This window comes from Pedobacter anseongensis (genome assembly GCF_037482965.1).
GTDB classification, from domain to species: domain Bacteria; phylum Bacteroidota; class Bacteroidia; order Sphingobacteriales; family Sphingobacteriaceae; genus Pedobacter; species Pedobacter anseongensis.
Window position 1 is genome coordinate 692,057 of sequence record NZ_JBBHKB010000003.1, and the last position, 101,005, is coordinate 793,061.

General features: G+C 37.3%; 91 protein-coding genes (1 of these 91 only partly in view). 50 read left to right on the forward strand and 41 right to left on the reverse strand.

Translation table 11 applies throughout. The annotated features are described in order from the left end of the window. The 4 genes from WG904_RS13790 to WG904_RS13805 all read left to right on the forward strand — a co-directional run. On the forward strand, positions 1-31 hold the end of the coding sequence (locus WG904_RS13790; protein ID WP_339579907.1) for a DUF4412 domain-containing protein. It extends 650 nt beyond the left edge of the window; the window shows 31 of its 681 coding nt (coding positions 651-681); its start codon lies off the left edge, out of view; its stop codon occupies positions 29-31. 222 nt (positions 32-253) lie between these two features. Then, on the forward strand, positions 254-1,954 hold the full coding sequence (locus tag WG904_RS13795) for an LTA synthase family protein (protein ID WP_339579908.1): 1,701 nt from the start codon (positions 254-256) through the stop codon (positions 1,952-1,954). Between the two features lies 1 nt (position 1,955). Next, positions 1,956-4,118 carry a S9 family peptidase gene (locus WG904_RS13800; RefSeq protein ID WP_339579909.1) on the forward strand — a complete coding sequence of 721 codons (2,163 nt, stop codon included), beginning with the start codon at positions 1,956-1,958 and terminating at the stop codon, positions 4,116-4,118. A gap of 90 nt (positions 4,119-4,208) precedes the next feature. Next, positions 4,209-5,516, forward strand: a complete 1,308-nt coding sequence (locus WG904_RS13805; protein ID WP_339579910.1) for a sensor histidine kinase — start codon at positions 4,209-4,211, stop codon at positions 5,514-5,516. On the opposite strand, the gene WG904_RS13810 is transcribed toward WG904_RS13805, so the two are convergent. After that, a complete protein-coding gene (locus WG904_RS13810; protein WP_339579911.1) occupies positions 5,513-6,967 on the reverse strand; it encodes an ATP-dependent DNA helicase in 1,455 nt (484 codons plus the stop codon). The genes WG904_RS13805 and WG904_RS13810 overlap by 4 nt on opposite strands. Before the next feature lie 53 nt (positions 6,968-7,020). On the opposite strand from WG904_RS13810, the gene WG904_RS13815 reads away from it, so the two are divergent. The 3 genes from WG904_RS13815 to coaD all read left to right on the forward strand — a co-directional run bounded on the left by WG904_RS13815 (position 7,021) and on the right by coaD (position 8,956). Continuing rightward, positions 7,021-7,851, forward strand: coding sequence for a DUF3822 family protein (locus WG904_RS13815; protein WP_339579912.1), 831 nt, complete (start codon positions 7,021-7,023; stop codon positions 7,849-7,851). Then, a complete protein-coding gene (locus tag WG904_RS13820) occupies positions 7,842-8,381 on the forward strand; it encodes an RsmD family RNA methyltransferase (RefSeq protein ID WP_339579913.1) in 540 nt (179 codons plus the stop codon). The genes WG904_RS13815 and WG904_RS13820 overlap by 10 nt, the downstream gene beginning before the upstream one ends. A 113-nt stretch (positions 8,382-8,494) precedes the next feature. Next, complete coding sequence (gene coaD, locus WG904_RS13825) at positions 8,495-8,956, forward strand: pantetheine-phosphate adenylyltransferase (RefSeq protein WP_339579914.1); 462 nt, start codon at positions 8,495-8,497, stop codon at positions 8,954-8,956. 30 nt (positions 8,957-8,986) lie between these two features. On the opposite strand, the gene WG904_RS13830 is transcribed toward coaD, so the two are convergent. Further along, on the reverse strand, positions 8,987-9,598 hold the full coding sequence (locus WG904_RS13830; protein WP_339579915.1) for an NUDIX hydrolase: 612 nt from the start codon (positions 9,596-9,598) through the stop codon (positions 8,987-8,989). Here WG904_RS13830 and pyrE point away from each other — a divergent pair. From pyrE to WG904_RS13860, 6 genes are all read left to right on the forward strand, one after another. Then, complete coding sequence (gene pyrE / locus WG904_RS13835) at positions 9,597-10,259, forward strand: orotate phosphoribosyltransferase (RefSeq protein WP_339579916.1); 663 nt, start codon at positions 9,597-9,599, stop codon at positions 10,257-10,259. The two genes, WG904_RS13830 and pyrE, sit on opposite strands and share 2 nt — an antisense overlap. Before the next feature lie 2 nt (positions 10,260-10,261). Next, a complete protein-coding gene (locus tag WG904_RS13840; RefSeq protein ID WP_339579917.1) occupies positions 10,262-10,660 on the forward strand; it encodes an SRPBCC family protein in 399 nt (132 codons plus the stop codon). A gap of 44 nt (positions 10,661-10,704) precedes the next feature. Beyond that, positions 10,705-13,386 (forward strand): glycoside hydrolase family 78 protein, encoded by a 2,682-nt coding sequence (locus tag WG904_RS13845; RefSeq protein WP_339579918.1) that lies wholly within the window; start codon positions 10,705-10,707, stop codon positions 13,384-13,386. Next, entirely contained in the window at positions 13,383-15,101 is a 1,719-nt protein-coding gene (locus WG904_RS13850; protein WP_339579919.1) for an alpha-L-rhamnosidase-related protein, read from the forward strand. Before WG904_RS13845 ends, WG904_RS13850 begins: the two co-directional genes overlap by 4 nt. Positions 15,102-15,227: 126 nt before the next feature. Beyond that, the gene (clpB, locus tag WG904_RS13855) at positions 15,228-17,825 is read left to right on the forward strand and encodes an ATP-dependent chaperone ClpB (RefSeq protein WP_339579920.1); all 2,598 of its coding nucleotides are present in this window, start codon (positions 15,228-15,230) and stop codon (positions 17,823-17,825) included. 92 nt (positions 17,826-17,917) lie between these two features. Then, positions 17,918-20,461 carry a carboxypeptidase-like regulatory domain-containing protein gene (locus WG904_RS13860; RefSeq protein ID WP_339579921.1) on the forward strand — a complete coding sequence of 848 codons (2,544 nt, stop codon included), beginning with the start codon at positions 17,918-17,920 and terminating at the stop codon, positions 20,459-20,461. Positions 20,462-20,466: 5 nt separating this feature from the next. On the opposite strand, the gene WG904_RS13865 is transcribed toward WG904_RS13860, so the two are convergent. Then, on the reverse strand, positions 20,467-22,119 hold the full coding sequence (locus WG904_RS13865) for a M28 family metallopeptidase (protein ID WP_339579922.1): 1,653 nt from the start codon (positions 22,117-22,119) through the stop codon (positions 20,467-20,469). Positions 22,120-22,190: 71 nt separating this feature from the next. Then, positions 22,191-24,695: a S9 family peptidase gene (locus tag WG904_RS13870; protein ID WP_339579923.1), complete on the reverse strand. Its 2,505-nt coding sequence runs from the start codon at positions 24,693-24,695 to the stop codon at positions 22,191-22,193. A gap of 191 nt (positions 24,696-24,886) precedes the next feature. Between WG904_RS13870 and WG904_RS13875 the strand changes: the two genes are divergently transcribed. Beyond that, a complete protein-coding gene (locus WG904_RS13875; protein ID WP_339579924.1) occupies positions 24,887-25,765 on the forward strand; it encodes a polysaccharide deacetylase family protein in 879 nt (292 codons plus the stop codon). Positions 25,766-25,768: 3 nt separating this feature from the next. On the opposite strand, the gene WG904_RS13880 is transcribed toward WG904_RS13875, so the two are convergent. From WG904_RS13880 to WG904_RS13890, 3 genes are all read right to left on the reverse strand, one after another. Continuing rightward, positions 25,769-26,221, reverse strand: a complete 453-nt coding sequence (locus WG904_RS13880) for a 3-oxoacyl-ACP synthase (RefSeq protein WP_339579925.1) — start codon at positions 26,219-26,221, stop codon at positions 25,769-25,771. 38 nt (positions 26,222-26,259) lie between these two features. Continuing rightward, a complete protein-coding gene (locus tag WG904_RS13885; protein WP_339579926.1) occupies positions 26,260-26,838 on the reverse strand; it encodes a nitroreductase family protein in 579 nt (192 codons plus the stop codon). A gap of 101 nt (positions 26,839-26,939) precedes the next feature. Then, entirely contained in the window at positions 26,940-27,497 is a 558-nt protein-coding gene (locus tag WG904_RS13890; protein WP_339579927.1) for a HEAT-like fold family protein, read from the reverse strand. Positions 27,498-27,556: 59 nt separating this feature from the next. Between WG904_RS13890 and WG904_RS13895 the strand changes: the two genes are divergently transcribed. From WG904_RS13895 to WG904_RS13915, 5 genes are all read left to right on the forward strand, one after another. Beyond that, positions 27,557-29,179 carry an ABC-F family ATP-binding cassette domain-containing protein gene (locus WG904_RS13895; RefSeq protein WP_339579928.1) on the forward strand — a complete coding sequence of 541 codons (1,623 nt, stop codon included), beginning with the start codon at positions 27,557-27,559 and terminating at the stop codon, positions 29,177-29,179. A 3-nt stretch (positions 29,180-29,182) separates the two neighbouring features. Beyond that, on the forward strand, positions 29,183-30,160 hold the full coding sequence (locus WG904_RS13900) for a Gfo/Idh/MocA family protein (RefSeq protein ID WP_339579929.1): 978 nt from the start codon (positions 29,183-29,185) through the stop codon (positions 30,158-30,160). Positions 30,161-30,714: 554 nt separating this feature from the next. Beyond that, on the forward strand, positions 30,715-31,344 hold the full coding sequence (locus WG904_RS13905) for an ABC transporter ATP-binding protein (protein ID WP_339579930.1): 630 nt from the start codon (positions 30,715-30,717) through the stop codon (positions 31,342-31,344). After that, positions 31,341-32,525 carry an ABC transporter permease gene (locus WG904_RS13910; protein ID WP_339579931.1) on the forward strand — a complete coding sequence of 395 codons (1,185 nt, stop codon included), beginning with the start codon at positions 31,341-31,343 and terminating at the stop codon, positions 32,523-32,525. Before WG904_RS13905 ends, WG904_RS13910 begins: the two co-directional genes overlap by 4 nt. Before the next feature lie 95 nt (positions 32,526-32,620). Continuing rightward, positions 32,621-33,064 (forward strand): hypothetical protein, encoded by a 444-nt coding sequence (locus WG904_RS13915; protein WP_339579932.1) that lies wholly within the window; start codon positions 32,621-32,623, stop codon positions 33,062-33,064. 40 nt (positions 33,065-33,104) lie between these two features. Here the strand turns inward: WG904_RS13915 and WG904_RS13920 are convergent, their stop codons facing one another. Next, a complete protein-coding gene (locus tag WG904_RS13920; protein ID WP_339579933.1) occupies positions 33,105-33,611 on the reverse strand; it encodes an FKBP-type peptidyl-prolyl cis-trans isomerase in 507 nt (168 codons plus the stop codon). A gap of 474 nt (positions 33,612-34,085) precedes the next feature. On the opposite strand from WG904_RS13920, the gene WG904_RS13925 reads away from it, so the two are divergent. Next, entirely contained in the window at positions 34,086-34,217 is a 132-nt protein-coding gene (locus tag WG904_RS13925; RefSeq protein ID WP_339579934.1) for a hypothetical protein, read from the forward strand. 20 nt (positions 34,218-34,237) lie between these two features. Continuing rightward, on the forward strand, positions 34,238-34,330 hold the full coding sequence (locus tag WG904_RS19650; RefSeq protein WP_431844429.1) for a type I restriction-modification system subunit M N-terminal domain-containing protein: 93 nt from the start codon (positions 34,238-34,240) through the stop codon (positions 34,328-34,330). Positions 34,331-34,435: 105 nt separating this feature from the next. Here WG904_RS19650 and WG904_RS13930 read toward each other — a convergent pair whose 3' ends face one another. After that, on the reverse strand, positions 34,436-36,445 hold the full coding sequence (locus WG904_RS13930; protein WP_339579935.1) for a thioredoxin domain-containing protein: 2,010 nt from the start codon (positions 36,443-36,445) through the stop codon (positions 34,436-34,438). 164 nt (positions 36,446-36,609) lie between these two features. On the opposite strand from WG904_RS13930, the gene WG904_RS13935 reads away from it, so the two are divergent. After that, complete coding sequence (locus WG904_RS13935) at positions 36,610-37,707, forward strand: mandelate racemase/muconate lactonizing enzyme family protein (RefSeq protein WP_339579936.1); 1,098 nt, start codon at positions 36,610-36,612, stop codon at positions 37,705-37,707. 127 nt (positions 37,708-37,834) lie between these two features. Continuing rightward, positions 37,835-38,434 (forward strand): GIN domain-containing protein, encoded by a 600-nt coding sequence (locus WG904_RS13940; protein ID WP_339579937.1) that lies wholly within the window; start codon positions 37,835-37,837, stop codon positions 38,432-38,434. Between the two features lie 94 nt (positions 38,435-38,528). Here the strand turns inward: WG904_RS13940 and WG904_RS13945 are convergent, their stop codons facing one another. Both WG904_RS13945 and WG904_RS13950 read right to left on the reverse strand, forming a co-directional pair. Continuing rightward, on the reverse strand, positions 38,529-39,359 hold the full coding sequence (locus WG904_RS13945; protein ID WP_339579938.1) for a glycoside hydrolase family 25 protein: 831 nt from the start codon (positions 39,357-39,359) through the stop codon (positions 38,529-38,531). A gap of 101 nt (positions 39,360-39,460) precedes the next feature. Beyond that, a complete protein-coding gene (locus WG904_RS13950; protein WP_339579939.1) occupies positions 39,461-40,834 on the reverse strand; it encodes a dipeptidase in 1,374 nt (457 codons plus the stop codon). Positions 40,835-41,062: 228 nt separating this feature from the next. Here WG904_RS13950 and WG904_RS13955 point away from each other — a divergent pair, with 228 nt between their 5' ends. The 5 genes from WG904_RS13955 to murA all read left to right on the forward strand — a co-directional run bounded on the left by WG904_RS13955 (position 41,063) and on the right by murA (position 47,870). After that, on the forward strand, positions 41,063-41,593 hold the full coding sequence (locus WG904_RS13955) for a PH domain-containing protein (protein ID WP_339579940.1): 531 nt from the start codon (positions 41,063-41,065) through the stop codon (positions 41,591-41,593). Beyond that, entirely contained in the window at positions 41,590-43,095 is a 1,506-nt protein-coding gene (locus WG904_RS13960; protein ID WP_339579941.1) for a PH domain-containing protein, read from the forward strand. Before WG904_RS13955 ends, WG904_RS13960 begins: the two co-directional genes overlap by 4 nt. A 127-nt stretch (positions 43,096-43,222) precedes the next feature. Beyond that, entirely contained in the window at positions 43,223-45,526 is a 2,304-nt protein-coding gene (locus WG904_RS13965) for an ATP-dependent helicase (RefSeq protein ID WP_339580000.1), read from the forward strand. 338 nt (positions 45,527-45,864) lie between these two features. Continuing rightward, positions 45,865-46,539 (forward strand): DUF4290 domain-containing protein, encoded by a 675-nt coding sequence (locus tag WG904_RS13970; protein ID WP_339579942.1) that lies wholly within the window; start codon positions 45,865-45,867, stop codon positions 46,537-46,539. Positions 46,540-46,544: 5 nt separating this feature from the next. Further along, positions 46,545-47,870, forward strand: a complete 1,326-nt coding sequence (murA, locus tag WG904_RS13975) for a UDP-N-acetylglucosamine 1-carboxyvinyltransferase (RefSeq protein ID WP_339579943.1) — start codon at positions 46,545-46,547, stop codon at positions 47,868-47,870. Between the two features lie 63 nt (positions 47,871-47,933). On the opposite strand, the gene WG904_RS13980 is transcribed toward murA, so the two are convergent. After that, positions 47,934-49,295, reverse strand: coding sequence for a pyridoxal-phosphate dependent enzyme (locus WG904_RS13980; protein ID WP_339579944.1), 1,362 nt, complete (start codon positions 49,293-49,295; stop codon positions 47,934-47,936). 132 nt (positions 49,296-49,427) lie between these two features. Next, positions 49,428-50,516 (reverse strand): DNA-processing protein DprA, encoded by a 1,089-nt coding sequence (dprA, locus tag WG904_RS13985; protein ID WP_339579945.1) that lies wholly within the window; start codon positions 50,514-50,516, stop codon positions 49,428-49,430. Between the two features lie 148 nt (positions 50,517-50,664). Here dprA and WG904_RS13990 point away from each other — a divergent pair, with 148 nt between their 5' ends. After that, positions 50,665-51,033, forward strand: coding sequence for a BlaI/MecI/CopY family transcriptional regulator (locus WG904_RS13990; RefSeq protein WP_339579946.1), 369 nt, complete (start codon positions 50,665-50,667; stop codon positions 51,031-51,033). After that, positions 51,033-52,487 (forward strand): M56 family metallopeptidase, encoded by a 1,455-nt coding sequence (locus tag WG904_RS13995; RefSeq protein ID WP_339579947.1) that lies wholly within the window; start codon positions 51,033-51,035, stop codon positions 52,485-52,487. The genes WG904_RS13990 and WG904_RS13995 overlap by 1 nt, the downstream gene beginning before the upstream one ends. A gap of 5 nt (positions 52,488-52,492) precedes the next feature. On the opposite strand, the gene rsmG is transcribed toward WG904_RS13995, so the two are convergent. Further along, the gene (gene rsmG / locus WG904_RS14000) at positions 52,493-53,128 is read right to left on the reverse strand and encodes a 16S rRNA (guanine(527)-N(7))-methyltransferase RsmG (RefSeq protein WP_339579948.1); all 636 of its coding nucleotides are present in this window, start codon (positions 53,126-53,128) and stop codon (positions 52,493-52,495) included. Positions 53,129-53,133: 5 nt separating this feature from the next. Next, the gene (locus WG904_RS14005) at positions 53,134-54,255 is read right to left on the reverse strand and encodes a glycosyltransferase (RefSeq protein WP_339579949.1); all 1,122 of its coding nucleotides are present in this window, start codon (positions 54,253-54,255) and stop codon (positions 53,134-53,136) included. 97 nt (positions 54,256-54,352) lie between these two features. Here WG904_RS14005 and tgt point away from each other — a divergent pair, with 97 nt between their 5' ends. From tgt to WG904_RS14030, 5 genes are all read left to right on the forward strand, one after another. Further along, entirely contained in the window at positions 54,353-55,483 is a 1,131-nt protein-coding gene (tgt, locus tag WG904_RS14010; protein ID WP_339579950.1) for a tRNA guanosine(34) transglycosylase Tgt, read from the forward strand. Beyond that, positions 55,484-56,587, forward strand: a complete 1,104-nt coding sequence (locus WG904_RS14015) for an LptF/LptG family permease (RefSeq protein WP_339579951.1) — start codon at positions 55,484-55,486, stop codon at positions 56,585-56,587. After that, positions 56,587-57,468, forward strand: a complete 882-nt coding sequence (locus WG904_RS14020; RefSeq protein ID WP_339579952.1) for a DMT family transporter — start codon at positions 56,587-56,589, stop codon at positions 57,466-57,468. Before WG904_RS14015 ends, WG904_RS14020 begins: the two co-directional genes overlap by 1 nt. 472 nt (positions 57,469-57,940) lie before the next feature. Further along, positions 57,941-60,730, forward strand: coding sequence for a TolB-like translocation protein (locus WG904_RS14025; RefSeq protein ID WP_339579953.1), 2,790 nt, complete (start codon positions 57,941-57,943; stop codon positions 60,728-60,730). Positions 60,731-60,740: 10 nt separating this feature from the next. Further along, a complete protein-coding gene (locus tag WG904_RS14030) occupies positions 60,741-61,025 on the forward strand; it encodes a LapA family protein (RefSeq protein WP_339579954.1) in 285 nt (94 codons plus the stop codon). Here the strand turns inward: WG904_RS14030 and WG904_RS14035 are convergent. The 6 genes from WG904_RS14035 to WG904_RS14060 form a co-directional block, all read right to left on the reverse strand. Next, a complete protein-coding gene (locus tag WG904_RS14035; protein ID WP_339579955.1) occupies positions 61,022-61,450 on the reverse strand; it encodes a VOC family protein in 429 nt (142 codons plus the stop codon). The genes WG904_RS14030 and WG904_RS14035 overlap by 4 nt on opposite strands. 23 nt (positions 61,451-61,473) lie before the next feature. After that, positions 61,474-61,911 carry a DUF1801 domain-containing protein gene (locus WG904_RS14040; protein WP_339579956.1) on the reverse strand — a complete coding sequence of 146 codons (438 nt, stop codon included), beginning with the start codon at positions 61,909-61,911 and terminating at the stop codon, positions 61,474-61,476. Between the two features lie 73 nt (positions 61,912-61,984). Next, complete coding sequence (locus WG904_RS14045) at positions 61,985-63,151, reverse strand: trans-sulfuration enzyme family protein (protein WP_339579957.1); 1,167 nt, start codon at positions 63,149-63,151, stop codon at positions 61,985-61,987. Between the two features lie 84 nt (positions 63,152-63,235). Beyond that, a complete protein-coding gene (locus WG904_RS14050; RefSeq protein ID WP_339579958.1) occupies positions 63,236-63,658 on the reverse strand; it encodes an OsmC family protein in 423 nt (140 codons plus the stop codon). A 59-nt stretch (positions 63,659-63,717) separates the two neighbouring features. After that, on the reverse strand, positions 63,718-64,521 hold the full coding sequence (ispE, locus tag WG904_RS14055) for a 4-(cytidine 5'-diphospho)-2-C-methyl-D-erythritol kinase (RefSeq protein ID WP_339579959.1): 804 nt from the start codon (positions 64,519-64,521) through the stop codon (positions 63,718-63,720). 1 nt (position 64,522) lies between these two features. Then, complete coding sequence (locus WG904_RS14060) at positions 64,523-65,110, reverse strand: DUF1287 domain-containing protein (protein ID WP_339579960.1); 588 nt, start codon at positions 65,108-65,110, stop codon at positions 64,523-64,525. A 223-nt stretch (positions 65,111-65,333) separates the two neighbouring features. Here WG904_RS14060 and WG904_RS14065 point away from each other — a divergent pair, with 223 nt between their 5' ends. The 7 genes from WG904_RS14065 to WG904_RS14095 all read left to right on the forward strand — a co-directional run bounded on the left by WG904_RS14065 (position 65,334) and on the right by WG904_RS14095 (position 74,062). After that, a complete protein-coding gene (locus WG904_RS14065) occupies positions 65,334-66,128 on the forward strand; it encodes a thymidylate synthase (protein WP_339579961.1) in 795 nt (264 codons plus the stop codon). Positions 66,129-66,286: 158 nt separating this feature from the next. Then, positions 66,287-66,436 carry a four helix bundle protein gene (locus tag WG904_RS14070; RefSeq protein ID WP_339579962.1) on the forward strand — a complete coding sequence of 50 codons (150 nt, stop codon included), beginning with the start codon at positions 66,287-66,289 and terminating at the stop codon, positions 66,434-66,436. Positions 66,437-66,585: 149 nt separating this feature from the next. Then, entirely contained in the window at positions 66,586-67,074 is a 489-nt protein-coding gene (locus tag WG904_RS14075) for a dihydrofolate reductase (protein ID WP_339579963.1), read from the forward strand. A 100-nt stretch (positions 67,075-67,174) separates the two neighbouring features. Continuing rightward, positions 67,175-70,129 (forward strand): protein translocase subunit SecDF, encoded by a 2,955-nt coding sequence (gene secDF, locus WG904_RS14080; RefSeq protein ID WP_339579964.1) that lies wholly within the window; start codon positions 67,175-67,177, stop codon positions 70,127-70,129. Between the two features lie 154 nt (positions 70,130-70,283). Further along, positions 70,284-71,597 (forward strand): NAD(P)/FAD-dependent oxidoreductase, encoded by a 1,314-nt coding sequence (locus WG904_RS14085; protein ID WP_339579965.1) that lies wholly within the window; start codon positions 70,284-70,286, stop codon positions 71,595-71,597. 84 nt (positions 71,598-71,681) lie between these two features. Next, positions 71,682-72,527: a hydroxymethylglutaryl-CoA lyase gene (locus tag WG904_RS14090; protein WP_339579966.1), complete on the forward strand. Its 846-nt coding sequence runs from the start codon at positions 71,682-71,684 to the stop codon at positions 72,525-72,527. 101 nt (positions 72,528-72,628) lie between these two features. After that, entirely contained in the window at positions 72,629-74,062 is a 1,434-nt protein-coding gene (locus WG904_RS14095) for an aminopeptidase P N-terminal domain-containing protein (RefSeq protein WP_339579967.1), read from the forward strand. A gap of 34 nt (positions 74,063-74,096) precedes the next feature. Here the strand turns inward: WG904_RS14095 and WG904_RS14100 are convergent, their stop codons facing one another. The 4 genes from WG904_RS14100 to fbaA form a co-directional block, all read right to left on the reverse strand. Further along, positions 74,097-74,576, reverse strand: coding sequence for a DUF6265 family protein (locus WG904_RS14100; protein ID WP_339579968.1), 480 nt, complete (start codon positions 74,574-74,576; stop codon positions 74,097-74,099). A 67-nt stretch (positions 74,577-74,643) separates the two neighbouring features. Further along, entirely contained in the window at positions 74,644-75,069 is a 426-nt protein-coding gene (locus WG904_RS14105; RefSeq protein WP_339579969.1) for a GNAT family N-acetyltransferase, read from the reverse strand. Positions 75,070-75,071: 2 nt separating this feature from the next. Continuing rightward, positions 75,072-75,542 carry a low affinity iron permease family protein gene (locus WG904_RS14110; RefSeq protein ID WP_339579970.1) on the reverse strand — a complete coding sequence of 157 codons (471 nt, stop codon included), beginning with the start codon at positions 75,540-75,542 and terminating at the stop codon, positions 75,072-75,074. Between the two features lie 94 nt (positions 75,543-75,636). Continuing rightward, complete coding sequence (fbaA, locus tag WG904_RS14115; protein ID WP_339579971.1) at positions 75,637-76,716, reverse strand: class II fructose-bisphosphate aldolase; 1,080 nt, start codon at positions 76,714-76,716, stop codon at positions 75,637-75,639. Positions 76,717-76,846: 130 nt separating this feature from the next. On the opposite strand from fbaA, the gene accD reads away from it, so the two are divergent. The 3 genes from accD to WG904_RS14130 all read left to right on the forward strand — a co-directional run bounded on the left by accD (position 76,847) and on the right by WG904_RS14130 (position 78,978). Further along, the gene (accD, locus tag WG904_RS14120) at positions 76,847-77,692 is read left to right on the forward strand and encodes an acetyl-CoA carboxylase, carboxyltransferase subunit beta (RefSeq protein WP_339579972.1); all 846 of its coding nucleotides are present in this window, start codon (positions 76,847-76,849) and stop codon (positions 77,690-77,692) included. A 69-nt stretch (positions 77,693-77,761) separates the two neighbouring features. Continuing rightward, positions 77,762-78,490, forward strand: a complete 729-nt coding sequence (locus WG904_RS14125; RefSeq protein WP_339579973.1) for an N-acetylmuramoyl-L-alanine amidase — start codon at positions 77,762-77,764, stop codon at positions 78,488-78,490. A gap of 29 nt (positions 78,491-78,519) precedes the next feature. After that, positions 78,520-78,978: a YciI family protein gene (locus WG904_RS14130; RefSeq protein WP_339579974.1), complete on the forward strand. Its 459-nt coding sequence runs from the start codon at positions 78,520-78,522 to the stop codon at positions 78,976-78,978. 55 nt (positions 78,979-79,033) lie between these two features. Here the strand turns inward: WG904_RS14130 and WG904_RS14135 are convergent, their stop codons facing one another. The 6 genes from WG904_RS14135 to glmM all read right to left on the reverse strand — a co-directional run bounded on the left by WG904_RS14135 (position 79,034) and on the right by glmM (position 85,409). Next, positions 79,034-80,038, reverse strand: coding sequence for a cytochrome d ubiquinol oxidase subunit II (locus tag WG904_RS14135; protein WP_339579975.1), 1,005 nt, complete (start codon positions 80,036-80,038; stop codon positions 79,034-79,036). Next, positions 80,026-81,363 (reverse strand): cytochrome ubiquinol oxidase subunit I, encoded by a 1,338-nt coding sequence (locus WG904_RS14140; protein ID WP_339579976.1) that lies wholly within the window; start codon positions 81,361-81,363, stop codon positions 80,026-80,028. The genes WG904_RS14135 and WG904_RS14140 overlap by 13 nt, the downstream gene beginning before the upstream one ends. 182 nt (positions 81,364-81,545) lie before the next feature. Further along, entirely contained in the window at positions 81,546-82,445 is a 900-nt protein-coding gene (locus WG904_RS14145) for an MBL fold metallo-hydrolase (RefSeq protein ID WP_339579977.1), read from the reverse strand. Positions 82,446-82,508: 63 nt separating this feature from the next. Further along, positions 82,509-82,715 (reverse strand): hypothetical protein, encoded by a 207-nt coding sequence (locus tag WG904_RS14150; RefSeq protein ID WP_339579978.1) that lies wholly within the window; start codon positions 82,713-82,715, stop codon positions 82,509-82,511. A gap of 157 nt (positions 82,716-82,872) precedes the next feature. Continuing rightward, positions 82,873-84,021 carry a cysteine desulfurase family protein gene (locus WG904_RS14155; protein ID WP_339579979.1) on the reverse strand — a complete coding sequence of 383 codons (1,149 nt, stop codon included), beginning with the start codon at positions 84,019-84,021 and terminating at the stop codon, positions 82,873-82,875. Next, positions 84,021-85,409: a phosphoglucosamine mutase gene (glmM, locus tag WG904_RS14160; RefSeq protein WP_339579980.1), complete on the reverse strand. Its 1,389-nt coding sequence runs from the start codon at positions 85,407-85,409 to the stop codon at positions 84,021-84,023. The genes WG904_RS14155 and glmM overlap by 1 nt, the downstream gene beginning before the upstream one ends. Before the next feature lie 225 nt (positions 85,410-85,634). Here glmM and WG904_RS14165 point away from each other — a divergent pair, with 225 nt between their 5' ends. The 3 genes from WG904_RS14165 to WG904_RS14175 are packed head-to-tail and all read left to right on the forward strand — an operon-like array spanning position 85,635 to position 87,646. Beyond that, on the forward strand, positions 85,635-86,366 hold the full coding sequence (locus WG904_RS14165) for a class I SAM-dependent methyltransferase (protein WP_339579981.1): 732 nt from the start codon (positions 85,635-85,637) through the stop codon (positions 86,364-86,366). After that, positions 86,363-86,926: a phosphatase PAP2 family protein gene (locus tag WG904_RS14170; protein WP_339579982.1), complete on the forward strand. Its 564-nt coding sequence runs from the start codon at positions 86,363-86,365 to the stop codon at positions 86,924-86,926. The genes WG904_RS14165 and WG904_RS14170 overlap by 4 nt, the downstream gene beginning before the upstream one ends. Beyond that, the gene (locus tag WG904_RS14175) at positions 86,927-87,646 is read left to right on the forward strand and encodes a ZIP family metal transporter (RefSeq protein WP_339579983.1); all 720 of its coding nucleotides are present in this window, start codon (positions 86,927-86,929) and stop codon (positions 87,644-87,646) included. A gap of 9 nt (positions 87,647-87,655) precedes the next feature. On the opposite strand, the gene WG904_RS14180 is transcribed toward WG904_RS14175, so the two are convergent. From WG904_RS14180 to WG904_RS14215, 8 genes are all read right to left on the reverse strand, one after another. Further along, positions 87,656-87,862: a C1orf53 family protein gene (locus WG904_RS14180; RefSeq protein ID WP_339579984.1), complete on the reverse strand. Its 207-nt coding sequence runs from the start codon at positions 87,860-87,862 to the stop codon at positions 87,656-87,658. Then, complete coding sequence (locus WG904_RS14185) at positions 87,862-88,803, reverse strand: exonuclease (protein ID WP_339579985.1); 942 nt, start codon at positions 88,801-88,803, stop codon at positions 87,862-87,864. The genes WG904_RS14180 and WG904_RS14185 overlap by 1 nt, the downstream gene beginning before the upstream one ends. Further along, on the reverse strand, positions 88,800-89,381 hold the full coding sequence (gene coaE, locus WG904_RS14190) for a dephospho-CoA kinase (protein WP_339579986.1): 582 nt from the start codon (positions 89,379-89,381) through the stop codon (positions 88,800-88,802). The genes WG904_RS14185 and coaE overlap by 4 nt, the downstream gene beginning before the upstream one ends. Next, positions 89,381-90,328, reverse strand: coding sequence for a CdaR family protein (locus tag WG904_RS14195; protein WP_339579987.1), 948 nt, complete (start codon positions 90,326-90,328; stop codon positions 89,381-89,383). Before WG904_RS14195 ends, coaE begins: the two co-directional genes overlap by 1 nt. A gap of 72 nt (positions 90,329-90,400) precedes the next feature. Next, positions 90,401-90,718, reverse strand: a complete 318-nt coding sequence (gene yajC, locus WG904_RS14200) for a preprotein translocase subunit YajC (protein WP_339579988.1) — start codon at positions 90,716-90,718, stop codon at positions 90,401-90,403. A 52-nt stretch (positions 90,719-90,770) separates the two neighbouring features. Further along, a complete protein-coding gene (locus tag WG904_RS14205; protein WP_339579989.1) occupies positions 90,771-91,205 on the reverse strand; it encodes a DUF1573 domain-containing protein in 435 nt (144 codons plus the stop codon). 2 nt (positions 91,206-91,207) lie between these two features. Beyond that, a complete protein-coding gene (nusB, locus tag WG904_RS14210; protein WP_339579990.1) occupies positions 91,208-92,101 on the reverse strand; it encodes a transcription antitermination factor NusB in 894 nt (297 codons plus the stop codon). A gap of 100 nt (positions 92,102-92,201) precedes the next feature. Next, complete coding sequence (locus tag WG904_RS14215; RefSeq protein WP_339579991.1) at positions 92,202-93,290, reverse strand: Glu/Leu/Phe/Val family dehydrogenase; 1,089 nt, start codon at positions 93,288-93,290, stop codon at positions 92,202-92,204. A gap of 154 nt (positions 93,291-93,444) precedes the next feature. Between WG904_RS14215 and WG904_RS14220 the strand changes: the two genes are divergently transcribed. Both WG904_RS14220 and WG904_RS14225 read left to right on the forward strand, forming a co-directional pair. Beyond that, a complete protein-coding gene (locus tag WG904_RS14220) occupies positions 93,445-95,232 on the forward strand; it encodes an ABC transporter ATP-binding protein (RefSeq protein WP_339579992.1) in 1,788 nt (595 codons plus the stop codon). A gap of 97 nt (positions 95,233-95,329) precedes the next feature. Continuing rightward, positions 95,330-95,662 carry a DUF3276 family protein gene (locus WG904_RS14225; RefSeq protein WP_339579993.1) on the forward strand — a complete coding sequence of 111 codons (333 nt, stop codon included), beginning with the start codon at positions 95,330-95,332 and terminating at the stop codon, positions 95,660-95,662. A gap of 170 nt (positions 95,663-95,832) precedes the next feature. On the opposite strand, the gene WG904_RS14230 is transcribed toward WG904_RS14225, so the two are convergent. Beyond that, positions 95,833-96,711: a PorP/SprF family type IX secretion system membrane protein gene (locus WG904_RS14230; protein ID WP_339579994.1), complete on the reverse strand. Its 879-nt coding sequence runs from the start codon at positions 96,709-96,711 to the stop codon at positions 95,833-95,835. Between the two features lie 44 nt (positions 96,712-96,755). Continuing rightward, positions 96,756-101,005, reverse strand: a 4,250-nt coding sequence (locus tag WG904_RS14235) for an MBG domain-containing protein (RefSeq protein ID WP_339579995.1), incomplete at its 5' end; no start/stop codon positions are given.

A 101,005-nucleotide genomic window follows, 5' to 3' on the forward strand; every position in this document is an offset into this window, starting at 1 on the left:
AATCCGGGCCATGCAAGGTGGCGGCGAATAAGCACTAAGAAATAACACATCAGGCTTTTATCATGGCTTTTTTATAAATTAGCGGCCAATGTTTAAAAGCCTGATTTTTTTTGTCCGATTTTTTGCGTTTTGGCTGCTGTTTTTTCTAATAGATCGCCTCGTTTTCCTATTTATCTTTCATCAAAAACTTAGAGAAATCCGCTTCAGTGAACTTGCATTAACACTTTACCACGGTTTAAGGCTAGATGTATCCATGACTGGCTATCTATGCATCATTCCGCTAATGGTCTTCCTTTTCTGGTTTTTAAGCAAGAAGCGAAGGGTTTCGTTTAAGTGGATCTCGTTATACGATAAAACCTTTATTATCATCTTCAGCATTTTAGCAGTAATTAATTTTAACATCTACCGCGAATGGGGAAGTAAAGTAAATGAACGTGCCTTTGGTTTTTTAATTGACACACCTAATGAAGCCTTAGCCTCTAGCGCTTCATCCCCTATCTTGCTCAGTATAGCTGTACTTCTAGGCCTTATCGGAGCTGCATTTTATTTTCATGATAAAATCTTAAAAACAGAGTTTAGGCTAAAAAAATCCCCTATTTGGGTAAAAATAGTAATTTCAATCCTTCTAATTGGTTTTAATTTTCTTGGTATTAGAGGAGGAACGGGTGTTGCTCCCAATAATCAAAGCATGGCCTATTTTAGCAACCACCCCATCTTAAATCACGCCGCTGTTAATACCGAATGGAATTTATTATCAAGTGTACTTGCTTCAAAAAAAACGAATAAAAATCCATATCAATATTTTAACTCAATCACAGCGGCTCAAAATGTTGCTAATTTATATCAGACTAAAAAAGATACTTCAATTAACATTTTAACTTCCAAAACCCCAAATGTCATTGTTTTTATCTTGGAAAGCTTTACCGCAAACCTCACCAAAACATTAGGGAACGAAACCGGAATTACTCCGAAATTCGATAGCCTAATTAACCATGGTTTCTTATTCAGTAAGATTTATGCCGCAGGAAACCGTACCGATAAAGGTCTCATTGGTAGCTTAACCGGTTTCCCAACCCTTGGAACGGGTAGCATCGTAAAATGGCCCGAAAAAATGCAGAAAATAACTGCTATAAGTCAAAAATTTGATCAAAAAAAATATCACACCTCTTTTTTTTATGGCGGCGAATCAGAATTTGATAATTATAAGGCATTTATTTTAGGCCATGGTTATCAAAAATTAATCGATAAAAACAGCTTCGATACAAAAGATATGAACTCAAAATGGGGTGCGTACGACGACTTCGTCTTTAATAAACAATTAGCAGCAATGAATGAGACTAAACAACCCTTCTTTTCTACTATTTTATCATTAACCAACCACGAACCTTTCGAATTGCCAACAGCCTATAAATTTGGTCAATCAAATACACTAAATCGCTTTAAAAGCACAGCCTATTACACAGATTCTTGCATTAATGCCTATTTAAACCGTGCAAAAAAACAGCCCTGGTACAAAAACACGTTATTTATATTTATAGCCGACCATGGCCACATTTACCCAAAGAACAAATACGATGTTTTTATGCCCGAAAGGTACCATATTCCACTTTTATTCTATGGCGACGTAATCAAAGAAGAATATAGAGGTAAAAAATCCGTTATTATAGGTAGCCAGCAAGATTTAGCAGCCACTCTGCTGGCCCAGTTAAACATCCCCACTAAAGAATTCCCATGGAGTAAAAATCTACTTAACCCCTATACCAAAGCATTTGCTTTTTTTAGCTGGGATAATGGCTTAGGCTTTATCGATCCAAATCAATGTGTTACCTTTGATAATGTTGGAAAAAAAATTTTATACCAAACTCATGCAAAAAATGAAGCAGCTACAAAAATTAATCTCATTTTTGGAAAATCATACCTGCAAACCGCTTATCAACAATTTATAAAACTATAAAATGAACGTGAACAAACTTATCATTGCAATTGCCGTCCTTCTATTTACCACTGCAAGTTATGCACAGCGAGGTGGTGTAAACTGGACAAAAGAAGGAAACGCCTACTATCAAAATGTGGGTGGGGAAATCATAACCGTAACCTTACCAAAAAATGAGCGTAAAACCGTCATCAGCCGTTCGTTACTTACACCACCAAATGGAAGTCCCCTTGCTGTACGTAGTTTTCAGCTAACAGAAGACGGTACAAAGGCCTTAATTTACACCAATACCAAACGAGTTTGGCGGCAAGATAGTCGTGGCGACTATTGGGTTGCCGATATCAGTAAGAACACATTAACTAAAATTGGCAAAGACAAACCTGCATCTTCGTTAATGTTCGCAAAATTTTCGCCAGATGGCAGCAAAGTGGGGTACGTTAGTGGGCATAACATTTATGTTGAAGATTTAGCTACTAATACGACAAAAGCATTAACCTCTGATGGAACCAGTAGGATGATTAACGGAACATTCGATTGGGCATACGAAGAAGAATTTAATTGTTTAGACGGATTTAAATGGAGTCCTGATGGTAAGTCAATCGCCTATTGGCAAATCGATGCAACCAAAATCAAAAACTTTTTGATGATAAACAACACCGATTCCATCTATTCATTTAACGTTCCTGTCGAATATCCAAAAGTTGGCCAAGATCCTTCTTCGTGCAAAATTGGGGTGGTAGATGTTGAAACTGCCAAAACAACATGGCTTGCCGTACCCGGCGATAACATACAACACTACATTCCTCGAATGGAATGGATTCCGAACACTAATGAAGTAATCTTGCAACAATTAAATCGTGAACAGAACGAAAGTAAAATATTTATTGCCAGTCTTACTTCAGGTACCGTTACCGAAATTTACAAAGAAAACGATAAAGCGTGGATCGACCCTCTCGACGGTTTTACATGGTTAAATGGCAATAAGGAGTTCATACTAGAGAGCGAAAAAGATGGTTGGAGACATTTGTACAGAGTGAGTAAAGACGGCAAAAAGCAAACGTTAATTAACAATGGCCCTTATGATATTATAAGTGTTAATTTAATTGATGAGAAAAACAACCTTGTTTACTTTATGGCATCGCCAACAAATGCTACTCAAAAATACTTATATAAAACTCGATTAGACGGCAAAGGTAAATTGCAAATGGTAACGCCATCGGTTTTACCTGGAACACACAGTTATTCCATCTCGCCAAATGGATTATTTGCCAGTCACAGTTACAATAGTTCTGTGGTGAGTCCGGTAAACGAATGGATGAATTTTGTAACCTTAAATCCATTAACCATGGAGGGAAGTATTACAAATCAACTCGCTAAACAACAAGCACCAAAAAATAAAGTCGAATTCTTTAAAGTTAAAACTGAAGATGGCGTAGAAATGGATGGTTGGATGAAAAAACCAGACAATTTCGATGCGACTAAAAAATACCCTGTTGTGTTCTATGTCTATGGCGAACCCGCTTCTCAAACAGCTGCTGATGTATTTGGTGCGGGAAGAAATAGTTTATATGCTGGTGATATGGCTAAAGATGGATACATCTACATTTCGATGGATAATCGTGGTGCGCCAGTTCCGAAGGGAGCTGCATGGCGAAAAAGCATTTATAAAAACATTGGAGTAATCAATATCCGTGATCAGGCCATGGCTACTAAGAAGTTGCTAGAAACTTATTCGTTTATGGATAAAGATCGTGTTGCAGTGCATGGTTGGAGCGGTGGGGGTTCATCAACGCTTAATCTATTATTCCAATATCCAGAAATCTATAAAACAGGCATTGCAGTGGCGGCAGTGGCCAATCAGCTTACGTACGACAATATTTATCAAGAACGTTACATGGGCACACCATTTCCAAGCACAGAAGCCTATGTAAAAGGTTCGCCAATTACGTATGCAAAGAATTTAGTTGGCAATTTATTATATATCCATGGTACTGGAGACGACAATGTTCATTACCAAAATGCGGAAATGTTGATCAATGAGCTAATTAAAAACAAAAAAGTATTTCAAATGATGAGTTACCCGAACCGTACGCACGGAATTTCTGAAGGTGCTGGAACAAGGGAGCATTTATCACTCATCTACACAAAATTTTTAAAAGAAAACTGCCCTCCAGGAGCAAGATAAAAATGATAAAAACCGCAATTCCAACATTGTTACAATTAATTTGTACAAGTTGGGATTGTTTTGTTATTTTTAAAATCTAAACGTTTTCTTTTGGTTACGCTATTCAATTATAAAACTCCAACAAAATTTTCCGCAGCTTTTAAGGAATTTTATACGATTGCCAATTTAAGGCAAGTGCGATTGTTAAGTGCCGTATTTTTTATCATTTCTATTATATTTAGGGCTTTATATTTTATTTATTACGATGAAATCATAAAAGTTCCAAATTATCTAATCTATTCTAACACGAATTGGGTGCAGATGAGCGGTACTTTTTTCCTTTTAACAGCAAGTAGCGTTACGTTAAAGTGGTATTCAGATCACACCGCACTTAAAAAATCATTAACCATTCTATTTGTTGCCCTTTTACTGTTAACCACATTTAGTGCAACGTATGGTGCATCCATGGGAAATGCTAAAAACACGTTAACCTTGTTTTTTGTTGGTATTGCTACGGTTAGTCTATTTTTCGCACTTGAGTATATCGAAATTACCCTGATATCCACTTCTATTACGCTAATTTTCTGGCTAACGCTTACCACTGCTAAAATCAGTTTTGAGGATAAAATGTTAAACTTCTTTATGGGGGCTATTTTAGGCTTTATCCTTTTTTGCTTTTCGAGATATAGCTATTTCTTTAAGTCGCAACACTTCGTAAGATTAAAACAATTAGAAGAAAAAAACCTTGAGATCGAAAAGCTTCATACCCAACAAGGAGAAATTTTGGGATTTGTAGCACACGATTTAAGAAACCCTTTAGATAACATTGAGGCCTTAAGCACACTATTACACGAGGATACTCCAAAAGAAGAGCTTGTCTTGATCTTAAAATCTTCACAACAAGCTAAAAACATCATTAACGACTTAATAGAAGCCGTTAAAACAGACAGAACGAAGCTCGATACCCAATCCTTAAACCTAAATACTTTTGTAACATCGACTGTTGAAAAATGGAGAACTAATACCAAGCGCAATCTTATTCTCGATGTAGAAGGGCAAAAAATTCTTGCGTATGCGAATGCGTCAAAACTAGAGCGCGTGTTAGATAATCTAATTAGTAATGCCATTAAATTTTCGTCTGAGGATAAAAAAATAAGCATAAGTTTGAGAAAAATTGCCAAACGAATAGAGATTAAGGTTAAGGACGATGGTATAGGCATTCCGAAAGAACTAATCGCTTATATTTTTCAACAATTTTCTCAGGCAGGAAGAAGTGGCTTACACGGCGAGAAATCTATTGGTTTAGGATTGCATATTTCTCAAAAAATAATGCATCAACATGGCGGTGAATTATTTGTAGAGAGCGAGGAAAATAAAGGGACTACCTTTACTGCGCAATTCCCGCTCAATAAATTCTAAAAATCCTCTCCCTTACTCGTACTCGAAAATAGATTTTGAGCAAAGTTGACTAAAAAAAGCTCCTTTTTTGCTCGAGTTACTGCCGTATAGAGCCACCTTAAAAAGTCGAGGCCGATCATCTCTTCAGTTAAGTAACCTTGATCAACAAAAACAGCATCCCATTGTCCACCCTGGGCTTTGTGGCAAGTAACGGCATAGGCAAATTTAATCTGTAGCGCATTATAATAAGGATCTTCCTTGATGGCTAACATACGCTCACGCTTGTTCGAAAGGTGTTCATAATCTTGCAATAAACCATCAAATAGCTGTTTGCTTTGTAAGGTTGATAAATTTGGCGTTTCGGCCTGCAAAGTATCCAATATTACTTTACAAGTGACGGTGCCTACCTCTGGAAAATCAAGAAAGTCTAAATTCACCTCGGCAAATCGTAAACCATAACGCTCTTCTTCTCTTCGAACTCTCACTACCTTAGCCATATCGCCATTGGCAATAAAAGCCGCTTCTTGATTCTCGGGGAGCCAAAAATAATTATTGCGCACCACCATAATCTGATCGCCGCCACATAATTCTTCATCTCGATACAAAAGCCTCGAACGAATTTGATTATTGTAAATATTAGCCGATTTATTCGATCTGCATACCATGAGTACATTTTCAATCCCAAATTTGCGATAGGCATATTCCAATCCTTCAACCAATTTTGCACCGGTCATGCTAAATAAATCGACATATCCTTTCGATTTAAACTGAGGTAAATTAATTGAATTTTCATCGTATTGGTTAATTAATTTCCGCAACATGGTTGCATTGGATAAAATACCAGATTTTTTCTCCTGCCGAACCACCTCTATAAGTTCGACCGCGGTTACCTGTAAGTTAAAATTCGCCTGAAGGTATTTTTCGTTTAACGCAGGGCTTTCTATGCTTCCTACGGGTGGTAACTGGGCAATATCACCAACAAATAACACCGTGCAATTTTTATCTTTCCCTGTTGGAGAGGGCTGATACACAAATTGAATAATATCTTTAAGAAAAGATGACCCACTTTGTTGATTCCATTCATCAGCAATCATCGAAGCCTCATCCACAATAAAAAGGGTGTGTTCTACCAAATTAGGTGCCAACTGAAAGGCCATTTCGAGCGAAACTGCTGATCGTTTACGATAAATTTTTTTATGTATAGTTAATGCCCTTTTACCTGTATAGTTACTAATTACTTTTGCTGCTCTTCCAGTAGGCGCCATTAATACTACATTGAGTTTAAAATAAGGTAGCGCTTTTACCAGTGCCGCAACAGAAGTGGTTTTACCTGTACCTGCATATCCCCTCAACACAAAACAACGATTTTCTTGCTTTTGAGTTAAAAAAAGAGCGACTTTTTCACAAAACATCAGTTGTTCTTGAGTTGGCCGAAAGGGGTAACTTTGTGCAATTAAACTGGCTTTATCCATTTAGCAAAGATGCAATGGTAATGTTAGAGAAAAAAGAATTATTTTTGTAAAACATGAACACTCAAAACAGTATCCTTTTAATTGATCCATCATTCGACCTAAGCAATTCGGCAAACTGTAGTTTATTGGTGAGAGTAGGAATTGATAGTTTTTCGTATGCCATTTTAGATAAAGAAAGTAATACAGTTAGTGCTGTGTTTGATGAGCAAGAATGTAGTGAGGTCGTAAACAAATTAAGTGAACGCTTAAAAAATGATCCCTATTTAGGGCTAACGTTTAACGAGATTAAACTTGCTATATATACCGAAAATAATGTTTCTGTTCCGAATTCGCTATTTATAGGTGATGATCTGAAATTGAATACAACTTTTTTTAGTGAACCTCATTCCGAAAATATATATACTACGGCACATCCTAATTTTGGCTTTACTTCGGTATTCTCCTTTTCAAAAATGACCGATGAGATTATTCATCGATCTTTTTTAAACAGCAAAAAGTACCAGCCGCATGTTGCATTATTAAAGCTCGCAGAAAATAGTGCAGATACTTCTTTACTGGTCGATTTTACCGCTGGCGCTATGTATGTACTCTACTTGAAGCAAAAACAGGTAATTTTTCAACACGACTATGAAATAGAAAATGCAGAGGAGTTTAATTATTATTTATTATTGATGATCAATCAATTCGGTATTAATTTAAATGATACAGAAGTTTATTTAAGTGGTATTATTCATAAAAATGATGATAAATATATCCGCTTAACCAACTATTTCAACAGCACTCAATTTCTAGATTGTGCTGATTTTAATCTCAATATGCAAATTTTGGAAGATATGCCATCCCATTATTACACCACCTTATTAACATTAAATCAATGCGTATAATAGGGGGCAAATTAAAAGGCAAACAATTCAATGCTCCTGCTAGATTGCCGGTTAGACCCACAACGGATATGGCAAAAGAAGCGTTATTTAATATTCTCTACAATACCTACGAATTTGATCAATGCAATGTGCTCGACTTATTTAGTGGTACCGGGAGTATTAGTATCGAATTTGCTTCGAGAGGGATTAAGCACGTAACTTCGGTTGATAAGCACCCAGGATGTGTACAGTGGCTTAAATCAACAGCAGACCAGTATGGTTTAAAAGAAATTGATGCCCAGAAAGCAGATACTTTTAAGTTTTTAGCGCAAGACACCAACCAATATCAGATTATTTTTGCTGATCCACCTTACGATTTGCCAAACGTCCCATTAATTCCACAGTTGGTGATGAAGAATGGTTTACTATCAGATAATGGCACCTTAATCGTAGAACATCCACCTATGCTGAAATTAAATCAACTCCCTGGTTTTACCGAAATGAGAAAATATGGAAATTCGTCTTTTAGTTTTTTTGAGAAAATAAGTTAATATTAAGAAATTTAGAGACATTAAGGCTTCATTTTTTTAATACCTTCATGTTTTAGATATGAAGAGCGTATAGCCCCAATTTTACATCTCCCATAATATCAGTATCTTTGAATATGAAGATTGCATTATTTCCTGGCTCTTTCGACCCTATTACCATCGCACATGTTGATATCGTAAACCGAGCATTGCCATTATTTGATAAAATAGTGATGGGCATTGGGTTAAACAGCTCGAAACAAGGCTTTCTTTCTGCCGAGAAGCGCGAAGAAATGGTAAAAACTATTTTCGCAGAAAACCCTAAAGTTGAAGTGCAAATGTATGAAGGTTTAACCGTCGATTTTTGCCGAAAAATAACCGCCAAATATATGGTAAGAGGTATTCGTTCGGCATCCGATTTTGAATACGAACGTGCAATTGCACAGATTAATCAAACCATGATGCCGGAAGTAGAAACCATTCTTTTACTCAGCAAACCCGAGTATTCTGCAATAAGCTCTACTATTGTTAGAGATATTTTAAGAAATAATGGAAATGTAAGTCCATTTGTACCAAAACAAGCATTACGATTTTTGTAATCTACCTGAAGAAACCAAAAAGCCAAACCGCTAAAACAAATTTCTCGTTTTTAGCACTTCTAAAATTAACGGATAGGTATTCTTAATTTTATTTTTAATCCCCGTTTCGCTTACCCATGACGCCGTTGTAATTCCTTCCTCCTTTTGAGGAATTAATTTAGGCTTACCTTTAACTTCCATCTTATACCAACTTGTGCTTTTAAGCATCACTTTTGCATTTAATTCATAGATATGGTAAGTTTTGCATAAGCGTTTTCCTCTTTTCTCTATTTTAACCCCACACTCCTCTTCTACTTCTCGTACAGCTGCTACCTTAACTTTCTCCCCTTTCTCAACTTTCCCCTTAGGCAAATCCCACTTTTTATTTCTAAAAATGAATAAATATTCGCCTTTGGCATTTTCTACTAGTCCACCCCCTGCTTTTATAAGTGTACACTTCTTTTTAATGGCTTTAAATAGCATTTTAGGGCTTTGGTGCTCCAAAATGTAGTTCTTTTTAGCGCCCTTGACAAGGTTTTTATAAAATGTTGGAAAATCAAAATTCTCTGTATCAAGCGGTTGTGTTTTTTCTAATTGTTTAGGTGGGTGTTCTCCTATAAACAACGTGTTATCGTTGATATAAATTCTGTATTTTTGGGCCATGTATAATAAAAGTGATATTGAATTAAAGGTAGCTGAATTTTTATTACAAATTAAAGCAATTAAATTACAACCTACTAATCCATTTACCTGGGCTTCGGGCTGGAAATCTCCCATTTATTGTGATAATCGCATTACATTGTCTCATCCATCCGTTAGAACCTATATTCGCCAAAAATTATCGCAGCTTATTCAAGAAGAATATGGCGCAGTTGATGTAATTGCAGGAGTAGCAACTGCTGGAATTCCTCAAGGTGCTTTAGTAGCGCAAGAATTGGGTTTGCCCTTTATTTATGTAAGAGCTAAAGCTAAAGAACACGGTACTGGAAGCTTAATAGAAGGCGAGATTATCGAGGGCCAACGAGTGGTGGTAATTGAAGACTTAATATCTACCGGAAAAAGTAGCTTACAAGCCGTTGATGCCTTGCGTGCAGCCGGTTTATCCGTAGCGGGCTTAGTAGCGATTTTTACATATGGCTTTGATCAAGCAGACGAGAATTTTGCAAGCGCAAAATGTAGATATTCGACCTTATCAAATTATCCTGCGTTAATTAAATATGCTGCAGAGCATAGCTTCATCGCTCAAAACGACATAGATTTATTGAACAAATGGCGTCAAAACCCTTCAGAATGGGGTAGAGAAGTAACGCAAATAACATCATAAGCATGACCATTATAGAAAGTACGGTTGAGGTAAATTTACCAATCGAAAAAGTGTATGCATTTCTTTCAGATTTGAACAATCACCAACAGTTAATGCCCGAAAATATTTATAATTGGTCGTCTACCACGGATGAAGCCAGTTTTACCATTCAAAATATGGCTAAACTAGCAATTAAAATCTCAAACCGTATCGAAAATCAAGAATTAACTGCTATTCCTACTGAAAAACCGCCTTTTGATGTAGAATTAAAGTGGACAGTTGCCGCAAATGAAAACAATTCTACAACGGCTAAACATATTATCTCGGCAGATTTAAATATGATGATGAAAATGTTAGCAACCGGGCCTCTTCAAAAATTGGCTGATTATCAAACACAAAAACTAAAAGAAATTTTAGGATAAGTTGGGCTTGTTTTAATACCTTAGTTAGAAATAAGCTGTTCAAAATGTTTCTAACTAATTTATTAAAAACCCTATTTTTTTTACTTTGTTTTTGTAGCATCTCTAATATTCAGGCACAATCGCCAGCAACTACCTCCAATCTAAAAACAGAATATTTAAATCAACCTATCGGATTAGACAATCCCAATCCGCGTTTTACATGGAATATGGTTGATTATAGAATGGGTGCCCAACAAACGGCCATTCGAATTAGGCTAAGTACAGATTCACTTGCTTTAACTCAGGAAAAAACTGCGCAGTGGGATACAGGGTGGCAATCGACCGCCATCGCCCTAAAAACATATAATGGATCAGCACTAAAACCTTTTACAAAATATTATTGGCGCATCGACATCGCTGATCAATATAACGTTAAATCATCAAAATTTAAGATTTCGAGTTTCGAAATGGGCATGATGAATGCTAAAAACTGGCAGGGTTCATGGATTTCGGATAGCGAAAATCAAACCATAAAACCCGCCCCCTATTTTAGGAAAGCATTCGAAATTCCTAAAAAAATTAAATCGGCACGTGCGTATATCGCTGTTGGGGGATTGTACGAACTCTCTATCAATGGCGAAAAAATTGGTAATCACCGTCTAGACCCCATGTACACTCGTTTCGATCGTAGAACGTTGTATGTAACTTACGATGTAACCAAGCAATTAACTATTGGGAAAAACGCCATCGGCGTTTTATTAGGTAATGGATGGTACAATCATCAATCTACCGCCGTCTGGAACTTCGAAAAAGCACCTTGGCGCAACCGACCAACTTTTTGTCTCGATTTAAAAATCATCTATCAAGATGGCACAACGGAAACGATAAAATCGGGGAAAGATTGGAAAACTGCACTCAGTCCCATTATTTTTAACAGTATTTATACCGCAGAGCATTACGATGCGCGATTGGAACAAGAAGGATGGAATACCGTTAACTTCGACGATAGCAAATGGAAAAATGTAATTTATCGTTCCGCTCCTTCCGATAATATTGTGGCACAAGCGATGCATCCTGTGCGCAACATCGAAGAAATCAACCCAAAAAGCTTTAAAAAATTTAACGACACTACCTATGTTTTCGATTTAGGGAGAAACATTTCAGGAGTAAGTAAAATTAGGCTTAGCGGTCCTGCTGGAACGATCGTAAAATTGAAGCATGGAGAACGTTTATATCCAGATGGCAGTGTTGATTTATCGAACATTGATGTACATTACCGACCAACAGACAATAAAGACCCTTTTCAAACCGATATTTTAATTTTGAATGGAAAGGGTGAGCAAAATTTCATGCCTCATTTTAACTATAAAGGTTTTCAATATATCGAAGTAAGCAGTAATCGTCCGCTAACCTTAAAAAAAGAAGATGTAGTAGGCTATTTTATGCACAGCGATGTTCCCGTAACTGGAAATATTAAAGCATCAGATCCCTTAATCGACAAGTTATATTATGCTACCAACAATTCGTATTTGTCGAATTTATTTGGTTATCCTACCGATTGTCCACAACGCGAAAAAAATGGGTGGACGGGTGATGCGGCCATTGCCGTTGAAACGGGACTTTATGGCTTTGATGGAATTACCATTTACGAAAAATGGCTAGCCGACCACAGAGATGAGCAACAACCAAATGGTGTCTTACCTTCTATAATCCCAACAGATGGATGGGGATATGAGTGGGGAAATGGCCCCGATTGGACCAGTACAATTGCCATTATCCCTTGGAATATTTATTTATTCTATGGAGATAAAAAACTATTAGCGGATTGTTATGACAACATTCGTAGATATGTTAATCATATTGATGAAAATTATCCTACCGGTTTAACTACTTGGGGGCTTGGCGATTGGGTTCCGGTTAAGTCGAAATCTCCTGTCGAACTTACCTCTACTTGCTATTACTACGCTGATGTTGTTATCCTAGCAAAATCTGCAAAGTTATTGGGCAAGCAAGATGATTTTAAGAAGTATTCGGCTTTAGCTTCAAAAATAAAAGATGCATTTAACGAAAAGTATTTAGATAGAAAAACGGGGCTTTACAATAAGGGAATACAAACCGAATTAAGTGTGCCACTATTTTGGGGTATTGTACCAGATAACTATAAAGCAAAAGTTGCCCAAAATCTTGCTAAACGGGTAGAGGCAGACGGCTTCCATTTGGATGTAGGCTTATTGGGTACTAAAGCCATTTTAAATGCACTGAGCGAAAATGGATATGCCGAAATTGCGTATAAAGTTGCCGCTCAAAGAACCTTTCCCAGCTGGGGATGGTGGATAGCAAATGGCGCAACTACATTATATGAAAATTGGCCCATCGATGCTAAATCAGACATTTCGATGAATCATATCATGTTTGGTGAAATTGGCGCTTGGTTATATAAAGCAACGGGAGGCATAAAGCCTGATGAAAATGCACCTGGATTTAAACACATTTTATTAGATCCTAAGGTGGTAACCGGTTTAACTAGCTTCGAAGTAAGTCATATTGGTCCTTATGGCGAAATAAAATCTGCCTGGAAAAAAACAGACAAGGGCATACAGTATACCATTACTATTCCAGCAAATTCTAGTGCTACTTTACCCCTACCAGAGGGGTCAAATCAGCTAATTGAGCATAATGGAAAAATGATCAAAGCTGGAAAGATCAATTTACCTGCTGGAAATCACGTTATTATCATCAAAAAATGAAAAGAAATAGCGCATTCATTCTCGTGGTTTTAACAATTTCTGCGTTAAATGTCTGTGCGCAACCGATTCAGTTGGCCAATGAACGCATTATCGAGTATCTCACTCCTACTCGCGTGTTATGGAAAAACGGATCTATAAAAAACGAAGTTCGTTTACTTAAAAAGCGAACTGGTCAGGCCGATTTAGACAATACCGATCGGTGCATAATTGAAAATAGAAAAGATGAAAAAGGCAGTATATTACTCGATTTTGGCAAAGAAATACAAGGTGGGGTACAAATTGTAACCGGAATTTGGACAGGAAATAAACCTATAAAAATACGGCTCCGCTTTGGAGAATCGGCAAGTGAAGCCATGTCAGCTATTGATGGTAAAGGCGGGGCCACAAATGATCATGCCATTAGAGATTTCGAAACACTTTTACCTTGGTTAGGCATCGCCGAATTAGGCAATACGGGTTTTCGATTTGTTCGTATTGATGTTATAGATCAAGATGTTAAGTTAGTGCTAAAAGAGGTGAATGCCATCGCAAAATACCGAAAACTAACCTATAAAGGCTCATTTAACAGTAGCGATACCTTGTTAAATAAAATTTGGAAAACGGGGGCCTATACCGTTCAGTTAAACATGCAAGACTATTTATGGGATGGCATAAAACGCGATCGATTAGTATGGGTAGGCGATTTAAACCCTGAAATAACGACGATAAATGCCGTATTCGGTTACAATGAAGTCGTTCCAAAAAGTTTAGACTTTGCCAGAAACACCACTCCCCTGCCACAATGGATGAATGGAATAAGCGCTTACTCGATGTGGTGGATCATCAATCATCGAGATTGGTATTATCAGAACGGTAATTTTAACTATTTAAAAGAACAACAACCCTACCTAGGTGAATTGTTAAAACTGATGATTAAAAAAATTGACGCAAATGGCAAAGAAAACTTAGACGGACAGCGGTTTTTAGATTGGCCTTCGAGCGAAGACCCTGAGGCTATTCATGCCGGTTTACAAGCCATGATGGTATTGGCCCTTCGCGCTGGCGGCGATTTAATGCATAAACTAGGGGATGAAATTTCAGCATCAAATTGCGCAAAAGCCGTCAATCTTTTAGAGAAATATTCATCAGCACACCCTAAATCAAAACAGGCTGCCGCTCTTTTATCAATGGCCAAATTGATAAGTGCAAAAGAGGGCGACCAGATAATTAGCGAGGGTGGAGCAGCTAAATTCTCTACATTCTTTGGCTACTATATGCTTCAGGCCAAGGCCAATGCCACTAATTATACTGGTGCCATGGAGGTTATTCGCGAATATTGGGGAGCCATGCTAGATTTAGGCGCAACTACCTTTTGGGAGGATTTTAATTTAGATTGGGTAAAAAATGCGGCTAGAATTGATGAATTGGTGCCCGATGGAAAGATCGATATTCATGGTACCTATGGTGCGTATTGTTATATAGGTTATAGGCATAGCTTGTGCCATGGTTGGGCAGCTGGACCAACGCCATGGCTAACTGAGCATGTGTTGGGGATTTCGGTAATCGAACCGGGTTGCAAAGTCGTTCAAGTTAAGCCTCATCTAGGGAATTTGAATTTTGCTGAAGGCACTTTTCCCACTCCAATGGGCTTAATAAAAGTACGACACGAAAAAAGAGCCGATGGAACCATTAAATCTATTATCAACGCACCGAAAGGCGTGAAAATTATTCGATAGTAGACAAAATTTCAGGATAAAACTCTTGTTTTCAGACAATTAGTCTTCATCGATTTAATACTACAGACAAAATTTCCGATTTACAATCGAAACGTGCTGTGGCACTTGTTTTGATTTAAAGCAAGCATGAACTTCAACAACTTTACAATCAAGGCACAAGAAGCTATACAAAAAGCTTCAGAAATAGCACAGGGCAACCAGCAGCAAGCCATTGAAACGGCTCATTTGCTAAAAGGATTGCTTAGTGTTGACGAAAATGTTGTTTCTTACGTATTAAAGAAACTTAATGTAAATCTTAATACCGTTGAGCAAAATTTAGCAACAGCAATCGATAAATTACCAAAAATAACGGGTGGAAACGCCTATCTATCGTCTAGCGCAAATTCAGTCCTACAAAAGGCACAATCGTATCTAAAAGAATTTAAAGATGAATTTGTTGCCGTAGAACATATTTTACTAGGGATTTTAGCCATTAACGACTCCACCTCAAAGTTATTAAAAGAGCAAGGTGTTAACGAGCAAGATCTTAAGAAAGCGATAAAAGAATTAAGAGGAAGCAACCATGTAACCGATCAAAATGCAGAAGCTACTTATCAAGCCCTAAGCAAATATGCTCGGAATTTAAACGAATATGCAGAAAGCGGGAAATTAGACCCAGTTATTGGTCGCGATGAGGAAATTAGGCGCGTAATTCAAATTCTATCACGCCGAACAAAAAACAATCCCATTTTAATTGGAGAACCAGGTGTAGGTAAAACGGCCATTGCCGAAGGCATTGCCTTTCGGATCATTGAAGGCGATGTTCCAGAGAATTTAAAAAGTAAAACCGTATTTTCTTTAGATATGGGGGCTTTAATAGCGGGTGCAAAATACAAGGGCGAATTTGAAGAACGATTAAAAGCTGTGGTTAAAGAGGTTAGCCAGAGCGATGGAGATATTATTCTATTTATCGACGAAATTCATACCCTGGTAGGCGCAGGGGGTGGCGAAGGGGCGATGGATGCAGCAAATATTTTAAAACCTGCCTTGGCAAGAGGCGAATTACGTGCTATTGGTGCAACTACGCTCGACGAATATCAAAAGTATTTGGAAAAAGATAAAGCCCTAGAACGTCGTTTCCAAAAGGTTTTAGTTGATGAGCCCGATACGCAAGATGCCATTTCCATCCTACGTGGCTTGAAAGAGCGTTATGAAAGTCACCATAAAGTGATTATTAAAGACGAAGCCATTATTGCCGCGGTAGAAATGTCGCAACGTTACATTTCCGATCGTTTTTTACCCGATAAGGCGATCGATTTAATGGATGAAGCTGCTTCAAAATTACGTATGGAAATGGATAGTGTTCCTGAAAACGTAGATGCATTAGACAGAGAGATTATGCGCTTAGAAATTGAGCGTGAAGCCATAAAACGCGAAAATGACGATAAAAAAGTAAAAGAGCTTTCGAAAGAAATAGCCAATTTATCGGCAGAACGCGATCAATTAAAGGCAAAATGGCAAGGTGAAAAAGATTTGGTAGATGGGGTAAATGCGCAATTAGAGCTAATCGAAAACTATAAATTAGAGGCGGATCAGGCCGAACGTGCCGGCGACTATGGTAGAGTAGCAGAGATTCGTTACGGAAAAATTAAAGAGGCACAAGATAAAGTCGAAAAACTTAAGGTAGATTTAGAAAGCCAGCAAAGCGATAGCAGAATGCTTAAAGAAGAGGTTACTGCCGATGATATTGCGGGCGTTGTGGCACGTTGGACAGGCATTCCGGTAACAAAATTGATTGCAAGTGAGCGCGAAAAATTATTGCATTTAGAAGATGAATTACATAAACGCGTTGCGGGTCAGGATGAAGCGATAGAAGCCATTTCAGATGCCATTCGCAGGTCGAGAGCAGGTTTGCAAGATAAACGTAAACCCATCGGATCTTTCATTTTCCTAGGCACAACAGGGGTAGGAAAAACAGAGCTGGCAAAAGCCTTGGCCGAGTTTCTTTTTAACGATGAAAACGCCATGACCAGAATTGATATGAGCGAATATCAAGAGCGACATGCCGTTTCCCGATTAATTGGAGCGCCTCCGGGCTATGTTGGTTACGATGAAGGCGGACAATTAACGGAAGCTGTTAGACGCAAGCCTTATTCGGTAGTGTTATTAGATGAAATTGAAAAAGCGCATCCAGATGTTTTTAATATTCTGTTACAAGTATTGGATGATGGACGTTTAACTGACAATAAAGGCAGGATGGTTAATTTCAAGAATACCATCATTATTATGACTTCGAATATAGGTTCGCACTTAATCCAAGACAACTTTAAGGCGTTGGACGATGAAAACAGAGATGAGGTAATCGCTAAAACTAAAAATGAATTGTTCGAGTTGTTAAAACAAACCATTCGTCCGGAGTTTTTAAATCGTATTGATGAGTTGATTATGTTTACACCACTTCATCGTGGCGAGATAAGGAGTATTGTAGACCTGCAATTTAAGCAGGTGCAACAAACCTTAGCCGAAATGGGAATTACGCTAGAAGCAAGTGCAGAAGCATTAGATTGGTTGGCAGAATTGGGATATGACCCACAATTCGGAGCAAGACCATTAAAACGCGTTATCCAAAAGAGGATTTTAAACGAATTATCAAAATCGATATTGGCCGGAACGGTTGATAAAGAGAGTAAGATAAAACTCGATATGTTTGATCATCAGTTCGTTTTTATTAACGAGAACAAATAATCACAAAAGCCAAACTAACCATTTGGCTTTTTTTATTTCTAACTAAGTTTTTAATTTAATTCGTATCTTAGTTTTAACACCCACCTAATGATATGCTTAAATTGTGTGCTTCTATTCTTTTAGGATTTATTCTTTGCACGCAAGTGCAGGCGCAGGATTTAAAAAAGGCTAAAATACTTGTTCAATACGATAGTTTACAAAAGGCCTTTCCAAAAGAAAAGTTGTATGTGCATCTTGATAAATCTGTATACGCATCTTCAGATACGCTTTGGTTTAAAGCCTACTTAATTGATCCAGCGCTTAATTCGTATTCTACCCTAAGTGGTTTAATTTATGTGGACATGGTAACACCAAACGGAACCACAGTACAAACGTTAAGCTTGCCCACAAAACTTGGAATTTCTTGGGGAAGTTTAGTGCTAAATCCAAAAGTGTACAAAAGCGGAACCTACACTTTAAGAGGTTATACGAATTGGATGCAAAATTTTGGTGAAACCTACTTTTTTAAGAAACAGATAAAAATTGTAAACATTCCGACAAGTGTTCAAGAACCTTCAACTTCATCAGTCGCTGTTGCATTGAAGAAAACGACTACAACAAATAATTTCCCAAAACAAGATCCATCCATACAATTTTTGCCCGAAGGCGGAAGCTGGATTACTGGGAAATTACAAAAAATCGCTTTTAAGGCCATCGCCCCAAATGGAAAAGGCATTGCAATTGAAGGCGAAGTTAAGGATAGTAGGTTAAGGCAAATTGCTACGTTTAAATCGAACACTAAAGGAATGGGCTATTTTAGTGCAATGGCCGAGCCTGAAGAAATCTACACTGCTTTTATCAAAATAGGCAAAAATAAGTATACCCAACAATTGCCAAGAGCTAAAAATACAGGGACTACCTTAATTGTTAGAAACGATTATACACTTGATTCTTTAGTAATCAGCATTTTATCGGATGTTCCAAATCAAGCACTAACCATGATTGGCCAATCGAAAGGTTTGGTTTGTTTTTTGGCCAATTTCCCTCCGGATACCAAGCGAAGAACAATAAAAATTTCAAAACGTGTGTTTCCTACCGGAGTTTCCCAGATTATCTTACAAAGTCGAGATCAGATTCTTAATGAACGGAACTTTTTTATTCATCACCAAGATCAATTGCAGGTAAACCTCAGCTCCCCATCCACCACGTACTCCCGTAGAGATAGCATACCCGTAAAAATCAACGTAAACGATGCTAATAGCCAACCTGTTGGCGGTAGTTTTTCCATTGCCATAACAGACGATAACCAAGTGAAAAAAAATGAAGAAAGCGACGACAACATTTTAAGCTATTTCTTATTGAGTTCAGATTTGAAGGGCGAAATTGAAGATCCAGCCTATTATTTTAAAGATTTTAATGAGCAGAAGCATGATGATTTGGAAGCACTTTGCTTAACGCAAGGCTGGGTAAATTACGATTGGGATTTGCCTAAGATTCCTAAATATAGAATAGAAAAAGAATACACTATAAGTGGAAAAATCAGTAACCTCACCAACAAACCAGTGCCAAATGCTAAGGTTAGCATCTTCGGACGAAACAAGTCGATGATGTTTGGCGAAACCACAACAAATGAAAAAGGTGAATTTGTGTTCAAAGATTTGCCAACCATGGATAGTGCCATCTTTGTGCTCAAAGTACTGAATTCAAAAGGGAAATTAGGTTCGTTGGGTTTTGAGGTGAACGAGTTTAGGCAGTTGCCGATAAAAACTACTTTAGTACCTAAAATAATTAGTGACGACCCGCTAGATAGCATCGAGCTTAATTTTATAGCCGTTAAACAACAAGAATATAAAGCCAATCCGGCTAATGGGACTAGGTTAAGAGAAGTCACTATTGTTGGAAAAAAGGTGGTTAAGGGATCAAAAAATTTAAATGGACCAGGTGAGGCCGACCAAGTTATTACTGCCGAAGAGCTGGAAAAAGCAGGAAAGAAAACATTACTGCAACTTATGTTTGAAAAAGTAAAGGGCTTCAACGAGGGTTTTAGAAGAGGAAGCAACATGAAAGATTATTTCCTCAGCAGGAATAGAGTAAAGTTAATTATTGATGGGATTGATGTAGACCTTTCTTATATTCCGAATGATGAACCACCAAAAAGAATGCTTGGTGCAGGAATCACATCGATAGATGAATCGCATTTAAGACATCTTAAGCAGTATCTAGATTACTATACTGCAGAAGATGTAGAAGGAATTGAGGTAATGCGGTTTACGGGAAATGCGATGGCTTATAAGAGTGATTTTGACCCATCTAGCCTAACTACCTTTGAAGATATTTCATATATCGAAATCACCACCAAATCTGGCGCTGGCCCATTTCTTAAAAAAGCATCGAATGTTTATTTGGTTAAACCTATGAATTACGGCGATAATAAAGTGTTTTATAGTCCAAAATACACCGTAGCCAACAAAAATAGTAAAAAACCAGATTTGAGATCTACTATTTATTGGGCGCCAAATATCGTTACCAACACCAAAGGGGAAGCCAATTTTTCATTTTTTAGTGCCGATAAAAAAGGAATCTATACCATTTGGATAGAAGGATCTGATATGCAAGGGAAGTTTGGATTCAAGACGATGAAATTGGAGATAAGATAAAAGCCTTAAAGAAGACTTTTATCTCTTATGGCTTTAAATTCTGAACCTTTTTTCCAACCTGGGAACGTAGTTTCATTGCTTAAGGTATAACCTACATCAAACAATAGCCTTAAATCTTCAATCATGCCCGAAAAATCCCATTTTGCAGGCTCAAAATTATCTGCTGGCGCATGGTAACGATTTTTGGTATATTCTTCTTTATGTGCTTTTCCGTACGCCAATCCATGTTCAACATTTTCATCACCGGTTTCAGTGTACAACGCCGGAATACCTACTTTAGCAAAATTAAAGTGGTCTGATCTAAAGTAAAATCCAGCAGATGGGTTCGAATCTTTTACCACTACCCTGCCTTGTTTTTTAGCGGCTGCTATCAAATAATCTTCCAATTCAGATTGACCGAAGCCCACTGCAATAATATCTTTGGTTTTTCCACTTGCTTGCATGGCATCTATATTAATATCTGCAACGGTTTTATTTACAGGCACCAATGGATTTGAAGCATAATATTCAGAGCCTAGCAGTCCTTGTTCTTCAGCCGTAACGGCTAAAAACATAATTGAGCGTTCTGGTTTTACCTTTGCCTTTTTAAAAGCATCAGCCAATACCAATAATGCCGCTGTACCCGTTGCATTATCAACTGCACCATTATAAATCGAATCGCCATTTACGGCTTCGCCTTTCCCTAAATGATCCCAATGGCCAGAATAAATAATATACTCATCGGGTCTTTTTGTACCTGGCAAAATCCCAACTACATTATTCGATTTTGATCTTTTAATGGTATTATCGATGGTTACCGATACGTTTAAACCTAAATCAACGGGCTTAAACCCTTTTTTGCCCGCTTGCACCATCAAGTCTTCCGATTTACCTGCTTGCTTAAACATCGCTTTTGCCACATCTTGGGTAATCCAGCCCTCCATAAGTGCACTCGATCTATTATCATCAGCTGCTGCCAAATATAACTTCGATTTAGACCATCCGCTACGAACAACTGCCCAAGGATAGCTTGCTGCTTTGTCTTCGTGAATAATGATCACTCCCGTTGCACCTTGACGGGCTGCCTCCTCAAATTTGTAGGTCCAGCGTCCATAATAAGTCATTGTTTTTCCCTTAAACAAGGTAGAATCGGAAAACCCGGGATCATTTACCATCACTACCACTGTTTTACCTTTTACATCCAAGCCTTCGTAATCATTCCAATTATATTCTGGAGCAATAATTCCGTAGCCAGCAAATACAAGTGGTGAATTTTCTATTTTAATCTGTGGGTCTAACCGGCGACTTGCAGCCACAAAATTGTCTAAATACGTTAGGCTTTTTTTGTTGCCGTCCTTAGTTTTTAGGATTAAATTGGTCGGTGTCGACTTTACATCAACCATCGGTACTTCTTGAAAATAACTGCTTCCATTTCCCGGTTTTAAACCTAGTTTTTCGAATTCTCCTTTTAAGTAATTGATCGTTTTTGTTTCACCAGCGGTAAAAGGTTTTCTTCCCTCAAAATCATCAGATGCCAGCACGGCAATGTGTTTCGAAAATGCAGTATCGTTAATGGCTTTTAGTGCTAACGAATCGGCTTGAGTATCGTTGCTTTTATTCGAGCTACAGGCGGATAATGCTACAGCTAATGCGATAAATGGAATGAGTTGTTTTTTCATTTTAATTAATTGAAGTTAGGTTACTCATACCTCGCAGGTTTTTTAAAACCTGCGAGGTTTAAAAAGGTACTTTATTGTTTTCTTTCAATCTCCCGATCCATCTCCGTAATATTCACATTTACGGATTGAGAAAAATCGCCCAATAAATAATTGTTAAAATAATCGGCTAAGCGCCAGAACATGTATTCTGTCATGTCGCCAAAACCATGGCGTTGACCAGGAACTACAACATAATCGAACCGCTTACCGGCTTTAATTAAAGCATTGGCAACACGAATAGAGTTTGCAGGGTGCACGTTATTATCAATATCGCCGTGCATTAACATCAAATGCCCTTTTAAATTTTTCGCTATATCAGGATTTTTGTCAATTGCATATTTAAAGGTTGTATCGCCTTTAGCAGAAACAACTTCGGTTACACCGTGATGCTTTTCGCTCCACCAACGGTTGTAGATGCTATTATCGTGGTTACCCGCTGCAGAAACAGCTACTTTGAAGAAATCTGGATAGACTAACAAAGCAGCAGTTGACATAAATCCTCCACCCGAGTGTCCAGTTATGCCTACCCTATTCGCATCAATAAATGAATATCGATCTGCTAACTGCTCTATCGCCGCTTTTTTATCAGCCAAGCCATAATCTCTTAAATTTCCATATCCATAGGTATGATACCATTTAGAACGTGCTGGGTTACCACCTCTATTCCCAACTGTGATTACAATATAACCCAATTGCGCTAAACGATCTACCCTATCCATTGCCCTCCCAAATGCTTTATTTACCGACTCGGTTTGCGGACCTGGGTATACATATTCGATAATTGGGTATTTTTTGTTCGGATTAAAATCGAATGGCTTATACATTACGCCATAAATATCAGTCACACCATCATCGGCTTTAACTTTAAACGGTTCGGGAAATTTGTAACCTGTAGCCATTAACAAGGATAGATCTGCCGTTTCCAACTCCATCACAACGTTACCTAAATTATCTTTCAAAACAGCTTTTGGAACCGTATTCACCCTAGAGAAATTATCGACAAAGTATTTGGCTTCGTCGTTCATATTCGATGCATGGTCGAAGTCGCCTCCATTTAATAATTTCATTCCAGAACCATCAAAATTGATGCGATATAAATGTAAATAATAAGGGTCTTCTTTCGCTTCCCGGCCATTTGCGGTGAAGTAAAGCACACGATTTTTCTCGTCGATATTCACGATGTTTTCGCAATGGAAAGCGCCTTTGGTAATTTGATTTTTTAGTTGTCCCTTTTCATCAAACAAATAGAAATGCCCCCAACCATCGCGTTCGCTCCAATGGATAATTTCGTTCCCACCATTTACCAATCCCGGGCGTTGCACCTCTACGTAAGTATTAAACCGTTCGTCGATAAGCTGGGTTACCGCACCCGTATTAATATCGATAGTACAAATGTCGATACGCTTTAAATCGCGACTGGTACGCGAGAAATAGAACTTCTGATTATCACCCAACCAAATTGAAGGACGAAATTCGTTATCTCTATCCTTATTTAAGGCTGGTCTGCCCCAAGTAGAAATGGATTGATCTTTAAAGGCAGTAGTATTTATAGTTCTATAGGTTTTTGCAGCAAAATTAAACAATACGAACTCATCTATTGGCGATTCCTTTTCGCCTGGCATTTGGTATTTGTAAGTTTCTAAGGTTGGCCGACCTGGAGTAACGCTATTAATTACCCATAAATCTTTTACTTTTCTTGAATCGGTTCTGTCGAGTACAAAATATTTAGAATCTGGCGACCATAATACGTAGGCTCCTCTTCTTTTTTTATTGTTTTTTATATTTTCTTCATTGTTTTCGCCATCGCCATCACTACCATAGGAGTAGAACTTTACACCATCTTTTGTTAATTGATGATCAACAATCGTACTATCATCTTCATTTTTAACAGCTTTAAGATAATTGGCTTTATCCATCCAGTATAAATTATAATTTTTAGAGAAAATAATGGCAGATGAATCTGGTGCTACTGAACCCCAACTTGGTTTAGCTTTAGGTTTAGAGAAATTTTTCACTTCCGTTAATTTACCCGATGCGAATTCGTAGTTGAACGAAAATATTTTCTTCTGCATCGAATCTGCAGCTTTTTTATCCTTTCTATCCTTTTTTAACTCATCAATAGTACTTTTAATTTCGAAGTTGATGCTTTTCTCGTCCTTCGCAAATTTTAGATTTTCAATTGGCAAATGCTGCGCATCAAAAGGATCGCGAACAATTAATGTAATTTCAGCGGCAAGCTTTTCTGGATCAAACAAAAGATTTTTTGTTTTTAAAATAGGGTCTACAATTTTCCAAAGCTTACCATTGGGTGTTTCGTACTGATACCAAAAGCGGTTACTCAGTTTTAACCAATGCGGATCTACTGCGGTTGAATAGATTATTTTCCTCAACTTACTTGGCGAGAAGCGTGCTGCTGCTTGATAATTTGCCTTTTCGGGCTGAGCAGTGGTTTCGGTTAGAGAAATCGTTTTCGTTTGAGCAAAAATTTGAGTACTAAACAAGGAAACGAGAGTGATTAAAGAGTAAAGTTTCTTCATTAATGAATAATTATGATAAATAAAATTCTAATTTATTCAAAATGTAGATTGAATGCTCAAATTATTTGTAATATTTCCTCTATAAATTAATATTTTTATCAGTTGAGGAGAGATCCACTATTTCCTTTTATATACTACGAAATTAAATTGCATATAAAAGGAAATTATCTAAGTTTGCAAAAAATTCACCTATGAACAAAATTTTCTTATCTATTATAGCCTTAGGGCTGATTTTAACCAGTGGATGCCAATCGAAATCTGAATCAGGAGCTTCAGCTACTTCAACAGATCGCGCTAAGCAAACCGCCGACACCAATCCTAAACCATCGAATATCGATATCAACACCATAAAAATTGCAGATGCAAAAACCATTTTAGCCCGCAAACAAGTTCCGATTTTATGTTACCATCAGGTGCGTAACTGGAAAGAAAGAGACGGCAAAGTTGGTAAAGATTATATAGTTGAAGTTCAAAATTTTAAGGATCAAATGCAGATGTTAGTAGACAGTGGCTACCACACCATTTTACCTGATCAACTTTATGCCTATTTAAATACGGGAGCAGCATTACCTTCCAAACCAATTATGCTAACTTTTGACGATACTGATTTGGATCAATTTACAACAGTTAATCCGATATTAAAGAAACATGGTTACAAGGCAGTTTACTTTATCATGACGGTCTCTATTGGCAAAAAAGGAAAATTTGTGGATTATATGAGTGCTGAGCAAATAAAACAGCTGTCTGACGAAGGAAATGTAATTGGCAGTCACACGTACGACCATAAAAATTTTAAAAAATATTCGGGTAAAGATTGGGAAGAGCAATTAGACAAACCGACTAAAAAACTGGAAGAGATTACAGGTAAAAAGATGACCGAATTTGCCTATCCATTTGGATTATGGAATGCGGAAGGGATCCCTGAATTGAAGAAAAGGGGCTTTAAAATGGCGTTCCAATTATCGATTAAACGTGATGAAAAAGACCCGCTCTTTACCATTAGAAGAATAATTGCAAGTGGGTATTGGAGCCCAAAAACGTTGAACAATAGTATTAAAAACAGTTTTTAAACATTAGGCTACTTCTTTAATTGAGTATTTCCTGCCGTTAAAATCAAATTTATCGCCTTTCTGTTTACCTAGCAAAAGCTTGCCAATTGGCGATACTGCAGAAATGGCGAAATAGGTTTTATTATCAAGGTGCAGCTGACCAGCGCTAATGCTTAGATAAAAGCTTCCTTGATCGGTAATTACTAAACTTCCATTTCGGGCTTCTTCAGAATGCTGGATCCGGTTTATAGAATTTAATACCATTTGATTTTCTTCGGCATCGATTAATAATCGCTTATTTCTGTCGATATCTTGCTGCATCATCTCCCTGCTAGTTTCGTACTTATCGCCTGCGCTACTTTTCGTGTCATCGTTGCTAGCTTCACGAGCCTGTTGCAGCGCAGTTTCTGCAGTTTTGATGCGCTCTTCAATAAATTTTAAACACAGTTGATACAATGATGCTTTTAATTCCTTCATATCATTCGTTTATTAGATGGTAACTTCTAATATACTAATTATTTTTCTATCCATTTAATTTTTTCGGCAATTGGTGTTCTATTCGCCTCCCGCGTTTCTCCGTTATGATAGCCCAGGTAAAAAAGTCCGAAGCATTTCTCGTTTTCCGCTAGCCCTAAAAATCCACCTAAATCGTGGATTAATGGTGGAGAACTCCAATATCCCCCGATAGCTAACGACTCGGCAGTTAAAGCTATATTTTGCACCGCACAGGCTACTGCAGCAACTTCTTCCCAATTTGGTACTTTATCGGGGTGGAATTGAATATTAATGGCTAAAATACAATCGGCCTGTGCTGTTTTTTGCGCAAAACTGTCGTATTTTTTCTGGAGAAAACCAGTTGATCCAACTTTCTCTTTGTACAGTTGGCCAAGCGTAACGCCTGACCGCGCCTTAGCATCTTTTCGAATCACAACAAATCGCCAAGGTTGAGTTAACTTATGTGTTGGTGCGTAATTAGCACTTTCTAAAAGTTGCTCAATTACCTCCGTGGTGATTTCCTTTTTAATATAATGGTCAGGAAAAATACTCCTCCTTCCTTTTATAATTTTGGTAAGCGTTTCGAAATTGTTGTTCATGAATCAAAAATAGCTGTTAATGTAGTAATTCGAATTATTGAAGTATTTTATTGCGCAATTCTTGCAAACCTTAAATTTACTCAAGATTGAAGTCTCAGCACTCAAGACTTAGAAAGCTGCCTCCTGATCTGTTTTACCTTTGCATAAAAAGCAATACTTTCTTTATCAAGTAAAAAATCCATGGTTTCGATTAATTCGTCCTTTATCCAATCGTGTTTTGAACTGAAATTGGCCAAGATATTTAAACAATGTGATTTAACAGCCACGGGAACTTTTTCATTAATTAACCAGTTAAAAACCGTTTCAACGAGCTCTTCAGTATTATAAGTGGCAAACAGTACCTTTATCGGTTTTAGCGCTTTCTTAGCAGTCATTAATGCTAAAATTTTACTAAAATGTCTTTGGGCAGATGGGTTTTCTTGTTGACGGAATTTGGTAAGAAAATAAGGACTATTTGGAATAAAGCAAGTAGGATTATTAATAAATACGGTCTCTAAAATCCAAGCTGCCCTAAAACCAATTTGTTCTTCAGGATGAAAAGTTAAATCGATTAATTCCTTTATCGAAAAATCGCTTTCAGCAATAGTTCGAGATAATTCCTCCGTCCTTTTTTTTGATAAAGGAGATTTAAGGGAGGTTAAAAGCATATCGGATTGCATCCTACAAAAGTAGCAATTGAGCGATAAAATCACTACCTTTGCATTTTATTTTCTACAATATGATTTCAGTTTCTAATTTATCCTTACGCTACGGTAAACGTACTTTATTTGAAGATGTTAACCTTAAATTTACACACGGCAATTGCTACGGTGTAATTGGAGCCAATGGCGCAGGGAAATCGACCTTTTTAAAGATTCTAAGCGGCGAGGTAAACCAAACGAGTGGCTCAGTGGCTTTTACGCCAGGCGAACGTATGGCGGTTTTAAAACAAAATCACTATGAGTTCGACGAGTTTTCGGTGATCGAAACGGTAATGATCGGTCATAAAGAACTGTATGATATTATGAAAGAGAAAGATGCCATTTATTTGAAAGAAGATTTTTCGGATAAAGACGGTGAGCGAGCAGGCGAATTAGAAAATCTTTTTGCAGAAAAGGATGGATGGAACATGGAAAGTAATGCCGCTACCCTACTTAGCAACTTAGGCATAAAGGAAGAGCATCACTACAAACAGCTAAAAGAATTAGATGGTAACCAAAAAGTACGTGTTTTATTAGCACAGGCTCTATTTGGTAACCCTGACATCTTATTATTGGATGAGCCTACTAACGATTTGGATATTGATACCATTGCTTGGCTAGAGGATTTTTTGGCCGATTACCAAAACATTGTTTTAGTAGTAAGTCACGATAGACACTTTTTAGATGCGGTGTGCACGCATATTGTAGATATCGACTTCAGTAAATTGAACATTTATACCGGCAACTATACCTTCTGGTACGAATCTAGTCAACTAGCCCTAAAACAGCGTAGTGATCAGAATAAAAAACTGGAAGAAAAAGTTAAAGAATTACAAGAGTTTATTCGGCGTTTTAGCGCAAATGCTTCCAAATCAAAACAGGCTACTTCTCGTAAGAAAGCATTAGACAAAATCGATATCTCGGAGATTAAAGCATCTAGCCGTAAATACCCTGCTATTTTATTTAATAACCTAGGCAGAGAGGCGGGCGATCAGATTTTACAGGTCGAAGGATTAAGTAAAACCGCACATGGTGAAGTTCTATTTAAGGATGTAAACTTCATGGTTAATAAAGGTGATAAAATTGCCATTATTTCCCAAAATAGCTTAGCAACTACTGCATTTTATAATATTCTGTCGGGTAGAGATAAAGATTATAAGGGCGATTTTAAATTTGGTGTAACCATTAGTACCGCCGATATACCGAACGACAACTCTGATTATTTTGAAGGAAAAGACGAAAACTTGGTCGACTGGCTACGGGAGTATTCTGGAACTGATGCCGATGAGCAATTCGTTAGAAGTTTCTTAGGCAGAATGTTGTTCTCAGGCGACGAGGTGCTTAAAAATGTGAAAGTACTTTCAGGAGGCGAAAAAATGCGTTGTATGTTCTCGAGAATGATGTTACAATTGGCTAACTTATTGATGTTTGATGAACCAACGAATCACTTGGACCTAGAATCTATCACTGCCTTAAACAATGGAATGAAAGATTTTAAAGGTACGATCTTATTTACGTCGCGAGATCACGCACTAACTGAATCAGTTGCCACGAGAATTATTGAGCTAACACCTAAAGGAAGCATTGATAGAATGATGAGCTATGATGATTATATCAATAATGAAGATGTAGCGAAGTTACGAGTAGAAATGTATAGTTAAGCGATGCAAGAAGTTCGATGGGGCATAATTGGATGTGGTAATGTAACCGAAGTAAAGAGTGGCCCGGCTTTTAACAAAGTAGCCAACTCAAAATTAGTTGCAGTGATGCGCCGAAATGGTGCTAAAGCAAAAGATTATGCAGAAAGACATGGCGTAGAAAAATGGTATGATAATGCGCAACAACTGATTAATGATCCAGCAGTTAATGCCATTTATATTGCCACCCCACCTTCAAGCCATTTATTTTATACCCTATCCGCTATCGAAGCTGGCAAACCAGTTTATGTAGAGAAACCAATGTCTTTAAATTTTGCTGAGGCTAATGAAATGTATTTAGCTGCAAAAAAAGCAAATGTTAAATTGGTAGTGGCACATTATCGAAGGGCGCAACCAATGTTTTTAAAAATTAAAGCATTACTCGATGATAAAACTATTGGCGATGTGCGTTTTGTGCAACTGCAACTTTTTCAACCTCAAGTAAAGTCAATCGTAGCACCTAGCGAAGAAAATTGGAGAATTAATCCTGCGCTATCAGGCGGAGGACTTTTTCATGACTTAGCCCCTCACCAATTAGATTTAATGCTTTATTTTTTTAGTGAAGTTAAAGATCAAAAAGGTTTTTCTGTAAATAGCGCCAAAACTTCGGCTGCAGACGATATCGTTACAGGACAATTACTGTTTGAAAATGGCATTCTATTTAATGGAACATGGTGCTTTAGCGTTGCTGATGACCACTCACTTGATCGTTGCGAAATTTTTGGATCAAAAGGAAAAATCACCTTCGCTATATTTGGAAATCAATTAGAAATTACGGTAAATGGGGAAACAGAAATTGTAGATTTTGAACCGCTTCAACATGTTCAAGAACCAATGATTGCTAAAGTTGTTGATTATTTTTTAAATAGAGGAGACAACCCCTGTGATGGAGAAACGGCAGCTAAAACCATGATGGTGATGGATAGTTTTACACGCCTGAATTAGTCTCTTTTTCATCGTCTTCGCGTAGGATTTTATACTTACGACCTTCTGCCTTTCCATATATAAATCGGTCAACAAACCGTGTCTTTAGGTACCAATTTGCTGCATCGGCTGATTTATTATATTTTGTTTTCTTTTTTGTGAGGAAAGAAAAGTCGGTATAAATTTTATATCCAATATAAAGGATAAATGGCCGCAGATGCACAGATTTAAAATAATTCCCAATCATTGAAAATAAATCTGCGCATCTGCGGCAAAAAAAATAGTTAAACTACCCCAGTAGCAAATCCTTTCCACAATTTCAAAATGGCCGCAGATGCACAGATTTAAAATAATTCCCAATCATTGAAAATAAATCTGCGCATCTGTGGCAAAAAAAATAGTTAAACTACCCCAGTAGCAAATCCTTTCCACAATTTCAAAATGGCCGCAGATGCACAGATTTAAAATATTCCCAATCATTGAAAATAAATCTGCGCATCTGCGGCAAAAAAACCGTAGCAAATCCTTTACACGATTTTAACGCAATTGGATTACAGCAATCTTATTTTTACAACATGATTTCAATTCAATCGGTTGCGCATCAATATAACGGGTCATCGCTGATTCGTTTTAAAGATTGGCAAATTAAAGACGGTGAAAAATGGCTTTTGCTTGGCGAATCGGGAAGTGGAAAAACAACCCTATTACATATATTAACAGGAATTTTAAAGCCTAAACAAGGTGAAGTTAACATTAACGATACCTCTATCTACACCCTATCTTCTAAAAACTTGGATCAGTTTAGAGGAAGAAATATTGGAATCATCTTTCAAAAACCTCACCTCATTAAGAGCTTAACCATTGCCGAAAATTTAGCACTTGCCCAAAATTTTGCCAATCTACCAAAAAACGAAGCTCGAATAAATGAGGTATTAGAATCGCTGAATATTGCCAACAAAAAAAAATCATATCCAAACGAATTAAGTCAGGGTCAACTACAACGAGTCTCGATAGCGCGAGCAGTAATTAACAAACCTGCGCTTTTAATTGCAGACGAACCTACCTCAAGTCTCGACGATAAAAATGCAATTGCGGTGCTAAACTTACTAATGCAACAATCGTCATTAAATAGGGCAACATTAATTGTGGCAACACACGACAAACGCGTTAAAGATGCTTTCACTAATACCTACAATCTAGCATGAGTCCATTAAAAATTAGTTGGAAAAGTTTATGGTCAAAACCCCTCTCGGCTTCCCTAAACATTATGCTTATTGCATTTGGAACGGGCATTTTAACCATTTTGCTGTTGGCCTCTACTCAAATTGAGGAAAAATTAAATAATAACTCAAAAGATATCGATTTAGTAGTGGGTGCAAAAGGATCACCTTTACAGTTAATTCTTAGTAGTATCTATTATATCGATTTTCCAACCGGAAATATTCCGCTTAAAGAAGCAAATGAGCTTTCTCATAACCCATTTGTGAAGAGAGCCATTCCTCTTGCGTTGGGCGACAATTACAATGGCGTACGCATTGTGGGAACGGATAGTAATTACATCAGTCTATATGGCTTAAAAACAAGTAGTGGTAAATTTTGGAAAGAAAATTTAGAAGCTACAATTGGAATTAATGTAGCCAAAGAGCAAAATTTAAAGGTCGGCGATACCTTTAATGGTGCGCATGGTTTAACCGAAAACACAGATATACATAAAGAACATCAATACAAAGTAGTTGGAATTTTAGCCCCTCAGGGTAACGTTACAGACAATTTAATTTTAACCAACATTGCCAGTGTTTGGGAAATGCACGAGGAAGAAGGCGAGCACAAAGAAGATGTTGAGGGGCGCGAAATCACTTCACTCCTCATTCAATACCGTTCGCCAATGTCGGTAGCCATGTTCCCACGTATGGTAAATCAGATGACGAGTTTACAATCAGCATCTCCAGCTATGGAAAGCACGAGATTGTTCTCTTTAATTGGTGTAGGTGTTGATACCTTGCAGTGGTTTGCGGTATTAATCATGCTCATTGCCGCAATAAGTGTTTTTGTTAATCTGTATAATTCGTTGAAAGAACGAAATTACGATTTGGCCATTATGCGAACATTGGGAGCTTCCAGAACCAAATTGTTTATCATCGTAATTCTTGAGGGACTAATTTTAACCATTGCTGGAACAATTATTGGTATTGGTTTAGGACATCTAGCGCTAGAACTAATCAGTAGTTACCAAGAGAGTAGTCAGGCTAAACTAAGCGGAAAGATTTTTATAACTAGTGAACTCTACTTATTGCTTGCTGGCTTAGCGATTGGTATATTTGCAGCTATCTTACCTGCGATACAGGCCTACAGATCTAATATTTCCAAAATATTGAGTAAAAATTAATATATACTAAAATGAAACCAACATGAGTTTGCAGTTACAAATACAATAAATAAACTCATGATAGCTTCATCACCATTAAAAACAACTATATACAGATGAAAAAATTAAGCCTACTCCTTTTAATACTTGCGGGATTTGCTTTTAACACAAAGGCACAACACGATCCGACTGATCAAATTTTGTCTGATAATTGGGATATAATTGGCAGTGTCGACTTTAAAACCGTTAAAGAGACCGAAATGTATGCCATTTTTACCAACGAGATAAAGAAATATGCCGGTAAACCCTTCGAATTAGAAGGCTATATCGTTCCCATTAAAGATGGAATGAAGCAAACCAAATTTATGCTTTCTACCTTACCCATTAACCAATGTTTTTTTTGTGGTAAAAATGGAGTTCCTATTATGGTGATGGTTGAACTAACTGAACCCATCAAATTCACTTATCAAACGATAAAGGTAAAGGGAATATTAAAACTGAGTTCGGCAAATGCGATGGATAATCCACCCATTAGTTTAACGGCAGGAAAGGCGATATAAATAAAAAAACCGACTAAAGTCGGTTTTTTTATTAGTAAGTCTAGTGACCAGCATGGCCATCTGCACCATGAGCGTGACCATGGCTTAATTCTTCAGCTGTTGCTTCACGTACCGACAATATTTTGCCTGCAAAAATTAAGTTTTTACCAGCCATTGGATGATTTAAGTCTACAGAAATTTGTGTTTCAGAAACTCCAGTCACACCGGCACGGAATTGATTTCCTTGGTTATCTTGTAAGGGAATCACATCACCAACATTTGGTAAATCGCCTCCAGCATCTTTAAACATATCGATAGGAAGATCTACATGTGCAGTTGCGTCAATTTCACCATATCCATCGGCTGGAGAAAGCTCAAAACTATATTCGTCGCCTACATTAAGGCCTAATAAATGTTCTTCAAATTTAGGCAACATCATACCTACACCAAATAAAAATACCAAGGGTTGATCTTCATTTGCTTTTTCAACAAAAACTTGCTGACCTTCTGGAGTGGTGGTGTGCAGTTCATAAGTTAATGACACTACAGTGTTAGAATTAATACTCATTCGTCTTCTTTTAATTAATAAATTTTACTGCCTCTTCTATAGTACTTACAGCAAGTGTTACAAAGATAGCCTATTTATTAGGTTAACAAAAAATAGGTTTAATTGTTACAACTTAAAGACTTATTAGTATTTGCAAGTATCTATGTATTAATCTATCAAAAACAACTTAGTCGAATATCGATTTCCTTTAATATTTTAGCTAATATTCATGTTATGCCAACAAGATATTATGCTAGCTTTACATTTAGGCTCATCTACGAGCAATATAATGATCATAAACGAACCTCAAGTAGAACACAATTTCATCGGGAAGCTTACCGATTTGAAATATACATATCGAACAATTAGCAAGAACAGTTACCAGTTATTTTGATTAAATTGAAGGTTTGATTGAAAGAGAAAATACCTTTACTTTGGAACAACTTACCGATAGCGTGAACCGGTTCTTAAATTTCAATGAGTATAAAATCTTAGATGGAAAAGGAAGTATTTCATCAAAAATCCTTAGAGAAAGCAGGAAAAGAATATGATCAATTTAATAAAACACAAAAAGTAATCTCAGATTTTGATAAACCTATCAAACAACTAAAAAATAAAGGTAAATGACAGCAGTAGAACAACAATAGTTGGGAAAAACGCTTTGGGCAATCGCAGACGATTTGCGTGGTGCAATGAATGCAAACGATTTCCGCTATTATATGCTTTCGTTTCTTTTTTAAGATACTTGTCTGATAATTATGAGCAGGGTGCTAAAAAAGAATTGGGTGGTGATTATTCCATATAAACGAAACTGGGACAGCCACCTATTTATTAATATTATACCATTAACTGATAAACCTCATCGCCTCTTCAACCGTAGGTACTGGCAGTTGACAGGTTTTATTTCTGCACACATAAATTTTTGTTTCTTTACTTTGCTTATCAGCTAGTAAAGGCAGCTTGCTATTCACTCCCCCCAAAGTAATTTTATTCGGAATGTACAGTTTGTGGAGCCTATTTTTCTCAATTTCAAACCCCTCACCTATTATGGCTACCTCATTTATTCCAAAAACGGCATTAAGCAATTGAATGCTCCAGTTCGAATAGGCCGATCCATACGATTTGATACTCGGTAATACGGAACTTAACATTTCGTTTGCTAGATTTCTATAGGCATCATTATCAAAAAATAATCCTAATTTTTGAAGATTTTGAGCCATAACTGAGTTAGAAGCTGAAATAACATTATCCATAATTTCATGCTTTCTAGCTATTAATGCCTCGCTGGCCGAGGAAGTATAGAATAACATCGGGCTATTTTTATCTTCAAATTTGATTAACACATAATCTGTTAACTTTCTTGCTTCTAAAAGCCATTTTTCGTCAAAATCTGCTTCATAAAGCACAATTAAGGCCTCAATTAAGAAAGCGTAATCGTCTAAAAATCCCGAAATACTTGCTTTTCCATTTTTGTAATTCCTGAATAAGCCGCCATCACTAGCTCTTAAATTAGTTAAAATAAACTCCGTAGCCTGTTTTGCACGTTGATAATAAAAATCTTGTTCAAAAATTAAACTTGCCTCTGCCAATGCTTTAATCATCATAGCATTCCAAGCCACTAAGCATTTATCGTCTAAACCTGGACGAATGCGGCTGGCTCGTTTGGTTAATAATTTTTCCTTTGCAACACTAATCTTTTGTTGTAGTTCGTTCAATGAAAGATTATTTCTTTCAGCGAATTCTTCGTCCGTAAGTTTCCGTTGCAACACATTACTCTCTTCTTCCTCCCAATTTCCTTCTGAGGTAACGTTAAAGTAAGCAGCAAGCAATTCAGCATCTTTTCCTACCACGATTTCAAATTCTTGCTTATCCCAAATGTAAAATTTACCTTCTATTCCTTCGCTATCCGCATCTAAAGCAGAGAAAAATAAGCCATCAGGCGATGTCATTTCCTTGGAAATCCACTCTAAAGTCTCTGTAACCACTTCCTTATATAAAGGTATTTTTAAGTATTGATAAGCTTCGGCATAAAGTGAAACCAATTGCGCATTATCGTATAACATTTTTTCAAAATGTGGAACATGCCAGCGCTCGTCGACCGAATAACGTGAAAAACCTCCGCCTACCTGATCATAAATCCCACCTAAAGCCATTTTTTCCAAGGTAAGCATGGTTGATATAGCTGCACCTTCATCCTCCATTAGGTGACTATACCGCAGCATAAAAATCCAATTGTTTGGTAAAGGAAATTTAGGTGATCTATTGTATCCGCCGTCAGCCATATCGAAATGGCGCTTCCAAGGCTCGATAATTTCAGTTAAATGCGTTTTATTAAATTCTACTCCAGTTGCTACATGAATAATTTTTTCCGATTGATGAATGCCGTCTGTAAGTCGCTTAGCATAATCTTTAGCCTTTTCTGGTTCATTTTTCCAAAGATCAGCAACGTTTAATAAGATATTGATCCAATCTTGCTTTCTAAAATAAGTACCGCCATAAATTGGCCGCTGATCGGGCAGGCAAATTGCATTTAAAGGCCAGCCTCCATTTCCATTCATTAATTGCACGGCCAACATGTAAATCTGATCTATATCTGGGCGCTCTTCTCTATCTACTTTAATGCAAACAAAATGTTTATTCATCACTTCGGCAACCTCAAAGTTTTCGAAACTTTCGTGCTCCATTACATGACACCAATGGCAGGCTGAATAACCGATACTCACCAAAATCAATTTGTTTTCGAGCTTTGCCTTTTCTAACGCAGCTGAATTCCATTCGTGCCACTCAACTGGATTAAACGCATGTTGTTGTAAATAAGGTGATGAAGCGTGGATAAGGTTATTAGGTTCTTGCATTTTTGAGATGTGAGTAGTCGGCATGAGTATTGAGACAAGGAGCTTAACCCTGTCTTATAAAATGTAAAGCTATTAAATATCTACAAACGTATTAAAGTTTAATTTTTCCTTTTTATAATTAACTTTACTAGCTAAAATTATACTCAGCACTCAATATTAACAAGATGACCATAACCCACACCGAAATATACCGTTTTAGTATCCCAATGGAACCCTTTGTAATTGCAACTGGAACCATGCATTTTGCACAAAATGTGTTGATTCGAATACATACAGATAAAGGCATTTATGGCGTTGGAGAGTGTTCGGCTTTTCCGATGATTGTTGGCGAAACCCAAGAAACTTGCCTAGCTATGGCAAAAGATTTTGCTCAGATTTGGAAAGGTAAAAACCCATTAGAAATACCTGAGCGTATGGCCGATTTATTGGCTTATGCAGATCATAATGCTACTATAAAAAGTGCATTCGATATGGCCTTGTTCGATATTTCAGCAAAAAATGCAGGTTTGCCTCTTTATAAATTTTTAGGTGGCTATAAAAGAACAATCGAAACCGATATGACAATTGGGATTGATGATGCAGAAGGGATGGCGAGTAAAGCACTAGAATACAAAAACAAGGGCTGTAGGATTATTAAAATTAAACTCGGAAAAAAAGTACACGAAGACATCGAGCGAGTGCAGAAAATTAGAGCAGCAGTAGGTAGTGAAATGGTTTTACGCCTAGACGCAAATCAGGGATGGAGTTTCGACGATGCACTATTTGCTTTAGGAGCACTTGAATCTGAAAATATCGAATTTTGTGAGCAGCCCATGCGCACTTGGTTTGACGATCGATTGCCGGAATTGGCTTTAAATTCGCCGATTAAAATTATGGCAGATGAGAGCTGTTATAATCATCATGATGCTCGAAAATTAATCAACAGTAAATCGTGCGAATATCTTAACATTAAATTCGCAAAATCGGGCGGAATTTTAGAAGCGCAAAAGATACATGAAGAAGCCTTACAAAAAGGCATGAAATGCATGATTGGAAGCATGCTCGAAACACGAATCGCCTTAAGTGCCAATCTTCACTTTGCTTTAGCAAGTCCAAATGTGATCTATTTTGATCTAGATACCTGTTTATTAGGCCATTTAATAGATCCAGTAGTTGGAGGTCTTACTTATGATGGTTATTTCTTAAGCATTCCAGAAGACCCTGGAATTGGCGCCGATGCAGACGAAACGTTTTTAAGTACCTGTGAAAAGTATATGGTATAATCTTTTCGTCTAACTAAAAAGCCAGTTCGTCGATAATTACGAAGTTTTCGTATAAAAGCGCTAGAGGGCATGCAACTTTTTTTTGATTTGGTCGTCATATCAGTAAATCACACAAAAAAAATCAAACATGAAAACTTCAATCAAAACCCTATTCGCTACAGGCTTAATTGCCTTAGCCATCTCAAATTCAGCTGTTTACGCAAATGGTTCGACTTCAAAAATGCTTTCAGTTAGTGCTGTAGACATTGCATCCATTCAAAAAATTATTGTAACTGGAAATGTCAATGTCACTATTGTTCAGGCGCCAAAATCGAAAGTTTTATATCAAAATGAAAATAATACTAGAGTTAGCGTTACGAAAAATAATACTTCCATAACTATCGATGGTGGCAATGCTACGAGTATGGCCGAAATTACAGTTTTCGTAGACAATATATATAGAATTGATGCGTCAGGAAACGCAATGGTACAAACTAAGGGCAATTTCGCAGTAAAAAACCTTCAAGTATTTGTAAAAGACCACGCAAAAGTAGAAGTAAATGCACAAACTGAAAGTTTATATACTGTTATTAAAGATACTGCCGAATTAAAATTACAAGGCCACTCTGATTCTCATGTTTTAACGATGGATAAACTATCTAAAATCACCTTAGAGAACTTTAGCGCTTCTAAAACGGATAAAAGCAATACAGAGGTTACCACATTTGCCGCACTTAGCTTAAAATAAACCAAACAAACAACATATATTCAATTTTGGTTGTAGCATTATGCTACGACCATTTTTTTTGTACCCCCACACTTAAACAATCTTTAAAAAGTTGTCAAAGTATAAGAAGTTTTTTAAACTGCAAGCTATCTCCGTTAAAAGCGTTAAAATCTACTACATGATTAATTCCATTAATTCGTGCTTTATCAGAATGTTGCCAAAATTTCCACGCGTTGCTATCCAATTTTAGCTTTGGCTGGTGATAATGCGCTACCCAGAATGGGTAATCGGTATAATATTTAGCTAAGTAAGTTTGGTAAAATTTAAGTCCGCTGTAAATAATTGGCTTTACCTTGGTTTTTTCTTCTATTTGAATTACAAAAGCATTTAGTTCGGTTCTCATTTTATCTGGCGATACGCCATCCAAACTTTCGATATCTACAACGGGTCGCAAATCTCCCTTTTCAACGCTAATGGTCTGTAGAAAAAAGTTCGCTTGCCATCTACCTGATTTTTTTGGTCTAAAAAAATGATAGGCTCCTACTTTTATGCCTTGCTTAGGTGCTTCTCGCCAATTTCGTTGAAAGTAAGGATCAACACCCATTATACCTTCCGTAGCTTTTATAAACGCAAAGGTTATTTTAACTCCATCCTCATTCATGGCCTTTACCTTTTGCCAATCTATTTTTCCCTGATAGTACGATACATCGATACCGTGGATTGCATATTTTTTGGGGATTTTTATCTGGTAACTTTCATAAGTTCGATAGTTTATATCATCCGTCGGATGGTGTACCCAAAACCATGCTGAAGAAGCTAATTTAAGTACATATCCGTAATAAAAAGGAGATAATAAAATGAGTAATAGGGTAAAAATTGCAAATTTTAACTGTAGGGATATTCCTTTGCGTTTTTTTCGAGTGGGTTTGCGTTTTTTTACTGGCATTTTTCGTCATTTCGATACCGAGTGAACGAGGTGAGAAATCTATAGAAAAACTTACTTGTTAGATTTCTCACTACGTTCGAAAAGACGTATCAATATTTAACTTAATCTTTACTCAATTCCGCGAAATACTTATGAAAAAGCGGCAAAGTTTCAATTCCTTTATAATAGTTATAAAGATCGTATTTCTCATTTGGCGAGTGTAATGCATCACTATCCAAACCAAAACCAAATAATACAGATTTAATTCCTAAAACATCTTCAAATAACGCCACAATAGGAATGCTTCCTCCACCGCGCGTTGGAATAGGCTTTTTCCCAAAACTTACTTCAATTGCTTTTTCTGCAGCTTTGTAAGCTATGCTATTGGTTGGTGTTACTACGGGTTCGCCGCCATGGTGGGTGGTTACTTTTACTTTCACATAGTTTGGCGCAATACTTTCGAAGTGCTTGGTAAAAATTTCGCTTATCTCTTCCGAGTTTTGATTTGGCACTAAGCGCATAGATATTTTAGCATTTGCTTTGCTTGGTAAAACCGTTTTTGCGCCTTCTCCAGTATATCCGCTCCAAATACCATTTACTTCTAAGGTTGGTCGTGTTCCTGTTCTTTCTAACGTGGAATAGCCCTTTTCGCCCCATTCGGCTTCAATTTCAAGATCATCCCTATATTCTTTCAGATCAAATGGTGCAGCATTGAGTGCTGTTTTCTCGTCAGCTGTTAAATCTACAACTTTATCGTAAAATGCTGGGATGGTAATGTGATTATTCTCATCGTGCAGGGAAGCAATCATTTTGCATAAAATGGTAGCTGGATTAGCAACTGCGCCGCCATAAACACCAGAGTGCAAATCTCTATTAGGGCCTACCACTTCTACTTCCATATAGGCTAAGCCACGTAAGCCTGTTTCGATTGAAGGGTTTTCCATACTAATCATCGAGGTGTCTGAAATCAAAACCACATCCGCTTTTAGTCGCTCGGCGTTTGCCTTTACAAAAATGCCTAGATTGGCTGAACCCACTTCTTCCTCACCCTCTATCATAAACTTAACATTACAGGCCAAGGTGTTGGTTTTCATCATTAACTCAAAAGCCTTCACGTGCATATAGAACTGTCCTTTATCATCACATGCTCCGCGCGCATAAATTTTGCCATCTCTTAAGGTAGGTTCGAACGGTGGGGTTTTCCATAGTTCTAGAGGATCTGGCGGTTGAACGTCATAATGTCCGTATATTAAAACCGTTGGTAAGGCTTGATCGATAATTTTTTCACCATAAACGATAGGATAGCCTGCCGTTTCACATATTTCGACGTTATCAGCACCAGCATTCCTTAATTTTTCTGCTACAAAATTGGCCGTTTTTAGCACCTCACCTTTATATTTCGGATCGGCACTTACCGATGGAAATCGTAACAATTCGAACAACTCATCCAAAAAACGTTGTTTATTCTCTTCTACATATTTTTTTATCTCTTGCATAGCCTATAGATTTTGAACAAACTTAGATAAATTGCCTTTTATATGCAATTTAATTGATTGCATATAAAAGCTAGCTGTCTTTACTAAGAAACATTGCTTTTTGGCACAACCTCTAATAAAATAATGTACTTTGCAGAGTTGAACACTAGAAAACGCATTAATCAACTCAATTTGAGTTTGCCGAACCTTGATGTGTATATTTACAGAATATTGTAAAAAAACTATCTAATGTCAGAATTCACGAATGAACCTATAGAAATTGACTTACTTCCAAAATTTGAAGAGGTTAGTTTAAACGCTCCAGATCCTCGATTTTGGAGAGTGATCGCCATAAATATTTCAATCTTAATGATTTTAAGTGCTATTGGAATTGGATTATTCATTTTTTTTAACGAACCTGTTAGGGCTTACAGCCTACCTATTATTACAGGCTTTATGCTTTTATTTTTACTTCTTTTTCTGCTATACAAGGTCAGTTTTAAGAAAAGAGGTTATGCCCTAAGAGAAAAAGATATGATCTATAAAAGTGGAATTATTGCCGAAACTACCACAGTTGTTCCATTAAATAGGATACAGCATGTGGCTTTAGACGAAGGGCTGTTTTCGAGGATGTATAATCTTGCAACCTTACAAATTTATACAGCAGGGGGTTCAACTGGGCACATGCACATAGCTGGCATCCCTCTACACCAAGCAAGGGCAATTAAAGAGGCTTTATTAAAGAAATTAGATTTATTAGAAAAGCTAGCCGATCAATGATGAATTTCGATTTTAGCAAGCCACAACGACAATCGATATCAGGTATCATAATTATGGGTGCTCACACCCTGCAGCACTTTATAAGGGCCTTATTTATTCCACTAGCAATTTTTGTAATAAAGGCAACTGCTTCTGTACTAATGTATGTGGTAATTGGTCTTGCAGTATTAATCGTGGTTATTTTATTTTTTTCCTATCTAAGTTATCGCCGATTTACTTTCTTTTTGGATGATAAGAAACAAGAATTTGTAATCAACAAGGGTGTGTTTAATCGTACCTTACTTACGATACAATTAGATAAAATTCAGCAGGTAAACATCAACCAATCGCTGCTGCAAAAATTAATAGGTGTTTACAGCCTGCAGATTGATACCCCGGGTACTGCCAGTAGTGAAGTGAGCATGAAAGCAATAAGCAAAGAAATTGCATATAGTTTAAAAGAACACTTATTAAATGGGGAGAAGGTAAGTAGTTCTGATGTTTTAGAAACTAACACGGCAACACAAAAACAAACCCTATTTCTAAAATTAAGTGCTAGAACCTTATTCAAAGTTGGTCTTACGTCTAATTACTTAAGTAGTTTAATCCTTTTAATGGGATTTTTGTATGCTATTTTTCATAATGCAAAAGAATTAATTCGTGCATTCGATAATGATAATGGACAGGTTGAAGCAGCGATTAAGACTGGCGTTTCCGTTTTTTCTGTCGGCATACTCGTTGCAATTTTCTTATGTATTCTTTTGATAATTAACATTATACGTACGTTTGTAACCTATTTTGATTTTGAAGTAAGTAAGCATAAGCATTCTCTTTTACTTTCTTTCGGTCTTTTTGCTAGAAAGAATACGTTAGTAAATCCTCGAAAAGTGCAGATTACAAACTATAGTCAAAATTATTTTCAAAAAAAGCTAAACATCATTAATTTACTCCTAATGCAGGCTCATACTGGGGAAAAGAAAGAGGAAAAGGATGTAGCGAAGTCCTTTCTTCATATTCCAGGATGCAGCAAAACAGAAAAGGATGAACTACTTCGCATTATTCTAGGAGATATGCCAAAAGAGGGAAAAATCTTTACTCCAAATTTTAGATTTTTAAATCTTCCTTTATTTTTTAAGGCAATTATACCGATTGGCATATTTTTTACATTTTGGTTTAATTTTAACCAACTTAAACCTTACTATCCATTAGCCATATGCTATTTTATCTTAGTGGTTTCAACCCTTTATATTAGCTATAAAAGGCACCGATTAGTGGTTAGTAAGGATTTTATCATTAAAAAGAGTGGAATTTGGGATATTTCACATCAGATTATTGTGCCACACAAAATCCAGTCTATCACTACTTTCCAATACCCTTGGCATAAAAGTGTCGATGTTGGCCATGTTAATTTGCACACTGCAGCAGGAGTTATCCATTTTAAGTATGGTAACTACACTGAGATTAAGCAATTGGTTAACTATTGGTTATATCAGATCGAAAGTGGCAGTGAAGAGTGGATGTAACCAAATTTACAGTTTGGATACGCTGTTTCGAGAGGATGATTAATTTTTGTTTAAAGCAGGTATTTACCAACACCTTTCTATAAGCGGGGAGAATTTGTTATTTTTGAACTCAAAAAAAGACGAAGATTTGGATTATTTAGCAGGATTAAATCCACAGCAGAGAGCAGCGGTAGAAAACACACAAGGGCCTGTAATGATTGTTGCAGGTGCGGGTGCGGGCAAAACTAGAGTAATTACGTACAGAGTTGCCCATTTAATACAAAAAGGTGTAGATGCATTTAATATTTTAGTGCTTACGTTTACAAATAAGGCGAGTAAAGATATGCGCGAGCGTATTAGTAAAGTGGTAGGTGGCGAGGCAAAAAATATTTGGATGGGTACTTTCCACTCCGTATTTGCCAAAATTTTACGGGTTGAAGCTGAAAAAATAGGTTATCCATCAAATTTTACCATTTACGATACCGACGATAGCAAAAGCTTAATCAGAAGCATTTTAAAGGAAATGCAGCTAGATGATAAGCTCTATGCCGCAAATGTGGTTTTTAATCGCATTTCATCTGCTAAAAACAACTTGGTTTCTTATACCGAATATTTAGAAAATGATCAAATTCAAGCCGAAGATGCTGGCAATAAACGCCCGCTATTGGGTTTAATTTATGAAACCTATGCCAAGCGCTGTTACAAGGCAGGCGCGATGGATTTTGATGATTTATTATTTAAAACCAATGTTTTATTGAAAAATCACCCTGAGGTATTAAATAAATATCAACAAAAGTTTAGGTATCTAATGGTTGATGAGTACCAGGATACAAATTTCTCTCAGTACACCATTGTTAAAAAATTAGCCGCGGCCTATCAAAATATATGTGTAGTTGGTGATGATGCGCAGAGTATCTACGCGTTTCGGGGAGCAAATATCCAAAACATTTTAAACTTTGAACGCGATTATCCAGATTTAAAAGTTTATAAACTAGAACAGAATTATCGTTCAACGCAAAACATTGTTGAAGTTGCCAATAGCATCATTGCTAACAATAAAAATCAGCTCGAGAAAAATGTATTCTCTGCAAATGAAAAGGGGGATCGCATTAAGGTTTCGAGAGCGTTTACGGATAATGAGGAAGGAAAATTGGTAGCCGAGGCCATTGTTCAGGACCGATTAAATAGTGGATTAGCACATAAAGATTTTGCTATTTTATACCGAACCAATGCGCAAAGCAGGGCGATGGAGGAAGCTTTACGAAAGCTTAATGTTCCTTATAGAATTTATGGAGGCTTATCATTCTATCAACGTAAAGAGGTTAAAGATTTAATCGCCTATTTTCGTTTAACGTTTAACCCAGCTGACGAAGAAGCCATTAAACGCGTAATTAATTATCCACGCCGTGGATTAGGAGACACTACGATAGAGAAAATTTCTGTAGCTGCCGATAAGCACGATGTAACGATGTGGCAAGTGATTTGCAATCCACAGCATTATATTGAAGGTAGAATTGCCAATCAATTGAATGATTTTGCAGTGATGATTCAGAGTTTTGCGGCAGAATCTAAAAAGTTGGATGCTTATGAAACTGCATTATATATTGCTCAGCATTCTGGGATCTTAAAGGAATTGCATACTGATGATAGCGTAGAAGGAAGAAGTAGATACGAAAACATTCAAGAATTATTGAATGGAATAAAGGAATTTGCCGAACGCGAAGACATTGAAGATCGGAGTTTAGCTATTTTTATGCAAGACATTGCCCTATTAACAAACGACGATCGCCAGAACGACAAAGATGCCGATACGGTTTCGTTAATGACCATCCATTCGGCCAAAGGTTTAGAGTTTAAAAATGTATTTGTGGTTGGGTTGGAAGAAAATCTATTTCCTTCACAAATGTCGCTCACCTCTAGAACAGATTTGGAAGAAGAACGACGCCTATTTTACGTTGCAATTACCCGTGCAGAAAAGAAATTAACCTTAACATATGCCACATCTCGCTACCGATGGGGAACATTAACATCTTGTGAGCCTAGTCGTTTCATCAACGAAATTAATCCTTCTTATTTAGAGTTAGAAGTGGTAAAACCTTCGAAATCTATTTTTGGCGATGGCAGTTTTGATACCGAGCGCAAAAGCTGGAGTCAGCAAAGAGAATTTCAAAGCAAACCTAAAATATCGAGTTCGGCTCCTTCTTCTTCCACTATTATTCGCCCGAAAACAACGTCTATACTTCCAAAAGCGCATGTTCCTACGCCAGGTTTTTCACCAAACGCGGCCAATGAATTTCAAAATGGAATGGATGTAGAGCACGAGAAGTTTGGGTTTGGAAAAATTGTTAACTTGGAAGGTACTTTACCAGATGTTAAAGCAACTGTATTTTTTCAGGGCTTGGGAAATAAACAGTTGTTGTTAAAATTTGCAAAACTTAGGATTGTGAAATAACCGTTTTTCCCCCACCTGAGATACCTCAGAAAAACATGGGCATACTGTTTATAAACCATCAAACCTAGGTGCGCTTAGGTTTCTAATTTTTCATTTGCAAATCGACACAGAATCTAAAGTTTTGAAACCTGAAGAGCTAAGATTTCTAAGATGGTAAAAGAAAATTTAGTTTTATCCAAATTAACAGTATATTTGAATTGCAATTGTTCATTTCGATGAACTCTTAACCGTTTATCTCTTTAAGAAAACAACTTTAATTCTCATTAAATATTTTCTCATTTTCGGTTAATTCATAATGCTTTTGCAATAAATTCTTAGTTTAATATAAGCAACACATAATGAATTTCGATTATAACACCACTCGTAGTGACTTAATTTTAGCCGAATATGGCCGTAATGTACAAAATATGGTAAAGTACATTATCGATTTACCAACAAAAGAAGAACGCAATAAATATGCACAAGCCGTAATTGATTTGATGGGTTTTTTAAATCCGCATTTGCGCGATGTTGCCGATTTTAAGCATAAACTTTGGGATCATTTACATATTATATCTGATTATAAGATCGATGTAGATAGCCCCTATCCAAAACCTTTACCAGAAGCTGCTCAATTTAAACCGGCGCATATTGGCTATCCGCAACAGCGAATTACCTATAAACATTATGGCAAAACAGTAGAAAAACTGATTGCTAAAACCATGGAAGAAGAAAACCCTGAACGCAAAGCCGCTATGGTACAAGGGATTGCAAATTTTATGAAGATGGCTTATGTACAGTGGAACAAAGACAATGTAGCCGATGAGGTAATTCTTAAAAACCTACGGGAACTTTCTGGCGGAAACCTGGAATTGGAAGAGAATGTAAACCTACAGAAAGTTGAATTTAGGCCTCAGCCAAACCGAACAAATAATAACAACAATCGTGGTCGACAAAACAATAATAAAGGTCGCCAGAACAATAATGGTGGCAGACCACAACAACGTAATAATAATCCAAAACAAAGACATTAGTTAATATGAACGCATTCGAAATTATTGGCGGCAAGAAATTAAAAGGCGAAATCACACCACAAGGTGCAAAAAATGAAGCCTTGCAGATTTTATCCGCTGTTTTATTAACTGACCAGAAAATTACGATCAGCAATATCCCAGATATTAAAGATGTAAATAAACTGATTGAATTGTTGGGCGATTTGGGGGTAATTGTAGAACGCCTTAACAAAGACACGTATACTTTTGAAGCGAAAAACATAAACCTTGGTTTTTTTGAATCAGATGTTTTTAAAGCGAAAGGTGGTGGCTTACGTGGATCGATTATGATTGTTGGTCCACTTTTGGCCCGTTTTGGTAAAGCAGCTATCCCTAAACCAGGGGGAGATAAAATTGGCCGCAGGAGGTTAGACACTCACTTTATAGGGTTTGAAAAGTTAGGTGCAAAGTTCATTTATGATTCTAAAAAAGCATTTTTCAATGTCGACGCCACAAATTTAAAAGGAGCTTATATTTTATTAGACGAGGCGTCGGTAACGGGTACGGCAAATATTGTAATGGCTGCAGTTTTAGCGAAAGGAACCACAACCATTTATAATGCAGCTTGTGAGCCGTATTTACAGCAACTTTGTAAGATGCTAAATAGAATGGGAGCACAAATTTCGGGCATTGGTTCTAATTTATTAACCATCGAAGGGGTTAAAAAACTAGGAGGAACATCGCATAGAATGCTGCCTGACATGATTGAAATTGGTTCGTTTATTGGGCTTGCGGCGATGACAGAATCAGAAATCACCATCAAAAACGTATGTTACGATGAATTGGGCGTTATTCCGGAAGTATTTAAAAAACTTGGCATTAAGTTAGAACGTAGAGGCGACGATATTTTTGTGCCTTCTCAAAAAAATTATGTGATCGATACTTTTATTGATGGTTCGATCTTAACCATTGCCGATGCTCCTTGGCCCGGTTTTACACCAGATTTATTAAGTATTGTTCTAGTGGTTGCCACCCAAGCAAGAGGAAACGTTCTTATTCACCAAAAAATGTTCGAAAGCCGCTTGTTCTTTGTGGATAAATTAATTGATATGGGTGCCCAAATTATCCTGTGCGACCCACATCGCGCTACTGTAAATGGAATTGATAAAAAATATAAGTTAAGGGGAATTAGTATGACTTCTCCTGATATTAGAGCAGGCGTTTCTTTGTTAATCGCTGCCTTATCAGCTGAAGGTACCTCAACGATTTACAATATTGAGCAAATTGAGCGTGGTTATCAAGATATCGATACCCGATTAAGAGCTTTAGGCGCACAAATTAAACGTGTAGAGGGTTCAGGACCGAGCCATTAAAAATTGGTTCATTTTTCATTAGTTCATTTGCACCTTAATGAACTAATGACCAGTGAACTAAAATTACCCAGATATTGCTTCAATAATATCATATTGCGTTATAATACCAATCTTTCCTTTCTCGTCTTCTACTAAAACCGCACTGTTGTCTTTATTGATCATTGCCGAAATTTTGTCGATCGACGTATTTAAATCAACAAACGGCAAAGAAGCGGTCATAATTTCTTTTACCGGGCTCGACTTTAAGGAAGGGTTTTCCAATAGCGATTCGAGAATATTGCTCTCCGTAACCTTACCAATTACCATGCCCTGTTGCGTAATTGGCAACTGAGAAATGTTAAGAGTTTTCATCACATTTATGGCTTCTGTAATTGTTTTTTCACAATCTAATGTTACAACTTCTTGATTTGAGCTCTTAGCTAAAATAGAGCGAGCTGTTAATTTTTCATCGGTTAAGAATCCTCTTTCACGTAACCAATCATCATTATACATTTTTCCCATGTAGCGACTTCCATGGTCATGAAAAATAACCACAACTACATCTTCTGGTTTTAATTTTTCTTTTAGTTGTAAAAGACCAGCGATTGCTGAACCTGCAGAATTTCCGGCAAAAATACCTTCTTTACGTGCAATCTCACGAGTCATTAAAGCAGCATCTTTATCAGTAACCTTCTCGAATAAATCGATCACCTCAAAATCTACATTTTGTGGTAGAAAATCCTCCCCTATGCCCTCGGTTATATAAGGATAGATTTCGTTTTTATCTAAAATTCCTGTTTCCTTGTATTTTTTAAAAACTGAACCATAGGTATCAATTCCCCATACTTTTATATTCGGATTTTTTTCTTTCAAATACTTTCCGGTACCCGATATGGTACCACCCGTACCTACACCCACCACCAAATGCGTAATTTTACCTTCAGTTTGGGCCCATATTTCTGGTCCGGTTTGCTCATAGTGTGCTTTAGAGTTCGATAAATTATCGTATTGGTTTGGTTTCCAAGAGTTAGGCACTTCTCGCTCTAAACGTGAAGAAACAGAGTAATATGAGCGAGGATCTTCTGGATCTACATTGGTTGGACAAACAATTACCTCAGCGCCAAAAGCACGTAAGGCATCTGCTTTTTCTTTCGATTGTTTATCGGTGGTCGTGAAAATACATTTATAGCCTTTAATGATGGCGGCCATGGCTAAACCCATTCCCGTATTGCCAGAAGTACCTTCAATAATGGTTCCACCAGGTTTTAATGCGCCACTTTTCTCTGCATCTTCGATCATTTTAACCGCCATTCGATCTTTAATCGAGTTGCCCGGGTTGGTTGTTTCTATCTTCGCTAAAACCGTTGCTGGAATAGACGAAGTAATGTTATTTAATTTTACCAAAGGCGTATTGCCAATGGTTTCCAAAATATTATTGTACCACATGCTACAAAAATACAAAATGGCAATAAGTATTTTATGATTTAATATTTATTAAAAACTAAATTTCGAAATATTCAACAATAAAGAATTTTATACTTTAAACTACTAGATAAGTATACAATAAATTTTATAATATTAGGCAAGTTGATATTGTTTTCCAGGCAAGTTGATTACTATTCCTTGCATTTCGAGGGTTAATAAAGTAATGGCAAGCTTACTTTGAGATAATTTAGTTCTACTGCTTAATTCATCAACATCCATTGTATTATTTTTAAGCTCTTCCACAATCTGAAGCTCTAATTCGGTTAAATTTAGCGGTAAATGCGCTTGCACTTCTGTTTTTTTCGTTCTTTCATCCCAAGCTAGATAATAAACCAGGTCTTTAGGGTGATTAATGAGACCAGCCCTATTTGTTTTAATAAGAAAATTGCAGCCTTCAGAATATTGATCGGATGTGCGACCTGGAAAAGCATATACATCTCTAGCGTACGAATTTGCGATATCGGCGGTAATTAATGCGCCACCTTTACTCGATGCTTCAATGACGACTAACACATCACATAAGCCTGCAATAATCCTATTTCTTTTCGGGAAATTCTCTTTATCAGGATTTGTTTCTGGCAAAAATTCCGTCAATAACCCTCCATGCTCAACCATATTCCTTGCAATATCGGTATGTGCTGGAGGATAAACACGGTCTAAACCATGCCCTAGCACACCTACTGTTACCATACGTTGCGCAACACTTTCTTTATGTGCAGCAACGTCTATCCCATAGGCAAGACCACTAATAATTAGTACATCATAGGGTTTTAAGTAGGCTACCAATTGCCTACAAAGTTCTTTTCCATAAGGCGTGGCATTTCGTGTACCTACAATACTTACTACTCGTTTTTGATTAAAATCTACCTTTCCCTTAAAATAGAGCAGTATTGGAGCATCATAACAATTGCGCAATCGCTTCGGATAAGATGCATCAGTGTAAAATAGCACTTCAATTTTATGTTTTTCAATAAAAGCCAGCTGCTTTTCAGCTCTTGCAAGTGCATCTGTTGTTAAAATAGAGTCGGCAATTTTCTCACCGATTCCTTCAATTTTTAAAAGTGCATCCTTTCTTGCGGTAAATACAGACTCGGCATCACCAAAGGCGACCAGTAGCTTTCTCGCTTGCCTAGAGCCGATGTTTTTAATTAAAGTAAGGGCTATTTTATGAACTAAACTCATTGATTCAAAGGTATGATATTCTATGAATTCGGTTTCTATAATAATTTTATTAATCTGTTAATCAACTAATTAAATATCAAACTACAAAAATAGTTTGATAACTATAAAAATAGTGGTAAATTTAGTTTAGCAAAAAGAAAATATTACAATGAGAGAGTTAACAAAAGCAGAAGAACAGGTCATGTTAATCTTGTGGGACATGAAAGAAGGGTTGGTTAAAGATGTAATTGATAAAATGGAACCACCAAAACCAGCATACAATACCGTATCAACGGTTATCCGTGTTTTAGAAGGCAAAGGATTTATAGACCATAAGGCAATTGGCAATACCTATATCTATTTTCCTATTATTACAGAAGAACAGTACAAGCATTTTGCCTTTGATAAAGTGATGAATAATTATTTCGAGAATAATTATCAGAGTTTAGTTTCTTTCTTGGTGAAGGAAAAAAATATGGATATGGAGGAGCTTGATGAGTTGATTGCCTTGGCCGAAAAACTTAAAAACAAGAAATAATGAACTGGTTGTATTATTTACTCGAAGCAAACCTATACTTGGTATTATTTTACGGTTTTTACCGTTTGTTTTTGCAAAATGAAACCTTTTATAATCTTAATCGGTATTTTTTGCTGCTCTCTACGGTTATCTCGTTTATAGTACCCGTTCTGCAATTGGGATTATTAAAACCTTCGATTTCGCAGAATTTAAGTCATATTAATCCCATAAACCCCAATGTAGATGGGGAAGAAGTAAATTGGTTCTACCTGCTTTACCTGTCTATTGCCTTTTGTTTTGCCATTAAATTAGGCTTAAGTATATATAAGATTGTAAGTATTTGGCTTAAAGGGAAAAAACACTCTACTGGCGATATTATTTTAGTTGAGGTAAAAGGCGAATCGACTGCATTTTCATTCTTCAATCTTTTATTTATCCATCCAGAATTGGCAGATAAAACTGCAGTAATTAAACATGAGATGGTACATATTAAACAAAAACATAGTGTTGATGTACTATTTTTTGAGTTGGTACAAATTACTTGTTGGTTTAACCCTATCATACATTTTATTAAAAAAGACATTAAGCTTCTGCACGAATATATTGCAGACGAGCTTACTACCAATGCCGATGTTCAAAAGCATGAATATGCGCTTTTTTTAATTCAAAATTCATTTGGATTAAGGGCGCAGCCTATTACTAATCAAATTTTCAATCAATCAATATTAAAAAGGAGAATTAACATGTTAAACAAAAAGAGAACAGCAGGTTGGGCAAGGCTCAGGCTATTGTTGACACTCCCTTTAACTGGGAGTATGCTTTGTATATCTACAATGGCATTTACAAAGGATTATGGATATGTAGATTTGCTTCCGGAGAAAAGTGAATTTCTTGTTCCTATCCAGGATAACCCTAAAGTAGCGAAGACTACAAAAATTGATACTTTAAGATTAAAAAAAGCAAAAAAACAAGATCAAGTAAAGTTTCCACCACCAATTGTGAGAGCAAACAAATCAATGAAAGGATCGAAAACTCCACCACCTCCAGTTGAACCGCCACCCCCACATAAAAAAGATGTGGTTAAGTTTCCACCCCCAATTGTTAAATCAGACAAAGCGAGCAAAGGAATGAAAACTCCACCGCCTCCGGTAGAACCACCCCCTCCACCTAAAAAAGATGTGGTTAGGTTTCCCCCACCAATTATTAAACCCGACAAACCAAAAAAAGGCGCGAAAACCCCGCCACCACCAGTTGAGCCGCCACCAGGAAAAACCGCTGCCATAGCACCAAGAATAGAACCTAACCGAATTGGGATGGCCACTTCTCCAGTACTGGTAGACCAACCACAAACAGAATCAAGTGCTAAAAAAAGCATACCAAGAGTAGAACCTAACCAAAGATATGATAAGATCCCACCACCGGTAGAACCAGCCTCAAAAAAGATACAAATTAAACTAAAGGAAGGAAATCGCTGAAAAAATTACTGAGGAATGTAAACCACGTATTTGGTTTCAAAGAATGCCTCGTCAAAATATGCTGAAAGTGGATGCAACTCTGCTTTCAGCTTTGATTCTTTAATTTCTTCAGTTAAATCGCCGCCCTTTAAATACAAAATCCCATTTTGTATGGCATTAATGTTCTCTTTAGCGAATTTACCCCTTATCCAAGGATAGAAGTCGACCAACCGCGTAACCGCTCTCGAGACAATAAAATTATACTTATCAGTAATCTGTTCGGCTCTTAAATGGCTCGCCTTTACATTTTGTAACCCCAATGCAGCGGCAACCTCTGTTACCACCTTTATTTTCTTACCAATCGAATCGACCAAGTGAAATTTAGTTCCAGGAAACAATATAGCTAGTGGAATACCCGGAAAACCACCACCTGTACCGACATCCAATACTTTCTCCCCTGCTTTAAACGTACAAAATTTAGCAATTCCCAACGAGTGTAAAATATGCCTTTCATATAGCTCATCAATATCCTTGCGCGAAATTACATTGATCTGTGCATTCCAAAAACTATATAAATCATATAATTTTTCAAATTGATCAAGCTGCCGCTCATTAATGGCAGGAAAATATTTTAAAATAAGATCAGGTTTAATTTCAGACATACAATTTATTTCCAAGCCACTTTCTTAACAAAGATAGAAACTACACCATTAATGACTAAAAATATTGCTAAAATGATTTCCAAAATCCAGAACCACCACTTTAGTTCGCCATAATTAAGTCGGTTTAACAGGCGTATATACACAAAACTCTTAACCACAATACTCAGCAAAAAAATGCCCAGTGCTAGATATAATGTATCATTAAAACAAAGCAACGCTACGCCAAACCCATAAAATAATAACTGAAAAATATATTGAATAGAAAGCAATACTCTGTGCTTTGCCTTATAAAGTTTTCCCGCCCCATAATGGCGTTTCTTTTGACGTATATAAGCCATAAATGTAGTCTTAGGCTCGCTCCACATATGTGTGTCTTTATGAATTCGAATTGCTGTATTGCCAGAATTGGCATTCGCATTTACAAACAAATCATCATCTCCTGAGGGAATATGCATGTGCGCTGCAAAGCCCTTATTCTTAAAAAACAACGATTTTTTATAGGCCATATTTCTTCCAATACCCATATATGGCATCCCTTTTAACGCAAACGATAGATAATTTACTGCTGTAAAAAAGGTTTCCATCCTAATAATGCAATTTAAAAGGCTTTTTTTCTTCAAATAAGGTGAATAACCTAAAATAATTTCAGTATCGGTATTTTTAGGCTGCTGCATTCCCATGAGCCAATTTGGAGAGGAAGGAACACAATCTGCATCTGTAAACACAAGCCATTCGTGCGTGGCGGCTTTAATGCCCATGGTTACCGCGAATTTCTTCCCAGCAATAAATTTATCTCCTTCGGCAACAGTTACAACTTTTAGTTTATCATATTTCTTCAAAAAACGCTCTAAAAGATCCGATGTACCGTCCCAAGATCGATCATTTACGACTACAACTTCGAAATTCGGATAATTTTGAGCTAAAATCACAGGTAAATAATTTTCCAAATTTTTAACTTCATTTCGGGCGCAGATAATTACGCTTATCGGATGTAAAGCACTTTCTGGAATCTCGTCAATCTTTACAGAAGTTAACTTTAAATGCACAAACAAACTAAAATAAAGTTGTACAAGTAAGCAAAAAACAAATGCGCCGAGCAGACAGGTTTCTAAGAGGGTTAATTCCACGTTGGTATTTCTAAATCCCGCAAATCTCTCATTTTTAATCCGATTTTAAGTGATTTTGTTGATAAAAAAGGATATTTTTGCCTCGATTTATACATATATGGAATTTACCTTACAGGCACAAGACCTGCAATCTAAAGCTAGAGCTGGCACAATTACTACAGCCCATGGCAATATAAAAACCCCTATTTTTATGCCAGTTGGCACTGCGGGAACGGTTAAAGCCGTACATCAGCGCGAGCTAAAAAACGATATTAATGCCCAAATTATTTTAGGAAACACCTATCATTTATACCTTCGACCCGGGTTAGACATTATCGAACCTGCCGGTGGTTTACATCAATTTATTGGGTGGGATAGGCCGATATTAACAGATAGTGGTGGTTATCAGGTATACTCATTAAGTAAAGTTCGAAAAATCAAGGAAGAAGGCGTTACTTTTAGATCGCATATAGACGGTTCGAAGCATTTGTTTACGCCCGAATATGCAATGGATATACAGCGCACCATAGGTGCCGATATTATTATGGCATTTGACGAATGCACTCCTTATCCCTGCGATTACACTTATGCGGCCAATTCGATTAACATGACACATCGTTGGTTAAAGCGTTGCTGCCATCGATTTGATACCACTACCCCAAAGTATGGTTTCGACCAAACGCTATTTCCAATTGTGCAGGGCTCGGTTTATAAAGATTTACGGGTAAAATCGGCCGAATTTATTGCGAGCATGGACAGGGAAGGAAATGCGATTGGCGGTTTATCTGTTGGCGAACCTGCAGAGGAAATGTATGCCATGACGGAGGTAGTTTGCGATATTTTACCTGCCGATAAGCCGAGATACCTAATGGGTGTAGGTACGCCAATCAATATTCTCGAGAATATTGCGTTAGGTGTAGATATGTTCGATTGTGTAATGCCTACTAGAAATGCTCGAAATGGAATGCTTTTTACTCGAAACGGTATCATTAACATTACCAATAAAAAATGGGAAAATGATTTTTCTCCAATCGACTCAGAAAGCGACCTCTATGCGGATCAAGTATATTCAAAAGCCTATTTAAGGCATTTAATGCATTCGAAAGAAATGCTTGGTGCCCAAATTGCGACCTTACACAACCTCCATTTTTATTTATGGCTGGTGAATGAAGCAAGAGAAAAGATTATTTCGGGCGAGTTTTACGCTTGGAAAAACAAAATGGTTGGTATATTAGGTAATAAATTATAAATGAATTTTTTCCGCAAGCGCCTAAAAATTATCGATGCCTTTATAATAGGCAAATACCTGGGTACCTTTGTATATACCCTTGTGTTATTTGTAATTATCATCGTTATTTTTGATTTGTCGGAGAAACTGGATGATTTTCTGGAGAACAACATGACGATTTGGGATACGATCACGCAATATTACGCAGGATCTATTCCTTTTTACGTGAATATGCTATCACCATTAATTAATTTTATTGCCGTTATTTTCTTTACGGCTAAAATGGCCGATCAAACCGAAATTGTACCCATTTTAAGCGGGGGTGTTAGTTTTAATCGGTTTTTACGTCCTTATTTTATTTCGGCATTTATCATTTTTTCGGCAAATTTACTTTCTAACCTCTATGTTCTCCCCTACACCAACCGGGTGAAGAATAAGTTTGAGAATGAAGTCGTCAATAAAAAAGATGCCTTTACGAAAGAAAAAATCCACATGAAATTGGATAGCAATACCTACATTTTTATTGATAGATTCGATAATAAAACAAGCGTAGGCTATCAATTTACACTCAATAAATTTAAAGGCGATGAGCTTCGTAAGCAATTACAGGCCAACACCATTAAGTGGGATTCTTTGAAGCGAAAATGGACTATATCAGACTACTCGGTAAGAAATATTGATGGTTTGAAGGAAAAAATGACCTACGAGCCTTTAGTGCCAAAAGATACTACCCTAGATATGCGGCCAGATGATTTCTCAGCTTATGGAAACATTTTCGAGAGTTTAAGCAACAGGGAATTATCAGAAAAAATTTCTAAAGAGAAAATCAGGGGTTCTGGTGTAATGAACGACCTTCTATTTGAACAATATAAACGCTGGCTACAGCCTTTATCGGCCTTTGTGCTTACTTTAATTGGTGTTGCACTCTCTTCTAGAAAGGTTAGAGGAGGCGTAGGCTTACCTCTAGGAATAGGTATATTTTTAAGCTTTACGTACATTGTATTTAATCAATTTGCCAAAATGTTTTCTACCAAAGGCGGCTTGCCTCCATTGGCAGCCATACTTTTACCGACGATCTTTTTTGGAGTTTTAGGCTTTTATCTCCTTAGGCGAGCCCCAAAATAATGGATAAGCTCCAACGTAAGAACTTAATTATACTCCATCTAACAGTGTTTATTTGGGGGTTTACTGGCATTCTAGGTGCGTTAATCACTATAAATGCTGTTCAGATGGTTTGGTATAGAGTTTTAATCGCCAGTGTAAGCTTATTTGCTTACTTTTTATGGAGCAAAACAAACATCAAAATAAGTAAAACACAGTTTTTGCAGTTCTTTTTCACTGGAAGTATTGTAGCCATCCATTGGATTTTCTTTTTTCATGCCATAAAGGTGGCCAATGTATCGGTAAGCTTGATTTGTTTATCATCGGTAACCTTGTTTATATCCATTTTAGAACCTTTAATTAAGAAGCAAACGATTTCAAAAGGTGATATAGCTATTGGCCTGGTTATTATTGCTGGCATTTATCTCATTTTTAAATTCGAATCTAGCTATACATTAGGCATTATTTTCGGACTTTCGTCTGCCCTTGCAGCAAGCTTATTTTCGACAATTAATTCTACTTTGGTTCAGAAAACCGAACCTAGCATCATCGGTTTTTATGAACTTTCGGGTGCATTTTTTTGGATTACCATTTACCGTTTATTTGATTCAAGCTTCGCCACCGAAACGTTTAATCTCTCGTTAATGGATTGGTTTTACTTAATGATTTTGGGCACTATTTGCACCGCTTTAGCGTATGTTGCCGGGGTGGGTGTGATGCGAACCTTATCGGCTTTTAGAGTGGCCTTAATTACCAATTTAGAACCTGTATACGGTATCATTTTAGCCTTCGTATTTTTTGGTAGTAAAGAGCAAATGACAGGAGGATTTTACCTTGGATCAACGCTAATTTTAGGGGCTGTTTTCTTATATCCCATCTACAAAAAAAGGAAAAATAATTCGTAGAATTAAGATCGATTTTCAACCTTCATTTCACCATTAAAACCACACATTTTACCGCCTTTTGTTGTAACGATTTGGCTTAGCTTTTTACGACAAAGAGGCATCCATTTTTAACAATTTTAATGGAGTAGGAGCAAGGCTTTAAAGAAATAGCAACTGCCAAAAATATATACATTTTATTTTTTTTGTGATTTATTTTTGAAAAAATAACAGATAATAAGTGTATCTTAACCGATGCGTTTAAGGCTAAGATTTAATCTTATGAAAATGAAGAAATGGGGGCCAAAAAAAGCAAATTAAAATAAAAAATAATAGTTTTTATCGTTTTAATTAAGATATAATAATTAATTATTTATCAATTAATTATACACTTTTAGCTAACCTATAATTTAAAGTAAAAAAAGATAGCAATACTTTAAAAAACTAACAATTTTAGCAAAGCATTTAAATGACATTAAATTTATCACATAATAAATTGAAAATCAACATATTAATTTTATTTATATCAACTTTTACTTCATTTAGTGGTTTTGGACAGATTTTCGATACCGAACAAAACCCACTTAGTGTAAAATTTCGGCAAATTAATGTTTCGGGTTTTAAAATCATTTACCCTACAGAACTCGAAAAAGAAGCGCAACGAATGGGCAATACGCTACCTAAAATCTACCCATTAGTTGGGCGGTCTCTTCGCCAACAAAATACGGTCATTCCAGTTTTGTTTCAGAACCGTGGAACCATGGCAAATGGCTTCGTTCAATTGGCTCCAAAGAAGTCGCAATTTTACGCTACTCCACCGCAGCAATTCGACAGTCAAGATTGGCTAAATAACCTGGCTGTTCATGAGCTCAGACATGTGGCTCAATTCGACAAATTAACGGGCACCCAAGCCTACCCTTTTCCTGAGGAAATTTATTTCGCCTATTTAGGAATAAGTGTTCCCACTTGGTTTATTGAAGGCGATGCCGTAAGCACCGAAACTTCGTTAACCAATGCTGGTCGCGGAAGACAGCCTTCATGGATTATGCCTTTCCGAACTTCACTCTTAAACGATAAAATTTTTTCTTATTCAAAAGCATATTTTGGATCGAGCAAAGATCAAACGCCAGGCTATTACCAACTCGGGTACCTCCTCACTTCTCAACTTAGAAAAGAATTTGGAAAAGGAAGTGTAGATAGTTTGCTTAGCGATATCCATAAACGACCAATCCGATTCTATCCATTTTCCAGAACCTTGAAAAAAATAACAGGAAAAAACACCAACCAATGGTATAAACACAGTGTAGCGCAGTTTAAAAACGAATGGTTAACCCAAGACAAAGCGAACAAGAGCGAAAAATACTCGCCATTGAACAAAGAAGCTAAATTCTCGACCAGCTACTTTTTACCTACAGCATTTAAAGAGGGACAAATTTTGTCGCTAAAATACAGCAAAGCCTTCCCTCCTACTTTTGTGTTGGTAGACCAAAACAAAAATGAAAAAAAGCTCTTTTCCATCGCCTATCAAGAGCAACCTTGGTTCAGCTATGCGAACAACCTGTTGGTGTGGGATGAGATTCGATTCGATCCGCGCTATAAACAACGGAGCTATAGCGTAATTTGTAGCTACAATTTTATCACTAAGAAAAAAACTCAACTTACATTTAAAACTCGGCTCTTCTCCCCTAGCCTATCGGCAGATGGGAAAAAATTGGTCGTGGTTAACATCGATTTAAGCAATCGGGTTAACCTGGTTATGCTCGATATACAAAATGGAAGCATAATCGATACCTACCCCAATAAAGATAACCTGATGCTTCAAAGCCCCGCTTTAAATGCGGATGGTTCTAAACTTACCTGGCTAAGTGTAAGCGAGTCTGGAAAGGCATTATGGTTAAAGAGTGGAATAGACGAACCGCGCAAACTAATTAACGAAACGCAGCAACAATTAGGTAGACCTGTATTTAATGACAATCAAATCATTTTTAACGCCCATTTAAATGGAATTGACAACATTTACAGCATAGACCCTCAATCTTCAAAGATAATCGCACTGAGCGCCTCTAAATACGGCGCTTTTAACGCTGGTTTAACTGAAGATGGAAAAAACATATTGTTTAACGATTACAATTTAACGGGCTACGATATTGTTGAAACTCCCATTACTTCAAAAGAAATTCAGCCTAATGGATTTGTTTTCTTCGGACAAGAGGCTAAAGATCAAGAGCAAACGGGTAATGTTTTCACTAATATCCCTACCGAGGTTTTAGAATCAAAACCTTATCGACCCTTAGCGCATCTTTTTAATTTCCATAGTTTAAGTCCAGCTATTGATGATGAAGATAATCCGGGCCTGCTATTGAAGTCGAATGATTTGTTAAGCACCTTCGATTTGTATACTGGCGTAATCTACGATAGCGATTTAAGAAAATTTGAATACAAGGCGGGTCTCACGTATAAAGCACTCTATCCTATTTTTAGTGTGGCCTATCGGAATAGTCCGCAAGCATTTTCGTATAAACTAAAAAATGCAACACAAATTACACGTGCCGAATGGAGAGAAAATTATATTAACATTAAAGCAAGTTTGCCCTTAAGTGTCAATCGCTTTAACCATAATTATAGTTTTGCGGCTGATATCGGAACCAGTTATACCGAAAGAGATCTGCGTGCGGCAGACGCTAAGGTTATTGCTAGCAGTATCCGCTTTCCATTGAATTACCAAATTGGCTTTTCTCACACTTTGCGGGCCGCTGAACGTGATATCGCGCCAAGATTTGCTCAAACCTTTAGTGTAAAATATTTCCATCAACCGTTCGACAACCGATATAAAGGAAAATTATTTGCTTTCGAAAGCGGGTTTTATTTCCCTGGTCTTGCCAAGAACCACATGCTTGCTATTGGTTTCAGTTATCAAAATGCAACGGGCGTATTGAATGCCAATACCGAAATTGCAACCGTTTACGGTTATGGACAAATAAAAGCAAGGAGTGAACTGCAAAATTCTTTGTTATTGAATTACAAGTTCCCAATTGCCTTTCCTGATATAGAAATTGGCCCACTAGCTTACATTAGAAACATACGTGGTGGAGTTTTTAGTCACTACGAAAACATTATAAAACAAACTAATTTAGCTCAACCTAAAACTTTTGGCTTCGAATTGCGTAGTAGTATGAACTTACTGCGTTACCAACCTTTAGTAGATTTCGGTGCAAGGATGATTTTTGTAAACCAAACTTATCACCAAAGTCCTATCTTAGAGGTAATTTTTAACTACAGTTTTTAATTTCAACATTATGAAACCAAAAACCATACTTGTAATTATAATGACTGCGCTGCTAACCATTTTTTTAACTGTAAATAGCGATGCCGTAGAATTTGATTTTCTTATTGGCGATCCGGTCTCAGTTTCTAAGCTGGTGGTAATTGGAATTTGTGTGCTAATAGGATTTATTTTAGGATTTATCGTTGGTCGCCCAAGAAAAACCTTAAGCAGTTACGATACAGAGATCGAAAAAGGGTATCCAGCAAACGAAAACAAGTCTGGGTTAAGCGATGAGGATAGGGATTATATTAGTTAAGTGTTTTTATTAAAACTCATCATCCAACCAATCCCAAATTTATCGGTTAACATACCAAAGTAATCGCCCCAAAAGGTTTCGTTCAGTGGCATAGTTATATTTCCACCATCACCTAAGCCAGCAAATAAGCGATCGGCTTCTTCTTTGCTTTCTGCAGTAATCGAAACTGAAAAATTATTACCTTGTTTAAAGCTGGAAGCCCATTCGCCTCCGGTATCACTTCCCATTAAAATAGAAGTGCCTATAGGAAGTGAAACATGCATAATTAGCTTGCCCATCTCTTCTGGCATAGCCTGTCCTTCTTTTGGAGGCATTTCGTTAAAGCGGCCGATGTAATTAAATTCACCTCCGAAAACTGATTTGTAAAAAGTAAATGCTTCCTCGCAATTTCCATTAAAATTTAAATAGGTATTTGTAGTTGCCATATAGTTGATTTTTTAATTAAAGACTAGCTCACTCGCTTTGAATCGTTGTATTTTGATTTCATGAACTTGAGCGTGGTTTGCATTAAGTTAATCAGCGCCTGCTCATTTATGTCACTTAATTTATTTGCATAAATACACGCTTTTCCCATTTTAAACTTACCTAAGTCTTTTAATAACCACTCGTGCTCTGGCAAGCCTGTATACACATATAAAGAAATAGCTGCTTTGCGAGGCGAAAAACCCAGTAGAGGAGCATCACCTTCGTGCCCACTCGCATATTTGTAGTGATAACTTCCAAAGCCAACAATAGAAGGCCCCCACATTTTTGGCGCATAGCCAGATACCTTTTGCATTAGTGCCAGTAAAGCCATGCCATCGTTACACTTTTGAGGTGTATTGGCGAATGTATTGATAAACTCAATAACGTTATGGTTGGTTTCTTCTGTTTTATTTTTGCCCATAATACATTTCTAAAATAAAAATACTATTCCGTCTTTAAATAACAAAATGAACCTTTAGTTCTGAGTTAATGAACTAATTTCCCAACGCCCCTTCAATATCCTTCAAAATATCATCAATATGCTCTAATCCAATTGATAAGCGTACAGAGCCTTGTTCAATCCCAACCTGCATACGTTGCTCTTCGGTTAATTTCGAATGCGTACTTGTAGCCGGATGAGTGGCAATAGAACGCGTGTCGGCTAGATTTGCTGAGATCGAAAACATTTTTAGTCCATCCATAAATTTACGTGCACCTTCTACTCCCCCATCAACAACAATTGTTACAATTCCCCCCCCCTGTTTCATCTGCTTTTTAGCAATCGCATGTTGAGGATGAGAGGGCAAGAATGGATATTTTACCAATTTTATTTTAGGATGTTTTTCTAAATATTGGGCAACTTTTAAAGCATTTTCGCAATGGCGATCCATCCGAATCGCTAATGTTTCTAAGCTCTTGGATAAAATCCAAGCATTAAAAGGCGACAATGACGGTCCACTGTGCCGAGCAAATGTCATAGCTTCGGTGATTAACTTCTTGCTTCCTAAGATTATACCACCTAGCACACGTCCTTGCCCATCGATGTATTTTGTTGCCGAATGAATAGAAATATCTGCACCCAATTTAATGGGTTGCTGCAGATAGGGAGTTGCAAAGCAATTATCAACCACTAATAAAACCTTGTGTTTTTTTGCTAAGCCTGCTAAAAACTCTAAATCTATAATATCAATTCCTGGATTAGACGGGGTTTCTACGAAAATGATTTTAGTATTCTTTTTAACCAAACCTTCCCAATCTTGTGGTTTATCTAAATCTGCATAATCGAACGTAATACCCCATTTAGAAAAAACATTGGTTAAGAGTTGATGGGTAGAGCCAAAAACTGAGCGACTAGAGACGATGTGATCACCGCTTTTAAGAAAGGCGCCAAATACTGTAAAAATAGAAGCCATACCTGTTGCGGTTGCAAATCCATCTTCTGCCCCTTCTAATAAACACATTTTCTCTATAAACTCAGAGGTGTTTGGATTAGAATAACGGCTATACACATTTCCCTCCTTTTCATTCGCAAATAAGGCACGCATTTCTTCTGCATCATCAAATTTATAACTCGAAGTTAAGTAGATAGGCGTTGAGTGTTCTTTATGGCCACTTCTTTCTAGTTGGGTACGGATAGCGATGGTTTCAAAATTTTCGGACATGTTATTTAATATCAAGATGTGAGTATCAAGTATCAAGCGTGGGCATCGAGTATTAAGATTATATTCCTTGCTACTCGATACTTGTTACTTGATACTATTTATTTTATAAGTAAAATTTATCGTTGCTGAGCGACTTAAAATGTTTGCTACTGAGCAATATTTATCAAAAGTCATTTGTAATGCGCGTTCGACTTTTGCGGTATTCAATTCTCCAAATAAATCGAAATGAATATCGATTACATCAAAAATCGGAGGCACTTCTTCCTCTCTTCGGGTTGCTTTAATGTTTATTTTAATGTCGTTTAGCGGCTCTTTCTGTTTAGTTAACACATTAACCACATCTATACCACTGCATCCCCCTAGGCCTACCAACATCATTTCCATAGGTCTAAAGCCCTTCCCCTCTCCTCCAATGGCAGGTTTTGCATCCAGTTCTACGGTAAAGCCCGTTTCGTTACTCGCTTCAAAATTAAATTTCCCGCTGTTGCGGATGAGGTTTATTTCCATTTATTAGTAGTTAGACTGGGCGCTTAAACTTTGGACTTCTGGTCTTTCGGACTTCAAGACTAAACATCGTAAAAAACCAAATTCTCCTTTTCCAATTCCGGTAGCTGAACAGGTTTTTCAAAAATTGCAAAAACGGAAGATCCGCTTCCGCACATTAATGCAAATGTAGCACCTGCAGCATAAAGCTTTGTTTTTATTTCGTCAATTTGCGGGTATTTGGCAAAAACCGAAGGCTCAAAATCGTTAAAAATCGTAGTTTCCCACTCTTTCAAGGGCAAATGTATCAATTTTTTGAGGGAAATCGAGTTTTCCTTAACTTTTACGTTAGCATAAGCCATTGCCGTTGAAACATGAACAGGGGGCTTAACCAATACTATAAAATAGTTAGATAGGTTAATTTCTATATCCTCAAATTCATCCCCCTTTGCAAAAGCATAAACCGGTTTATTTTCGATAAAAAATGCACAATCTGCACCTAGTTTCCTGGCATGATCTTGCATTTGAGCAAGTGTTAAACCAAGTTTAAATTTTTCGTTAACTAATTTAATTAAAAATGCCGCATCGGCCGATCCACCGCCCAAGCCAGCCCCTATTGGAATATTTTTTAACAATACAATTTGCTGGTGAGGCAAATTAAAATCGAGTTGAAGTTGGCGAAAGGCCTTGAAGCAAATGTTCTCTCCCACATCACCAGGAATGGCTATACCTTTGGTGATACAACTTGTTTCGTTGGCATCTACCAATTCTATAGCGTCCATTATCTTTATAGGGTAAAAAACAGTCTCTAGGTTATGGTAACCATCAGGTCTTTTTTCAATCAGATTTAACCCTAAATTAATCTTAGCATTTGCAAACGTTAACATCTTAAACTTTGTATTTATAATGACCGATGATTTTCCAAGCAAACAAACAATCTTCGATTACTTGTCCACCCCCAATATTATGAACAATTAAATAGCGCTCACCTTTGGAAGATTTCTTATTTACAACCATTCCTATGTGCGATACATTTCCACCTAAATTCCAACAAACTAGATCTCCAGGTTGATAGTCGGCCGAATTTTTAGTTATGGCTTTAACCTCACCCTTTCGTTTAAAGAAAACCATTAAATTATAAACCCTACGATGATCAATATTTCGATCGGTAGTTTTTCGCCCCCAGTTTTTAGGATAAAGCTTAAAATTTGACTTCATATCGAGGTGTACTTCCTTTTGCAAATCAATTCCTAAACCCTTTCTGTAAGCTCTTATAACCACATCCGTACACACGCCTTTTCCGGTTGGTACATCGCCATTAGGATAAGGGATAGTAAAATATGCAGGATCATAAACTACTTTTTGACTCGTTAATGCAATAGCGGCATCCGATAATCTTAGGGCTTGTGTAGATTGACCGAATGCATGATAAGCGATAAAAAATAAAACGATAAGTATGGGAGTTTTTTTAGACATGTAAAAAGGCTAAAATGTTGTTCAAATCTAATTTAATTTTCTCGGATTGAAAAAATTGCATAATGTGGAAAAAGGAACAGCTTAAAGATTATTTAAATTTTTAGTTTTGCAATAGAGAAATAAAAATGAACCCTCAAGGGTAAAAAAATAATTACTAAAACCAAAAAGAGTAATTATTTTTAACGATATAAGCTCCATTCGACCAAAAAAAAATAAAAAACGAATGAAACAATATTTAGATTTAATGCAGCATGTGCTTGATGAAGGCACTCAAAAACATGATCGTACAGGTACTGGAACCCTTAGTGTTTTTGGGTATCAAATGCGATTTAATCTACAAGATGGTTTTCCGATGGTAACCACTAAAAAATTGCACCTAAAATCGATTGTACACGAATTGATCTGGTTTTTAAGTGGTGATACCAATATTAAATACCTAAAAGATAATGGAGTGCGAATTTGGGATGAGTGGGCAGATGAAGATGGAAATTTAGGTCCAGTTTATGGCGCACAATGGCGCTCATGGCCTAAACCGAATGGAGAAACAATTGATCAGATTACGCAAGTCATCAATACGATAAAGAATAACCCTGATTCGCGTAGAATAATTGTTTCGGCCTGGAATGTTGCAGAAATTGAAAATATGGCGCTTCCACCTTGCCATGCGTTTTTTCAATTTTATGTGGCCGATGGTAAACTAAGTTGCCAATTGTACCAGCGTAGTGCGGATATATTTTTAGGCGTACCTTTTAATATTGCTTCTTATGCCTTGTTAACCATGATGGTAGCACAAGTTTGTGATTTAGAGTATGGCGATTTTGTGCATACCCTTGGTGATGCCCATTTGTATAACAACCATATCGAACAGGCAAAATTACAATTAAGTAGGGATACGAAGACCTTGCCAAAAATGAAGATTAATTCAGCGGTAAAAAATATTTTCGATTTTAAATTCGAAGATTTTACGCTGGAAGATTACGATCCGCATCCGCATATTAAAGGGGTTGTGGCGGTATAGTTCATTAGTTCATTAGTTCATTTTGTATTAAGTAAGTTAAATCATCCCTAAAAGCAGATTTAAATTATTAAAATAAAGATATGAACTACAACAAAATTGAAGATTTAGAAGTTTATATGCTTTGTGAATCTTTTTTCAAATGAAATAGGGAAATTACTATGAGCTGGGATTTCTGTGCTAAAGATACCATTGGTAAGCAAATTTGTAGAGCAGCTGATTCAATTAGCGCAAATATTGCTGAAGGATATGGACGATTTCACTATAAAGAAAATAAAAATTTTTGCTATTACAGCAGGGGTCCGTATTAGAAGTGAAATCCTTTTTAAGGAAATCTAGAAACAGAAATTTAATTACTGAAATCCAATTTACAAGAATGTTTGATAAACTAGAAAAAATACACATTATGCTAAATGCATGCATCAAATACATTGGATAAACTAACTTGACCAATGAACCAATGAACAAATTATCCATCATCGTCGCCATTTCCGAAAACAATGCCATTGGTAAAAACAATCAATTGCTTTGGCATTTACCTGCAGATCTTAAACATTTTAAGGAGATTACTACTGGCAACACCATAATTATGGGTCGCAAAACTTATGATTCGATAGGCAAACCTCTTCCTAATCGAAGAAGTATCGTAATTACTAGAAATGCTGATTTAGTAATTGAAGGCGCTGAAGTAGTAACGAGTTTAGCTGCCGCAATTGCCCTATGTAAAGAGAATGAAGAAGCATTTATTATTGGTGGGGCTGAAATTTATGAACAGGCATTGCCCTTTACTTCACGTATACATTTAACTCGGGTACATGGCAAATATGATGCCGATGCTTTTTTCCCGGTCTTACATCCAACTGCTTGGAAAGAAATCAATTCGATTACTTTTCCAGCAGATGAAAAAAATAATGTAGCTTACACTTTTTCCACACTGGAACGGATATAATTATAAAATTACAATAACACGTCTTATTATTTAAAAAAATAATTAGATTTGCCGACTTGTTTAAAAACAGCATACTATAGAAAAAATAATTTACAAACAAATGCAAGGTAAAGGTTTTATTAAATTTATGGCAATACTTTTAGGTATTGTCTGTCTCTATTCACTCTCGTTTAATCTAGTTACATATAGCGTAGAAAAGAAAGCCAAAGAGTTTGCCAAAGGCGATTTGGTTAAGGAAAAAGCATATTTAGATTCGATGGCTACCGTTCCGGTATACCCAGGACTTGGTTTAACGTATCAACAAGTAAAAGGAAAAGAAATTAACCTTGGTCTTGACTTAAAAGGAGGAATGAACGTTACCATGGAAATCTCTCTAGCAGAGTTAACCAAATCGTTAGCGAACAACCCAACAGATCCAAATTTTAATCAAGCATTAACAAATGCTCAGGTTCAAATGAATGCTGGTGGAAAAGATTTTATCGGTCTATTTGTAAGTGAATATGAAAAACTTAATCCTACCGGAAAATTAGCCGACTTTTTCTCTACACAAGAAAACGCTCAACAGTTAAAAGCAAATGCTAGCAACGCTGATGTAAGAAATTTCTTAAGTAAAGAAGCAAATAGTGCAGTAGATCGTTCATTCACCATTTTACGTAGTCGTATCGATGGTTTCGGAGTGGTTAGTCCGAACATGCAAAAACAAGAAGGTTCAAACAGGATCTTTATTGAGATGCCGGGCGTTCAAGACAAACTTCGTATCCGTAAACTATTACAAGGTTCTGCAGAATTACAGTTTTGGCAAGTTTATCAAAACCAAGAAGTAGTTGGTATTTTAGAAAACATAAATAAAACTTTAGCCTTAACGGTTAAAGATACCACTAGTACACCTGCAACAGCGGATACCACTAAGAAAGAGGGTAAATTAGCTGGCCTTACCAATGCAAAGGCAGCAAAGGATACTACTGCAGCTAAAAAAGATGCACTTAAAAACAATCCTTTATTTAGCATTTTAAGTATCCCTACTTATCAAGCAGAAAATGGTCAGCAAGCTTTGCGCCCAGGGCCAGTAGTTGCATGGAGTAGCCAGAAAGATACTGCTAAAGTAAATGCTTTATTTGCAAGACCAGAAATTAAGCCGCTTATACCAAGCACAATGAAATTTATGTGGAGCCTTAAACCGATGACGGATTCAAAGATTTTTGAATTGTATGCCATTAAGGTAACTTCACTAGATGGCCGACCTGCTTTAGGTGGTGATGCTGTTTCTAACGCTTTACAAAGCTACGATCAGAAAAATCAGCCAGAAGTAACCATGTACATGACAAGCGATGGTGCTCAGAAGTGGAAAAAGATTACTGCGGAAGCTGCTGCAGATCCTCAAAATAAAAAAGCAATCGCTATTGTATTAGATAATACAGTTTATTCTGCTCCTACTGTTCAGAATGAAATTCCAAATGGTGTTTCTTCTATCTCGGGTAGTTTTACGCTAGAAGACACTAAAGATTTAGCGAACATTTTAAAAGCGGGTAAATTACCTGCTCCTGCACGTATCGTTTCCGATTTCGTAGTTGGTCCATCATTAGGTCAAGAAGCAATTGACAGTGGTTTATCTTCTTTCGTAATTGCATTTATCGTAATCTTAGTGTTTATGGCACTATATTACAATAAAGCAGGATGGGTTGCCAATTTAGCATTGGTAATTAATGTCTTCTTTATTATGGGAGTTCTAGCTGCCTTTGGAGCTGTGTTAACCCTACCAGGTATTGCAGGTATCGTATTAACCATTGGTTTATCGGTTGATGCGAACATTCTAATCTTTGAACGCGTTAGAGAAGAACTCTCGCATGGAAAAAATACGGCTGCCGCAATTAAAGAAGGTTTTAAACATGCCATGTCATCTATTATCGACTCGAACGTTACCATTTTTATCTTAGGTATTATCTTGTTTGTGTTTGGTACTGGTCCGGTACAAGGTTTTGCAACCACATTATGTGTGGGTATCGCAACTTCATTATTTGCTGCTGTACTAATTTCTCGTTTAGTATTCGAAGGCTTATTAGCAAAGAAAGTAACTATTTCTTTCGATAATAGCGTAACAAGAAATGCTTTCAAAAACATTGCCTTCAACTTTGTTGGTCATAGAAAACTATACTATGGTATTTCTACTGCAATTATTGTTTTAGGTATTGGTTTCTATGTTAAAAACGGCGGATTAAATCTTGGAATCGACTTTAAGGGGGGTAGAACATACATTGTTCACTTCGATAAAGCGATGAATACCGAAGACGTAAAAAGCAAATTAGAAACTGTTTTCGGAGCAGAAGAAGAAACTCAAGTGGTAACTGCTGGCTCGGCAAGTGAATTAAAAATCACCACTACTTACCACATTTTAGATCAAGCAGAAACTGCTGATAAACTTGTAGAAGATGCTTTAAATAAAGGTTTAGCTAGTACAGGAGTAAAATACACACATCAAGGTGGTGCAAAAGTAACGCCAATTGTGGCTAGTGATATTGTTTACGGAGCCTACGGAGCTATTTTATTCTCATGTATCGTGATGTTTATTTACATCTTGGTTCGTTTTAGAAAATGGCAATATGGTTTGGGTGCAGTAATTGCATTATTCCACGACGTACTTCTAGTGTTATCGTTCTATACCATTTTAGATGGCGTTTTACCGTTCTCGCTAGAAATTGGTCAAGATTTTATAGCCGCTATTTTAACGGTAATGGGCTACACGATGACAGAAACGGTTGTTGTGTTCGATCGTATCCGTGAGAAATTAGGTGAAACTGGAAAAGTAGATGTTTATGGTGAAGAACGTAATACATTAATCAACTTTGCCTTAAATAGTACATTAAGTCGTACCATCTTAACTTCATTAACGGTATTCTTTGTGCTCTTGGTAATCTTCATCTTTGGAGGTGATAGTATTAGAGGGTTTATTTTTGCCTTATTGATTGGCCGTATTATTGGTACGTATTCATCACTATGTATCTCTACCCCTATTGTAATCGATTTATCAAAAAACGAAGCAAAAAAAGCGCTTAAGTAAGACTTAAATCGTTTTAATTTATATTAACGTAACATGTTGACGAATTTTAAAAATCTGTCCACGTGTTACGTTTTTTTATGAATATCTTTTCTTAAACTAGTTTAACTACGATCAGCAGTTTACTTCCTATATTTACCAAACTAAAAGCACGAATATGAGTTTATCTAATATGGATACTGAAAAACAAAAAATCGTAATTGTTGGAGGAGGCTTTGGAGGGATAGAATTAGCCAAAAAACTTCGAAATGAAAATGTTGAAGTTACTATTTTAGATAAACATAATTATCATACGTTTCAGCCTCTGCTATATCAGGTTGCAACTGGTGGATTGGAGGCCGACTCGATTGCATTCCCCATTCGAAAAATATTCAAAGGCCAAAAAAATCTAACCTTTCGAGTAACCGAAGTACAAAAAGTAATCCCTGAAGAAAACAAGCTTTTAACCACCATTGGCGAAATTACTTACGATCACTTAGTTATTGCAACAGGTTCTACAAGTAATTTCTTTGGTCAGGCAGAAATTGAGCACAACGCCATGCCCATGAAATCTATCCCAGAGGCATTAAATTTAAGAAGTTTGATTTTACAGAATTTGGAAGCTGCCCTAATTGAAAAAGATAAAGATAGCGAGACCAAGCTCTTAAACTTTGTTATTGTGGGAGGCGGACCAACGGGTGTAGAAACGGCAGGCGCAATTGCAGAGCTGAAGAAACATGTGCTCAAAAATGATTATCCAGAATTAGACCTACATAAAGTTAACATTTATTTGATCGAAGGCTCACCAGAATTGCTTGGGCCAATGTCTAAACAATCGCAAGTTAAATCGCAAGAATTCTTGGAAGAATTAGGGGTAACGGTGTACACCAATGCCAGAGTTCAGTCTTACAATGGCAATTTGCTTAGGTTGCTAGATGGACGAAGTATCTTGGCCGCAACGGTGATCTGGAGTGCTGGTGTAAAAGGAGTGGTACTCGATGGATTAAACCCTGAATGTATCGTTAGAGGAAATCGACTAAAAGTAGATTTAATTAATCGTGTAGCCTGCTATCAGAATATTTATGCTATAGGCGACGTAGCGGCAATGATTACCGATTCTATGCCTAATGGGCATCCAGGAGTTGCTCCAGTTGCCATTCAACAAGGAAAATTATTGGCTAAAAATTTAATCCATATCATTGCCAATCAACCAACAGAAAGTTTTAGTTATTTTGATAAAGGTGCCATGGCAACTGTAGGAAGAAATAGGGCGGTTGTGGATATCAATAAAATACATTTTCAAGGTATATTTGCTTGGTTTACATGGATGTTTGTACACTTAATGACTTTAGTAGGCTTTAGAAATAAATTAGTTGTCTTTGTAAATTGGGTTTGGAGTTATTTTAGCTACGACCGAGGAACGAGGTTGATTATTAGGCCATTTATTAAGTCGACAGGTAACAGCCAGAAACCCCAAAGTTCGAAAGTTTAGTAGTAGGAAGCCTAAAGGTTAAGCTAAAACACACCCAACCTCACAACTCAAAACTCGCAACTAAAAACTAAAAACCGTTCTAAAATGAAACTCATCGAATGCCCACGTGATGCTATGCAAGGCTTACATCATTTTGTGCCCACCCAAGTTAAGGCAGATTATATTAACCTATTACTTCAGGTTGGCTTTGATACGATTGATTTTGGAAGTTTTGTCTCTCCAAAAGCTATCCCACAATTGAGCGATACCCCTGAGGTCTTGGAAAAACTAGATTTAAGCACGACCAAATCAAAACTGCTTGCCATTGTAGCCAATTTGAGGGGGGTACAAGACGCAATTAAACACGAAGCAATAACTTACCTTGGCTTCCCGTTTTCTATATCCGAGACCTTCCAGCAACGAAATACCAACTCGAGTATTATGCAATCCCTTTCTACGGTTGAAGAAATGCTAAACGTTTGTGATCAAAAAAATAAGATTGCGGTTATTTATTTATCAATGGGTTTTGGTAACCCTTATGGGGATGAATGGAACATTGAAATTGTTGAAAAATGGACTGAGGAACTTGTAAAAAGGGGTGTAAAAATACTTTCTTTATCAGACACAACGGGCGTTTCTACAGCTGAAAAAATTGAGGCTATCGTACCCATGCTTATTAAAAGATTTGAGCAAACCGAGATTGGTATCCATTTGCACAGCACCCCAGAAACAAGAATTGAAAAAATTGAGGCCGCCTATGCTTCAGGATGTAAACGATTTGATAGTGCATTAAAAGGTTTTGGGGGTTGCCCAATGGCCGCTGATGATTTAACAGGAAATTTAGCAACCGAAGATTTAATTTATTTCTTAGAAAATAAAGGAGAAAATTTAATGATAGATGCCGAAAAATGGCAGCAAGCAATGCACTATTCTCGTTTAATTTTTAATTGATATATCAAGTATTGTAAAATCTTTTATACCAAACCATTAAAGCGATTCAATAGTAATATATTTAAACATTATCAACATGGATTAAACCAACCAGAAAAATAATGAAAAAATTATTTATACTTCTAATACTATGCATATTAGGGCAAAATAGCATTGCTCAAGATTTTGAACCGAAAGATTATTTTACTAAGGAATTTCATGCAGAACGAAGAGAAGCACTGCGTAAGAATATGCCGGAGGGCAGTGTAATGGCAATCTTTGCCTACCCTACCCGTAATTTTTCTAATGATGTAGATTATCTTTATCATCAAAATCCAGACCTTTATTATTTTACTGGATATAAAGAGCCGGATGCAGTTTTGTTTATCTTCAAAGACCAGCAAACGGATGCGAATGGTAAATCTTTCAAAGAATTATTTTTTGTTCAAAAAAGAAACCCACAACAAGAGAGCTGGACGGGAAAGCGTTTGGGTGTAGAAGGTGCGAAAGAAAAACTAGGCCTACCGATGTCGTTTAATGGAAGCGACTTTGCGGCTTATCCTATCGATTTTTCAAAATTTAAAACCGTAATTTATAGTACTCCACCAACTATGGTGCCTTCTAAAACAGAATCCGCTTCACTTTCTGGGCTATTTTATTCCTTTCAAAAAAAGGCAAACCTCTCTTTAGATAATTTAACCGAAGCTAGTACTGCACGCAGAACCTACAATATGCTAACTGGTAAGCTAAGAGAAATCAAAACACCAGAAGAATTAACGATGTTACGCAAAGCAATTGAAATTTCTTGCCAAGGGCAAAACGAGGTCATGAAAGCAACACATGTTGACATGAGTGAGCTTGAAATACAAGGATTACATGAATATGTTCATAAAAAATATGGTGCAGAAGAAATTGGGTATGGCTCTATTGTGGGTGCTGGAGAGAATGGCTGTATTTTACATTATGAAACCAACACCAAAACCAAAGTGGGCAACTCGTTAATCCTTATGGATGTTGGTGCAGAATATCATGGTTATAGTGCAGATGTTACTCGAACCATACCCGCTAATGGAAAATTCACAGAAACTCAAAAACAAATTTATCAAATTGTTTATGATGCGCAAGAAGCTGCCTTTAAAACGTTAAAAGATGGATCTACCTTTGCAAATGCTAGCAATGCAGCCAATGAAGTGATTTCGGAAGGCCTACTTAAGCTAGGGATAATTAAAGACAAAAAAGATTACCGGAAATATTATACGCACGGTCTGAGCCATCATATCGGATTAGATGTTCACGACCGTAGCAGTTCAAGAACGCTGTTAAAAAACATGGTGATTACCATTGAACCTGGAATTTACATTCCCGCTAATAGCGACTGCGACAAGAAGTGGTGGAATATTGGTATTCGTATCGAAGATGATGTATTGATTACGCAAGATGGCTATGAAAACCTTTCTATATTCGCCCCTAGAAGCATTGCAGAGGTGGAAAAGAAAATGGCGGCTAAAAGCGTATTAGACGGATTTAAGCTACCTGCGTTAAAGTCAGGAAAATAATTTTGTACCTGAATTTCATTCGTAACGGTAAAGTTTAGCGTAATTTTTTCATTGGGAAAGTTTGCTTTCTTGGCTGACCGTTTTTAGTGCCTGAAATTTCTGCTATCAGCGAATCGCGGTTTATCCTGGTATACGAAATGATCTGGGGGAAGTCGTGTTCTGGATTTTCGAAAACCAACTGCGTATCTGAACTGATTTTTAATCCAAATCGAATGGGCAACCCTTCATTTTGATTCTTCACCGCTGGGATATAAAACAATTGATTAGCTTCTTTTACTAAGCGAATGTGTTCGAGAACAAGAGTATCATTTTCCTTTTTCATGTAACTCTTCCCTAAAAATTCATCATCACTTTTTTTAACCCAAGTTTCATAAATACTTCCTCGAGCTGTTTTATTTTCCCAAGTCCCAATAAGCCATTGTGCTTTTGAAAGACTATCAGATTGCGTAGCAGTCCACCCACAAAAAATTAAAAGGCTAACTACAGTAAATAAAAAAATCTTTCGCTTTATCATGATGTAAAAAAGGTAAAAAACATTTCAAAAAATTCAGTTAATGCAACTAACAGGTACTATTGTACATTTATACATTTTTTACCATTCTAAAATGCTGAATTCCAGCTTCCTCAAATTGTTCGCCTTCGGCAGTAAACCCAAATTTTCTGTACAAACTCATCGCATCAAGTTGTGAATTCAGATAAATATAGGTTGCATCGGCTGGCAAGTCGTCTAAAGCGGTAGCTATTAACGCCCTTCCGATACCCTGACCTCTAAATTCTTTTAAAACAGCAAAGCGTTCTAATTTATAACCCTTATCTGTTTTCCGCCATCGACAAGCGCCGCAGGGATAATGACCAGAAATTGCCAAAAAGTGGGTAGATTCTTCTTCATTTGCCCACTCAATTTCAGGCGGACACCCCTGTTCGTCTACAAATACAATTTTTCTAATGGAGAAAACTTTCTCTAAATCTTCTTTGGTTACGGCTTTTTGTACATGAAGTGTGTCCATGATTATGATTTCTTAGGTTTTTTAATATTTTTACTCTTTAATTCATTTATTTCTTCAGCGGCATCGATAGAATGTGAGTGATGAATGTCGTTTTCCTTTTTTGCTAATCTCGCTAAGGTTACATAAAATTTATGTAGTTGGTCTAATTCAGATTCGGTTAAATCTTCAATATCAACCATACGATTACTTGCTCGCTCATGTGCCGCAATTAATTCATTTAATTTTAGTTGAATTGCCTTACCATCTTTATTCTGAGCTTTTTGAATTAGAAAGACCATTAAAAAGGTAATGATTGTAGTTCCAGTATTAATTACCAATTGCCAAGTTTCAGAATAATGGAAAAGTGGCCCACTAGCCGCCCATAAAACTATAATAGAAGCAGCACCTATAAATGCTGGAGAGCTACCTGTAAATTTTGTTGCAGCATTGGCAAAACGCTCAAATAAATTACTTCCTTTTTTAGCTAATTTCATCCATATAAAATTTACATAAATATAAACAATAAACAAGCAAAAACGCCATAAGTTTTAACCTATGGCGTTGTCTACACTATTGTTGTAATACTTTCTACAACTTATTACTTGCGCCTATACAATTTAAATCTTCAAAAGCAACCGTTAAACGCTTTACAAATTCTTCTTCGCCTTTGCGCAACCACACTCTAGGATCATAATATTTTTTATTCGGTTTATCCTCACCATCAGGATTCCCAATCTGCGCTTGCAAATATGCTTCGTTCTTTTGATAATAGCCTAATACACCTTCCCAAAATGCCCATTGCATATCGGTATCAATATTCATCTTTATTGCTCCATAAGAAATGGCTTCTCTAATTTCTTCTTGTGATGAACCCGAGCCGCCGTGAAATACAAAGTTAATTGGCTTTTCAGCACTTAAACTAAATTTCTCTTTTACAAAATCTTGCGAATTCTTTAAAATAACAGGTTGTAATTTCACATTACCTGGTTTATATACCCCATGTACATTTCCGAAAGCCGCTGCTATCGTAAAACGATCACTTACCTTACTTAATTCTTCATAGGCAAAGGCTACTTCTGAAGGCTGAGTATACAATTTAGAACTGTCAACATCGCTATTATCTACTCCGTCTTCTTCACCACCAGTAACCCCAAGTTCAATCTCGATGGTCATGCCCATTTTGCTCATTCGCTTGAAATATTCCACACAAATTTCCATATTTTCTTCAATTGGTTCTTCAGAAAGATCCAACATGTGAGATGAAAATAATGGTTTTCCGGTCTCTGCAAAGAATTTTTCACCATGAGTTAAAAGTCCATCAATCCAAGGCAATAACTTTTTAGCTGCATGGTCGGTATGCAATACAACGGCCACGCCATAATGTTCAGCTAGTAAATGAACATGCTTAGCTGCAGAAACCGCTCCTAAAATGCATGCATTTAAATTGTCATTATTTAATGTTTTACCTGCGTAAAACTGCGCTCCTCCATTAGAAAGCTGGATCATTACTGGCGAGTTTACCGCCTTTGCTGTTTCCATAACTGCGTTAATGGTATTTGTTCCTGTTACATTTACCGCCGGTAACGCAAACTGATGTTTTTTAGCTTGCTCGAATAATTCTTGTAAAGCAGCTCCGTAAATTACGCCTTTGTAGCCTTTTAAACTCATTTTTGTATTATTTTATATGCCTCGAAGTTATGAAAAAATTGGTAAATTGGCTAATCTGCTAATTCGCTATTTGTAAATCCATTTGTAAAAAAAAAATCGTTTCTTTGTAATCGCATTTTTTAAAAGAAATATGGCTTGGTTTAAGAGAGAAAAAAAAGGTATCAGTACCACAACCGAAGAAAAGAAAGAAGCACCAGATGGATTGTGGAACAAATGTCCGAACTGTAAAAAAGCACTTCATAGTGCCGATTTAATAGAGAACAAGTACGTTTGCCACTATTGCGACTACCATTTACGCGTGGGCTCTAAAGAATATTTTGAGGTTTTATTCGATCATAATCAATTTACAGAACTGTTTCCAAATTTAACATCGGGCGACCCGTTAAACTTTAATGATAATAAACCCTACACGGATAGAATAGTAGAAAGCCAAGCCAAAACAGGCTTAAAAGATGCTATTCGTGCTGCGCACGGCAAAGTAGATGGCCAAGAGCTTATGATTGCCTGTATGGATTTTGCCTTTATTGGAGGCTCTATGGGCTCGGTAGTGGGCGAAAAAATTGCGCGATCTATCGACTATAGCATTAAGCATAAAGTGCCATTTTTGATGATTTCTAAATCTGGCGGTGCCAGAATGATGGAAGCGGCTTTCTCTTTAATGCAAATGGCCAAAACTTCCGCTAAACTTGCCTTATTAGCACAAGCTAAAATACCCTACATATCCCTTTTAACCGACCCAACAACTGGTGGTGTTACTGCTTCTTATGCGATGTTGGGTGATATTAATATCGCAGAACCTGGTGCCTTAATAGGTTTTGCGGGCCCACGAGTAATCAAAGAAACCATTAAAAAAGACCTTCCAAAAGGTTTCCAAACTTCAGAGTTTGTTTTAGAGCATGGATTTTTAGATTTTATCGTTGACAGAAGACAGATGAAAGCTAAACTTGCCACTTTCTTAAAAATGATGAAGAACTAATTTACAAATAAGCTAATTAGCTAATTTTAGGAAGAGTTCTTATATTTATAATACTAACATTTAGTTATTATGAACAAAGTTATCATAGCACTTTCTTTTTTTATCCTTTTTACAAGCTCTACGAAGCCGAAATCTAAGGCGGTTATTATTTGGCAACCTTCCCATCAAACCGATACAGGTAAAGATTTTAGCGAAGCAAAAACCTGCAATGGAATTATCGAAGCTGCAATGGCCTTTAAACCTAAGCTTAAAGAGTATAAGGTGTGGAGCTTAAATGAGCCCAATCTTCATCATCCTAACGTTGGGAGCAATACCCTTATTGAGCATACGTCAGCTATTATCGATGGAAAGATATCTGGCTATGCCTTTGAACTTAAGGAAGCTAATAAAAGAAATCCGGATGTATTTATCGCAGTTCATAACAATGGTGGCACTAAGCGTCACGCTATTTGGGGATATATTCATGAGGGCGATGCATTTGAGGCAGAAAACAAAAAATTAGCTTCACGTTTAGTCGCAGCAATTTGTTCAGTTACCGATTTAGAAAACAGAGGTGTTCTTTTCGATAGTTCAACAGGTAGAAATGATTACGTCTGTAAAAATACTGGTAAAAAAGCATTTTATAGCTTAGATGAGAACGTAAACACCGCAAAGTATAGGGTATTGCTAGAGATTGGAGACAACGGTGTAAGCAAAGATTTTTTAGAAAACCCAGCTAATCAGAAAAAAATGGGTGAAGCACTTAAAACAGAATTGATAAAGTGGTTGGAAGAAAAGGAAATAGGAAAAAGGAAATAGATTGGATTTATAACTAGCAAATATAATCAATGAAAAAATTAATACTCTTTACGGTACTAATATCACTTAGCTTAGCAGTTAATGCACAAGATAAAAAAGTAAATCCAAATTACGACGAAACGTTGGCTAAGAAACTTGGCGCAGACGACAACGGGATGAAAATGTATGTTTTGGTGATCTTAAAAACGGGCTCAAACACCACTGCAACCAAGGCAGAAACAGATAGCGCGTTTGCAGGCCATATGGCAAACATGGGCAAACTTGTTAAAGAAAACAAACTTATTGTAGCTGGGCCATTGGGTAAAAATGATAAAACCTATCGTGGCATCTTTATCCTCAATACGAAATCTATCGATGAGGCAAAAGAAATATTGGCTACCGACCCTGCATATAAGGCCAAATTGCTTGATGCCGAAATCATGAATTGGTATGGATCAGCGGCGATAGCTGAATACCTACCTGCAAATGAAAAAGTTAGAAAATATTAGTTAATTCGTAAATGTGCTAATTCACTAATTTACAAACTGCCGAATTAGCAAATTACTACTCTTCCTTCTGTTGAAACTTGTAAAACAAATAGCTTAAAAAAGGTAAAATAAATACACTTCCTAGTAGTAAAGCCCAACCTAAGCTTTCTACTGTTTTTATAGGCGCAATACTTTCGTTTAAAGAAAGTGTACTTCCATCTTTGAAGCGAATAAAATTAGGAAAATGAGCATAGGTTATGGCTAACAAAATCATACTAACTTGAAACCCCGCTAAAATTCGTAGTACCTTAGTTTTACCTCTTACTAATAAATACCATAGTAAAACGAGCGATAAACTAGCTAAGCTAACGGCAACCAATCCTACAACATCCATAAAAACCCAACTCATCAATGGAACATTTTCAATACTTGCAGCAATAAACACCATCATTCCCAACAAAACTGCAGCTACATTCATAAATTCTGCCTTTTTTATAAATCGACGCTTATCTTCTTCGGCCTTGCTCTCTCCTATTAAATAGATTGCAGCTAAAAAGCCACATAGGGCAACGGTAAACAACCCAACAGCTACTGAGAACCAATTTAACCAGCCAAAAATGTATGCGCTAACAAAATCGTTAGATTGGTTGTCGATTTGCCCAGATAGTACGCTTCCGGCAATAATGCCTAGAAATAATGGGGTTATAAAGCTCGAGTAAATAAAAATTTTATTGTACACTTCTTGCATTTGGTCCTTTACGGCATCGTAATGGCGAAACACAAAGGCGGTGCCCCTCGCAATAATTCCAATAAGCATAATAGCTAAGGGCATGTGCAAATACACCGACATCGTTGTATAGATTTTTGGGAAAGCGACAAACAAAATTACAATAGTGATTATTAACCACATATGATTTGCTTCCCAAACTGGCCCGATAGCATGATACATGGTTTTCCGAGTCTTACCTCTATTTTTTGAAGACGTAAAGAGTTCGATAATTCCAGCCCCAAAATCAGCTCCACCTAATAAAAAATAGAGTAGAATAGCCAAACATAAAAAAGATATAACTACATATTCCATGATTGATTTGTTTTAACTGATTGACCATATAAAACAGGAACCATTTTTATTTGCCGATACAACAAGAAAATAACGATAACATTTAATGAGGCGTAAATGGCAGAAAACAGGTAGAACGACCACGCGATACCTGGCATCGGTGTAACTGCGTCTTTGGTTCGCATAAATCCATAAATTATCCAAGGCTGGCGCCCAACCTCAGTAACTACCCAACCCGCCTCTAAAGCAATATAACCAAGTGGTATTGCCAAAACAAAGAGTTTCAATATCCATTTTTGTTCCATTAATTTCTTCTTGCGCAAAGCCATTACTACATAAATAAGCGAAATAACCACTAATAAACTCCCTATGCCTACCATAACCTGAAAAGCATAATGGGTTATCGCCACTGGCGGATGCTCATTTTCCGGAATTTGATCGAGCCCCTTTACTTCTGTTTTAAAATCGCCATGTGCCAAAAAGCTTAATGCTCCCGGAATCTCAATTGCCAATTTTACTTCCTTTTTCTTTTCGTCAACAATTCCTCCTATTAGCAATGGGGCAGGTTTTTGCGTATGATAAAGTGCCTCCATGGCCGCTAGTTTTGCAGGTTGTCGCTTTGCCACGTCTTTGGCCGATAAATCGCCACTTATGGGCTGCAATACTGCACAAATAGTAGCAAAGGTTGCTGCTATTTTAAAAGCTTTATAATGAAAATCTTGATTTTGTTTTCTTAAAATCATGAGGGCATGAACCCCAGCAACGGCAAAACCAGTTGCCGTAAATGCTGCCAAGCACATGTGTAAGGCCTGTGTAAACCAAGCTCTGTTAAACATGGCAGCTATGGGATCGATATTTAAGTATTCGCCATTTACAAAATCAAACCCTGTCGGACTATTCATCCATGCATTTGCTGCGACGACCAAAATACCTGAGGCTAACCCACTCGCACCTACAACAACCCCAGTAAACCAATGAAACCATTTATTAAGTTTATTCCAACCATAAAGAAAAAAACCTAATGCGATAGCTTCTATAAAAAAGGCTGTTCCTTCTAGTGAAAATGGCATTCCAAATATTGATCCAGCATGTTCCATAAATTTTGGCCACAATAAGCCTAATTCGAAAGAAAGCATCGTTCCAGACACTGCGCCTGTTGCAAAAAAGATGGCGACTCCTTTACTCCATGCTTTGGTAATGTGTTTGTAAACCTCATTATTCGATTTAAGCCATTTATAATGCGATACAGCCATAAAAAATGGCATTACCATACCAATGCAAGCATAAATAATGTGAAAGCCCAATGAAAGGGCCATCTGTGAGCGGGCTGCTAAAAAATCATCCATTATCAGGTGGATTAGAATTAAGCAAATATAGCCGATAATGTTTTACTTAATTGATATTTAATAGCTTAAGCAAGATTTATTTTAAATTTATAACGTTTATAAATTGAACTTAAATTTAATTACATAGCCGCAGATGTGAAGATTTTTAGTACGCAATAAACGATGATTAATGAACTACTGAACTAACCCACAGTAAGTTCAGTGTATGCAGCCGTTAAGCTCCTTGCAATACCATCTCCCTGCCATTCTGGAGCACCAGGAATAGTCGTTGCTTTTAAGATGTCTTCTTTTGTTTTACCGGCAGCGATTTGGGCTTTCACGAAAGTCATTAAGCTTTCTAAATAATTTTTAAAGGCTTTAATATTTTCCTTATCCCCCACTACTTTTTCTGGATCTAAGCTATGTCCGGTAATTACAATCGTATCTTTATCAAATTGAGTATATATTTTATCTAACGCCGTAATCCAATTCCCAATGTGTGCTCCATTTGCTTGATCTATATAGGGGAAACGGCGATTAAAAACCAAATCGCCAACATGCACAATGTTTGCATTTTCGAAATGATAAACTACATCGCCATTGGTATGGCCAGAGCCATAATAATAAGAACTAATTTTTTCTTTGCCTACAGGTGCTTTCCAACCCTTTCCGAAGGTTACGTCTGGATAAAGTTGTTGATCTTCATTTTTTGCTTTTTCAGCAGCGAGTTTCTGATTTACCAGTGAATTTTGATGGGCAACCACATGCTCGGCCAATCCTTTAAAAGCAATATTCCCTGCGGTATGGTCGCCGTGATGGTGCGTATTTAACAAATACTTAAATGGTTTTTCCCCCAACTTTCTTAATTCTTCTATTACATGGGGTGCAGATGCCGGAAACTGAGAGTCGACCACCACAAAACCACTAGATCCATTTAACCAAGCAATGGTACCACCCTGTTCGGTAAAGATACCAACATCGTTGCGTAATGCTTTAAATTGATATGCCCTATTCAGGGATGAACTTGCAAATGCATCCGATTTATAAAAGGCTAATACGGCCATAGCTAACGCTGAGTTTTGAAGAAACTGTTTTCTTTGCATGTTAATAAAATTAAAAAACCACGAGGTATATCGTGGTTTAAATTTAGTAAAATATTTAATATTTTAAATTCCTGTTCCAGGAATGGTGCCAGGCTCGTGACCATCGCCAAATGCATTACTTGTACGGCCGTGTTTCTTAACAAAATTGCCTGTTACTTTTGAAGAAGAATTTTTCTCTACATTTTCTTCATTACGAGGAGTTTCTTGCTCGGTATCGGTTACCGCAGCATCTTTAACTACTTTGCGGTCTTTTTCATTATTAGCTTCCATAATCGTTATTTTTGGTAATAGATAACTAAATAACAACTACAAAAAAGAATTGTTCTATTTTTTTTAACCACACAGAAACATAGGTTGCATAGCTAATGCACCTGAATACTATTTAATCTATGTGCCTATGTGGTAAAAGCTTTAGGTTGGTGAAAAATTATGCCAGCGCATTTTGCTTCACTACCATTTTAACCTTCTCCATCACATAATCTAAATCTTCTTTGGTGGTGTATTTGCTAAAAGAAAAACGTACGGACGGCCGGTTTGGATCGGCATTAATGCCATTTAAAACATGAGATCCAATATTAGAACCTGATGAACAAGCACTACCCCCCGAAGCACAGATACCATTGATATCGAGATTAAACAATAACATATCGGCCATGTCCATCTCTGGGAAAGATACATTTAACACGGTATATAAACTTTTGCTTGCCTCGGTTTCGCCGTTAAATGCAATACCTGGTATTTCGGCAATGAGTTGTGCTTTTAAGTAATCTTTTAACTCTTGAATATGCAATTGATGCGCTTCCATTTCGGCATATGCAATTTCTAAGGCTTTAGACAAGCCTACTATTCCATATACGTTTTCGGTTCCACCACGCATGTTTCGTTCTTGCGCACCGCCATAAATCATAGGTGGGATTTTGATATTACTGTTTACAAATAAGAATCCTACTCCTTTTGGCCCATGTAATTTATGTGCAGCACATACAATGAAATGTGCTTTAAGCTTACGTACATCGTGTATATAATGACCCATAGTTTGAACAGTATCTGCATGATAAATAGCGTTGTACTGTTCACAGATATCGCCTACCTTTTCCATATCAGTTAAGGTACCTAATTCGTTATTGGCATGCATTAAGGATACAAAACTACGTTCATTATTTTGCAAAAGCTCTTCAAGGTGCACATAATCAATTGCCCCTTTATCATCGATATTCACAAAGCTAAGTTTGTCAATCTGTCCATCTTTGAGCATCATGTTTAAGGTATGTTCAACCGCATGATGTTCTATTTTAGAAGTAATTGCATGTTTAATGCCATATGCAGAAATACCACATCGAATTGCTGTATTATCAGCTTCTGTTCCACCTGACGTAAAAAATATCTCAGAAGGAGAAGCATTTAATAGATTAGCTACACTTTTTCTGGCCTTCTCTACCAATGTTCTTACTTCACGGCCTAATGCATGGATTGCCGAAGGATTACCGAAATAGTTTTCCATTACATTTGTCATCTCTGCGATAACTGCTGGATCTAATGGAGTAGTGGCAGCATTGTCTAAATAAACTCTTCTCATTAATTTAGCTTTAAAATTTCCTTAATATCTGAAATAATTTTATTGGCAAGGTTTTCGGCCACGGTTTCATTTTCAGCCTCGCTGTAAATTCGAATGATAGGTTCGGTATTTGACCTACGTAAATGTACCCATTCCTTTGCAAAATCGATTTTTAAGCCGTCTATCGTACTTGTTTTCTCGTTTTTATATTTTTCTTGCACTTTTACCAATAGCGCATCGATATCCATTTCAGGCGTGAGCGTAATTTTGTTCTTCGAGATATAATAAGCTGGGTAGGAACTTCTTAATAAGGAGATAGATTTACCAAATTTTGCTAGGTGCGTTAGAAACAAGGCAATACCCACTAAAGCATCTCTGCCATAATGCGACTCTGGATAAATAATGCCTCCATTTCCTTCACCACCAATTACAGCACTGCTCGCTTTCATTTGGTTTACAACATTTACTTCTCCAACTGCAGCTGCGGTATATATATTTCCAGATCTTTCTGTTACATCTCTTAACGCTCTGGTTGAGGACAGATTTGATACCGTGTTGCCAGGGGTATTTTTCAATACATAATCAGCGACTGCTACTAAAGTATACTCCTCCCCAAACATGGTTCCATCCTCATTTACAAAACAAAGTCGATCTACATCAGGATCTACCACAATGCCTAAATCGGCCCGCTTTTCTTGCACTACTCTTGCAATTTCAGTTAAATTCTCTGGCAAAGGCTCTGGATTATGAGGAAATTCGCCATTCGGTTCACAATACAATTCGTAAACGGTTTGAACGCCTAGCGCACTTAACAAGGCTGGAATAAATATTCCTCCGCTAGAATTTACACAGTCTATCGCAATCTTGAAATCAGCTTTTCTAATCGCCTCTACATCAACCAATGGTAAGGCAAGAATAGCATCGATGTGTTTTTGAAGATAAGTGTCGTTAGCAATAACTTTTCCAAGATCGCTAACCTCCGCGAAAGCAAAATCGGCTGCTTCGGCCTTTTCTAACACTTCTTTCCCATCAGCATCACTAATAAATTCACCCTTCTCATTTAACAACTTAAGTGCATTCCATTGCTTTGGATTATGACTAGCTGTTAAAATTATGCCACCACCAGCTTTTTCCATTGGAACCGCAATTTCAACAGTTGGCGTAGTTGATAAACCCAAATCTATTACTTCAATACCTAAGCCCTGCAAGGTTCCAATTACCAAATTATTAACCATTTGGCCTGAAATTCGTGCATCGCGACCAATTACAATTTTTTTATTTTGAGTTTTGCTAATTACCCATGCCCCATAAGCAGCAGTAAATTTAACGATATCGATTGGGGTTAACCCGTCGCCCGCTTTCCCGCCAATGGTCCCCCTTATTCCTGAAATAGATTTTATTAATGTCAAGTTCTTGTAGATTTTCACAAAAATAAGAAAAAACCACCTTATTGAATACATCATAAGGTAATTTTTTAAAAGCTATATTTCCTCAGTTAGCACTTATTTTCCAATTGTGGAGGAGAGAACAATACACGCATATCAATAATTACTTTTATATACTAACAATTTTATTGCAGATAAAAGTAATTTATCTAAGTTTGCTCTTCTAAAAACGTCAAACAAATTAGGATAATGCAGCGAAAATGGTTTCAATTCTGGTTTAATTCACCCTACTATCACATCCTCTACAATCAACGGAATGATGAAGAGGCCGAATTTTTAATTGACAACCTCTCTGCTTACTTGGCACCCAAAAAAGATAGCCGCATATTAGATATCGCTTGCGGAAGAGGTAGACACGCCATTTATCTCAATAAAAAAGGCTATGATGTTACTGGTATAGATTTATCAGAGCAAAGCATTAAATACGCACAGCAATTTGAGCAAAAAAACCTTCATTTTTATGTTCACGATATGCGAAAGCTCGCCTACATTAACTATTACGATATTGCGCTCAACCTTTTTACTAGCTTTGGTTATTTCGATACTGAAAAAGAGCATGTTAATGCTTTAAAAGCTTTCAGAAAAGCCTTAAAAATTGATGGGACCTTGGTGATAGATTATTTCAATACTCAGAAAATAATTAAAAACTTAACGCAACAGGAAATTAAAACGATAGATGGCATTGAATTTCATTTGCATAAATTTGTTGCCGAAAGAAAAATTATTAAGCATATTAATTTCGAGCATCGCCTTAAAGCTTATGCTTTTGAAGAGCGCGTACAGGCGTTTTCTTTTCAAGACTTTGAGCGGATGTTAACCAAAGCTGGTTTGTACATCGCCACTTCTTTTGGAAACTATGCGCTTGAAGAATTTAATGAAATAAAATCGGATCGGCTAATTTTAGTTTGCAAAAAAGCATGATAGCAGAGTTACAACAATTCGATGCCGAGTTATTTTTAAAAATTAACAAGGGTATGAGTAACGATTTTTTTGACGTAATCATGCCCTTACTACGGAATCGTTTTTTTTGGGCACCACTCTATATTTTTATCATCGCTTTCTGCATTATACGCTATAAAAAGCAAGGTTATTATATTATATTAGGCCTACTGATTACCTTTGGTATAGGCGACTTAATGGCATCTAGGGTAATAAAACATACTGTTCAACGCGTACGTCCTTGTAATGAAATTAATTTAGCGAGCAAAATAATTAAACGTGTTCCTTGTGGTAGTGGGTATAGTTTTCCATCGGCCCATGCAACTAATCATTTTGCGATTGCATTATTTTTAATTGGAATATTTTACCGAAAATGGAAACCAATTTTACCTTTAGCATTAATTTGGGCGGCCTTAATTGCTTTTGCTCAAATTTATGTTGGTGTTCATTACCCCATAGATACACTCGTTGGTGCAATTTTGGGAACCTGCATAGGTTTAATTACTTCACTCATTTATAAAAAATTACAACCCAATCTGTAAATGGAAATCTGGAAATTCCTTGTCTTGTTTTTTTGTGCCTTTTTAGGAGGGCTTTCCATTTTTTTAGTGAAAAACGATAAATCTCAGGCCCTAAAGCTTATTTTATCCTTTAGTGGTGCTTATTTATTTGCTATTACCGTCTTGCATCTCATTCCCGATGCCTATAGTGGTACAGATAAACATGAAATCGGTATTTTCATTTTGATTGGTTTTTTACTACAAATATTTTTAGAGCAGTTTTCTGAAGGTGTAGAGCATGGACACATCCACAAGCATAGTGAAAGCCATGCTTTTCCTTATGGCATTATGATCAGTTTATGTTTGCATGCATTTTTAGAAGGAATGCCACTTGTTAAGGATCAAAATAATGAGTTAATATTTGGTATTTCGCTTCACCACATTCCAGCAGCGTTTGCTTTGGCCAGCATTCTAATTCAGAACCATTTTAAAGCTAAATCCATCGTGTTTTTCATCACCATATTTGCATTAATGGCGCCGATCGGGTACTATTTTAGCGAAAGTTTAAGTAACGGAAGCATTAGTGGTGTGGAACCGTATTTTAATAAAGTAATGGGTATTGTGATTGGAATTTTCTTGCACATTTCTACCACCATACTTTTCGAATCGAATGCCGATCATAAAATTAACAAAAAGAAAATGCTTGCGGTATTAGCAGGCTTAGGCGTAGCATTAGTTGGGTTTTATAGCGCTGGGCATTGATTCCAGTCTTCAGTCATCCGCCTTCAGTCGGGCGTCTATTTTTTTCAGAGAATTAGACTCAAGACTATCGACTCCAGGCTCAATACTTTGCTCCCTATTCCTCCATGGACAGTGCTTACATTTATTCTTACAACAATACCCTCGTTTGAGATGATATGCCGCTGTAAAAACCATTAGCCCATCTTCATTAAAATAATAGTCTACCTCTTCTTCCATTAGTTAAGCAATTTAACGACCAAACTTTTTTCGAAATGGTTTTGCAATGCGGTTCCACTCCCATGTGTAGTCCAAACCTCACTAGGCTTAACCTTGGTGATGGTTTCTAAGATGGCTTCCCAATCTACATGATCGGATATATACAATTGAATTTCATTATTGCTTTGAAGATGCTTCCAGCCGGTCGCAAATATCCGCACCACATTTATAGCCTTAAAATAGCTGTGATAAACCATTGGGGGCACAATATAAATTAAGTCCGTCTGGTTATTTTTCATCACTTTCCTATCGTAAGCTTCATACTTTCCTAAAGTAACGCCCAATTCTTCATAAATTTTTATAAATGGAAGAATACTATGGTGTATAAGTATCCTTTTTTTATTACAATGTTGATTAATCATGGCAACTAAGCGTTGACTTTTCCCTAAAGCATAAGCACCCAGCATGATGTTGCGGTGAAGAGTATTTAGTTTTTTTATTTCTTCGATGGCATTAGGATGTTTAGTTTCGGGTTTAGCGAAAGTGGTTTCTGTAATCAGTACATCGGCCTTCACAAATTCGATTGGCTCGCAGGTATCATCTGCTTCTAATTTATAATCACCCGTATACAAGTAGCGAGCACCTTTATATTCCATTAACACCAGCGCAGAGCCCAACATGTGTCCGGCAGGATAAAAGCTAATCTGTACCCCATTTAACTCAAATTTACGACCATATTCTTTTACGATAAAGTTAGCTGCTGCAAATTTCTTATAGCGATGTTGCATAAAAACCATTGTTGGCTTTGTACAATATACGTACTGATTGCCCCCTACCGCATGATCCCCATGAGCATGGGAAATAACTGCCGATACTACAGGTTCTTTAGGATCTAGGTAAAAATTCCCATAGCTACAAAAAAGACCTGTTTTAGTTTGAGTGATGAAATCTTGGAGAATCATAGCAAAAACTCCTCATGCAAGGTAAGTACTTGTAGTATAATCGAATCTGCTGCTGTATTAGAAATAAAATAATCTGCCATTTTAGCCTTTTCATCATCTGTAAATTGTTTATTCATTCTAGCAATTACCTGCGCTTCACTAACATGGTCGCGGTGCATTACTCTTTCTAGTTTTAGGGCAATTGGCGAAGTAACCAAAATACTTTTATCGCATTGCCGATAAGAACCGCTTTCGAATAACAAGGCCGCTTCTTTTAACACATAGGGTGTTGATTTTGAACTTACCCATTGTTCAAAAGCCTTAAAAACAGCAGGATGTACCAATGCATTTAATTTATCTAATTCTGTTTGCTTATTAAATACAATAGCGGCAATATGTGCATTATTTAAGGTGCCATCCTTATGATAGCTTTGATATCCGAAGGTTTTTTTAACCCCATCAACCAAGACAGGATCGTTTGTCATAGCCAACTTAGCAGCTACATCTGCATAAAAGACAGGTACACCCAACACTTCAAACACCTTACAAACGGTAGTTTTTCCACTCCCTATCCCTCCTGTAATCCCAATCTTTAGCATTACTTCTCGATAATAAAATTAATCTTGGCTGGACTAATTTTCACCAGCTTACAATATTCGGGGAATCGTGCTATTTTCACGGTTAATTGTTCATGTTTTAGCAATTTCCATTCGTTAACATCTACATTGGCAACAATAAAATCTTCATCAACTTCCTCATATCTCGATAATGCCACCATAAATGTAATTTTTACTTTTTTTGGATAAAGTTTAAAATTGTAAAAGTCACGGTTATTGATTAAATTTAATGGCACTTCGACTGTTTTTTCTGTAAATTCATCAATAGGTACTTTTACCCCAACACTTGTTGGATAAATGCTCACGTTAGCGATGTTATTTACTTTCATGGTTACACGTGCACTTGCCGATTGCTGTAAATCTACAAGTTTTAGCGTATCCGTGTACCATTCCTTAATTTTCGCCAACTCTTCTTGAGGCCCCGATATATTTACATAAGATGGCTTAATTTGAATTCTGCTTGCTATATCGAACTGTTTAATAAAGGTAAAATCGTAGCGTAGTTTAACAGGTACTCGTTTGTTTGTTCGCTTCGAGAAATCGAAATACAAGGTATCTGGTTTAACAGAAATAATTTTCTGCGAAGTTTCTAGCTGCTTGTTTACGGCAGATAATTGTTCAGAAAATAAGATAAAATTTCGAGTATTTAATTTTTCTAAACTTACGGATATAGATTGAGGGTTTACCCTAAGTCGAGCAAACAATAATTGCCATCCAGTCCCTTCCACTTGTAGGTCAACAGTATCGGTTTGCAATGCCTTAAAGGCCTTTTTTTGAGGAAAATCCTTATATATCAAAACCGTTTTTGCCGTATAAACATATTTATGATTTAGGGCCATAAATAACCATGCGGCCACTGCACAAAAAAGACAGGCCACCAGCACCAGAAATCTTTTACGTTCTACCTTAGTTAATTTAATAAATGGCATATTGGTAAAATTACAAAAAAAAGCCGCTCTCTCGAAATTACGGAAAGAGCGGCTTAGCTTAAATTATTTTTATTATGCTTTTGGTAAAGCAGCAGTAGTTGCCGCTTTGGTTGCGTCTAAAGAGATGGCCGACTTATCGAAGCGAATTTTTGTACCCCCCTCTACTTCGATTAAAAATGTAGTGTCATTACTACCAACAATTTTACCGTGTATACCTGCTGTAGTTACAATTTTATCACCTATTTTTAAATCTTCTACTAATTTTTTATGATCTTTTGCTTTTTTTACCTGAGGTCTGATCATAAAGAAATAGAAAACGATCATGATTAAAACCATAGGTACTATTGTGCTCAACATACTGTTGTTTGCTTGTAAGATTATTGTTGTCATCGTTATTTTATATTTGTTAATTCGTTAATTGGTAAATTTGCTAATTAGCAAATTATTTTTTCTTCACCACTTCACCCACCAAGTGCAAAGTAGCTAAATACGGATTGGCATTCGAAATGATAGACACTACCTTATCTTGCATCCCTTCTTTGCCCTGACTGTTAAAAACCACTTTAATATTTCCACTATCACCAGGTTTAATGGGCTTAGTAGGATATTCAGGAACCGTACATCCGCAAGTTGCCGTGGCATTGCTAATGATGAGGGCTGTCTTACCAGTATTTTTAAATTTAAACTCGTACTTAACGCTTGTACCTTCAGTAATTTTACCGAAATCGTACAATTCTTCTTCGAATTTGATAACCGGAGCGTTAACTGCCGAAATTACTTTTCCTGTCGAATCGAGTACAACTGCAGTTGATGAATCTTTGCTATGGCAAGCAGATAATGACACTACGATACCTAAACCTAAAATTAGTTTCCTCATATTTAATCTTCTATTAAGCCTCTACCTATTTTTTTAATACTATTTGTTCGCTTCAAATCATTTAAAATTTTATCCAATATACCGTTAATAAACGAATTACTTTTCGGTGTACTGTAATCTTTAGATAATTCTAAATATTCATTAATGGTTACTTTAACTGGTATAGAAGGAAAATTCATCAATTCACAAATAGCCATTTTCATTAAAATAGTATCCATTAATGCAATTCTTTCCGATTCCCAGTTTTTAGTCCGCTCGGCAATTAATTCCTGATAAGCTGCATCATTCTTAATGGTGTAAGCAAAAAGATCTTTCACAAACCGGCTATCTTCTGCCCAATCGGCACTAATAGGCGTTAATTTGTTCTTAAATGGATCTTCTGATGTAAAGTTCTTAACCGTTTTAGCAATCATCCCTTTCATTACCTCACTATCTACTGGCCAATTGATAAATTTATCTTCAAAAGCCTGAATTATGTTTAGGTTTTTCAATAAAACCTTTCTAAAAATAAATTTGATAATTTCTTTCGAACTTTCTAAAGTTTCATCTTCTTCGGCTAAATAAGCTGCGAACTCTTTGGTATCCTTTAACTTAATGAAAATTGATTTTACCAATTCGGGATCCGAATGCCAATTAATCTGATATTTATTAACAGCAGCAGTATATTCGGGGTTTTGCTTTAATACTACAGCAAATTTATTGTATAATAATTTTTGGTTCGGACTTAAATCTTCGGCCGTTGGCAGGTGTTTATTTGCTCTTTCTGCGGCATCAATAGCAGTATATTCAGTTACGTCAACCAAAAGGGCTAACATGCGCACATACATTTCATAAACACTGTCAATGCTTTGCATTAATGTTTTCTGACTGCTAACGCTGTCTTTCTTTTCTGTCATTTGCCAAGCAAAAATGTTTTGCAGAGCTTTAATCCTTAAGTGCCTTCTATTTAACATGAAATGAATGTAAGAACGAGTAGTAAATTGTACGGGTTATAAATTAATAGGATGATTTTATTTTTTTGATGTCTGCAATTCGCTTTTCGGCAATTCGGCTTGCCGCTAAGTTAGTTGGTATATTTTCGGCTTTTGATAATTTAATTACTTCGCGAGTAGCGTTGTAAATATTTTCGGTAAGCTGCATAGTTCTTTTTTTACCAAAACCCGTTAGCTCGGAGTAGCAGTTAATTAATCCCCCTGCATTAATCAGGTAATCGGGTGCATACAAAATACCTTTATCTAACAACAGCTGCCCATGCTTTTCTTCATCACCTAATTGGTTATTTGCAGACCCAGCAATGATGCCAAATTTCATTTTTTCAATGGTTTTTTCATTAACGATTGCACCTAAAGCACATGGCGCATAAATATCGGCCCCAATGGTAAAAATTTTATCGGCGTCGATAGCTTTTGCTTTATACTTCCTCGCAACTTGTTGCAAACGCTCTTCGTTAATATCACTCACATAAACTTCCACGTTTTCTTTTCGTAGCAACTCTACCAAATGCTCACCAACGTTGCCAATGCCTTGTACCACTACTGATCTCCCTGCCAACATATCTGTACCAAATACTTCTTTAACACAAGCTTTAATCCCTAAAAAAACACCTTTCGCTGTTATTGGAGCAGGATCTCCTGCACCTCCAATAGATTCGGGCACACCGGTTACATGGTCTGTTTCCATGCGAATGTATTCCATATCTCTTGTTGTGGTGCCCATGTCTTCGGCCGTTACAAACTCGCCATTAAGGTTTTTAATAAACCTACCATAACTGCGCATTAAAGCTTCTGTTTTTGCTTTTCTCGAATCACCTATAATTACGGCCTTACCACCACCTAAATTTAGGCCCGAAATGGATGCTTTGTAAGTCATGGCTTTTGATAAGCGAAGTACATCTTCAAGAGCTTCAGCCTCGCTGTTATAGTTCCACATGCGTGTGCCTCCCAAAGCAGGGCCTAATGTAGTATCGTGAATAGCAATAATAGCTTTAAGGCCGGTATCGGGGTCGTTGCAAAAAACCACTTTTTTGTGGCCCGAAGCACTTAATTGATCCAATATAGAAGTAACGGCAGAACTATTACCAGACATACAAGTTGAATTGATAAGACGCAAAATTAAGATAAAAATCCATTATTTTATTAAGTATTTTAAAACGTTTTAAAAGAGCACACCTCGCAGGTTTACCTTGCGTATCCAACTGAAACCTGCGAGGTGTTGAGAATTTTGCTAACTTTACGGTTCAATGAGGCACCTAGCGTTTTTAAACAAATACTTCTATAAATACAAGTGGTGGATTATTCCGGGTATTTTCTTCGTAATTATCTCTAATATTTTTGGTGTAGTGCCTGCTCAAGTGGTTGGCCATGCCTTTAATATCATTACCGAAAATATAGCCATTTATAGTTTATTTAATGGTTTCGAGCGGCAAACCATTGTGTACGATATTTTTAGTTATAGTCTGTTCTTTTTTGGATTGCTTATTCTTGTGCTTTACCTGCTTAGAGGCTTGTTTTTATTCTTTATGCGTCAAACCATTATTCTAATGTCGAGACACATCGAGTACGATATGAAAAACGAAATCTACTCGCATTATCAAGAATTAAGCTTAGGTTTCTATCGCCGTAACAACACTGGCGATTTAATGAACCGTGCTACCGAAGATGTAAATCGAGTTCGTATGTACGTAGGACCCGCCATTATGTACACTATAAATACAGCTGTACTCTTTTGTTTGATTATTTATTTTATGTTTTCTGTAAATGTTACACTAGCTATTTATTGTTTGCTTCCTTTACCTGTTTTGGTGGTTACCATTTATTATGTAAACACTTTAATTAATTTAAAAAGTGAAAAGATACAACAACAGCTTTCAAAGCTATCTAGTTTTGTGCAAGAGCGCTTTTCAGGTATTCGTGTGATCAAATCATATGTAAGAGAAGAACATAGTCAGCAAATCTTTGCCAACGAAAGCGAAGCCTACAAAAGCAGTGCTATGGGTCTGGTAAAAACACAGGCCTTATTTTACCCAACCATGTTATTATTGGTTGGGTTAAGCACTATACTAACCGTTTATATTGGTGGAAAACAGGTAATTGAGGGTGCTATTACGCCAGGCAACATTGCTGAATTTATTGTGTATGTTAATCAATTAACTTTCCCAGTAACCATGCTGGGATGGGTTACTACGCTAATTCAGCGTGCAGCGGCATCACAAAAACGGATAAATGAATTTTTGCAGTTAAAGTCTGACATTACTTCATCCAACCCATTAACCCCTGCTATTAACGGAAAGATAAGCTTTAAGAATGTAAGTTTTACTTATCCAGATACAGGGATTGAAGCGATTAAAAACATTAGCTTTGAAGTAGAGAAAGGACAGTTTATCGCCATCATTGGGCGCACAGGATCTGGTAAATCTACTTTAGCTAATCTGATGATGCGGATGTATGATGTCGATGCAGGCAAGATTTTAATTGATGGAAAAGAATTAAGAAGTTTAAATTTAGGCAATTACCGAAATCAGATTGGCTTTGTACCCCAAGAGGTTTTTTTATTCTCTGATACCATAAAAAACAATATCGCTTTTGGTTTATCGACCGTTAATGATGAACAAGTTGAACGAGCAGCTAAAAATGCAGCGGTTTATACCAATATTATCGATTTTGATCAAAAATTTGAGACCATGTTAGGCGAAAGAGGGATAACCCTTTCTGGCGGACAAAAACAGCGTGTATCTATAGCTAGAGCCTTAATTAAGGAACCAGCGGTATTAATATTTGATGATTCATTATCTGCGGTAGATACCAAGACAGAAGAAGAGATACTTGGAAATTTGGGTAAAGTAATGCTTGGCAAAACTAGTATCATTATTTCACATCGAATCTCGACCATTAAGAATGCCGATAAAATTATTGTTTTAGACGATGGGATGATTATCGAACAAGGTACTCATCAACACCTTCTTAACCTGGGTGGAGTATATGCCGAAATGTACGACAATCAATTACTCGAGGAAGAAAACCAGGGATAATTTCAATTTAATCGAAAATGATACGATTTTCTTTTTTGAAGTTTGAAAATTATTCCTTTATATTTACCCCAACCTTAAACCTATACAACACACAACAATGGGAGATTTTGACAATAAAGAGAGAGAAGAGGTTTTTTCTAAGAAAGTAAGAGCGGGTAAGCGTACTTATTTTTTTGATGTAAAAGCTACACGCTCAGGCGACTATTACCTTACTTTGACAGAGAGTAAAAAAAGATTAGAAGACGGTGTATTTGTTAAACACAAAATTTTCTTATACAAAGAAGATTTCGAGAAGTTTACAGAGGGTTTAACCGAAACTGTCGAATATATTAAATCGCACCAAGAAGTAGTAGAAAAACGTTACGAATATTCTGAAAATGCAGAGTATACGCATAGTCCGAAAGTAGACAACGACGATTTTTCTTTTTAAAAAATCATATTTGATCTTAAAAGTCCCTCAAGTTGAGGGACTTTTTTTTGGAGTATTGTTTCCTTGCATCAATTTGAGGTTCCAATTAAGCATATGTCAACTACCTAGCCTTCTAGGAGAGATAAAAAGCTTCCTCGTCTCGAGATATCCCAAAGCTGAAACGTATACCGCTATTTTTTAAAGCTGATTCTTAGGTTAAGCTCGAAACTCCCATTGGCATAGCTATTCAGTGCCGAAGTTTCGGTGGTATACATTCCAGAAATCAAATATTTTTTCATAAAATCCAGTCCAATTCCCAGCGTCGAACTTTTATTGCTGTGATAGAGGCCTGTAAAAAAGAACTTTCGATCTGCAAAAGCCATTCTCCCTCCAAAGTCTAACATATTTTTATAGTTCCGTATACCGCGGAAGGCAACCTTCGGTTCAATTTCCATTCCCCCTTTAAGGTCGAAGTTGTAACCTATGGCGCTGTAGAAAGTAACCAAATCGGCCACTTTGGCCTGCGACTTGTTAAAAAAATCGTTCAAGTTGGGGATAGAAGCCTGTATACTTAACCGTTCTGAGGTATAGGCAATTCCGAAATCACCATCGATATAAGCCCTTCTGCCATTGTAGTCGCCGATTGAGATATCATTGGGATTTCCATTCACATTATTATTGTCCAGATGCTGGGTCATCACCCCAATGGCAAGGCCGAAGTGAAGCTGGTTCTTGCCGCTATCTAAAGGAAGATGATAGGCGTAACTCGCCGTAGCCCTCGTTTGGCGTAAAAGCCCAGCGCTCTCGTTGTTTACGTTCACACCTATTCCTACTCTGTTAAAGCCATAATCTGCTGTAATATTTTGGGTAAGGGGGGCTCCTGGTAGTCCGCTCCATAATTTTCGATAGGCTCCGTTGATCCTAAGTCCCTCCTCCTTTCCCGCGTAGGCAGGGTTAATGAGGTATTCGTTATTGTAATACTGAGCACCTAATGGATTAAGCTGTGCCTTTGCCTCCCCGATTCCAAATAGGGCGAGAGCAAGGAGGCATGTTCTGTATATCTTTTTCATTTATGTATCTTATCTAGTTGTTGACGTGTTTCTGTTGGCCTTTGCTATTTTCTAAGTATGGTAATAAAACCCTTTTTGATGGTCTTGCCGTCACCAAAGTCGATGATGTAGTAATAAGTACCCTCGGCGAGCGGTGCACCCCTTAAGGTGGCATCCCAGCTATTGTCATAGCCCTTTTTCTCGTATACCAAACGCCCGGCACGGTCTACGATCCTGACTGAATTGTTTGGAAAGAGCTGAATATCCTCGATCACCCAGGTATCGTTCACCCCATCACCATTTGGCGACATGATGTTGGTTGCCTGAACCGTAGCACCCCGCTCAATAGGTAAATCTGTAACCGTGAGCGTAAAGGTCTTCGTTTCCGTACATCCGCTCGCATTGGTCGCAGTAACCGTATAGGTGGTGTTCGCCTCTGGCTTCACCGTAAGGATGGCCGTATTCTGTCCAGAAACTATACCGTTAGCATTTGCCCATACATAGCTTGTTCCTCCCGAAGCTGTAAGCACGGCAGTTTCGCCCTTGAAAATGGCCGAACCCTTGTCGCTAGCAATACTTGGCGCTGGCAATGCGTTAACAGTAAGCACAAAACGCTGGATTACACTCTCGGTTCCTCCAAAGCTAATGCCGCCGTTATCAGTTGCGGTAATTGTTATCACTACTGTGCCCTGGGCGCCCGGAGCCAGCCTGTAGCTAAGCGTACCCGTGGTGCCCGTTCCCTTAGTCACGGTCAAGCTGCTAAACATAGAAGTGTTGCTGCTGCTTACCCCAAGCGTTACAGTCTGGCCAGATTCGGGACCTGGGGTAATGCCTGTAAGATTAATTATCTGGTCGGTTGGCGTGGTACAGATTGCTCTATCTACGAGTGCGTTAAGGGTAGGCGCCTCGTTCACATCAATCAATGTGATCGTGAATACCTTTTCGAATGACAGTCCATTCTGGTCTATGCTGCGAACGCGGATGCTGTAATTCGCTTTAGTCTCGTAGTCAAGCAATGCTGCAACTCTTACAAAATTGCCCGAGATATTGAATAATGCATTATCTGTACTTCCATTACCAGATACTAGGCTGTAAGTGAATAATGACAAAGGATTGTCAGCTACCGTGCGCAACTGACCGAAGCCCGTGTTCAACGCTGCATTTTCATACAGTGGTGTACTGGTCAACACGATGTCGCTAATCGAACCTTCTAACACCGTAAGTGTACCATTTAGGTACCCGATGGTGTAGTTTGCCGCCGAAGCACCTCCGATAGTGATTGGGTAGCTGCCTTTGGCACTGCTCTCCACCGCGGTGGTAGATAATACCGGTTGCACGCTCAACACACTGTTGTTCTCGCCGGCAATGAAGCCTGAATAACTTGCCGTCAATGGTGGATTAGCTATACCTTGTCCCCTCGATTTGTTGTCGGCACTAATCAACAAGGGTTTTTTATTTATGCCAAGAACATTTCCTGTAAAGCTGATGGCGTAATTTCCGTTGCCATTCAGTGTACCTTGCAGGATAGGATAGTTGCCGGCGTTCTCGCCAGCAGTCCTAGTAAGCGAGCCTGTAAGCATATCTCCATTCACAAGTCCGGCGCCCACCTTATAGGTAAGAGGAGGGTCAACATCACCGTATATTTTACTATTAGCATCAGCGGCAACTGTTAGTGCCTTTGGAGAAATTGACAGTGTTCCAGGGGAATATTGCACATCATAGTTCTCGTTTAACGATAGTGTTCCCGACCCAATGGTATAGGTTCCAACGTTTTCCCCAGGGGTACGAGAAGGTGCGCCACTAAAGTTGTCGCCAGAAACTAGTGCTGGACTGTACGTATAGGTTAATTCAGGATCAATATCGCCATACACCTTACTTTTAGAGGCCATGGCAACGTTCACCGTAACCTTACCAATTGTAAGGTTTGCAGGAGCAAATAGCAATTGGTAATTCGGTGTTACTGCAATGGTACCTTGATTAATGGCATAGGTGCCCACGTTTTCTCCTGGAGCCCTTTTAAGTATGCCGATAAAACTGTCGCCTTTAACGAGGTCAGGACTGAAAGTGTAGGTGAAAACTGGATCGCTCTCTCCATAAAGCTTCGATGCTGCAACGGCAACAACATCTATTGTTTTCTTGCCTATTGTCAGTTTTGAAGATGTAAACGTTAGCGTATAGTTCATGCTCAAAGCCAATGTTCCCTGCCCGATTGTATAGTCGCCGATGTTCTCGCCTGCCGCCCTTGTTAGTGAACCCGTAAAGCTATCGCCGGTAACCAGTGCTGGTGCAAAGGTGTACGTAAATGCCGGGTCGGTATCGCCAAAGGTCTTGGCTTTTGCAAGAGCAGTAACCGCAACCGTTTTCTTCGTGATGCTCAGGTTGGCTGCCGTATAATTCAACGTATAGTTCGTACTCAAAGCCAAATTACCTTGGCCTATGGCATAATCGCCAACGTTCTCGCCCGTAGCTCTTGCTAAAGAACCTGTGAAGCTATCGCCAGTAACCAGTGCCGGGGCAAAGGTATAGGTTAAGGCGGGATCTGCTTCACCATAAATTTTGGTTTTAGCCGAGGCAGATACCGTAATGGTCTTTTTGTTGATACTAAGGTCTGCTTTTGTATAGTTTAATGTATAGTTTGAACTTAATACCAGTGTTCCTTGGCCGATTGTATAAGCACCTACATTTTCGCCAGTAGCCCTTGAAAGTGAGCCTGCAAAGCTGTCGCCAGTAACCAGTGCCGGAGCAAAAGTATAAGTCAAGGCAGGGTCTGCTTCGCCATAGGTTTTTGTTTTAGCAGTGGCCGTTACCGCAATGGTCTTCTTACTGATAATAAAGTTTGCGCTTACATACGCTAAAGTATAGTTGGTACTAAGTGCTAATGAACCCTGTGTTATCGTATAACTACCAATGTTTTCGCCTACTGCCCTCGTTAATGAACCCGTAAAACTATCGCTCGTAACCAATGCCGGACTAAACGTGTATGCTAGTACAGGATCTACATCTCCAAAGATTTTGGTATTGGCTGTAGCGGTTACTGTGATGGTCTTCTTGCCGATGCTAAGGTCTGCACCTGTGTAGTTGAGCGTGTAATTTGGGTTCAACGCCAACGTTCCCTGGCCGATTGCATAGTTGCCGATGTTCTCGCCCACTGCCCTCGTTAACCCGCCTGTAAAGCTGTCGCCCGTTACCAATGCAGGGGCAAAGGTATAAGCCAATGCCGGATCCACATCACCATAGGTTTTTGTTTTCGCAGTGGCGGTTACTGTAATGGTTTTCTTACCGATGGTAAGGTCTGCACCTGTATAATTTAAAATATAGTTGGAACTTAACGCCAATGTTCCCTGACCTATTGCATAAGTGCCGATGTTCTCGCCTAAAGTTCTTGCAAGTGAGCCCGTAAAGTCGTCGCCTGTAACCAGAACTGGACTAAATGTGTACGTAAGTAAAGGATCTACATCGCCATAAGTTTTGGTTTTGGCTGCGGCAGTAACCGTGATGGATTTCTTCCCAACCGATAATACCTGATCAACAGCAACTGCACCATTATAATTACCATCACCAACTTGAGATGCTGTAATGGTGGTATTTCCTGCTCCAACTATCGTTAATGAATTCCCAATTATCGTAGCAACAGCGGTATTTGAAGAAACATAAGTTGTAGTTAGCCCACTGCTGGAGCTCGAGCTTAGTAAAAATGGAGCGTCTCCATAGGTCTTATTAGGAAGAGCACCAAATGTAATACTCTGACTCCCTTTGTTGATGTTAAGTTGATAGCTGGTAGATGTTGATTGACTGCAGCCCGATTCCGTGGCTCTAACACTAAAATTGAATGTTCCTGCAACACTAGGTGTGCCCGAAAGACTTCCATTTGTATTTAAAGTTAATCCGGCTGGAAGCGAACCCGCAGAAATGTCATACATATAAGAACCACTTCCACCAGTCGCCACAAAATTATGAGCATAATTTACTCCTACAGTCGCATCGATTAAAGTCGCAGATGCCAATGCTACCGCATTTGGCTGGGTAATCGTAAAGGTCTTCGTAGCCTGGCAACCGTTCGCATCGGTAACCGTTACCGTATAGCTACCGGCTACCAATCCAGTGGCCGTAGCCGCTGTACCACCACTCGGTGCCCATGAATAGGTATAGCCCGGTGTACCGCCCGTTGGGGATACCGAAGCGGTACCGTTGCTGCCACCAAAGCAGCTGATATTGGTCTGTGAACCCGCAGATAGGCTAATCGCACTCGCCGGCTCGGTAATCGTGAAGGTCTTCGTAGCCTGGCAACCGTTCGCATCGGTAACCGTTACCGTAT

What these genes read in the sequence shown, in the direction of transcription:
- WG904_RS13795 (WP_339579908.1), top strand. Translation starts at nt 254, where the DNA reads ATGACTGGCTATCTATGCATCATTCCGCTAATGGTCTTCCTTTTCTGG.
- WG904_RS13800 (WP_339579909.1), top strand. Translation starts at nt 1,956, where the DNA reads ATGAACGTGAACAAACTTATCATTGCAATTGCCGTCCTTCTATTTACC.
- WG904_RS13810 (WP_339579911.1), bottom strand. Translation starts at nt 6,967, where the DNA reads ATGGATAAAGCCAGTTTAATTGCACAAAGTTACCCCTTTCGGCCAACT.
- WG904_RS13815 (WP_339579912.1), top strand. Translation starts at nt 7,021, where the DNA reads ATGAACACTCAAAACAGTATCCTTTTAATTGATCCATCATTCGACCTA.
- WG904_RS13820 (WP_339579913.1), top strand. Translation starts at nt 7,842, where the DNA reads ATGCGTATAATAGGGGGCAAATTAAAAGGCAAACAATTCAATGCTCCT.
- coaD (WP_339579914.1), top strand. Translation starts at nt 8,495, where the DNA reads ATGAAGATTGCATTATTTCCTGGCTCTTTCGACCCTATTACCATCGCA.
- pyrE (WP_339579916.1), top strand. Translation starts at nt 9,597, where the DNA reads ATGTATAATAAAAGTGATATTGAATTAAAGGTAGCTGAATTTTTATTA.
- WG904_RS13830 (WP_339579915.1), bottom strand. Translation starts at nt 9,598, where the DNA reads ATGGCCCAAAAATACAGAATTTATATCAACGATAACACGTTGTTTATA.
- WG904_RS13840 (WP_339579917.1), top strand. Translation starts at nt 10,262, where the DNA reads ATGACCATTATAGAAAGTACGGTTGAGGTAAATTTACCAATCGAAAAA.
- WG904_RS13845 (WP_339579918.1), top strand. Translation starts at nt 10,705, where the DNA reads ATGTTTCTAACTAATTTATTAAAAACCCTATTTTTTTTACTTTGTTTT.
- WG904_RS13850 (WP_339579919.1), top strand. Translation starts at nt 13,383, where the DNA reads ATGAAAAGAAATAGCGCATTCATTCTCGTGGTTTTAACAATTTCTGCG.
- clpB (WP_339579920.1), top strand. Translation starts at nt 15,228, where the DNA reads ATGAACTTCAACAACTTTACAATCAAGGCACAAGAAGCTATACAAAAA.
- WG904_RS13860 (WP_339579921.1), top strand. Translation starts at nt 17,918, where the DNA reads ATGCTTAAATTGTGTGCTTCTATTCTTTTAGGATTTATTCTTTGCACG.
- WG904_RS13865 (WP_339579922.1), bottom strand. Translation starts at nt 22,119, where the DNA reads ATGAAAAAACAACTCATTCCATTTATCGCATTAGCTGTAGCATTATCC.
- WG904_RS13870 (WP_339579923.1), bottom strand. Translation starts at nt 24,695, where the DNA reads ATGAAGAAACTTTACTCTTTAATCACTCTCGTTTCCTTGTTTAGTACT.
- WG904_RS13875 (WP_339579924.1), top strand. Translation starts at nt 24,887, where the DNA reads ATGAACAAAATTTTCTTATCTATTATAGCCTTAGGGCTGATTTTAACC.
- WG904_RS13880 (WP_339579925.1), bottom strand. Translation starts at nt 26,221, where the DNA reads ATGAAGGAATTAAAAGCATCATTGTATCAACTGTGTTTAAAATTTATT.
- WG904_RS13885 (WP_339579926.1), bottom strand. Translation starts at nt 26,838, where the DNA reads ATGAACAACAATTTCGAAACGCTTACCAAAATTATAAAAGGAAGGAGG.
- WG904_RS13890 (WP_339579927.1), bottom strand. Translation starts at nt 27,497, where the DNA reads ATGCAATCCGATATGCTTTTAACCTCCCTTAAATCTCCTTTATCAAAA.
- WG904_RS13895 (WP_339579928.1), top strand. Translation starts at nt 27,557, where the DNA reads ATGATTTCAGTTTCTAATTTATCCTTACGCTACGGTAAACGTACTTTA.
- WG904_RS13900 (WP_339579929.1), top strand. Translation starts at nt 29,183, where the DNA reads ATGCAAGAAGTTCGATGGGGCATAATTGGATGTGGTAATGTAACCGAA.
- WG904_RS13905 (WP_339579930.1), top strand. Translation starts at nt 30,715, where the DNA reads ATGATTTCAATTCAATCGGTTGCGCATCAATATAACGGGTCATCGCTG.
- WG904_RS13910 (WP_339579931.1), top strand. Translation starts at nt 31,341, where the DNA reads ATGAGTCCATTAAAAATTAGTTGGAAAAGTTTATGGTCAAAACCCCTC.
- WG904_RS13915 (WP_339579932.1), top strand. Translation starts at nt 32,621, where the DNA reads ATGAAAAAATTAAGCCTACTCCTTTTAATACTTGCGGGATTTGCTTTT.
- WG904_RS13920 (WP_339579933.1), bottom strand. Translation starts at nt 33,611, where the DNA reads ATGAGTATTAATTCTAACACTGTAGTGTCATTAACTTATGAACTGCAC.
- WG904_RS13925 (WP_339579934.1), top strand. Translation starts at nt 34,086, where the DNA reads ATGGAAAAGGAAGTATTTCATCAAAAATCCTTAGAGAAAGCAGGAAAA.
- WG904_RS13930 (WP_339579935.1), bottom strand. Translation starts at nt 36,445, where the DNA reads ATGCAAGAACCTAATAACCTTATCCACGCTTCATCACCTTATTTACAA.
- WG904_RS13935 (WP_339579936.1), top strand. Translation starts at nt 36,610, where the DNA reads ATGACCATAACCCACACCGAAATATACCGTTTTAGTATCCCAATGGAA.
- WG904_RS13940 (WP_339579937.1), top strand. Translation starts at nt 37,835, where the DNA reads ATGAAAACTTCAATCAAAACCCTATTCGCTACAGGCTTAATTGCCTTA.
- WG904_RS13945 (WP_339579938.1), bottom strand. Translation starts at nt 39,359, where the DNA reads ATGCCAGTAAAAAAACGCAAACCCACTCGAAAAAAACGCAAAGGAATA.
- WG904_RS13950 (WP_339579939.1), bottom strand. Translation starts at nt 40,834, where the DNA reads ATGCAAGAGATAAAAAAATATGTAGAAGAGAATAAACAACGTTTTTTG.
- WG904_RS13955 (WP_339579940.1), top strand. Translation starts at nt 41,063, where the DNA reads ATGTCAGAATTCACGAATGAACCTATAGAAATTGACTTACTTCCAAAA.
- WG904_RS13960 (WP_339579941.1), top strand. Translation starts at nt 41,590, where the DNA reads ATGATGAATTTCGATTTTAGCAAGCCACAACGACAATCGATATCAGGT.
- WG904_RS13970 (WP_339579942.1), top strand. Translation starts at nt 45,865, where the DNA reads ATGAATTTCGATTATAACACCACTCGTAGTGACTTAATTTTAGCCGAA.
- murA (WP_339579943.1), top strand. Translation starts at nt 46,545, where the DNA reads ATGAACGCATTCGAAATTATTGGCGGCAAGAAATTAAAAGGCGAAATC.
- WG904_RS13980 (WP_339579944.1), bottom strand. Translation starts at nt 49,295, where the DNA reads ATGTGGTACAATAATATTTTGGAAACCATTGGCAATACGCCTTTGGTA.
- dprA (WP_339579945.1), bottom strand. Translation starts at nt 50,516, where the DNA reads ATGAGTTTAGTTCATAAAATAGCCCTTACTTTAATTAAAAACATCGGC.
- WG904_RS13990 (WP_339579946.1), top strand. Translation starts at nt 50,665, where the DNA reads ATGAGAGAGTTAACAAAAGCAGAAGAACAGGTCATGTTAATCTTGTGG.
- WG904_RS13995 (WP_339579947.1), top strand. Translation starts at nt 51,033, where the DNA reads ATGAACTGGTTGTATTATTTACTCGAAGCAAACCTATACTTGGTATTA.
- rsmG (WP_339579948.1), bottom strand. Translation starts at nt 53,128, where the DNA reads ATGTCTGAAATTAAACCTGATCTTATTTTAAAATATTTTCCTGCCATT.
- tgt (WP_339579950.1), top strand. Translation starts at nt 54,353, where the DNA reads ATGGAATTTACCTTACAGGCACAAGACCTGCAATCTAAAGCTAGAGCT.
- WG904_RS14015 (WP_339579951.1), top strand. Translation starts at nt 55,484, where the DNA reads ATGAATTTTTTCCGCAAGCGCCTAAAAATTATCGATGCCTTTATAATA.
- WG904_RS14020 (WP_339579952.1), top strand. Translation starts at nt 56,587, where the DNA reads ATGGATAAGCTCCAACGTAAGAACTTAATTATACTCCATCTAACAGTG.
- WG904_RS14030 (WP_339579954.1), top strand. Translation starts at nt 60,741, where the DNA reads ATGAAACCAAAAACCATACTTGTAATTATAATGACTGCGCTGCTAACC.
- WG904_RS14035 (WP_339579955.1), bottom strand. Translation starts at nt 61,450, where the DNA reads ATGGCAACTACAAATACCTATTTAAATTTTAATGGAAATTGCGAGGAA.
- WG904_RS14040 (WP_339579956.1), bottom strand. Translation starts at nt 61,911, where the DNA reads ATGGGCAAAAATAAAACAGAAGAAACCAACCATAACGTTATTGAGTTT.
- WG904_RS14045 (WP_339579957.1), bottom strand. Translation starts at nt 63,151, where the DNA reads ATGTCCGAAAATTTTGAAACCATCGCTATCCGTACCCAACTAGAAAGA.
- WG904_RS14050 (WP_339579958.1), bottom strand. Translation starts at nt 63,658, where the DNA reads ATGGAAATAAACCTCATCCGCAACAGCGGGAAATTTAATTTTGAAGCG.
- ispE (WP_339579959.1), bottom strand. Translation starts at nt 64,521, where the DNA reads ATGTTAACGTTTGCAAATGCTAAGATTAATTTAGGGTTAAATCTGATT.
- WG904_RS14060 (WP_339579960.1), bottom strand. Translation starts at nt 65,110, where the DNA reads ATGTCTAAAAAAACTCCCATACTTATCGTTTTATTTTTTATCGCTTAT.
- WG904_RS14065 (WP_339579961.1), top strand. Translation starts at nt 65,334, where the DNA reads ATGAAACAATATTTAGATTTAATGCAGCATGTGCTTGATGAAGGCACT.
- WG904_RS14070 (WP_339579962.1), top strand. Translation starts at nt 66,287, where the DNA reads ATGAGCTGGGATTTCTGTGCTAAAGATACCATTGGTAAGCAAATTTGT.
- WG904_RS14075 (WP_339579963.1), top strand. Translation starts at nt 66,586, where the DNA reads ATGAACAAATTATCCATCATCGTCGCCATTTCCGAAAACAATGCCATT.
- secDF (WP_339579964.1), top strand. Translation starts at nt 67,175, where the DNA reads ATGCAAGGTAAAGGTTTTATTAAATTTATGGCAATACTTTTAGGTATT.
- WG904_RS14085 (WP_339579965.1), top strand. Translation starts at nt 70,284, where the DNA reads ATGAGTTTATCTAATATGGATACTGAAAAACAAAAAATCGTAATTGTT.
- WG904_RS14090 (WP_339579966.1), top strand. Translation starts at nt 71,682, where the DNA reads ATGAAACTCATCGAATGCCCACGTGATGCTATGCAAGGCTTACATCAT.
- WG904_RS14095 (WP_339579967.1), top strand. Translation starts at nt 72,629, where the DNA reads ATGAAAAAATTATTTATACTTCTAATACTATGCATATTAGGGCAAAAT.
- WG904_RS14100 (WP_339579968.1), bottom strand. Translation starts at nt 74,576, where the DNA reads ATGATAAAGCGAAAGATTTTTTTATTTACTGTAGTTAGCCTTTTAATT.
- WG904_RS14105 (WP_339579969.1), bottom strand. Translation starts at nt 75,069, where the DNA reads ATGGACACACTTCATGTACAAAAAGCCGTAACCAAAGAAGATTTAGAG.
- WG904_RS14110 (WP_339579970.1), bottom strand. Translation starts at nt 75,542, where the DNA reads ATGAAATTAGCTAAAAAAGGAAGTAATTTATTTGAGCGTTTTGCCAAT.
- fbaA (WP_339579971.1), bottom strand. Translation starts at nt 76,716, where the DNA reads ATGAGTTTAAAAGGCTACAAAGGCGTAATTTACGGAGCTGCTTTACAA.
- accD (WP_339579972.1), top strand. Translation starts at nt 76,847, where the DNA reads ATGGCTTGGTTTAAGAGAGAAAAAAAAGGTATCAGTACCACAACCGAA.
- WG904_RS14125 (WP_339579973.1), top strand. Translation starts at nt 77,762, where the DNA reads ATGAACAAAGTTATCATAGCACTTTCTTTTTTTATCCTTTTTACAAGC.
- WG904_RS14130 (WP_339579974.1), top strand. Translation starts at nt 78,520, where the DNA reads ATGAAAAAATTAATACTCTTTACGGTACTAATATCACTTAGCTTAGCA.
- WG904_RS14135 (WP_339579975.1), bottom strand. Translation starts at nt 80,038, where the DNA reads ATGGAATATGTAGTTATATCTTTTTTATGTTTGGCTATTCTACTCTAT.
- WG904_RS14140 (WP_339579976.1), bottom strand. Translation starts at nt 81,363, where the DNA reads ATGGATGATTTTTTAGCAGCCCGCTCACAGATGGCCCTTTCATTGGGC.
- WG904_RS14145 (WP_339579977.1), bottom strand. Translation starts at nt 82,445, where the DNA reads ATGCAAAGAAAACAGTTTCTTCAAAACTCAGCGTTAGCTATGGCCGTA.
- WG904_RS14150 (WP_339579978.1), bottom strand. Translation starts at nt 82,715, where the DNA reads ATGGAAGCTAATAATGAAAAAGACCGCAAAGTAGTTAAAGATGCTGCG.
- WG904_RS14155 (WP_339579979.1), bottom strand. Translation starts at nt 84,021, where the DNA reads ATGAGAAGAGTTTATTTAGACAATGCTGCCACTACTCCATTAGATCCA.
- WG904_RS14165 (WP_339579981.1), top strand. Translation starts at nt 85,635, where the DNA reads ATGCAGCGAAAATGGTTTCAATTCTGGTTTAATTCACCCTACTATCAC.
- WG904_RS14170 (WP_339579982.1), top strand. Translation starts at nt 86,363, where the DNA reads ATGATAGCAGAGTTACAACAATTCGATGCCGAGTTATTTTTAAAAATT.
- WG904_RS14175 (WP_339579983.1), top strand. Translation starts at nt 86,927, where the DNA reads ATGGAAATCTGGAAATTCCTTGTCTTGTTTTTTTGTGCCTTTTTAGGA.
- WG904_RS14180 (WP_339579984.1), bottom strand. Translation starts at nt 87,862, where the DNA reads ATGGAAGAAGAGGTAGACTATTATTTTAATGAAGATGGGCTAATGGTT.
- WG904_RS14185 (WP_339579985.1), bottom strand. Translation starts at nt 88,803, where the DNA reads ATGATTCTCCAAGATTTCATCACTCAAACTAAAACAGGTCTTTTTTGT.
- coaE (WP_339579986.1), bottom strand. Translation starts at nt 89,381, where the DNA reads ATGCTAAAGATTGGGATTACAGGAGGGATAGGGAGTGGAAAAACTACC.
- WG904_RS14195 (WP_339579987.1), bottom strand. Translation starts at nt 90,328, where the DNA reads ATGCCATTTATTAAATTAACTAAGGTAGAACGTAAAAGATTTCTGGTG.
- yajC (WP_339579988.1), bottom strand. Translation starts at nt 90,718, where the DNA reads ATGACAACAATAATCTTACAAGCAAACAACAGTATGTTGAGCACAATA.
- WG904_RS14205 (WP_339579989.1), bottom strand. Translation starts at nt 91,205, where the DNA reads ATGAGGAAACTAATTTTAGGTTTAGGTATCGTAGTGTCATTATCTGCT.
- nusB (WP_339579990.1), bottom strand. Translation starts at nt 92,101, where the DNA reads ATGACAGAAAAGAAAGACAGCGTTAGCAGTCAGAAAACATTAATGCAA.
- WG904_RS14215 (WP_339579991.1), bottom strand. Translation starts at nt 93,290, where the DNA reads ATGTCTGGTAATAGTTCTGCCGTTACTTCTATATTGGATCAATTAAGT.
- WG904_RS14220 (WP_339579992.1), top strand. Translation starts at nt 93,445, where the DNA reads ATGAGGCACCTAGCGTTTTTAAACAAATACTTCTATAAATACAAGTGG.
- WG904_RS14225 (WP_339579993.1), top strand. Translation starts at nt 95,330, where the DNA reads ATGGGAGATTTTGACAATAAAGAGAGAGAAGAGGTTTTTTCTAAGAAA.
- WG904_RS14230 (WP_339579994.1), bottom strand. Translation starts at nt 96,711, where the DNA reads ATGAAAAAGATATACAGAACATGCCTCCTTGCTCTCGCCCTATTTGGA.